This is a genomic window from Rhodoferax sp., assembly GCF_028688795.1.
In the GTDB taxonomy this organism is placed as follows: domain Bacteria; phylum Pseudomonadota; class Gammaproteobacteria; order Burkholderiales; family Burkholderiaceae_C; genus Rhodoferax.
The window spans coordinates 1-115343 of record NZ_JAQTXM010000013.1 but is presented as its reverse complement, the minus strand read 5'-3'; the positions used below and the strand labels follow the sequence as shown (position 1 = coordinate 115343).

The 115343-nt window shown below is 57.8% G+C and carries 96 protein-coding genes, 1 other RNA gene and 3 pseudogenes (1 of these 100 running past the window's edge); 51 read left to right on the top strand and 49 right to left on the bottom strand.

What is annotated here, in order from left to right:
- Positions 1 to 337, bottom strand: partial view of a DctP family TRAP transporter solute-binding subunit gene (locus PHQ58_RS11605; RefSeq protein ID WP_300111171.1) — the 5' end (the start) only. Its footprint begins 629 nt before the window's first position; the window shows 337 of its 966 coding nt (coding positions 1-337); the start codon lies at positions 335 to 337; its stop codon lies off the left edge, out of view.
- Between the two features lie 125 nt (positions 338 to 462).
- Entirely contained in the window at positions 463 to 1542 is a 1080-nt protein-coding gene (locus PHQ58_RS11600; RefSeq protein WP_300111159.1) for a porin, read from the bottom strand.
- Between the two features lie 127 nt (positions 1543 to 1669).
- On the opposite strand from PHQ58_RS11600, the gene PHQ58_RS11595 reads away from it, so the two are divergent.
- A complete protein-coding gene (locus tag PHQ58_RS11595; RefSeq protein ID WP_300111158.1) occupies positions 1670 to 2617 on the top strand; it encodes a LysR family transcriptional regulator in 948 nt (315 codons plus the stop codon).
- A 59-nt stretch (positions 2618 to 2676) separates the two neighbouring features.
- Here the strand turns inward: PHQ58_RS11595 and urtE are convergent, their stop codons facing one another.
- The 5 genes from urtE to urtA all read right to left on the bottom strand — a co-directional run bounded on the left by urtE (position 2677) and on the right by urtA (position 8510).
- Complete coding sequence (gene urtE / locus PHQ58_RS11590; RefSeq protein WP_300111157.1) at positions 2677 to 3369, bottom strand: urea ABC transporter ATP-binding subunit UrtE; 693 nt, start codon at positions 3367 to 3369, stop codon at positions 2677 to 2679.
- Between the two features lie 12 nt (positions 3370 to 3381).
- On the bottom strand, positions 3382 to 4263 hold the full coding sequence (urtD, locus tag PHQ58_RS11585) for an urea ABC transporter ATP-binding protein UrtD (RefSeq protein WP_300111156.1): 882 nt from the start codon (positions 4261 to 4263) through the stop codon (positions 3382 to 3384).
- A complete protein-coding gene (gene urtC / locus PHQ58_RS11580; protein WP_300111155.1) occupies positions 4260 to 5405 on the bottom strand; it encodes an urea ABC transporter permease subunit UrtC in 1146 nt (381 codons plus the stop codon). Before urtC ends, urtD begins: the two co-directional genes overlap by 4 nt.
- Positions 5406 to 5419: 14 nt before the next feature.
- The gene (gene urtB / locus PHQ58_RS11575) at positions 5420 to 6988 is read right to left on the bottom strand and encodes an urea ABC transporter permease subunit UrtB (protein ID WP_300111154.1); all 1569 of its coding nucleotides are present in this window, start codon (positions 6986 to 6988) and stop codon (positions 5420 to 5422) included.
- 250 nt (positions 6989 to 7238) lie between these two features.
- Positions 7239 to 8510, bottom strand: coding sequence for an urea ABC transporter substrate-binding protein (gene urtA, locus PHQ58_RS11570; RefSeq protein ID WP_300111153.1), 1272 nt, complete (start codon positions 8508 to 8510; stop codon positions 7239 to 7241).
- A 267-nt stretch (positions 8511 to 8777) separates the two neighbouring features.
- On the opposite strand from urtA, the gene PHQ58_RS11565 reads away from it, so the two are divergent.
- Positions 8778 to 9281 carry a C40 family peptidase gene (locus tag PHQ58_RS11565; protein WP_300111152.1) on the top strand — a complete coding sequence of 168 codons (504 nt, stop codon included), beginning with the start codon at positions 8778 to 8780 and terminating at the stop codon, positions 9279 to 9281.
- A 9-nt stretch (positions 9282 to 9290) separates the two neighbouring features.
- Positions 9291 to 9929 carry a bifunctional 2-polyprenyl-6-hydroxyphenol methylase/3-demethylubiquinol 3-O-methyltransferase UbiG gene (locus PHQ58_RS11560; RefSeq protein ID WP_300111151.1) on the top strand — a complete coding sequence of 213 codons (639 nt, stop codon included), beginning with the start codon at positions 9291 to 9293 and terminating at the stop codon, positions 9927 to 9929.
- A 1-nt stretch (position 9930) separates the two neighbouring features.
- On the opposite strand, the gene PHQ58_RS11555 is transcribed toward PHQ58_RS11560, so the two are convergent.
- From PHQ58_RS11555 to ureE, 6 genes and pseudogenes are all read right to left on the bottom strand, one after another.
- A complete protein-coding gene (locus PHQ58_RS11555) occupies positions 9931 to 10494 on the bottom strand; it encodes an ATP-binding cassette domain-containing protein (protein ID WP_300111150.1) in 564 nt (187 codons plus the stop codon).
- A 166-nt stretch (positions 10495 to 10660) separates the two neighbouring features.
- Positions 10661 to 11581, bottom strand: a pseudogene (locus PHQ58_RS11550) (PAS domain-containing protein); the annotation flags it as partial.
- A 144-nt stretch (positions 11582 to 11725) separates the two neighbouring features.
- Positions 11726 to 12901, bottom strand: a complete 1176-nt coding sequence (locus PHQ58_RS11545; RefSeq protein ID WP_300111149.1) for a rhomboid family intramembrane serine protease — start codon at positions 12899 to 12901, stop codon at positions 11726 to 11728.
- 7 nt (positions 12902 to 12908) lie between these two features.
- Positions 12909 to 13565 (bottom strand): urease accessory protein UreG, encoded by a 657-nt coding sequence (gene ureG / locus PHQ58_RS11540; RefSeq protein ID WP_300111148.1) that lies wholly within the window; start codon positions 13563 to 13565, stop codon positions 12909 to 12911.
- Between the two features lie 51 nt (positions 13566 to 13616).
- Positions 13617 to 14294 (bottom strand): urease accessory protein UreF, encoded by a 678-nt coding sequence (locus PHQ58_RS11535; protein WP_300111147.1) that lies wholly within the window; start codon positions 14292 to 14294, stop codon positions 13617 to 13619.
- Positions 14295 to 14306: 12 nt separating this feature from the next.
- Entirely contained in the window at positions 14307 to 14888 is a 582-nt protein-coding gene (gene ureE, locus PHQ58_RS11530; RefSeq protein ID WP_300111146.1) for an urease accessory protein UreE, read from the bottom strand.
- Between the two features lie 112 nt (positions 14889 to 15000).
- Here ureE and PHQ58_RS11525 point away from each other — a divergent pair, with 112 nt between their 5' ends.
- On the top strand, positions 15001 to 15231 hold the full coding sequence (locus tag PHQ58_RS11525; protein WP_300111145.1) for a hypothetical protein: 231 nt from the start codon (positions 15001 to 15003) through the stop codon (positions 15229 to 15231).
- Here the strand turns inward: PHQ58_RS11525 and ureC are convergent.
- The 4 genes from ureC to ureA form a co-directional block, all read right to left on the bottom strand.
- On the bottom strand, positions 15176 to 16963 hold the full coding sequence (gene ureC / locus PHQ58_RS11520; protein WP_300111144.1) for an urease subunit alpha: 1788 nt from the start codon (positions 16961 to 16963) through the stop codon (positions 15176 to 15178). The genes PHQ58_RS11525 and ureC overlap by 56 nt on opposite strands.
- Positions 16964 to 17034: 71 nt before the next feature.
- Positions 17035 to 17340 carry an urease subunit beta gene (locus PHQ58_RS11515; RefSeq protein ID WP_300111143.1) on the bottom strand — a complete coding sequence of 102 codons (306 nt, stop codon included), beginning with the start codon at positions 17338 to 17340 and terminating at the stop codon, positions 17035 to 17037.
- An 8-nt stretch (positions 17341 to 17348) separates the two neighbouring features.
- Positions 17349 to 17963 carry a HupE/UreJ family protein gene (locus PHQ58_RS11510; protein WP_300111142.1) on the bottom strand — a complete coding sequence of 205 codons (615 nt, stop codon included), beginning with the start codon at positions 17961 to 17963 and terminating at the stop codon, positions 17349 to 17351.
- Positions 17964 to 18025: 62 nt separating this feature from the next.
- The gene (ureA, locus tag PHQ58_RS11505) at positions 18026 to 18328 is read right to left on the bottom strand and encodes an urease subunit gamma (RefSeq protein ID WP_300111141.1); all 303 of its coding nucleotides are present in this window, start codon (positions 18326 to 18328) and stop codon (positions 18026 to 18028) included.
- Positions 18329 to 18425: 97 nt separating this feature from the next.
- On the opposite strand from ureA, the gene PHQ58_RS11500 reads away from it, so the two are divergent.
- From PHQ58_RS11500 to PHQ58_RS11460, 9 genes are all read left to right on the top strand, one after another.
- Complete coding sequence (locus tag PHQ58_RS11500) at positions 18426 to 21947, top strand: ATP-binding protein (RefSeq protein WP_300111140.1); 3522 nt, start codon at positions 18426 to 18428, stop codon at positions 21945 to 21947.
- A 32-nt stretch (positions 21948 to 21979) separates the two neighbouring features.
- Positions 21980 to 22948, top strand: a complete 969-nt coding sequence (locus tag PHQ58_RS11495; protein ID WP_300111139.1) for a response regulator transcription factor — start codon at positions 21980 to 21982, stop codon at positions 22946 to 22948.
- Between the two features lie 83 nt (positions 22949 to 23031).
- Entirely contained in the window at positions 23032 to 25422 is a 2391-nt protein-coding gene (locus PHQ58_RS11490) for an EAL domain-containing protein (RefSeq protein ID WP_300111138.1), read from the top strand.
- Positions 25423 to 25579: 157 nt separating this feature from the next.
- Complete coding sequence (locus PHQ58_RS11485; protein ID WP_300111137.1) at positions 25580 to 25744, top strand: DUF1328 domain-containing protein; 165 nt, start codon at positions 25580 to 25582, stop codon at positions 25742 to 25744.
- A gap of 70 nt (positions 25745 to 25814) precedes the next feature.
- Positions 25815 to 26096 carry a hypothetical protein gene (locus PHQ58_RS11480; RefSeq protein WP_300111136.1) on the top strand — a complete coding sequence of 94 codons (282 nt, stop codon included), beginning with the start codon at positions 25815 to 25817 and terminating at the stop codon, positions 26094 to 26096.
- A 50-nt stretch (positions 26097 to 26146) separates the two neighbouring features.
- A complete protein-coding gene (locus PHQ58_RS11475; protein ID WP_300111135.1) occupies positions 26147 to 27211 on the top strand; it encodes an AI-2E family transporter in 1065 nt (354 codons plus the stop codon).
- Between the two features lie 57 nt (positions 27212 to 27268).
- Positions 27269 to 28153 carry a J domain-containing protein gene (locus PHQ58_RS11470; RefSeq protein WP_300111134.1) on the top strand — a complete coding sequence of 295 codons (885 nt, stop codon included), beginning with the start codon at positions 27269 to 27271 and terminating at the stop codon, positions 28151 to 28153.
- A 15-nt stretch (positions 28154 to 28168) separates the two neighbouring features.
- Positions 28169 to 28498: a chaperone modulator CbpM gene (locus tag PHQ58_RS11465; RefSeq protein ID WP_300111133.1), complete on the top strand. Its 330-nt coding sequence runs from the start codon at positions 28169 to 28171 to the stop codon at positions 28496 to 28498.
- Between the two features lie 39 nt (positions 28499 to 28537).
- On the top strand, positions 28538 to 31234 hold the full coding sequence (locus PHQ58_RS11460) for a cation-translocating P-type ATPase (RefSeq protein WP_300111132.1): 2697 nt from the start codon (positions 28538 to 28540) through the stop codon (positions 31232 to 31234).
- A 90-nt stretch (positions 31235 to 31324) separates the two neighbouring features.
- On the opposite strand, the gene PHQ58_RS11455 is transcribed toward PHQ58_RS11460, so the two are convergent.
- Positions 31325 to 31828, bottom strand: coding sequence for a hypothetical protein (locus PHQ58_RS11455; protein ID WP_300111131.1), 504 nt, complete (start codon positions 31826 to 31828; stop codon positions 31325 to 31327).
- Between the two features lie 290 nt (positions 31829 to 32118).
- Here PHQ58_RS11455 and PHQ58_RS11450 point away from each other — a divergent pair, with 290 nt between their 5' ends.
- The 4 genes from PHQ58_RS11450 to PHQ58_RS11435 all read left to right on the top strand — a co-directional run bounded on the left by PHQ58_RS11450 (position 32119) and on the right by PHQ58_RS11435 (position 41523).
- Entirely contained in the window at positions 32119 to 32349 is a 231-nt protein-coding gene (locus PHQ58_RS11450) for a hypothetical protein (RefSeq protein WP_300111130.1), read from the top strand.
- Positions 32350 to 32354: 5 nt separating this feature from the next.
- Positions 32355 to 40811 (top strand): glucoamylase family protein, encoded by an 8457-nt coding sequence (locus tag PHQ58_RS11445; protein WP_300111129.1) that lies wholly within the window; start codon positions 32355 to 32357, stop codon positions 40809 to 40811.
- 122 nt (positions 40812 to 40933) lie between these two features.
- Positions 40934 to 41248, top strand: a complete 315-nt coding sequence (locus PHQ58_RS11440; protein ID WP_300111128.1) for a BON domain-containing protein — start codon at positions 40934 to 40936, stop codon at positions 41246 to 41248.
- A 53-nt stretch (positions 41249 to 41301) separates the two neighbouring features.
- The gene (locus tag PHQ58_RS11435; protein WP_300111127.1) at positions 41302 to 41523 is read left to right on the top strand and encodes a CsbD family protein; all 222 of its coding nucleotides are present in this window, start codon (positions 41302 to 41304) and stop codon (positions 41521 to 41523) included.
- A gap of 117 nt (positions 41524 to 41640) precedes the next feature.
- Here the strand turns inward: PHQ58_RS11435 and PHQ58_RS11430 are convergent, their stop codons facing one another.
- The gene (locus PHQ58_RS11430) at positions 41641 to 42048 is read right to left on the bottom strand and encodes a YXWGXW repeat-containing protein (RefSeq protein ID WP_300111126.1); all 408 of its coding nucleotides are present in this window, start codon (positions 42046 to 42048) and stop codon (positions 41641 to 41643) included.
- Positions 42049 to 42066: 18 nt separating this feature from the next.
- Positions 42067 to 42207 (bottom strand): hypothetical protein, encoded by a 141-nt coding sequence (locus PHQ58_RS11425; RefSeq protein ID WP_300111125.1) that lies wholly within the window; start codon positions 42205 to 42207, stop codon positions 42067 to 42069.
- Between PHQ58_RS11425 and PHQ58_RS11420 the strand changes: the two genes are divergently transcribed.
- Positions 42206 to 44143, top strand: a complete 1938-nt coding sequence (locus tag PHQ58_RS11420; protein ID WP_300111124.1) for an AsmA family protein — start codon at positions 42206 to 42208, stop codon at positions 44141 to 44143. The two genes, PHQ58_RS11425 and PHQ58_RS11420, sit on opposite strands and share 2 nt — an antisense overlap.
- Entirely contained in the window at positions 44140 to 45528 is a 1389-nt protein-coding gene (gene cls, locus PHQ58_RS11415; protein ID WP_300111123.1) for a cardiolipin synthase, read from the top strand. The genes PHQ58_RS11420 and cls overlap by 4 nt, the downstream gene beginning before the upstream one ends.
- On the opposite strand, the gene PHQ58_RS11410 is transcribed toward cls, so the two are convergent.
- From PHQ58_RS11410 to PHQ58_RS11395, 4 genes are read right to left on the bottom strand one after another with little or no spacing between them, the layout of a single operon-like run.
- Positions 45488 to 46264 (bottom strand): ABC-type transport auxiliary lipoprotein family protein, encoded by a 777-nt coding sequence (locus PHQ58_RS11410; RefSeq protein ID WP_300111122.1) that lies wholly within the window; start codon positions 46262 to 46264, stop codon positions 45488 to 45490. The genes cls and PHQ58_RS11410 overlap by 41 nt on opposite strands.
- Complete coding sequence (locus tag PHQ58_RS11405; RefSeq protein WP_300111121.1) at positions 46261 to 47190, bottom strand: MlaD family protein; 930 nt, start codon at positions 47188 to 47190, stop codon at positions 46261 to 46263. The genes PHQ58_RS11410 and PHQ58_RS11405 overlap by 4 nt, the downstream gene beginning before the upstream one ends.
- Positions 47187 to 48032: an ABC transporter ATP-binding protein gene (locus PHQ58_RS11400; protein WP_300111120.1), complete on the bottom strand. Its 846-nt coding sequence runs from the start codon at positions 48030 to 48032 to the stop codon at positions 47187 to 47189. Before PHQ58_RS11400 ends, PHQ58_RS11405 begins: the two co-directional genes overlap by 4 nt.
- Position 48033: 1 nt before the next feature.
- Positions 48034 to 48867: an ABC transporter permease gene (locus PHQ58_RS11395; protein ID WP_300111119.1), complete on the bottom strand. Its 834-nt coding sequence runs from the start codon at positions 48865 to 48867 to the stop codon at positions 48034 to 48036.
- Between the two features lie 166 nt (positions 48868 to 49033).
- Here PHQ58_RS11395 and PHQ58_RS11390 point away from each other — a divergent pair, with 166 nt between their 5' ends.
- Positions 49034 to 49612, top strand: coding sequence for a BON domain-containing protein (locus PHQ58_RS11390; protein ID WP_300111118.1), 579 nt, complete (start codon positions 49034 to 49036; stop codon positions 49610 to 49612).
- Between the two features lie 12 nt (positions 49613 to 49624).
- Positions 49625 to 50095, top strand: a complete 471-nt coding sequence (locus tag PHQ58_RS11385) for a glycine zipper 2TM domain-containing protein (protein ID WP_300111117.1) — start codon at positions 49625 to 49627, stop codon at positions 50093 to 50095.
- Positions 50096 to 50142: 47 nt separating this feature from the next.
- Here the strand turns inward: PHQ58_RS11385 and PHQ58_RS11380 are convergent, their stop codons facing one another.
- The 3 genes from PHQ58_RS11380 to PHQ58_RS11370 form a co-directional block, all read right to left on the bottom strand.
- Complete coding sequence (locus tag PHQ58_RS11380) at positions 50143 to 50868, bottom strand: Crp/Fnr family transcriptional regulator (RefSeq protein WP_300111116.1); 726 nt, start codon at positions 50866 to 50868, stop codon at positions 50143 to 50145.
- A 101-nt stretch (positions 50869 to 50969) separates the two neighbouring features.
- Positions 50970 to 51791: a response regulator gene (locus PHQ58_RS11375; protein ID WP_300111115.1), complete on the bottom strand. Its 822-nt coding sequence runs from the start codon at positions 51789 to 51791 to the stop codon at positions 50970 to 50972.
- Between the two features lie 316 nt (positions 51792 to 52107).
- Complete coding sequence (locus tag PHQ58_RS11370; RefSeq protein ID WP_300111114.1) at positions 52108 to 54393, bottom strand: EAL domain-containing protein; 2286 nt, start codon at positions 54391 to 54393, stop codon at positions 52108 to 52110.
- Positions 54394 to 54508: 115 nt separating this feature from the next.
- On the opposite strand from PHQ58_RS11370, the gene PHQ58_RS11365 reads away from it, so the two are divergent.
- The 3 genes from PHQ58_RS11365 (at position 54509) to PHQ58_RS11355 (ending at position 60192) form a co-directional block, all read left to right on the top strand.
- On the top strand, positions 54509 to 56929 hold the full coding sequence (locus PHQ58_RS11365) for a Lon protease family protein (RefSeq protein ID WP_300111113.1): 2421 nt from the start codon (positions 54509 to 54511) through the stop codon (positions 56927 to 56929).
- 18 nt (positions 56930 to 56947) lie between these two features.
- The gene (locus PHQ58_RS11360; protein ID WP_300111112.1) at positions 56948 to 57172 is read left to right on the top strand and encodes a hypothetical protein; all 225 of its coding nucleotides are present in this window, start codon (positions 56948 to 56950) and stop codon (positions 57170 to 57172) included.
- 65 nt (positions 57173 to 57237) lie between these two features.
- A complete protein-coding gene (locus PHQ58_RS11355; protein ID WP_300111111.1) occupies positions 57238 to 60192 on the top strand; it encodes an aconitate hydratase in 2955 nt (984 codons plus the stop codon).
- 17 nt (positions 60193 to 60209) lie between these two features.
- Here PHQ58_RS11355 and PHQ58_RS11350 read toward each other — a convergent pair whose 3' ends face one another.
- Positions 60210 to 60542: a J domain-containing protein gene (locus PHQ58_RS11350; RefSeq protein WP_300111110.1), complete on the bottom strand. Its 333-nt coding sequence runs from the start codon at positions 60540 to 60542 to the stop codon at positions 60210 to 60212.
- A gap of 141 nt (positions 60543 to 60683) precedes the next feature.
- Between PHQ58_RS11350 and PHQ58_RS11345 the strand changes: the two are divergent.
- Both PHQ58_RS11345 and PHQ58_RS11340 read left to right on the top strand, forming a co-directional pair.
- Positions 60684 to 61031, top strand: a pseudogene (locus PHQ58_RS11345) (NADPH-dependent FMN reductase); the annotation flags it as partial.
- 34 nt (positions 61032 to 61065) lie between these two features.
- Positions 61066 to 61260 carry a hypothetical protein gene (locus tag PHQ58_RS11340; RefSeq protein ID WP_300111109.1) on the top strand — a complete coding sequence of 65 codons (195 nt, stop codon included), beginning with the start codon at positions 61066 to 61068 and terminating at the stop codon, positions 61258 to 61260.
- An 85-nt stretch (positions 61261 to 61345) separates the two neighbouring features.
- On the opposite strand, the gene PHQ58_RS11335 is transcribed toward PHQ58_RS11340, so the two are convergent.
- Positions 61346 to 61942: a chemotaxis protein CheB gene (locus PHQ58_RS11335; protein ID WP_300111108.1), complete on the bottom strand. Its 597-nt coding sequence runs from the start codon at positions 61940 to 61942 to the stop codon at positions 61346 to 61348.
- 225 nt (positions 61943 to 62167) lie between these two features.
- On the opposite strand from PHQ58_RS11335, the gene PHQ58_RS11330 reads away from it, so the two are divergent.
- The 8 genes from PHQ58_RS11330 to PHQ58_RS11295 all read left to right on the top strand — a co-directional run bounded on the left by PHQ58_RS11330 (position 62168) and on the right by PHQ58_RS11295 (position 68573).
- On the top strand, positions 62168 to 62719 hold the full coding sequence (locus PHQ58_RS11330; RefSeq protein ID WP_300111107.1) for a hypothetical protein: 552 nt from the start codon (positions 62168 to 62170) through the stop codon (positions 62717 to 62719).
- A 30-nt stretch (positions 62720 to 62749) separates the two neighbouring features.
- Positions 62750 to 63571 (top strand): alpha/beta hydrolase, encoded by an 822-nt coding sequence (locus PHQ58_RS11325; protein ID WP_300111106.1) that lies wholly within the window; start codon positions 62750 to 62752, stop codon positions 63569 to 63571.
- A gap of 53 nt (positions 63572 to 63624) precedes the next feature.
- Positions 63625 to 64992 carry a class II fumarate hydratase gene (gene fumC, locus PHQ58_RS11320; RefSeq protein WP_300111105.1) on the top strand — a complete coding sequence of 456 codons (1368 nt, stop codon included), beginning with the start codon at positions 63625 to 63627 and terminating at the stop codon, positions 64990 to 64992.
- Positions 64993 to 65171: 179 nt separating this feature from the next.
- Positions 65172 to 65498 (top strand): hypothetical protein, encoded by a 327-nt coding sequence (locus PHQ58_RS11315; RefSeq protein ID WP_300111104.1) that lies wholly within the window; start codon positions 65172 to 65174, stop codon positions 65496 to 65498.
- Between the two features lie 31 nt (positions 65499 to 65529).
- Positions 65530 to 65688: a DUF3309 family protein gene (locus PHQ58_RS11310; protein WP_300111103.1), complete on the top strand. Its 159-nt coding sequence runs from the start codon at positions 65530 to 65532 to the stop codon at positions 65686 to 65688.
- Positions 65689 to 65702: 14 nt separating this feature from the next.
- A complete protein-coding gene (locus PHQ58_RS11305; RefSeq protein ID WP_300111102.1) occupies positions 65703 to 67049 on the top strand; it encodes a sorbosone dehydrogenase family protein in 1347 nt (448 codons plus the stop codon).
- Between the two features lie 39 nt (positions 67050 to 67088).
- Positions 67089 to 68165 (top strand): PHB depolymerase family esterase, encoded by a 1077-nt coding sequence (locus tag PHQ58_RS11300; protein WP_300111101.1) that lies wholly within the window; start codon positions 67089 to 67091, stop codon positions 68163 to 68165.
- A 105-nt stretch (positions 68166 to 68270) separates the two neighbouring features.
- Positions 68271 to 68573: a ferritin family protein gene (locus PHQ58_RS11295; protein ID WP_300111100.1), complete on the top strand. Its 303-nt coding sequence runs from the start codon at positions 68271 to 68273 to the stop codon at positions 68571 to 68573.
- Here the strand turns inward: PHQ58_RS11295 and PHQ58_RS11290 are convergent.
- The 4 genes from PHQ58_RS11290 to PHQ58_RS11275 form a co-directional block, all read right to left on the bottom strand.
- The gene (locus PHQ58_RS11290) at positions 68570 to 69781 is read right to left on the bottom strand and encodes a PAS domain-containing sensor histidine kinase (RefSeq protein ID WP_300111099.1); all 1212 of its coding nucleotides are present in this window, start codon (positions 69779 to 69781) and stop codon (positions 68570 to 68572) included. The two genes, PHQ58_RS11295 and PHQ58_RS11290, sit on opposite strands and share 4 nt — an antisense overlap.
- 70 nt (positions 69782 to 69851) lie before the next feature.
- Positions 69852 to 72836 carry a chemotaxis protein CheB gene (locus PHQ58_RS11285; RefSeq protein WP_300111098.1) on the bottom strand — a complete coding sequence of 995 codons (2985 nt, stop codon included), beginning with the start codon at positions 72834 to 72836 and terminating at the stop codon, positions 69852 to 69854.
- A gap of 169 nt (positions 72837 to 73005) precedes the next feature.
- Positions 73006 to 73983: a diguanylate cyclase gene (locus PHQ58_RS11280; protein ID WP_300111097.1), complete on the bottom strand. Its 978-nt coding sequence runs from the start codon at positions 73981 to 73983 to the stop codon at positions 73006 to 73008.
- Positions 73984 to 73995: 12 nt separating this feature from the next.
- Entirely contained in the window at positions 73996 to 77133 is a 3138-nt protein-coding gene (locus tag PHQ58_RS11275) for a PAS domain S-box protein (RefSeq protein WP_367187306.1), read from the bottom strand.
- Between the two features lie 346 nt (positions 77134 to 77479).
- Between PHQ58_RS11275 and PHQ58_RS11265 the strand changes: the two genes are divergently transcribed.
- Genes PHQ58_RS11265 through PHQ58_RS11255 form a run of 3 tightly spaced genes read left to right on the top strand, consistent with a single transcriptional unit; the run spans position 77480 to position 79510 of the window.
- A complete protein-coding gene (locus PHQ58_RS11265) occupies positions 77480 to 77695 on the top strand; it encodes a glycine zipper 2TM domain-containing protein (protein ID WP_300111096.1) in 216 nt (71 codons plus the stop codon).
- Between the two features lie 3 nt (positions 77696 to 77698).
- The gene (locus PHQ58_RS11260) at positions 77699 to 78589 is read left to right on the top strand and encodes a hypothetical protein (protein ID WP_300111095.1); all 891 of its coding nucleotides are present in this window, start codon (positions 77699 to 77701) and stop codon (positions 78587 to 78589) included.
- Positions 78590 to 78616: 27 nt separating this feature from the next.
- Entirely contained in the window at positions 78617 to 79510 is an 894-nt protein-coding gene (locus PHQ58_RS11255; RefSeq protein WP_300111094.1) for a YihY/virulence factor BrkB family protein, read from the top strand.
- A 59-nt stretch (positions 79511 to 79569) separates the two neighbouring features.
- Here PHQ58_RS11255 and PHQ58_RS11250 read toward each other — a convergent pair whose 3' ends face one another.
- The 6 genes from PHQ58_RS11250 to PHQ58_RS11225 form a co-directional block, all read right to left on the bottom strand.
- Positions 79570 to 80502, bottom strand: coding sequence for an OmpA family protein (locus tag PHQ58_RS11250; protein ID WP_300111093.1), 933 nt, complete (start codon positions 80500 to 80502; stop codon positions 79570 to 79572).
- A 70-nt stretch (positions 80503 to 80572) separates the two neighbouring features.
- Positions 80573 to 80950 (bottom strand): DUF4398 domain-containing protein, encoded by a 378-nt coding sequence (locus tag PHQ58_RS11245; RefSeq protein ID WP_300111092.1) that lies wholly within the window; start codon positions 80948 to 80950, stop codon positions 80573 to 80575.
- Positions 80951 to 81083: 133 nt separating this feature from the next.
- Positions 81084 to 84158, bottom strand: a complete 3075-nt coding sequence (locus PHQ58_RS11240; RefSeq protein ID WP_300111091.1) for an efflux RND transporter permease subunit — start codon at positions 84156 to 84158, stop codon at positions 81084 to 81086.
- A gap of 18 nt (positions 84159 to 84176) precedes the next feature.
- Positions 84177 to 85463 (bottom strand): efflux RND transporter periplasmic adaptor subunit, encoded by a 1287-nt coding sequence (locus tag PHQ58_RS11235; protein WP_300111090.1) that lies wholly within the window; start codon positions 85461 to 85463, stop codon positions 84177 to 84179.
- Positions 85464 to 85589: 126 nt separating this feature from the next.
- Positions 85590 to 86039, bottom strand: coding sequence for a ribonuclease HI (gene rnhA / locus PHQ58_RS11230; protein WP_300111089.1), 450 nt, complete (start codon positions 86037 to 86039; stop codon positions 85590 to 85592).
- 21 nt (positions 86040 to 86060) lie between these two features.
- Positions 86061 to 86834: a class I SAM-dependent methyltransferase gene (locus PHQ58_RS11225; protein ID WP_300111088.1), complete on the bottom strand. Its 774-nt coding sequence runs from the start codon at positions 86832 to 86834 to the stop codon at positions 86061 to 86063.
- On the opposite strand from PHQ58_RS11225, the gene gloB reads away from it, so the two are divergent.
- Both gloB and PHQ58_RS11215 read left to right on the top strand, forming a co-directional pair.
- Positions 86833 to 87600 (top strand): hydroxyacylglutathione hydrolase, encoded by a 768-nt coding sequence (gene gloB, locus PHQ58_RS11220; RefSeq protein WP_300111087.1) that lies wholly within the window; start codon positions 86833 to 86835, stop codon positions 87598 to 87600. The genes PHQ58_RS11225 and gloB overlap by 2 nt on opposite strands.
- Positions 87597 to 89135 carry a transglycosylase SLT domain-containing protein gene (locus tag PHQ58_RS11215; protein WP_300111086.1) on the top strand — a complete coding sequence of 513 codons (1539 nt, stop codon included), beginning with the start codon at positions 87597 to 87599 and terminating at the stop codon, positions 89133 to 89135. Before gloB ends, PHQ58_RS11215 begins: the two co-directional genes overlap by 4 nt.
- 25 nt (positions 89136 to 89160) lie before the next feature.
- On the opposite strand, the gene PHQ58_RS11210 is transcribed toward PHQ58_RS11215, so the two are convergent.
- From PHQ58_RS11210 to dnaX, 4 genes are all read right to left on the bottom strand, one after another.
- The gene (locus PHQ58_RS11210; RefSeq protein ID WP_300111085.1) at positions 89161 to 89574 is read right to left on the bottom strand and encodes an MAPEG family protein; all 414 of its coding nucleotides are present in this window, start codon (positions 89572 to 89574) and stop codon (positions 89161 to 89163) included.
- Positions 89575 to 89604: 30 nt separating this feature from the next.
- Entirely contained in the window at positions 89605 to 90195 is a 591-nt protein-coding gene (recR, locus tag PHQ58_RS11205) for a recombination mediator RecR (protein ID WP_300111084.1), read from the bottom strand.
- A gap of 3 nt (positions 90196 to 90198) precedes the next feature.
- The gene (locus PHQ58_RS11200) at positions 90199 to 90531 is read right to left on the bottom strand and encodes a YbaB/EbfC family nucleoid-associated protein (RefSeq protein ID WP_300111083.1); all 333 of its coding nucleotides are present in this window, start codon (positions 90529 to 90531) and stop codon (positions 90199 to 90201) included.
- 73 nt (positions 90532 to 90604) lie between these two features.
- Entirely contained in the window at positions 90605 to 92596 is a 1992-nt protein-coding gene (gene dnaX / locus PHQ58_RS11195; protein WP_300111082.1) for a DNA polymerase III subunit gamma/tau, read from the bottom strand.
- 111 nt (positions 92597 to 92707) lie between these two features.
- On the opposite strand from dnaX, the gene PHQ58_RS11190 reads away from it, so the two are divergent.
- The 3 genes from PHQ58_RS11190 to PHQ58_RS11180 all read left to right on the top strand — a co-directional run bounded on the left by PHQ58_RS11190 (position 92708) and on the right by PHQ58_RS11180 (position 94536).
- Positions 92708 to 93046, top strand: a complete 339-nt coding sequence (locus PHQ58_RS11190; protein WP_300111081.1) for a YegP family protein — start codon at positions 92708 to 92710, stop codon at positions 93044 to 93046.
- 18 nt (positions 93047 to 93064) lie between these two features.
- An RNA gene (ffs, locus tag PHQ58_RS11185) (signal recognition particle sRNA small type) lies at positions 93065 to 93161 on the top strand.
- A 106-nt stretch (positions 93162 to 93267) separates the two neighbouring features.
- A complete protein-coding gene (locus PHQ58_RS11180; RefSeq protein WP_300111080.1) occupies positions 93268 to 94536 on the top strand; it encodes a site-specific integrase in 1269 nt (422 codons plus the stop codon).
- Between the two features lie 158 nt (positions 94537 to 94694).
- Here the strand turns inward: PHQ58_RS11180 and PHQ58_RS11175 are convergent, their stop codons facing one another.
- The 3 genes from PHQ58_RS11175 to PHQ58_RS11165 form a co-directional block, all read right to left on the bottom strand.
- Positions 94695 to 97745 (bottom strand): EAL domain-containing protein, encoded by a 3051-nt coding sequence (locus tag PHQ58_RS11175; protein ID WP_300111079.1) that lies wholly within the window; start codon positions 97743 to 97745, stop codon positions 94695 to 94697.
- A gap of 592 nt (positions 97746 to 98337) precedes the next feature.
- Positions 98338 to 99129, bottom strand: a complete 792-nt coding sequence (gene map / locus PHQ58_RS11170; RefSeq protein WP_300111078.1) for a type I methionyl aminopeptidase — start codon at positions 99127 to 99129, stop codon at positions 98338 to 98340.
- A complete protein-coding gene (locus PHQ58_RS11165) occupies positions 99129 to 99383 on the bottom strand; it encodes a ParD-like family protein (RefSeq protein WP_300111077.1) in 255 nt (84 codons plus the stop codon). The genes map and PHQ58_RS11165 overlap by 1 nt, the downstream gene beginning before the upstream one ends.
- Before the next feature lie 832 nt (positions 99384 to 100215).
- On the opposite strand from PHQ58_RS11165, the gene PHQ58_RS11160 reads away from it, so the two are divergent.
- From PHQ58_RS11160 to PHQ58_RS11145, 4 genes are all read left to right on the top strand, one after another.
- Positions 100216 to 101832 carry a bifunctional diguanylate cyclase/phosphodiesterase gene (locus PHQ58_RS11160; RefSeq protein WP_300111076.1) on the top strand — a complete coding sequence of 539 codons (1617 nt, stop codon included), beginning with the start codon at positions 100216 to 100218 and terminating at the stop codon, positions 101830 to 101832.
- A gap of 188 nt (positions 101833 to 102020) precedes the next feature.
- Entirely contained in the window at positions 102021 to 102395 is a 375-nt protein-coding gene (locus PHQ58_RS11155; protein WP_300111075.1) for a TMEM165/GDT1 family protein, read from the top strand.
- A gap of 23 nt (positions 102396 to 102418) precedes the next feature.
- Positions 102419 to 103459 (top strand): DMT family transporter, encoded by a 1041-nt coding sequence (locus tag PHQ58_RS11150; protein WP_300111074.1) that lies wholly within the window; start codon positions 102419 to 102421, stop codon positions 103457 to 103459.
- 53 nt (positions 103460 to 103512) lie between these two features.
- Positions 103513 to 104133 (top strand): class I SAM-dependent methyltransferase, encoded by a 621-nt coding sequence (locus tag PHQ58_RS11145; protein ID WP_300111073.1) that lies wholly within the window; start codon positions 103513 to 103515, stop codon positions 104131 to 104133.
- A 216-nt stretch (positions 104134 to 104349) separates the two neighbouring features.
- Here the strand turns inward: PHQ58_RS11145 and PHQ58_RS11140 are convergent, their stop codons facing one another.
- Positions 104350 to 106902: an EAL domain-containing protein gene (locus PHQ58_RS11140; protein ID WP_300111072.1), complete on the bottom strand. Its 2553-nt coding sequence runs from the start codon at positions 106900 to 106902 to the stop codon at positions 104350 to 104352.
- Between the two features lie 164 nt (positions 106903 to 107066).
- On the opposite strand from PHQ58_RS11140, the gene PHQ58_RS11135 reads away from it, so the two are divergent.
- From PHQ58_RS11135 to PHQ58_RS11125, 3 genes are all read left to right on the top strand, one after another.
- Entirely contained in the window at positions 107067 to 108773 is a 1707-nt protein-coding gene (locus tag PHQ58_RS11135; RefSeq protein WP_300111071.1) for an EAL domain-containing protein, read from the top strand.
- A 1103-nt stretch (positions 108774 to 109876) separates the two neighbouring features.
- A complete protein-coding gene (locus PHQ58_RS11130) occupies positions 109877 to 110752 on the top strand; it encodes a DUF6544 family protein (protein ID WP_300111070.1) in 876 nt (291 codons plus the stop codon).
- Positions 110749 to 111318, top strand: a complete 570-nt coding sequence (locus PHQ58_RS11125) for a hypothetical protein (RefSeq protein ID WP_300111069.1) — start codon at positions 110749 to 110751, stop codon at positions 111316 to 111318. Before PHQ58_RS11130 ends, PHQ58_RS11125 begins: the two co-directional genes overlap by 4 nt.
- A 212-nt stretch (positions 111319 to 111530) precedes the next feature.
- On the opposite strand, the pseudogene PHQ58_RS11120 reads toward PHQ58_RS11125, so the two are convergent.
- Positions 111531 to 111818: pseudogene (locus PHQ58_RS11120) on the bottom strand (DNA/RNA non-specific endonuclease); the annotation flags it as partial.
- Between the two features lie 218 nt (positions 111819 to 112036).
- On the opposite strand from PHQ58_RS11120, the gene PHQ58_RS11115 reads away from it, so the two are divergent.
- Together PHQ58_RS11115 and PHQ58_RS11110 are read left to right on the top strand one after the other, a co-directional pair.
- On the top strand, positions 112037 to 114028 hold the full coding sequence (locus PHQ58_RS11115; protein WP_300111068.1) for a hypothetical protein: 1992 nt from the start codon (positions 112037 to 112039) through the stop codon (positions 114026 to 114028).
- Between the two features lie 212 nt (positions 114029 to 114240).
- Complete coding sequence (locus tag PHQ58_RS11110; RefSeq protein WP_300111067.1) at positions 114241 to 115089, top strand: hypothetical protein; 849 nt, start codon at positions 114241 to 114243, stop codon at positions 115087 to 115089.
- Positions 115090 to 115144: 55 nt separating this feature from the next.
- On the opposite strand, the gene PHQ58_RS11105 is transcribed toward PHQ58_RS11110, so the two are convergent.
- The coding region (locus PHQ58_RS11105) for a hypothetical protein (RefSeq protein ID WP_300111066.1) at positions 115145 to 115343 on the bottom strand (199 nt) is incomplete at its 5' end.

Below are 115343 nucleotides of genomic sequence, written 5' to 3'. Positions count from 1 at the left end.
CGCGTGCAAAGCGATGCACAGCGTCAATGTCCTTGAAGATGTAGGGCAGGTCAAACACCTCGAATTCCTTGACCCCCAGTGGGCCAAATTTGCCAGGCACGGGCGCCAGCATTTGCACCGTGCCCATTTGGAGGGCTTCGAGCTCTTCCTTGTCCTTGAACAAAGAGCTGTTGGCAAAGACCTCTACCTTGACTTGCCCGTTGGTGCGCTCTTCGACAATCTTCTTGAAATACTCGGCCGCCTGCCCTTTGGGTGTGTCAATGGCTGCGACGTGAGAAAACTTGATCACGATGGGCGTTTGCGCGAACACAGTCGCTGGCAAACAAAAAGCGGTCATGGCGACCAGGCCTGTCAGCGTGGTGATCGCCCGGTTTGCGACGCGGCGGTTGATGTTGAAAGTCATGTTTGTCTCCTGAATTTTTGGGGGATAAAATTATTCGTTGAAATGATGCATTGCGACTGTCAAAAATTGTGAACCACACCCAGCGACGCGCCAGTGGCGCTTTGTGGCAGTGCCGCAGCCACAAAACCGGTTTTCCAATTGGTGCGATCCAGCTCAGCGTAGAGCTTGGTGCGCTTTGAAAGTTTGTACTCAAGGAAAGCCACAGTGCGGTTGTAGCCATCGTCCGCTTTTGCCGTGCGCGCGCGGTTGACGCGGTAGTGGGCAAGGATCAGGTCCATGCTGGCAGTCAATGGCATGGTGCCGCCCAGGCCCAATGTTGTGTAACTGGTTTTGCTGGTGCTCGACACTTCGGCTTCGTTGCTGCCGTAAGTCAAGGACAGTTTGTTGTTGCCCAACTTTCCGCTGATACCGCCGACATACGCCTTGAGCTGCAGACCTGTGGTGCTTTCGAATTCGGCATAACCCAGGGTTGCCGCAACCTTGTCGGTCTGGTAAGTAAAACCCAGACCTGAAGAAGACAGGGCAGACGAGTTGCCTGACTGCTCACCAAAAGCACGCATGGCGCGCACGGTCAGGTCGCTGAACTTGCCTGCATATTTGACTGAGTTATCTTGGCGATAAGAGCCCTTTGTATCACCCGCAGAGCCATATTCAATGCCAAGCCCGTGGGAACTCAAGGCGGCAATGCCCACATTGGGATTGAAACCAGCAAAGCGCACACCCAGGGGGTCAACGGGGCTCAGGGCGTCCGCCAGTACGGTGGTCTGGCGGCCCATCGTGACCGTTCCCCAACTGGCCTTCAGACCCATGTAGGAGGCACGATCAAAAAACTTGGTGGCATTGGTCTGCGCGCCGGTGTCGATGTTGATGCCTGATTCCAGATTGAAGATGGCCGCCATGCCGCCGCCAAGGTCTTCACTGCCCCGAAAGCCAAAGCGACTGGTGTTGTTGACACCGCTGCTGACCGCAGTGGCCGAACCTACTGCAGCGGCATTGCTGGCGCTGAGGCCATCCACATAACGCACGCTCGCATCCGCAATGCCGTAAATAGTGACCGTGCTCTGCGCGTTGGCGGCGCATGCGCTGGCCAGCAACGCCAGCGAGGCGCAGAGTTTTGTGACGTGTTGGTGGTGATTCATGAATTTTGTCTTCCAGATAGTTTTAATTGATGGCCATTGGGCGTTCTGCCGCTTGAAAGTCAAGAAAGGCAAAACGCGGGGTGAATGATCGCTGTCTTGGGTTCTTATGTGAATTGCATATTTATGAATGATTGATCCACAATACGCATCAATAAACCTGAATAACGAGACGACAGTGAACTTTGACCTGAATGACTTGTTGGCCTTCAAGGCCGTGGCTGAACTGGGTAGCTTCCGCAAGGCGGCCGAATCCGTCCATATCTCGCAACCTGCGTTCAGCCGACGCATTGAGAAATTGGAGGAAGCGCTGGGGGTGCGCCTACTGGATCGCACCACCCGCCGCGTCAATCTGACAACGGTGGGGCGTGACTTCGATCGCCAACTTAGACAAATACTTGATGCGCTCGACACCACCCTGCTCGGAATCCGAGGGGTGGCCGCCACCAGAATGGGCGAGGTCACAGTGGCCTGTGTGCCCTCGGCGGTGAACTACTTTCTGACGGGTGTGATTGCGCTTTACCACCAGCGCTTCCCCAAAATCCGCGTCAAGATCATGGATGACAGTGCCAATGAAGTCCTGATTGCCGTGGCACGCGGTGAGGCTGACTTCGGTTTGAACTTTGTTGGCTCGCATGAAAACGATGTCGACTTTGAGCCGCTGCTGGAAGAGCACTTTGTGGCGGCTTGCCGGCGCGACCACCCCTTGGCAAAAAAGTCGCAAGTCACCTGGGCAGAACTGGCGCAATACGACTTCATCTCAGCCAACAAGTCTTCAGGCAACCGACTATTGCTGGATCAGGCGATGGCCGGCGTCAAAGACAAACCCCAGACCATGTACGAAACCCGGCATGGCACAACAATGATCGGCCTTGTTGAAGCCGGGCTGGGTGTGGCCGTTGTACCCGCCATGGCCATGCCAGCTGCAGATCACCCTTTGCTGGTGAGTGTGCCGCTGGTCGACCCAGTGGTTAAACGCAAGATGGGCCTGATCAAACGGCGCTCGTCAGTGCTCACACCCGCAGCACAACAGCTTTACAACTTGTGTGCAGAAATGCAGACCGCCATCCCTTTGTGAAGTATTGGGGACTAATGGCAATGTCTGCCAACGCGTATGTCGACACGCTGGCTGGCGGATCAAATCGCCACCATTTGCCGCACCCCATCGGCTTCCATGTGGGCGCCCTGCCCCTGCGCTTTGACGGCACCGCGCTCCATTACCACGTAGTTGTCGGCCAGTTCCTGGGCAAAGTCGTAATACTGCTCCACCAGCACAATCGCCATGGTGCCCCGATCGGCCAACATGCGAATGACACGGCCAATGTCCTTGATGATGCTGGGCTGAATGCCCTCGGTGGGCTCGTCCAGCATCAATAGCTTGGGGCCAGCGGCCAGCGCGCGGGCAATGGCCAATTGCTGTTGCTGGCCGCCTGACAGGTCACCGCCACGGCGTTGCAGCATCTGTTTTAAGACCGGAAACAACTCAAACAGCTCTGGCGGTATTGGCGTGCTGGCAGGTTTGTAGGCCAGCCCCATGCGCAAATTTTCTTCCACCGTGAGGCGGCCAAATATTTCACGTCCTTGCGGCACAAAGCCAATGCCGGCGCGCGCACGTTCGTAGGGCGTGGCGTTTTGAATCGGCTTGCCGTCAAACTCGATGCTTCCGGTCTTGATAGGCACCAGCCCCATCAAGCTTTTAAGCAGTGTGGTTTTACCTACGCCGTTGCGGCCAAGAATGACAGTGACCTTGCCCAGTTCGGCAGTCAGGTTGACATCACGCAAAATGTGCGAGCCGCCGTAATATTGATTGATGTTTTTGACGTTCAGCATGTGTTTGTCGCCTCAGCGGCCCAAATAAACCTCAATCACCCGCTCATTCGCCTGCACCTGCGCCAGCGTGCCTTGCGCCAACACTGAGCCATCACACAGCACGGTCACGATGTCTGAGATGGTGTTGATGAAGCTCATGTCGTGCTCCACCACCATCAACGAGTGTTTGCCCTTGAGTGTTAAAAAAAGCTCGGCCGTGCGCTCAGTTTCTTCATCGGTCATGCCCGCCACGGGTTCGTCCAGCAGCAGCAGTTTGGGGTCTTGCATGAGCAGCATACCGATCTCAAGCCACTGTTTTTGGCCGTGGCTCAAGTTGCCAGCCAAACGCGACAGGCTGTCGCTTAAGTTGATGGTGTGCAACACCTCAAGCAAACGGTCGCTCTGTGCAGAGTCCAGCCTGAACAGCATGGAGGCCGTCACGGCTTTGTTGGTCTTCAGGGCCAGTTCCAGGTTTTCAAACACCGTGAGCTGCTCAAACACCGTGGGTTTTTGAAACTTGCGGCCAATGCCCATCTGGGCGATTTCAGATTCCTTGTAGCGCAGCAAATCGATCGTGCTGCCAAAAAACACATGCCCCTCATCCGGACGGGTCTTGCCGGTGATGATGTCCATCATGGTGGTTTTGCCCGCACCGTTGGGGCCGATGATGCAGCGCAGTTCCCCCGGCGCAATGTCCAGGCTGAGTTTATTGATGGCCTTGAAGCCGTCAAAACTCACGCTCACGTCTTCCAGGTACAAGATGCGGCCATGCGTCACGTCCACTTCACCAGGAATGGCCAGGCGCGCAAAACCCGCAGCGCGGCCACCCGATTCAGTGTTGCCACTTTGGGCTGGGTGTGCCGCGCGGTACTGCTCTGCATGCCGCGCGTTTTGTTCCATCAGTTCCGGGGTCATGGCTTGGCTCCTGAGTCCGTGGATTGCCGAGCTGCTGGCGCTCCCCGCCATGACCATATTCGTTTGGCCAGCCCCACGACGCCATCCGGCAAAAACAGCGTGACCCCGATGAACAAGGCCCCCAAGAAGTACAGCCAAAACTCTGGGTAGGCCACCGTTAGCCAGCTCTTGGCGCCACTCACAATGAAGGCGCCCAATATCGGCCCAATCAGCGTGGCACGCCCGCCCACGGCCGCCCAGATGGCAATCTCAATCGAGTTGGCCGGGCTCATTTCACTCGGATTGATGATACCCACCTGCGGCACATACAGTGCGCCGGCCACGCCGCACATCATGGCTGAAATGGTCCAGATGGTGAGCTTGTAGCCCAATGGGTTGTAGCCGCTGAACATGACCCGCGTCTCGGCATCGCGCACCGCTTGCAACACCCGGCCAAATTTGCTGTTGATGAGCCAGCGTGCCATCAAAAAGAAGCCCAGCAGCGTGATGCCAGTCAACACAAACAGCGTCATGCGCATGCCTGGAGTGGCAATCGGGATCTCCAGAATGCGCTTGAAATCGGTAAAGCCATTGTTGCCGCCAAAGCCAGTCTCGTTTCTGAAAAACAGCAGCATCGCGGCAAAGGTCATGGCCTGGGTGATGATGGAGAAGTACACGCCCTTGATGCGCGAGCGAAAGGCAAAGTAGCCAAACACAAACGCTACCAGCCCCGGCACAGCCAAGATCAGAAACAGCGTGGCCACAAAGCTGTCGGAAAACGTCCAATGCCAGGGCAGCGTTTTCCAGTCCAGAAACACCATGAAGTCAGGCAAATTGCTTTTGTAATTGCCATCCTCGCCAATCTGACGCATCAAATACATGCCCATCACATATCCACCCAGCGCAAAAAACAACCCGTGACCCAGGCTCAAGATTCCGCTGAAACCCCAGATCAGGTCCATGGCCAACGCACAAATGGCATAACACATGATGCGACCCACCAAGCCCACACCGTAATCACTCAGGTGAAACACGCTGCCAGCAGACACCCATAAATTAAGCAGCGGCGCCACCGCGCACACCACAATCAGCGCCACCAGAAAGGCGGCCCAGCCCGTGCGGCTTAGCAACGGTGCGGTAACAGGTAAGAGAACAGGTTTCATAGTGGCACTCATGATCAAGCTTCCGCCGAGCGGCCTTTCATGGCAAAGATGCCTTGCGGGCGCTTTTGAATAAAGATGATGATGAACACCAGCACCGCTATTTTGGCCAGCACGGCACCCGCCCAGCCCTCCAGGAACTTGTTCAGCAGCCCCAAGCCCAACGCCGCGTAAACCGTGCCCGCCAGCTGCCCAACGCCGCCGAGCACCACCACCATGAAGGCATCGACGATGTAGCCTTGCCCCAGGTCTGGCCCCACATTGCCCACCTGGCTCAAGGCGCAACCAGCCAACCCTGCAATGCCCGATCCCAAGGCGAAGGCGTAGGTGTCAATGCGTGCGGTGTTCACCCCCATGCATGACGCAATCGGCCGGTTTTGAGTGACGCCGCGCACAAACAGGCCTAGCCGCGTTTTACCAATCAGCCAAGCCACCGCAGCCAGCACAAATATCGCAAAACCAATGATCACCAGCCGGTTAAACGGCAGTGACAAATTGCCCAGCACCTGCACGCCACCACTCATCCACGACGGGTTTTCCACCCCCACGTTTTGCGCACCAAACAGGCTGCGCACCCCTTGCATCAACATCAGGCTGATACCCCAGGTGGCAAGCAATGTTTCCAGGGGGCGGCCATACAGAAAACGAATCACGCTGCGCTCCAGCGCAGCTCCCATCAACGCCGAGGCCATGAACGCCACTGGGACAGCGGCCAGCAAATACCAGTCAAAGGCACCGGGCAGGTATTTTTGAAACAGCCCCTGCACCACATAGGTGGCGTAGGCACCAATCATCATCAGCTCACCATGGGCCATGTTGATCACGCCCATTAGCCCGTAGGTGATGGCCAAGCCCAGCGCCACCAACAGCAAAATGCTTCCCAGACTGATGCCACTAAAAACCGCGCCCAGCTTGTCACCCCAGGCCAACGCAGCTTCCACCTGCCGCAGCGCCGTGCCAAGAGCGGCCTTCACGTCGGACTCAGTCTCAAGCTCAAGTCGCGCCAGCAGCATGGTTTTGGTGTTGGCCTGGCCGCTGGTGGCCAGCAGTTTGGCGGCTTCCATGCGCCGGGCTTTATCTGTGCTATTCAACAGAGCCGCGGCACGCACCATGCCCAGCTCGTCTTTGATGCCAGGGTTTTGTTCGGTGGCCAGGGCTTTTTCAATCAGCGGCAGTTTGGACTCATCCGCGTCACTTTGCAGCTGCTTCACGGCGGCGGCGCGGATCTTGTCGTCTTTGGAAAACAATTTGAGCGCTGCCAGTGCCGAATCCAGCTCGCCACGCATGCGGTTGTTGTTGATGACATCCTCGGCATCTGCGGGCAACGGTGCCTCTATGCCGGTGACCGCGTCGACCACCTTGTCGCCCTGGATCACCAGTATCTTGTCGCCAGCGACCTTCACCGCATCGTCCGACAGCGCCTGCAGAAAGGCAGTGGTCTTGTCATCGGCGATGAGCATGGCTTTGCCCAACGCTTCAACGCGGCTGTCGGCTTCACCAACGGTAATGCCCTTGACCTGGTCAGCCGTCAAGGCATGAACCTGGGCGGTGAGCAGCAACGCGGCGATGGCTAAGTAATGTCGCATGGGTTCTTTGCTTGGTTTCTATTGGTCAAAGACCTTGAGGCAGACCTGCGGGGGACCGACGGTGCGGGTAAGCAAAAAATGGGTACCCTGACCTTGGCGCACTCAGCTGTTGGCTAAATCAGGACGGCGTGGTTCTTAGCGCAGCGGCATCAAGGAGGAGGCCGAAGGCCGGGGGACAGCCGCGGAGCTGAGTACCACGCCGTCCTGAGTTCACACGCACCTCAAGCCCGACCTGGCACCCCACCGCTACTTACTTCTTCGCAGGCTCGTCGGGCTTGCCGGCATTGCCTTCGATGTACGGGCTCCATGGCTTGGCTTTCACTGGGCCTGGTGTCTTCCAAACCACGTTGAACTGGCCGTCAGCCTTGATCTCGCCGATGAACACGCTCTTGTGCAGGTGGTGGTTCTTCTCATCCATCTTGCTCACGATGCCACTGGGTGCCTTAAAGGTCTGACCAGCCATGGCGGCGATGACCTTGTCAACGTCAGTCGACTTGGCCTTTTCGACAGCCTGTTTCCACATGTTGATGCCGATGTAGGTGGCTTCCATCGGGTCGTTGGTCAAAGGTTTGTCAGATCCGGGCAGCTTCTTGGCCTTGGCATAGTCGGACCACTTCTTGATGAACTCGGTGTTGGTCGGGTTCTTGATGGACTGAAAGTAGTTCCAGGCGGCCAGGTGGCCCACCAGCGGCTTGGTATCTACACCGCGCAACTCTTCCTCGCCCACGCTGAACGCCACCACAGGCACATCTTTGGCCTTCAGACCGGCGTTGCCGAGTTCTTTGTAGAACGGCACGTTGGAGTCGCCATTGATGGTCGACACCACGGCGGTCTTGCCACCGGCTGAAAATTTCTTGATGTCAGCCACGATGGTTTGGTAATCGCTGTGGCCAAACGGTGTGTACTTTTCGTCAATGTCCTTGTCAGCCACGCCCTTGGATTTGAGGTAAGCGCGCAAAATCTTGTTGGTGGTGCGTGGGTACACGTAGTCGGTGCCCAGCAAGACCCAACGCTTGGCGGCGCCACCGTCTTTGCTCATCAAATAGTCCACCGCAGGAATGGCTTGCTGGTTAGGCGCGGCACCGGTGTAAAACACATTTTTGGACAACTCTTCACCTTCGTACTGCACCGGGTAAAACAGCAGGCCGTTCATTTCTTCAACCACCGGCAACACGGATTTGCGGCTCACTGATGTCCAGCAGCCAAAAATCACGGCGACCTTGTCCTGACCGAGCAGCTGTTTGGTTTTTTCAGCAAACAACGGCCAGTTGGAAGCCGGGTCAACCACCACGGGTTCGAGCTTCTTGCCGAGCACGCCGCCCTTGGCGTTGATCTCGTCAATAGCCATCAGCACGGTGTCTTTCAACACAGTTTCAGAGATGGCCATGGTGCCAGACAAGCTGTGCAAAATACCGACCTTGATGGTGTCGGCGGCATAAGCGGGCAGCACAGACAGGGTGGTGAGGGCGACCGCAGCGGTGAGTGCCTTGAGGGTAAAACGACGTGAATTCAAAGTTGACATGTGTGCTACTCCAAAGTTGATGAAACCGTTGTCGCCGAGTGTTGCCTGCAGTTGAAAACAGGCGCTTTCTTGAGCGATGGGGTGACTTTAAGGACTCATGGGGGATTGGGAAATACGCCAGGTGGCGTACAGGGGATGTCCGCCAGTCTTGATGGCAGGCACAAAGCCAGATTACGATGCGCCATGCATGAACTCAAGCAACTCAGATCCCTTGGCCTGGTCTTGCCCAGCCCCGCTTACATTTTTGTTAACTGAATAGGTGTGAACATGTTCAAAAGGCGTGGCTTTTTTCAGGTGTGTTTGCCATTTGCATTGGTGCTTAGCGGCTGCGGCACTGCGCCACGGCCCCAGCGCGCTCAGGTTTTCAGCAATTCCCCGCAAGTTCCCTCGCGCCTCTCGCCGGAGCTTGCCAATGATGTGACACTGTATGCCGTCGGCCTTGTTGGCACCCCGTACCGCTATGGTGGCAATACGCCTGACGCCGGCTTTGACTGCAGCGGACTGATTGGCCATGTCTACCAGTCAAGGGCTGGGGTTGCGCCGCCGCGAACCGTTGCCAGAATGCAGCTTTGGGGGCAGCCCGTGTCCAGTGACAACATCCGCTCTGGCGATCTGGTTCTTTTTGCCCAGAGCAGCGTGGCCACGCACGCTGGCATTTATGTCGGTGAGGGGCGCTTTGTCCACGCACCATCAACCGGTGGCGAAGTCAGGCTTGACCGCCTGAATTCAAAATACTGGGCAACCCAACAAGTGGCGTTTCGCCGTCCGTAGCCGAACCCCATGACCCAACCTACTTATTTGCCCGCTGACGCCCTCAACGAGGTTAGCCAGCGCACCATGGCCCACTACAACAACAACGCCGAAGACTTCTTTGCTGGCACACGCGACCACGATGTGCGCCAGAACATGGACGCCTTGCTCCGGCACATTCAGTCAGCAGCGCCCTTCACCATTCTGGACTTTGGCTGCGGCCCGGGGCGAGACCTGAAGGTTTTCAGCGCGTTGGGGCACCGGGCTGTGGGACTGGAAGGTGCCGCGCGTTTTGCCGACATGGCGCGCGCCTACAGCGGCTGCGAGGTGTGGCAGCAGGACTTTCTGGCGCTTGACTTGCCCGCCGACCACTTTGATGGCGTGTTTGCCAATGCGTCCCTGTTTCACGTACCGAGCCAGGCCTTGCCACAGGTATTGGCACAGTTGTATGCCACGCTAAAGCCGCAAGGCGTGTTGTTCAGCTCTAACCCCCGTGGCCAAAACGACGAGGGGTTCAACGGTGAACGCTATGGCGCCTACCATGACCTCGCCCATTGGCGCCGCTACATGACGGCGGCAGGCTTTACCGAGTTGATGCATTACTACCGTCCACCCGGTTTACCAATTGAGCAGCAGCCCTGGCTGGCCAGCGTGTGGCGCAAAGCGTAAATTAGTCGGCCAACTCAATGACCTGCGACAACGGCAGGCCGTCCAGCACGTCATGGTGCGCCACGACCCAGCTGTGCGTTGGGTCACTTGCCACACCTGCCAATAGGCGCAATACAAAAGCAATGGACGCTTTGTCCAGCGCAGAAAAAGGCGCGTCTAGCAAGGTAACGACCGCACCTGCTGCAAACGCGGCCAGCAGCCAGACCTTGCGTTTGGAACCAGTAGACAGCATGTAAAGCGGCTTTTCGAGGTGCTCTACCAGCGACAGCCCGCACACCAGCTGGGTCAAGCGCGCAGAATCTGCTGGCAAAAAACCGGGGTAGCGTTGGCGCTGTAACGCAAGGTATTGCAGCGCTGTGATCTGGTCATGCTCAGTGGTTCGGGGGTCGGCCCAGAACACCTGTTGCAAATAAACCAGACGCTCGCCAGCCAATTGGACACCGTTGATTTGCAGCGTTCCCGCCTGCGCCTCCAGCTCACCGGCCAGCAAGCGCAGCAAGGTGGTTTTCCCACTGCCGTCGCCCCCCACCACCAGGCAAACCCCACACGGAACACTGGCTGTCAACCCAGTGAAAAGCGGGCGCTGCGGATACTCAAAACAGAGGCCGTCGATCTGAAGAACGGCAGGAAGCCTTGCGGTGGAAATTTCTAGAACGGGCATTGGTGTTGCAAACGAGAGGGCTAACCCGGGGATGTGATGGTACTCACGTCAACGAGTCGTGCAAGGCCAACTCAAGGATTTTTTTCTCGGCCAATTTGAGTTCGGTGATGTCACGTGCAGCAGCAAACACACCCTGCAGGCGGCGGTCACGGTCATAAAAAGTGGTGGCGTTGTACGACACCACGGTTTCTTTGCCGTCGCGGTCGCGGGCGGTGAGCTCGTAGTTGGTGACTTTCCTCTTGGTCAGCGCCAGCATGATGGCGTCTTCAGCCCGACCCGGGTCGGTGAAGGAATTCTTGAAGGGCGCACCAATCAACTCATCACGCGTACAACCGGTCAGCAACTCCATTTGTTTGTTGACGTCGGTAATGATGCCGGCCGGGTCAGTGGTCATCAGCGCATCGATGTTGGCCTCAAACAATGAACGGGTGTAAAACTGGTGGTCACGCAGACGCTGGCCCAGCACCCTTTGCTCAGCCTCAATCTGCTTGCGCGCCGTGTTGTCGGTGCCAATCAGCAGATAGCCAATGATGACATCCTGGTCATCATGCAGCGCTGTCACCGACACCACCGCCGGAAAACGGCTGCCGTCCTTGCGGATGTAGGTCAACTCGTAAATGTCTTCAATGCCGCGCGACGCCTTAAACACCAGGGCTTCAAAACCCGGTGCAATGGGCGTTTCAAGCTCAATGCTCAGTGCCTTGGCACGCGCCACCAGCTCATGCGGATCAGAAATGTCAACTGGGGTGATTTTGTTAAGCACATCCGCTGGCGCGTAGCCCAGCATGGCTTCGGCACCCACATTAAAAATCTGGATCACACCTTTTGCATCGGTGGCAATGCTGGAGAAGTTGGCGCTGCTGAGGATGGCTTTTTGCAGGGCGCGGGTGATGAGCAAGGATTCTTGTCGTTGCCACTCAGCGGTGTCTTCCAGCACGGACTGGATTGATTCTGAAATTGTGGAGACTTTTGGGCTTGTCATCACGGTCATTCTTTGGTGCGTCTTGGTTTTGTTCTGATAGGTCAGGGCATGCCCACAGTGACAAGGCAAGCGATAACTGTTTATATGTCAACCACCAGTGCGGCGTATGTGTGCTGAGCCACATAAGCAAACACTTATCTCATGACGGAGACCCTAGCGTGGTGCTGAAGCAGCAACGGCCGCTGAGGCCACAGCCAAGGCCAGCGTTGGCCTGCGCTGGGTTTTGCGCAAAGCCGCCTGAATTTTTTCAGGATCATGGGCACGCAGGCCTTGCACCAGCTCCCGCGAGGTCTGGGCCTGCTGCTGCGCATACAGTTGCAGTGCCCCAAGCGCTGCCGCAGACGGCGCATTGCTGTCAGGGGTGGCTGCCATCAGTTGTTCAAAACTGCGCTCATAACCCGAGGTGACAGTGCTGTCAATGCGCCCAGCCAGTTGGTCAAACGTCAGTCTTTGCCGGGGCGCTCGCGCAAGAATCTCGTCCCTCTGAAAACGAATGCGCTGGTCAGCCTGCGCAAATTCTTTGATAGCGTCCTGCGCTTTGGTTTCTTCGCTCATCAGGTAGCGGGGTGGTGGGATGTGCGCGGTCAGCCAGCCTGCGCCAAGCAGCAACACACAGCCCGCCAGCCCCGGGCCAAGCCAGCCAAGCGGCCGGCCAACGGTCCAGGGCCTGGCCATTGCATGGGCCAGCAACGCACCTGCCACCAAGCCCCCACCGTGCGCCGCGTTGTCAATGCCCGGAATCACCCAGCCCAGGCCCAGCATCAACACGATGAACACACTGGCCCAGCCAAACAACCACCTGAACTCTGCCCGATCAACGCGCCGGCGTTCGCTCCATAAAAGCACCAGCAAGGCCCCATAAAGACCAAAAATCGCACCAGATGCCCCCCCTGACACCGCCTTGTTGCCTTGCACTACCAGTGACAGCAAATTGCCAAGAAGGCCACTGCCCACATAGAGTGCAACAAAACGCCAGGGGCCAGCCAACCGCTCCACCAGTCGCCCAACATCGCGCAGCGCCCACATATTCATGCCCAGATGCAACAGGCCAAAGTGAACAAAAAGCGCAGTGAACAGGCGCCACCACTGGCCGTCTTGGGTTGCCGGGCCAAAATTCGCCCCCCAGGCCAAAGGCACAACGGTCGAGGTGTGCCATAACCCTGCCCCCTGGCTCAGCATGGCCAAGAACACCAGCAGATTGACCAGCAAAATGGCGTGCGTTAGCGGCGTGCGCGCCATGCTGCTGTGCAGCTGCTCAGTCAGGCTCTCGCGAGGAACATAGGAGGCACTCTTCATGCCCCGATTAAACACCGGGCGTGTTGGACTCAATTCGCCCTCAGGCCAGCATGCCCTTGGCGGTGATGAAGGCCATCACCTCATCTAACCCGCTCAAGGTCTTCAGGTTGGTCATGACAAAGGGCTTGAGCCCCTTGGGCGTGGTGCGCATGCGGGTGGTGTCTGCGGCCATCACGTCAAGATTCGCGCCCACGTAGGGCGCCAGGTCGGTCTTGTTAATGACAAACAAATCACTTTTGGTGATGCCCGGGCCACCTTTGCGAGGGATTTTTTCACCGGCGGCCACGTCAATCACGTAAATGGTGAGGTCCGAGAGCTCAGGGCTGAAGGTGGCGGCCAGGTTGTCCCCACCGCTCTCGATGAACACGATGTCGGCGTTGGGGTGTTCGGCCAGCATGCGGTCAATGGCTTCGAGGTTGATGGAGCAGTCTTCGCGAATGGCGGTGTGCGGGCAGCCGCCGGTTTCTACACCCATGATGCGGTCAGCCGGCAACGCGCCGCTCACGGTGAGCAGGCGCTGATCTTCCTTGGTGTAAATGTCGTTGGTGATGGCCACCAGGTCGTATTTGTCGCGCATGGCTTTGCACAGCATCTCCAGCAGCGTGGTTTTACCGGAGCCCACCGGCCCGCCAATGCCAACGCGCAAGGGAGGCAGGTTTTTGGTGCGGTTTCTAATGTGATGCAAAGGTGTGTTCATGGCTTATGTTTGCTATTTAATAGTGAGCTTCTAACGCTTTATTTATATGGGCTAAGACCTGAAAAGCCTTGAATACTGCACCTCATGCTGGGCGCTCAGTATGGCCAGCATGGGTGAGAAGGCTTGACGCGCATCGTCTGGCAAGGCCAGTGCGTGGTCTACCGCCGCCGGAATCTCGGCAGCCAGCTTTGAAAGGATGCGCTGCCCCGCGCTTTGCCCCAGTGGTACTGATTTGATGGCGGCTTGCACCATGTTCTCTGCCCAGCCAAAGGCGTAGGCCAGCAGGCAGTCTCGCATCGGCGCCGCAGTGCTGGCCGCAGCCAGCGCAAACGCCATTGGGTAGGTGGGTTGCAGGTCAGCCAGCAGCTTAATCTGGTCGGCGGTAGCCGTGGTGTGGTTACGCAGCCACTCCAGCAGGCTGCGGCCCATTTGCTCAGACTGGGCGCGCAGTTCGCTGCTTTCCCGGGTGTGATGTACCCAGGCGTTGAGTGCCTCGATGCGTTGCCCGTCACCGGATTGCCAGGCGGGGATGGCCTGCGCCAACACGGCCAGATCACTGCGTGCCAGGCTCAATTCAAGCTGGTCCAGCAGCCAATCAGATGCTTCATTTTCTGTAGCTACCAGCGCAGCATCAACGGCGGCTTCAAGGCATTCAGAGTATGAAAATCCGCCAATGGGCAAGGCTGGCGAGGCCAGCCACATGAGTTGGATCAGGCTGCTGTCTTGCATCTTGCCGCGGCTTCAGTGGTCATGGCCGCAATCCGGGCCGTGCACGTGTGGCTTAGGCCCTTCAGCGTTGTTTGGCGTAGGCGTGTGGACGTGATCGTGGCTGTGGTCATGGTCATGGTGGTGACCACCAAAGTGCCCACCGGTGGCGTAGGCACCGTTTTCTGGCTCAAACGGCTCGGTTACTTCGGTCACGATCAGGTGCATGGCCCGCAGCATGTCGGCCAGCACATGGTCGTGCTCAATCTTCAGGTGATCAGGCTTGAGCTCAATCGGCACATGCCGGTTGCCCAGATGGTAAGCGGCGCGAATCAGGTCAAACGCCGTGCCGTGGTTGAGGTCGTGCGTGATTTTCAACACGGTTTGCGGCGCCGCCCACACTTTGATCAGCGAGCCATCGTGCGCCACCAACACGTCCCCCCCGCGCGCCACCGTGCCGCGTGGCAGAAAGATGCCCAGTTGGCGTCCGGTGGAGTCGGTGGCTTCAAAGCGGCTTTTCTGGCGAACGTCCCAGTCCAGTTCGATGGTGCTGGCGCGTTTGAGCAAGGCTGCGGCCAGGCCAGCGCCTTGGGGGATGAGTTTGGAGATGTGGAGCATTGAGCGATTCCGTGATTGGCGGATTGGGATTTTCCAGCGTTGTATAGTGCCCGACAAGCGTCAAGAAAGCTGGTGGACGCATACGAACGACAGTCACATTTAGGGGACAACAATGTTTAAAACAGAATTGGTAGAAGTTGGCGATTCTTTAGGATTGGTTCTGCCTGATGCGTTGCTTTCGCGTTGGAATTTGACGGTGGACGATACGATTTTCATGACGGAAACAGCTAGCGGCTTCATGTTGTCCCCTCATCCAGCTGAAACAGATACTCCAGCAATCCCGTATATCAAAACAAAAAATACCGCTGCGTCATCGGCAAACTCACCGCAGGCTCGCAGCTGAGCAACTGGCCATCGGCGCGAACGCTGTAGGTTTGGGCATCAATCTCCATCTGCGGCAAATAGTGGTTGTGCACCATGTGCTCTTTGCGGATGCCGCGAATATTCCGCACCGCGCTCACGTTTTTGGTCAGCCCAAACCGTTCCTTGATGCCCGCGTTCTGACCGGCTTGTGACACAAACGTGATCGAGCCTTTGGCCAGCGCACCGCCAAAGGCGCCAAACATCGGCCGGTAATGCACCGGCTGGGGTGTAGGAATGCTGGCATTCGGGTCACCCATGGCAGCCATAGCGATGAAGCCACCTTTCAGAATCAGGGCCGGCTTGACGCCAAAAAAGGCCGGCTTCCACACCACCAGATCCGCCCATTTGCCCACTTCGATGCTGCCCACCTCATGACTGATGCCGTGGGCAATGGCCGGGTTGATGGTGTATTTGGCAATAAAGCGCTTGGCGCGGAAGTTGTCGTTGCGCTGGTCATGTTCAACCAGCGCGCCCGGACCCCGGTTTTCCCCCAGTACCAGTGGCGGTGCCAGCCAGCCGCGTTGCGCCTTCATCTTGTGCGCCGTCTGCCAGGTGCGGATGATGACCTCACCGACCCGCCCCATGGCCTGGCTGTCGCTGCTCATCATGCTGATGGCACCCAGATCGTGCAACACGTCTTCGGCGGCAATAGTCTCCTTGCGGATGCGGCTCTCGGCAAAGGCCAAATCCTCGGCAATGCCAGCGTCCAGGTGGTGACAAACCATCAGCATGTCCACATGCTCGTCGAGTGTGTTGACGGTGTAGGGCATGGTCGGGTTGGTGCTGGACGGTAAAAAGTTGGCCTCGCCCACCACCCGCAAAATATCGGGCGCATGGCCACCGCCTGCGCCTTCGGTGTGAAACGCGCACAGGCTCCGGCCTTTTGTGGCGGCGATGGTGTTTTCCACAAAGCCGGACTCGTTCAAGGTGTCAGAGTGGATCGCCACCTGCACATCAGCTTCGTCGGCCACGTCCAGGCAATTGCTGATGGCGGCTGGCGTGGTGCCCCAGTCTTCGTGCAGCTTCAAACCAATGACCCCGGCGTTCACCTGCTCGTGCAGCGCGTCGGGCAGGCTGGCATTGCCTTTGCCCAAAAAACCCAGGTTCATGGGGAAGGCATCTGCCGCCTGCAGCATGCGCTCAATGTTCCATGCACCTGGTGTGCAGGTGGTGGCAAAGGTGCCGGTGGCAGGGCCGGTGCCGCCGCCCAGCATGGTGGTCACACCTGATGCCAGGGCTTCTTCAATCTGCTGTGGGCAAATGAAGTGGATGTGGCTGTCGATGCCGCCTGCGGTGACGATGTTGCCTTCGCAGCTGATGACCTCGGTGCCGGGGCCAATGACGATGTCCACGCCGGGTTGGGTGTCGGGGTTGCCGGCCTTGCCAATGGCCACAATGCGCCCGCCTTTCAAGCCAATGTCGGCCTTGACGATGCCCCAGTGGTCGATGATCAGCGCGTTGGTCATTACGCAGTCCACCGCGCCACCGCCTTGCGGCCCAGCGCCTGACCCGTCGCGGGTGCGCTGGCTTTGCGCCATGCCGTCGCGGATGGTTTTGCCGCCGCCAAATTTCACCTCTTCACCGTAGCCGCCCGCGCGCAGGGTCAGGTCGGCTTCGACCTCGATGACCAAGTTGGTGTCAGCCAGGCGAACCCGGTCGCCCACGGTGGGGCCAAATATTTCCGCGTAAGCGCGTCTTCCAATCGTGGCCATTGCAATACCTTCAAAAAAGAGAGCTGCCAACGCTTATTTCATAAGGGCTAGAGGCATAAAACACCATAAATTCAGAGTGATCCCATCACCAGGCCACGAAAGCCGTACACCACGCGGCTGCCAGCGAAGTCCACCAGCTCTACCGTGCGCTGCTGCCCTGGCTCAAAGCGCACCGCCGAGCCGGAGGGAATGTTCAGCCGCATGCCGTGCGCTGCCACTCGGTCAAAGCCCAGCGCGCCGTTGGTCTCGGCAAAGTGGTAGTGCGAGCCGACCTGAATCGGTCGCTCTGACGCGTTCACCACCACCAGTGTGTGTGTGCGCCGCCCGGGGTTGAGCACGTGTTCGGGGCCATCAGTGAATAGTTCGCCGGGAATCATGGGGCGCCTCAAACCAGTTGCAGCAGCAAGACACTGCCAAACCCGGCCACCCCAACCCCAGCGGCGCGGGACACCCAAATGTTGGCACTGCGCAAGGCCCAGCCCATGCCAAGTCCAGCCGAGTGCAAGAACACGGTGGCCGTCAACATGCCCGCCAGTGTTTGAAATGCACTGGCGCTGCCAGCCAACCCAAGCCCGTGCGCCAGTCCGTGAAAGAGGGCAAAGCAACCCACCAGCAAAGCTGCCGCCACGCCCGGCAGACGCAGACGGGACACCACCAGCAGGCCCAGCACCAACAAGGACGCCGCAATCATGGGCTCAACCGCTGGCAGCTCAACGCCCTGCAAGCCCAGCATGGCCCCAACCAACAACATGTTGGCAAAGCCCAGCGGACCCCAGAGCAGTTCAGCGCCGGCGCGGCGTGCGGTGAGCGCACCCCACACACCCACAGCCACCATGGCCGCCAAGTGATCGAGCCCAAACACGGGGTGAGCAAACCCGGTGAAAAAACTCGGATGTGCTTGGCCATCGAAACCTGTATGGGCCGTAGCCCATGTTGATAAGGTGCAAGCAGCTATGAAAAATGTAGCTTTTAGCAAGCTCTTGAAGGGTGAGGTTTTCATGATGGGTGAGTTCCTTGAACTAAAAATGTGACGAAACTTGAAGAATAGCGCCACAGTGGCGGCTACACAATCGGCTGGTGCACCGTGACCAGTTTGGTGCCGTCAGGGAACGTGGCCTCTACCTGAATGTCGGGGATCATCTCGGCAATGCCGTCCATCACATCAGCGCGGGTCAGCAGGGTGCGCCCGAAACTCATCAGCTCGGCCACAGTTTGGCCGTCGCGGGCACCTTCCATGACAGCAGCGCTGATCAGGGCCAAGGCCTCGGGGTAATTCAGCTTCAAGCCACGGGCCTTGCGGCGCTCGGCCAGCAGGCCAGCGGTGAAGATGAGCAGCTTGTCTTTTTCTCTTGGGGTAAGTTCCATGTAGCTGCATCAGCAAATCCCGTGCCTGATACCCAACGTGCGCTGCGGATTGAACCGCATGGGTTCAGCCGTGGCATGAATACTGCACTTCCAAGATGTGAACACCGAGCCCCACCCCACGCCCACAACGGCAGCTGAACCCCATGCGCCGCAGCGCATCACGCTGGTGCGCCGGGATTACAACGCCTGGGTGGCAGCAGAAACAATGGAGGACTATGCCCTGCGTTTTGCCCCACAGGGTTTCAGAAAGTGGTCTGAATGGCGTGTAGCCCAGACAGCGCTTGGGGGTGCTGCTGCGTTTTTGATATTGGAGGCAATCGGTGCCACGCTGCTGGTGCGGTATGGCTTTGCCAATGCGTTCTGGGCGATTCTCGCCACCGGGTTGATCATTTTTCTGGCGGGCCTGCCCATCAGCATTTACGCTGCCAAATATGGGGTGGACATGGATTTGCTCACCCGCGGTGCGGGTTTTGGCTACATTGGCTCGACGCTGACCTCGCTGATTTACGCCTCATTCACCTTCATCTTTTTTGCCCTGGAAGCCGCAGTGATGGCCTACGCACTGGAACTCGCGCTGGGCATTCCCCCCATCTGGGGCTACCTGCTGTGCGCGTTGGCCGTCATTCCGCTGGTGACCCATGGGGTGTCGACCATCAGCCGACTGCAAGTGTGGACACAGCCGCTGTGGCTGTTGATGTGGCTGCTGCCGTTTGGCTTTGTGCTTTGGAAAGAACCCACCGCGTTTGCCGGCGTAATGCACTATGTTGGGGACAAAGGGGCATCAAACGCCTTTAGCCTGCCCTTGTTTGGTGCAGCCCTCACCGTGGGGGTGGCCTTGATGACTCAAATGGGCGAGCAAGCTGATTATTTGCGCTTCATGCCAGCTCTTACCCGCGCAAACCGCAGGCGCTGGTGGGCCAGCGTACTGGTGGGCGGCCCCGGTTGGGTGCTGGTGGGTGTGCTCAAAATGCTCGGCGGCGTGCTGTTGGCTTATCTGGCCATCAGCCACGCGGTGCCGACAGACCGGGCGCTTGACCCCAACCAGATGTACCTGGCTGCATATGAATACGTGTTTATGGACTACCGCTGGGCGGTGGCGGCCACCGCGCTGTTCGTGGTGGTGTCGCAACTCAAGATCAACGTCACCAACGCGTACGCCGGGTCGCTGGCTTGGAGCAACTTTTTCTCGCGGCTGACGCACAGCCACCCCGGGCGCGTGGTGTGGGTGGTGTTCAACACGTTAATTGCTTTCATGCTGATGGAAATGAACGTGTTTCAGGCGCTGGGTGATGTGTTGGGGCTGTATTCCAACATTGCCATTGCCTGGATGATGACCGTGGTGGCTGACCTGGTCATCAACAAGCCGCTGGGCCTGAGCCCCAAAGGCATTGAGTTCAAGCGGGCACACCTGTATGACATCAACCCGGTCGGAGTGGGTTCCATGGCGCTTGCATCGGCCCTGTCAGTAGCAGCCCACCTTGGCTTTTTCGGGCCCATGGCGCAGGCGTTTTCAGCACTGATTGCCATGGGCACGGCGCTCATCGCCACCCCACTGATCGCCTGGGCTACTGGCGGCAAATACTACCTTGCACGGCCACAAACGCCAGCCCAAGACCCTGACAGGTACCAGCGCTACAGCGTCAGCCGCTGCGTCATTTGCGAGCGCGACTACGAAGCGCCTGACATGGCGCACTGCCCCGCTTACCAAGGCGCCATTTGCTCGCTGTGCTGCACGCTCGATGCCCGCTGCGGCGACCTGTGCAAACCACACGCCAGCTTGGGAGCGCAATGGTCTGGCGCGCTACGCTGGTTGTTGCCGCAGCGCAGTTGGCCCCATCTGGACAAGGGCTTGGGCTACTTTTTGCTGCTGATGCTGGTGATTGCACCACTGCTGGCAGCCGTGTTTGGCTTGCTTTACCACCAGGAAAAGCGGGCCCTGGTCCAGTCAATTTTCGACCCCCAGATGCTGCGGGCCTCAGTTGAAACGCTGCGCTCGGGCTTTGTCAAAGCCTACGCAGCGCTGATATTGATTGCCGGCCTGGTGGCCTGGTGGGGCGTGTTGGCGCACCAGAGCCGACGCGTGGCACAGGACGAATCCAACCGGCAAACCAAGCTGCTGCTGCGTGAAATTGAACTGCACCGCCAAACCGACGAAGCCCTGCAACAGGCCAAACAGGTGGCAGAACAGGCGCGCCAGGCGGCGGACCAGGCCAACCAGGCCAAGAGCCGCTACATCAGCGCCATCAGCCATGAGCTGCGCACCCCACTCAACAGCATTCTGGGCTACGCGCAGCTGATGGGCGAGGATGACAGCATCCCGGCGCACCGAAAACAGGCGGTGGCGGTGATCAAGCGCGGCGGCGAACATTTGCTGTCACTGATTGAGGGCACGCTGGACATCGCGCACATTGAGAGCGGCAAACTCACTCTCAACGTCAAACCCATGCCCTTTGCCGAGCTGGTCGGAGACATTGCCAGCCTGTTTGAACTAGAGGCGCTGGCCAAAGGGCTGTCTTTTCAGTGCGATATGGCCAATGTATTGCCACCCGTGGTGCGGGCCGATGAAAAGCGGGTACGTCAAATCTTGATCAATCTGCTGGGCAATGCCATCAAATTCACCACAAAAGGCCAGGTGCTCATGCGCGTGCGCTACGCCCGAGAAATGGCGGTAATCGACATCGAAGACACCGGCCCTGGCCTGACCGCGCAAGAGCTTGACTTCATTTTTGAGCCTTTTGCCCGCACCCAAAGTGCAGCGGGGTCAGCCCCCGGTGCCGGCATGGGCCTGACCATTGCCAAAATGTTGACCGATTTGATGGGAGGCGAGATGACCGTCACCAGCACGCCTGGCATCGGTTCGGTGTTCAAGGTCAAGTTGTTTTTACCTGAGGTGCGCATGCCCCTGGGCAGCACCGTGTACTCGCCCGCCTCAAAGCACCAAAACCGGTTTTTTGTGCGCCGGCCACGCGTAGGCTACAGCGGGCCGCGCCGGCGCATTCTGGTGGTTGACAACGAAGCCGCGGACCGCGAACTGCTGAGCCAGGTGCTGCAGCCCATTGGTTTTGAGGTGCGCACCGCCGCCAGCGGCCATGACTGCCTTGACCTGCTGGCCGCAGGCTTGCAGCCAGACGTGATTCTGATGGACCTGGCCATGCCCGGCATCGACGGCTGGGAGACCATTCGCCGCATCCGCGAATTGAACCAACTCAACCCTGACTGGCACCCCAACATCGCCATCGTGTCGGCCAATGCCTTTGACCGTGGCCTGGACAACGCCGTGGGCGTTCCCAGTGAAGACTTCATTTTGAAACCAGTGCGCCACACCGACCTGCTGGACTGGCTTGAACAGCGCCTGCACCTCAGCTGGCTTGACACCAGCCCAACCACCCTGCCGCCCACGCCCTCACCCGCAATGAGCCACCCACAAGCCGAACACCTGCAGGCCTTGCTTGAGATGGTCAACCTAGGCTACTACCGCGGCATCCTGAACCAGCTTGATGACTTGCAGATCGCACAACCAATGCACGCGCCCTTTCTCGCCCACATGCGCGAACTGGCCCGCCAGTTTCAGTTTGAGACCATGCGCGACGAGCTGACACAGGCCGCCATCACCGACTAACGGGCACACAATGACACCTTTTTGCACCTGCCATGCCCCATCTTGACAAAACCCTGGACCGTGCCAACAGCGACCTGGTGCTGATCGTGGACGATGTACCCGACAACCTGTCCATGCTGCACGACGCACTGGATGAGTCCGGCTACACCGTGCTGGTGGCCTTAAGTGGCGCAGCGGCCCTGCAACGGGTTGCGCAAGCCCTGCCCGACATCGTGTTGCTGGATGCCATGATGCCTGGCATGGACGGTTTTGAGGTGGCGCGCCAGCTCAAGGCCTCACCACAAACGGCGCACATTCCCATCATCTTCATGACCGGCCTGACCGAGACCGAGCATCTGGTGGCCGCACTGGACGCTGGCGGCGTGGACTATGTCACCAAACCCATCAAACCCAAGGAAGTGCTGGCGCGCATGGCCGTGCACCTGCAAAGCGCGCGGGAGCGGCGCCAGGCACGCAGCGCGCTGGATGCCTTCGGTTACGCCAGCATCACGGTACGGGTGAGTGATGGCCGCCTGATGTGGCAAACCCCGCTGGCGCGCGACCTGCTGCAGCGCTACTACGGTACCGACGCCCCCACCACGCCGATCCCGGTGCTGCAATGGCTCAGGCGTCATGTGGCACTCGGCCTGATCGGCATTGAGCCGCCCCGCCTGAGCGTTGAGCAAGACGCCCGGCGGCTGAGCTTTCGCCTGCACCAGCAAATTGGCGACAGCGAGGGCGGTGGCGACTGGCTCATCATCATGCAAGAGGTGTCAGATGAAAGCGTGATTGACGCCATTGCCCTGAGCTTCAAGCTCACCCCGAAAGAAGCCGAGGTGCTGTACTGGGTGGTCAAGGGCAAGATCAACCGCGACATTGGCGACATTCTGGGCAGCAGCCCAATGACGGTCAAAAAACATCTGGAGCGCATTTTTGCCAAGCTCGGGGTGGAAACCCGCACCGCCGCAGCCGGCATGGTGATGCGGCGCCTGCGGCAATTGCAGTTGCAACTTGAGGCCTAACTTAAACTGAAAAAAGCATCGACAATAACCCTTTTAAGCATGGGGTAATCAACACCCCAGAATAGTCAAGGAGTTGTATTGTTATGGACGTGACGCTGACGCTCGGTTTGCTGATTGGCTTCTTGCTGGCGTTGCTGGCACGACAGGCAATGGTGAACACCCAGCGCGCACGCGCCCTGCAAGACAATTTGAACACCCAGATCAATGCGCTGTCGCGCGATGTCAAAGACCGCAAACTCGCCGAGCAAAAAGTTGAGCGAATCTCCAGGCTCTATGCGGCTTTAAGTCAATGCAACCAGGCCATTGTGCGGTGCAACAACACGGCCGAGTTGTTTCCCATCCTGTGCCGGGACGCGGTGAACTTCGGCGGCATGAAGATGGCCTGGATTGGGGTGGTGGACAAGGCCGATGGCTGCGTCAAACCGGTGGCATCCTTTGGCGCGGGCGTTGATTACCTGGAAGGGCTGGAGTTGTCGGTAGACCCCACCCTGGCGCAGGGACAGGGCCCAACAGGCATTGCCATTCGGCAAAACCAGCCCTGTTGGTGCCAGGATTTTCAGAACGACCCGGCAACCCAACCATGGCATGCGCGTGGTGCTGAATTTGGCTGGGGCGCATCGGCCGCCATCCCGCTCAATCGCAAAGGTGAAACCATTGGCCTGTTTTCGGTTTATGCCAGCACAAAAAACGCGTTTGATGACGCTGCGCAGCAACTGCTACTGGAAATGGCGATGGACATCAGTTTTGCCCTCGACCGTTTTGTCGATGAGGCCCAACGCGTCCAGACGCTAGACGCCCTGCGCGACAGCGAGGAGCGCTACCGCAAAGCCTTTCAAACCAGCCCGGATGCCGTCAACATCACACGCAAAACCGATGGCCTTTACCTCGATGTCAACCATGGCTTTGAGCGCATTACTGGCTGGACCCATGCCGAGGTGGTGGGCAAAACGGCGATAGAACTCAACATTTGGCGCAGCCCGGCTGATCGCCAACGACTGGTTGATAGCCTGCGCCGCGATGGCCGCTGCCAAAACCTTGAGGCAGATTTTGTGCGCAAAGACGGCAGCATCTGCCATGGCTTGATGTCTGCCGAAGTGGTGCGTTTCAAGGACGTAGATTGCATTTTGACCATCACCCGCGACATGACGGAAAAACGCCGTGCCGACGCGCAGATTGAGCAGCTGGCCCTGTTTGACCAGCTCACCGGGCTGCCCAACCGCACCCAGTTGCAAAGCCGCTTCAAGTCAGCCTTGAACCTGGCCCAGCGCAATGGCGAGGCCATGACCCTGATGTTTCTGGACATTGACCACTTCAAAAACATCAACGACACGCTGGGCCACAGTGTGGGAGACCAATTGCTGTTGGCGGTGGCGGGTCGCCTCAAAAGCACTCTGCGTGAAGAAGACACCTTGTCGCGCATGGGGGGCGATGAGTTCATCTTGCTGCTACCCGGCACCGACCAGGAAGGGGCGCGGCAAGTGGCTGTCAAGCTGATCGCTGCGGCGGCACGGCCCACGCAAATTGAAGCCTACGAGCTGGTGACAACGATCTCAATTGGCATCGCCATGTACCCGGACGATGGTGAAGACTTTGAGACCCTGTCCAAAAATGCGGACACGGCCATGTACCGTGTCAAGCGCGCTGCCCGCAACGATTTCCGTTTTTTTACCCAGGAAATGCAGGCCAATTCGGCCCGCAGCCTGCAATTGGTCAATGCCTTGCACCATGCACTGGCGCGCAATGAACTGCACCTGCACTACCAGCCGCAAGTGGCCATGAAAGATGGCCGGGTGATGGGCGCCGAGGCCCTGTTGCGTTGGCACCAGCCTGAATTGGGTCCCATTTCGCCAGCAGAGTTCATACCGCTGGCTGAAGAAAGTGGGCAAATTCTGGCCATTGGTGAGTGGGTGCTGCGCACGGCGGTCTCGCAGTTGCGCAGTTGGATCAAGGGCGGGCTGCCGCCCATGGTCATGGCGGTCAACCTGTCGGCGGTGCAGTTTCGTCACCCCAACTTGCCCGAGCTGGTTGCCCGCATTCTGGACGAAGCCGAGTTGTCCCACGAATACCTGGAGCTGGAGCTGACCGAGGCCACCGCCATGGAAAACCCGCTGCACGCCATTGCGGTCATGAACCGACTGCATGAACGTGGCATACGCATGTCGATTGATGACTTTGGTACCGGCTATTCCAGCCTGAGCTACCTGAAAAAATTCAAGGTTTACAAGCTCAAGATCGATCAATCATTTGTGCACGACCTCAACGAAGACGCAGATGACAAGGCCATCGTCACCGCCATCATCAACCTGGCCAGTAGCCTGGGGCTGAAAACCATCGCTGAAGGGGTGGAAACCGCGGACCAGTTGGCCTACCTGCACCTGCAGGGATGTGACGAGGTGCAGGGCTATTACTTTAGCCGCCCTCTGCCGGCCGATGAATTTGACCGGTTTGTACGCCAGCAAAGCACCCAGCCATAGGCGACTGGCTGACTCACAGACGCGTCCTGGCCGTTTAACCAACCCAGCACGCTGTGTGCGCCAGCGAACGGACGCAGCCTTTACATCCACGTATCGTGCAGTCATGCGGGTCCAATATTGTGTTGGGCCGCTACCCTATTTATCAAGGAGTACCCCCATGCTGCACTATGCCGTTGTATTTTTCGTCATCGCCTTGATTGCCGCACTGTTCGGCTTTGGTGGCATTGCTGCCGGTGCGGTAGGCATTGCCAAGATTCTGTTCTTTATCTTTTTGATCTTGGCCGTTGCCAGTTTTTTGTTCGGACTGATCAAAAAGGGTTAAGGCAGCGTCACCACGCTGGTCGATACCCGTCGGATCTCTCTTTTTTATCCAACCACTTCAAGGACTCAACATGTTTAACAACACACTCGCTGACAAATCCAACAACCTGATCGACCAGACCTCGCATGCTGCAGACCAAGCTCTCAAAGCCACCCAGCACCTGGCCAACAACGCGCTGGAAAGCGTGCTGGACACCTCGCACCAATTGCGTCTGAAGGCTGGTCATGCGTCTGACAGCACCATCAGCTACATCAAGCATGAGCCAGTGAAGTCGATCCTGATCGCTGCTGCCACCGGTGCGGCGCTGATGGCACTGGTTGGTCTGCTGAGCTCCAGCCGGGGCCGCCGCTGAACCGCTAGCTCCGTAACATGCTAAGCCAGTCAATCAACTAAAGGCTTGGCGTGAACATCACCCCAACCTCACCCAACCCAAACCCAAATCCAAACCGGGCACTTTTACCCCTGCTGGTGGCTGCTTCGGCAGCGCTGGTCGTCATTTTGTTGCCGTTTTATGCGGCCATCATGTGGGGCGTGATTCTGGCGTTGCTGTTTACGCCGCTGTACCGCTGGTTGCTGGTGCGGATGGGCCGCCGGCCCACGCTGGCCGCGCTGTGCACCATGGCGGTTGTGATCCTGATTGTGGTTTTGCCCGCCACGCTGGTCATGGTTGCCCTGGCGCAGGAAACCTCCAGCATTTACCTGCGCCTGCAGTCTGGCGAGGTCAACCCGGCGAAGTATTTCCGTCACATTTTTGACCAACTGCCCGACTGGGTCACAGCCGTGCTGGACCGCCTGGGACTGGTCAGCTTCAACACCCTGCAACGCCGCATCACCACGGCCATGGCTCAGGGTTCTGAGTTTGCCGCCACCCAGGTGTTCAATATTGGGCAAAACACATTCCAGTTTGTGGTCAGCCTGTTCATTGCGCTGTACTTGGCCTTTTTCCTGATCCGCGATGGCAACACCGTGTTGCGGGCGATTGGGCAGGTGATTGCGCTGGCGCCCCCCCACAAACAACAGCTTTGGGAAAAGTTTGCCACGGTGGTGCGTGCCACGGTCAAAGGCAACTTGTTGGTAGCCGCCATTCAAGGTGCCTTGGGCGGGCTGGCCTTCTGGTTTCTTGGCATTGGCGGCGCCTTGCTTTGGGCCGTGGTGATGGCAGCCCTGTCACTCTTGCCGGCCATTGGCGCGGCCTTGGTGTGGCTGCCGGTAGCCTTTTACCTGCTGTCCACTGGTGCCATTTGGCAGGGTTTAGCGCTCATGGCCTACGGCGTGTTGGTCATTGGCTTGGTGGACAACCTGCTGCGGCCTATTCTGGTGGGCAAAGACACCCGCATGCCCGACTATGTGGTGATGATCACCACGCTGGGCGGCATGGCGGTGTTTGGCGTCAATGGTTTTGTGCTGGGCCCACTGATTGCCGCCATGTTCATTGCGGTCTGGCATATCTTTGGCAGCACACGATGACATGGCTTGCGCAAACGCAACACATCACTGGCACCTTGCTTTCAAACTGACCACACCATGAAATACAAAGACTACTACGAGATTCTGGGCGTGCCGCGCAACGCCAGCCTGGATGACATCAAGAAGGCTTACCGCAAACTGGCCCGCACGCACCACCCGGACATGTCCAAGGCGCCGGACGCCGAGGTTCGATTCAAGGAAATTGGCGAGGCCTACGCCACACTGAAAGATGAAACCAAGCGCGCTGCATACGACGAGTTGGGGCACCCAAAAGCCGGCGCTGACTTCAGGCCACCACCGCAATGGCAAGAAGACTTTGCAACCGGCGGCATGTCGTTTGAAGACCTGGACCTGGCAGACTTGCTAGCCGCCATGGGACGTGGACAAAGAGGACAGCCGCACAAACCCATGCCGAGCAAGGGCCAGGACTTTGAGACTTCGGTGAGCATCTCACTCGAAATGGCCCAACATGGCACCTCGGTCAACCTGAGCGTGGCAGACGGCACCGGTGAGCACACGCTGCAAGTCACCATTCCGCCAGGCGCCTGCCAGGACCAAAAGCTGCGCTTGCGCGGCAAAGGCGGCAAGGGCCACAACGGCGGGCCCGACGGCGACATTTACCTGCACATCAATCTGGCGCCACACAAGGTGTTCCGGCCCGACCACCATGACCTGTACTTTGACCTGGCGCTGGCGCCATGGGAGGCTGCCCTGGGGGCTGAAGTTGAAGTACCCACGCTGGACCAACCCGTGCTGCTGACCGTGCCACCAGGCACACGCTCAGGGCGCAAACTGCGCCTGCGTGGCCGGGGCCTGGCAGCCGGCCACAGCGACCTGTACGCCATGGTTCGCATTGACGTGCCCACCACACTGACACCTCGTGAGCGCGAGCTATTCCAGGAATTGGCCAAGGTTTCAAGTTTCAACCCTCGCGCGGTCTAGCCCAAAGGAGCACCCATGTCACAAAACCCGACGGAATTCTTCAGCCTGGATGCCAGCACCACCGTGACCCTGTATGAACTGGCTGAGTGTTGCGGCCTGAGCGCGGCAGAGCTCGATGAACTGGTGGACTACAACGCACTGGTACCGTTAACCAGCGCGCCCGAGCGGGCCTTCAGTGCCCAGTGGGTCGTGCCACTGCGCAAGGCCGCCAAGATGCGGGTTGACTTTGACCTGGATGTGTTCACCGTCGCCATTTTGCTGGGCCAGCTGATTCAGATTGAACTGCTGGAGCGCCAGGTGCAATCGCTGCAGGCGCTGGTACCCGCGAACGTACGGCAAGCTTGACATGTTGCGGCTCACCACTGCAAGCCTTCAGCAACAGCCATGACCACCCGCGTGCAGGAAGCCACTGATGACCCTTTAGCCAAGGCCCCGGATTCCTGGCACCAGCGCGAGGTGCACGAGCTCACCACTGAGCAAGCCGTCAATCCAGACCATGGCCTGCAGGCGGCCGAGGCTGAACGTAGACTCCGCCACCATGGGCCCAACGAGTTACCCACTGCGGCACGCCGCCAGCCACTGGCCTTGTTCGCCGCACAGTTCACCGACTTCATGGTGCTGGTGCTGCTGGCAGCAGCGGTGGTGTCCGGCCTGATTGGCGACCTGATCGACACCATGGCCATTCTGGTGATCGTGCTGCTCAACGCTGTCATTGGTTTTGTGCAAAGCTGGCGCGCCGACCAGGCCATGGCGGCACTCAAACAATTGGCAGCGTCCCAGGCCACCGTGCTGCGCAACAGTCAGGCCCAGCAAGTGCCAGCGCGCAGTCTGGTGCCAGGTGACATTGTGTTGCTGGAGGCAGGCAACAAAATTCCTGCAGACCTGCGGCTGATCCGCACCGCACAACTGCAGGTAGACGAATCGGCGCTCACCGGCGAATCGGTCACGGTGGCCAAACACACAGCCGCTTTGCCTGACACCGCCGACAGCGCTTTGGGCGATCGCCTCAACATGGCATTCAAGGGCACCACCGCCACCCATGGCCGGGCGCGCGGCCTGGTGGTGGCCACTGGCCCAGCCACAGAACTTGGCAAGGTCGCCAAATTGCTGGATCAGGACGACCGCAGCACCCCGCTACAGCGGCGTCTCGCCGCCTTTGGCAAACGGCTGGCATTGGTGGTGATTGGCATTTGTGTGGTGATCTTTGTCGCAGGCATTTGGCGCGGCGAACAAGCACTGCTGATGGCCCTGACCGCCATCAGCCTGGCGGTGGCCGCTATCCCCGAGGCTTTGCCAGCCGTGGTGTCGGTGCTGCTGGCCTTGGGCGCAAAACGCATGGTGGCGGTGCACGCGCTGGTCAAACGGTTGCCATCGGTCGAAACCCTGGGTTCGGTCACCACCATTTGCTCTGACAAAACTGGCACCCTGACGCAAAACAAAATGCATGCCGAATTAGCGTGGGTCAGCGGCAAGCCCTGGCTACCCGGTGAAGGGCCACCCGGGCCGGTGCTACTGGAAGCCCTGCGCGCTGCGGCCCTGTGCAACGACGCGCACCCAAATAGCAGCAACCCGGCGCCCGACTGGCAGGGCGACCCAACTGAGACAGCTTTGGTCATGGCTGCACAGTCCGGCGGCGTCGACAAGGCAACGCTTGAAGCTGCCTGGCCACGTTTGAAAGAATTGCCATTTGATTCTGAACGCATGCGCATGACCACCCTGCACCGCGGCGGTGTGGGCTTTGTCGGCTACACCAAAGGCGCACCTGAATCGGTGTTGGCATGTTGTAACGCCCAATGGTCACCGGCGGGCCCACAGACGCTTGACTCAAACGCGGTGATCACCCAAGCCAATACCCTGGCCGCGCAGGGCTTGCGCGTGTTGGCTTTGGCGCGGCGTGACCATGCCCACTTGCCAGATCTAAAGGCAGCTGATGGCATCGAACAGCAGCTGCAGTTTCTGGGACTGATCGCACTGATTGACCCACCGCGCCTTGAGGCTGCCGCGGCGGTGCGCGACTGCATCAGCGCCGGCATCTCGCCGGTGATGATCACCGGTGACCACCCCGCCACAGCACGCGCCATTGCGCAGCGCCTGGGCATCGTGGCCAACGCCCAGGCCGAGGTGCTGACTGGGCAAGACCTGGGCACACTCGACGATGCGGCGCTGCGCTCAAAAGTGGCGCAGGTGCGCGTCTATGCCAGGGTCGACCCGGCACAAAAAATCCGCATTGTGGAAGCCCTTCAGGCCCAGGGCCAGATCGTTGCCATGACCGGTGATGGCGTGAACGATGCCCCCGCCTTGCAGCGCGCCGACATTGGTGTGGCCATGGGCAAGGGCGGCACAGACGTGGCGCGTGAGGCCGCCAGCATGGTGCTGCTGGACGACAACTTTGCAACCATCGTGGCGGCCGTGCGCGAGGGCCGGCGCATTTACGACAACATCCGAAAGTTTGTGCGCTACGCCATGACCGGCAACTCCGGCGAAATCTGGACGCTTTTTTTGGCGCCCATGCTGTTGTTGCCAATTCCGCTGCTGCCCATTCATATTCTGTGGGTCAATCTGGTGACTGATGGCCTGCCCGGCTTGGCGCTGGCGGCTGAACCGGCCGAACGCGGCGTCATGCAACGCCCACCCCGTGCGCAAGCCGAGAGCCTGTTTGCCAACGGCATGTGGCAGCACATTCTGGGTATTGGCCTGCTGATAGCCGGCCTGTGCCTGGGTGTGCAGGCCTGGGCCCTGTCCACTGGTCATGCGCACTGGCAAACCATGGTATTCACCGTGCTGACCCTGTCACAAATGGCGCACGTGATGGCGATTCGCTCCGAGCGGGACAGTCTGTGGCAGCTCGGTCTGGGCAGCAACAAGCCTTTGTTGGGTGCCGTGCTGCTGACTTTTTTGCTGCAAATGGCAACCATTTATGTGCCGGTATTGAACCCAATCTTCAAGACCGAGCCCCTGAGCCTGACTGAACTTGCCATCTGCCTGGCGGCGTCGGCCGTGGTGGGCATTGTGGTTGAGATCGAAAAAGCCTGGCGCCGGCGGAGCAACCCAACCCTGGCCCCGACACCCGACACGCTATAAACCATGACCGCCTTTTTTTATATATAAAACAAGGCTGCAGCCCTTATTAAACATGCGCAAGAAGCTATATTTTATGTAGCAAAAAACCGCTTACCCGACATCCTCAAAGCGCACGGCTCGCGCCGCTTCGAGCACTTGCGGTGCCGACACCGCCAAAATATCTGCCGCAGCGCAATCACCCAGCCAGGGGTTGGGCTGGGCAAACCAGCTGGCAAGCTGCCAATCGTCGTAAACCCCGACCAGCTCAGCCAAGACAGCGGGTAGGCCCGCACGTAAGCTCAAGCCCACCGGATTGAACTGAAACAGCGGTAGCCAACGCCTGCCCTGCCACTCGATACAAATCACCTCACGCTTGGTGATCCAGCCTTCCAGTGGACACACTTCGCGGCCACCATACAACTGGAATCGCCCGGCAACCTCTTGCGCCCTGGCCAACCCGCCACTGCGCCGAAAGGCATTGAGCAGCGCAACAAACTGGTTGTTTTTGTCAACGTCTTGCGCCAGTTGGGTGGCTGCATTTTGAGTCTCTGGTGTCGCACGGCCGAAGCGGCCCGTTGGTGCCAGAGCCGCTCGCAACAGGTTGGGGCTTTGCATCGTCTTTCCTTGGGTTTTCACAATGGGCTGACGATAAGTGCTGCACCGCAACACGGTCTGTGCGTTGGCGAACCGAATTCAAAACAAGCGTTGCCGCGCTACATGCCTGCGCAACGCGTCTTGCTGTCGTTATGTGTTGGTTGGCGTACAGACCCAGCACCGGCACATGCCCATACTTGGCTTGGCGATTCACCTTTGCCGTGTTGGCATTGACATCGCCAGTACACATCAACCCTGAACCAGCACAGCCGCAGCGCTGCGTTGGTGGAGAACCTACTATGCACAACCCAATGACTTCTCACCACGCATGGTGCACGGCGTCACACACCGACGCCACCAATTCGACTAGCGCTGACCTGCGGGTGCTGCGTGCGCACCTGGGCGACTGCCCACAAATGCATCGGCATCTAATGACCATCAATCGTGTGGCGCAGTCCATTAACGGCTTTGTTGTCACACGCTTCGTCACCACCCTGGTGGTTGTGGCTGTGCTTTTTGGTGTTGGGTATTGGGTGCTTTAGCGCGTATGGCAAGCCCTACCCTGAGCGAGCTGGTACCTGAAGCGTCGCCCATTTTTTTACAAATTCTTGATGCTGCGCGCGGTGCCGTTGAGCCCCCCATACGTTCAGAAATCTTTGGCCCGCAGCGCTTTGCGCAGCATGGCCGCAGCTTGGGGCAAACGCATCGCGCGGTCCAGTCCGCCACGGGTTCCGGCAGTTTTTTTCCTCGCATCAAAAACAACCTCACCGCGCTGCGCGAGGCGCACCATTACATCAGCGTCCAGGCCAGCACGGGGTATGACATCAGCCCGGCGGCCGAATGGTTGCTGGACAACTTTCACCTGATTGAGGCCCAGCTCACTGAGGTCACGGCTGACCTGCCGCGCAGCTATTACTCGGCCTTGCCCAAACTGCTTGACGAACCGCTGGTCGGGCTGCCCCGCATCTATGGCGTGGCCTGGGCCTTCGTGGCGCACACCGACGGTGCCTTTGACGAAGCCATGCTGGTGGAATTTTTAAGCGCCTACCAGGAAACGCGCGAACTCAATCTAAGCGAGATGTGGGCGCTGCCCACCACTTTGCGGGTGGTGCTGGTCGAAAACCTGCGTCGGCTGGCCGAGCGCGTGTCGACCAACAAGGCCGCGCGCGAAGCCGCCAACCTGTGTTTTGACAAGATTGACAGTTACACACCCGACACGCTCAACGAACTGCTGGACCTGCTCAATGCGCGCGGCGTTGGTCGGGTCTTTTTAGTGCAACTGGCGCAACGACTGAACGACCTGCGCCCGACTGAACCAACGCCTGAGCAAGACAAATTTCAGGAATGGCTGCGCAATGCCCTGCCCGACCTGGCGACCCTGCAGCTACAGCAGGGGGCCGACCAGGCCGCCGACAACCTCAGCATGAGCAACGCCATTACCTCGCTGCGGGCCATTGGCGACGCCGACTGGCCAAACATCATTGCCCGCACCAGCGTGCTGATGCAACTGCTGTTGGCTTCAGCCGTCTTTGAAGCCGAAGACAACACCACACGCGACCAGACCCTGCATGCCATCGAGCGCCTGGCCAAACGCAGCCATCGGTCTGAAATCGCGGTCGCACGCAGCCTGCTTGGGCTGGTGAATGCGCCGACAAACACCGATCCAACCCACGGCGTGGCTGCTCACTGGTTGCGTGGTTCTGGCCAGCCAGCTTTGTGGCAGGCCCTCGGCTTGCACGCACCCGCCACGCTGCGCTGGCAATTGCGTGCCAGCCGTTTGGTTTTGCCTGGCTACCTGGGCATTCTGTTTGCCACTTTGGGTTTTGTGTTGTGGCTCTTGCTGCGCCACAGTTCGGCAGACTCAGGCGGCATGACATTACTGGTCATGCTGCTGGCGCTGTTTCCCGCCTCTGAGGCGGTGGTGGCCATGGTTCACCGCCTGATCAGCGAATCGGTTCGACCCCAACACCTGCCACGGCTGGCATTGGCGCAAGGCATACCGCCCGAACACCGGGTGATGGTGGTGATACCAGGCATGCTGACCAGTGCGGCATCCACCCTGGAACTGGTGAACCGCCTGCAACTGCATTACCTGGCCAACCCGGAGCCAAACGCCCAGTTTGCGCTGCTGACCGATTGGGCCGATGCCGACTCAGCGCAGCTTGCGTCAGACGAAGCCAACTTGGCCAACGCCACGCAAGGTGTGCAAAACCTGAACTTGCAGTACCCCAGAAACGCCGATGAGACGAGCCAGGCACCGCGCTTCATTGTGTTGCACCGGGCCCGGCTTTTCAGTGAATCGGAGCAGCGCTGGATTGGCTGGGAACGCAAACGGGGCAAGCTGGAACTGTTGGTCACCGCCCTGGCGCAGCACACACACGGCGTATTTCTGGATTTGGGCGATACGTCCCGCATGGCGCCCGGCACGCCTTACATCGTGACCCTGGACAGCGACACCCAGCTGCCCCCCGGTCGGCTACGCGAGCTGGTGGGCATCGCCGCACACCCGCTCAACCAGCCGCAGCTGGACGCCACCGGCCAAAAAATTGTGCGCGGCTATGGCATCTTGCAACCCCGGGTGGCCATGCCGCTGCCAGCCGTGCGGGAATTCACGCTTTACCACTGGTTATTTGCCGGCCAATCCGGCATTGACCCCTACAGTGCCGCCAGTTCCGAGATTTACCAGGATGTGTTCTCCGAGGGCACCTTCACCGGCAAAGGGCTGCTCAATGTGCGTGCCCTGCATGCCGTGCTGGCCAACCGCCTGCCTCAAGGCCAGGTTTTGAGCCATGACTTGCTCGAAGGCGCCATCGCGCGCTGCGCGGCAGTAAGCGACCTTGCCGTGCTTGAAGATGCACCTTTTCATTCTGATGTGGCGGCCTCAAGGGTGCACCGTTGGACCCGTGGCGACTGGCAATTGCTGCCATTTTTGCTACAGTCCAAGCGCTACAAGCTGAGCGCCATCAACCTCTGGAAAATGGCCGACAACCTGCGCCGCTCCCTGGTGGCACCCATGTCTTTGGCCTTGTTGCTGGCCTCGCTGCTGGGCCTGGCCATGTCACCCTGGGTGGCCTTGGCGCTGGTGCTGGCAGCTTTTTCCGGCGGGCCGGTGATGGGCGCCGTGGCGGGATTTTCGCCGAGCCAGGACAGTGTCGCCAAGGGCCATTTTTACCGCGCGGCTGCGATTGATCTGGCTCGCGCGCTGTGTGGCGGCCTGTGGCTGTTGGCGCAGCTGTTGCAGCATGCGCTGCTGTCGCTTGACGCCATTGCGCATGCGCTTTACCGCATGGGCATCAGCCACCGCCATCTGTTGCAGTGGACCACCGCCGCCGCCGCCCAAGCAAGTGCCAAGACTGATTTTCGGGGCATCTTGCGCCAACACCGCACAGAGCCGCTGGCGGCCCTGGCCCTGCTGGGCGCCTTGCTGTGGGCGGGCACACCAACCCCCATCTTGGCTGGCGCGCTGTGCCTGTTGTGGGCGGCCTCACCCGTGTGGACTTGGTGGGTGAGCAAAACCTATGCTGTTGACGACGACGTGCAGCTGCCGCAGGCCGAGCGGGATTACTTGGCAGGGGTTGCGCGCGACACCTGGCGGTTTTTTGAACGCTGCGTGGGACCGCAAGACCGCCACCTGCCGCCCGACAACCTGCAGTCCACGCCCTACGACATGGTGGCCCACCGCACCTCGCCAACCAACATCGGCCTGTATTTGCTGAGCGTGGCCTGCGCCCGCCAGTTTGGCTGGATTGGCACCCAAGACCTGCTGACCCGCCTGGACGCCACACTCGGTTCGCTGCTCACGCTGCAACGCCACCGCGGCCACTTCATGAACTGGTACGACACACAAAGCGGCGAGCCGCTGCTGCCGTGTTACGTTTCGACCGTAGACAGCGGCAACCTCAGCGGTCACCTGCTGGCGGTGGCCCAAGCGTGCCGGGAGCTGGCGCCCTCACCTTATGACCCAGCGCTTGCTCAAGTGGCCATAAATATATGCAAAATTAGGCTACAGCCCTTTATTAATAAGCGTGAGTCACTATCAACAACAGAGCGCTCTGAACTCAAATGGCTGCTGGCTGACCTGCGCAGCACCCAGGCGTCGGCCAACTTGGACGCTCTCGCACAGGCTGTAACAACACCCAATGCGCCCACGGCAAGCCAACGCCTGCACCAGCTCGCAACCGCGCTTGAGCAATTGGCCTGGCAAGCCGACTTCAGCTTTTTGTACAGCCGCAGACGCCACCTGTTTCACATTGGCTACCGCGTGGCCGAGCACCAGCTCGATGCCGGCTTTTATGACTTGCTGGCCTCAGAGTCCCGGCTCACCAGTCTGTTGGCCATTGCCAAAGGTGACGCGCCGGTGCGGCACTGGAGCGCTTTGGGGCGGCAATTTTTTGCCGTGGGCGCCAGCGCCGGGCTGCGCTCCTGGAGCGGCTCCATGTTTGAGTACCTCATGCCGGGCGTGGTGCTCCAAGAGCCTTATGGCAGCGTGCTGCATGAAGCCAGCCAGGCGGCATTGCGTGAACAAATGGCCTATGCCAAAGCGCAAAACGTGCCCTGGGGCATTTCCGAATCAGCCTATGCCGCCAGTGATGTCACCCTGGCCTACCAATACGCACCGCATGGCGTGCCCAGGCTGGCCTTGCGCCTGACGCCACCTGATGAACTGGTGATTGCACCCTATGCCACCGCGCTGGCGGCACAAATCGCACCGCACTGCGCGTATGCAAACTTCAGGCTGTTGCAAGAAATCGGGGCGCGCGGTCGCTATGGCTTCATTGAAGCGCTTGACTACTCAGCACCCGGGCGCACCAGCAACGAGCCATTCACACCGGTGGACACCGTCATGGCGCATCACCAGGGCATGAGCATCGTGGCGCTGGCCAATGTGCTCCTGCAAGGCGCTGCGCTGCGCTGGGGCATGGCCAATGCGCATGTGCAGGCGGTGTCTTCGCTGCTGCATGAACGGGTGCCGCGTGAAATACCGGTGCTGCGGGCCTTACCCATTGCCCTTCAGCCCAAACCCCAACGGCGACGCGCACCCGGGCTATTTCGCGAAGTACTTCCGGGCAGCAACGCTATTGAACCCTCGCACATCCTGTCCAACGGGCGCTACAGCGTGTTGCTGCGCGCCAATGGGGCTGGTTTAAGTCGCTGGGATCAGACTGGCATCACGCGCTGGCGGGATGATGCGCTGCGCGATGCACTGGGCAGCTTTTTCTTTGTCCAGTGGCACGGGCAAAGCCAGCCCTACTCGGTCACCCAGCACCCAACGCCCGACCCGGCAGCGTTTTACCAAACTGTGTTTCATGCCGACCGGGTGAGTTTTGACGCCCAATGGTCAGAGCTGCAGGCGCACACCACGGTGTGGGTCAGCCCTGAGGATGACATTGAGTTCAGGCAGGTGGAGCTGAGCAACCTGAGCCAACAAACGCTGGAAATTGAACTGACATCGGCCTTTGAGGTGACGCTGTCCGACACCCGTGCCGACGAAGCCCACCCAGCCTTCACCAACCTGTTTGTCACGGCGCAGTGGCTGGCGTCCCAGCAGGCGCTGCAGTTTGAGCGCAAGCCCCGCCTGCCCACCGAGCAAGGTATGAAAGTCGCTCACTTTTTAACCGACATCAGTGGCGCCGTTAGCCAGGTGCGCCTGGCCACGGATCGCCAGCGCTGGCAAGGGCGAAACCAGGGCAGCAGCCAGTTGCTGGCAGGTCTGGACCCTGTGCCAGAGGCCCTTGATGGTCAACCGGTGGTGCTCAACACCGGTCTTGACCCGGTCTGTGCCCTGGCCGTCACCCTTCGCATTGCACCGGGTGCCAAAGCCCGCATCACCTTTGCCACAACAGCCTCACTCAACACGCAAACCTTGCACGCCGTGATCGACAAATACCGCCTGACCAGCCATGTGCAACGGGCGTCGCTGATGTCCGCCACCATGACCAGCATCCGGCTACGCGCCCTGCGCATCTCGCCTGAGAATTTTGCTGCCATGCAAACCCTCAGCACCGCCCTTGCCTTGAGCCTGACACGAGTGCAAGCCCGGGCCGTGCGCCCTGAGAGCGCCGCCACCGAGGTGTGTGACCGCCGCTTGCTGTGGCGCTTTGGCATCTCGGGCGACCGACCGATCATCCTGGTGTTGACCGGTGCCACCCAGGGCTTGGGCTTGCTGCGCGCCATGTCGCAGGCGCTAAACCTGTGGGCCTGGAGTCGACAGGCCTGTGACCTAGTGGTAGTGAATTCAGAGCCTGCCTCTTACCTGATGCCACTGCAACGGGAAATCGGCGCGCTGCGCGAGCGCCATGTGGCCGACTGCAACGCCAACGGTGGCCAGGCCACCACCGGTTTCCATTTAATCCCTGCCACTGAGCTGTCGCATGACGAGTTAAGCACCCTGCACAGCCTGTCCCGCGTGCTACTGCACGCTGATGGCCGCCCCCTGGCCTTTCATGTGCAGGAACTCAACCGCCGGCACGAACTGGTCCAACTGCTGCGGCTTGACACATCCACCAGCGCACTGGACATGACCACCAGCCACACGGCGGGCGCGCCATCGCAGGGCAAGTTTACTAACGCCACGGGCGAATTTGCCTTTGAAGTCAGCGCCACCCAGCGTCCGCTGCGCCCCTGGATCAACGTGCTGTCCAACGCCAACTTTGGCGCGCAGATTTCAGAAGCCGGCGGCGGCTACACCTGGGCCGTCAACAGCCGGCTGAACCAGCTCACGGCCTGGTCAAATGACCCTGTGGGTGACCCACCGTCAGAGTGGTTCTTGTTGCAAAACACCAAAACCAGCGAGGTCTGGCCCCTGTCGCCGTCGGCAGGCGTTCCCCTGAGCCTCACGTTTCAGGTGCTGCATGGCCAGGGGGTGAGCACCATCAGCCACCGCCACGGCGATTTGCAGGTGAGCGTGGCGTGGTGCGTAGACGCCCAAACCAGCGTCAAACAAATTGAAGTCACGCTACTCAACCGTGGACACAAAACCCAGCATTTGCGCCTGATCGGTATGGTGGAGTGGCTGATGGGCGCCAACCGCAGTGACCGCGGCACGGTGCGCACAGCATCGTTTCACCAGCGCTTGCCAGCCAATGCACAGAAATTGACCGCCATGCTGAGCACGCAGCGTGACGCCAGTGCTGGTTTTGGCGGTGGCACCGCCTTCTTTGGCATGGCCGGAGACGCCGACGATGCCGAGGACTGGACCTGTGACCGCCGTGAGTTCTTTGATGCCCGTGGCCGCCTGGTCATCCCCGACCACTTTGGCCAGCGCAGCGGCGACGGGCTTGACCCCTGCGCCGCGCTGACCACACGCATCAAGCTGGAGGGTGGCAGCAAAGTCACCCGCACGTTTTTATTGGGTTACGCCCAGACGTCCGACGCAGCGCGCCAATTGGCCACCCTGGCCACCCAGACCCCAGCAGCGCAACGTCGGCAAAAGGTACAAGACAACTGGCAACACTTGCTAGGCGCCACCACCGTGAGCACGCCCGACCCCTTGTTTGACGTGATGGTGAACCGTTGGCTGCTGTACCAAGCCGTGTCATGCCGCTTGTGGGCCAAGGCCGGCTTCTACCAAGCCGGAGGCGCCACCGGGTTTCGCGACCAGTTGCAGGACGCCATGGCACTGGCCTGGGCTGCGCCTGACGTGCTGCGCGCACAAATCATCTTGAATGCCTCACGCCAATTTATACAAGGCGATGTGCAGCATTGGTGGCACGAGCCACTGGGGGTGGGCGTGCGCACCCATTTCTCTGACGACCTGCTTTGGTTGGCCCATGCGTGCGTGTATTACCTGCAGACCACGGGCGATGCTGCGCTGCTCGATGAACAGGTGCCATTTCTTGAGGGCATGGCCATACCTGCAGGGGCAGAAGACGCTTACTTTGCCCCCACCACCAGCGCAGACCATGCCTCGGTGTTTGAGCACGCGGCCCGGGCCATTGACCGCAGCCTGGCCGTGGGTGTGCATGGCTTGCCCTTGATGGGCAGCGGCGACTGGAACGACGGTATGAACCGCGTCGGCATAGAAGGCCGTGGCGAGTCAGTTTGGCTGGGCTGGTTTTTGTGCCAGTTGGTCGAAAACTTTGCCCCGCTGGCACGCCAGCGCGGCGACGCTCAACGCGCCGCCCGATGGGAAGCCGCCGCCGTGGGCTGGCGCAACGCATTGAACAACACCGCCTGGGATGGTGAATGGTTCAAGCGGGCGTATTTTGACGATGGCCAGGCACTTGGTTCCAAAGACAACCCCGAAGCAAAAATTGACCTGATTGCGCAAGCCTGGTCGGTGTTGTCAGGCGCTGCCCCTTTGAACCAGCAAAGCAAGGCAATGGCCGCTGTTGAGCAGTATCTGGTGGATACCGAATCTGGCCTGATCAAGCTGCTAGACCCGCCGCTGGCCCATGCCGTGCCGAGCGCTGGTTACATCCAGGCCTACCCGCCCGGCGTGCGTGAAAACGGTGGCCAGTATTCACATGCCGGCGTTTGGGCGCTGATGGCGCAGGCCAAACTCGCAACAACAACAACAACGCTGGACGCGAGCCAAGCTGACCTTGCTTACCGCTACTTCACCTACCTGAGCCCAGCGCACCGTGCCGCTCACCCAACCCATGGCCTAGCTTATGGGCTGGAGCCCTACGTGATGGCCGGCGACGTCTACACCCAGCCGCCCTATGTGGGGCGCGGTGGCTGGAGCTGGTACACCGGTGCGGCCGCCTGGCTGCACCGCGCGGGCATCGAGTCCATATTTGGGTTGCGCCAGCGGGCCAAAACCTTGACGTTCACCCCTTGCCTGCCGTCGCGCTGGCCACAAGCTGAAATCACCCTGGTTCGCGGGCAGCAAGAGATGCGCTTCATTTTGGTACGCGCCAGCGCGTCTGCCGCGCTGCAAGCCACGGAACAGTGGGGCGCACAGTTACTCAACCCGGGCCAAGAGCTTGATTGGCAAAATCTACCAGCTAAAACGTGCTTTGTGATTCCCCTGCCACACCCAACAGAACTTTCTGAGCTCTAAGTGCGCTAGCGCACGGAAGAAGCTGCGCGCAACTTTTACAGTTCGCTCATCGACTGGGAAAAGCTCAGCGAATCGCCCATCGGTGGTGGGGCTTTCACCATCCATATCCTTTGGAGTTTCTTATGCAAATTAAAACCACACTCGTCGCCGCCATGATGGCCGCAGCCCTCCTCACCACTGCCGGTTGCGCGGTGAGCCGTGGCCAGGAAACTGTCGGCGCTTATGTCGACGATGCAGGCATCACCACCTTGGTCAAAGCCCGCATGGCTGAAAGCAAGCTGGTTAGCGCGTCTTCCATCAGCGTTGAAACCCTGAACGGCACCGTGATGCTGTCTGGCTTTGCCAAGAGCACCACTGAAAAGAGCGAGGCTGAAAACATTGCCCGCGGTGTCAAAAACGTGAAATCTGTCAAGAACGAGATTGCCGTTCGTCCTTGAGCCTGATTCAGGCTCAACGCGGTCAGTGATCAACGTAAGGTAAAGGAAATTTTATGAACTGGGATCGAATTCAAGGCAACTGGAAACAAGTCACCGGCCAAGCCAAAGAGCAATGGGGCAAGCTGACCGATGACGACTTTGATGTTGTCGCTGGCCGCCGCGACCAGCTCGCCGGCAAAATCCAAGAACGTTATGGCGTGGCGAAGGAAGAAGCCGAAAAGCAAATTGCCGAATGGGAACGCAAAGCCACGGATGCGTGGTTTCCCAAGGAATAGCAACACACACAACAGCAGCTCACGCTGCGCCTGGCCCTGGCTTTAAAGGTTGTCGCCCCGGATTCGCCTATCGGATCACGGGGCTTCTTCACGTGCGCCTAACGTGAAGAGGTGCCATCAATGACGACCATGACCCTTTTTGTCATCATGGCGGTTACCGTTGTCATGCTTGGGTTTCTTTGGCTTTTGCGGCTTTTGTGCCTTGACGGGTGGCACCGGCGCGCCGTGTTCCCAGCGCCCTGCCTGACGGTAAAAGGTACCGTTGCGCTGTTCCCAGCGGTCAGGCTGCCAGACGTAGCCCGGGCGCTGCAGCATGGAACGCCCGCGCACCCACACATGACGGTCGTTGTTCCAGGCCCAATAACCTGGGGCCCACACATAGCCTGGCCGCAGGTGTGGCGCTTCCTCAAACAAAGGCGCAGGCGGCGCCAGCACAATATTGATGCTGACCTGTGCAAAGGCCGTGCTGCCGGCGGCCAATGCCAGCGCAAGCGCCAAATTCCGAACAATACGCGTTGGTTTCATAAATATCCCCAAAGTAGGTTAAAACGCCATGTTCAAGGTTTGGCGCTTCGGTGTCAGTGCGTTGGCGTACTGAAGCCAACGCGCCGATGCCTTAGCCTGCACGATGCATGCGCCTGCACCAAACACCATCAACTCTATTTTTTTGAAGACATCAACCATGATTTTACGAACGCTCAAATGGGCGGCCAGCGTGTTGCTGGCATTGGTCATCCTGGCTGTTTTATTCATTGCCATGGCTGGCTGGAACTGGCTGCGCGCGCCGCTTGAAAAAAAAGTGCTGGCGCAAACCGGGCGCGTCCTGCAAATCAAGGGCGACCTGCACGTGGCGCTGGGCTGGCCCTGGCCACGCATTGAGGCCAACGGCGTCACGTTTGCCAACCCCTCCTGGGCAGCACAGCCCCAAATGCTGAACGCCGACCTGGTGGCGTTTTCTGTCCATTTGCCACAACTGTTGCTGCAAAACCTGGTGATGACAGACCTGCACTTGGTGCGCCCACTGGTGTCCCTGGAACTTGGCCCAGATGGCCGCAAGACCTGGCTGCTTGACCTGAACCAGCAAGACGAAGGCGCCAGCATCCTGATTGACCGCCTGACACTTGACCAAGGCGTCATTGCTTACGACGACGCCAAGGGCAAAACCAGCATTCAGGCCGAGCTTTCCACGCCCGCAGCGCCAACGGAGAGCAACGGCGCGGCCGGGGTGAACTTCAGCGTCAAAGGCAAATTCAAAGGCTTACCGCTGGTGGCCAAAGGCACCGGGGACACGGTGCTGGCCCTGCGCGATGAGGGCACGCCCTATGGCCTGAAAGTGGATGCCACCGTGGGCCAAACCCGCATTCAGGCCGAGGGTCACATCACCAGTCTGGTCAAATTCAGCGCAATCGACATGCAACTGACCCTCAGTGGCGACAACCTGAACCAGCTGCTCCCCCTGACCGGCATCGCCCTGCCCGCCACGCGCGACTATGTGGCCCAAGGGCATCTGGTGCGCAAGGGCAACATGCTGCGCTACAGCGACTTCTCCGCCCGCGTGGGCACCAGCGATCTGGCCGGCTGGTGGCAGGTCAAGACCGGTGGCAAACGACCCTTGTTGACCGGTGATCTGGTCTCTACCAAGCTCACCCTGGAAGACCTGGGCCCGGTCATTGGCGCGCGCCCTGGCAGTGTCAACGCGGCCAAGCAAGCCGTGGCGCTCACAGGCGCAGCCGGGGCCATCACACCGAAATCCAAGCGCGTGATTCCAGACTTGCCCTTCAAATTCGAAAACTGGGACACGGTGGATGCCGACGTGAATTTCAGCGCCAAGTCGCTGCGCCAGGCCAGCTACATGCCACTGGAGGCACTCACCACCCACCTGATGCTCAAAGATTCGGTGATGACGCTTGACCCATTGAAATTTGACGTGGCGGGTGGCCAACTCAATGCCGCCATCACGCTCGATGGGCGCCATGACCCGATTCAAGCCAAGGCCCAGGTGCAAATCAAGCGGCTCTCGCTGGCCAAGCTGTTGCCGGACGAGCAAAAAGGCCAAGCCAGTGTCAGCCAGATTGGCGGCAACATGACCCTGGCTGGCAACGGCAATTCTGTCGGCAGCATGCTGGCCCATGCCAATGGCAGCGTCGCCTTGTTGGTCTCTGGTGGGGAAATCAGCCAGCTGATGATGGAAAAAGCCGGCCTGCACCTTTGGGAAATCCTCCGGCTCACTGTCGCCGGCGACAAGCAGGTCAAACTGCGCTGCGCCGTGGCCAATTTTGATGTCAAGGCCGGCAACATGGCGGTCGACACACTGCTGCTCGACACCCAAGTGACCACGCTGCTGGGCAGTGGCAGCATCGACCTGGCGCAAGAAAAGCTGGATATAACCTTGACCCAAAAAACCAAAAACACCAGCCCGCTGGCCTTGCGCAGCCCGATTTACATCAGCGGCAATTTTGCCAAACCGATCGTTCAGGTGGATCAGGGCCGCATGGCAGCACGCGCATTGGGTGCCATCGCCCTGGGTGTGGTCAACCCGCTACTGGCGCTGCTGCCCCTGATAGATGCCGGCCCCGGCCAGGACAGTGATTGTGCGCAATGGTTGCAAGGCAAAAAATGAAACTCAATGCACTTGGTTTAGCGGCTTTATCCCTGTTTTTTGCACTGGGGCTGGCCGGCTGCGCAACCCTGCCCGATGCCGATGCCTTGATTGCGAGGCACAGCGCGCAAGCGGCCCGGTTTGAGAATGCGAGCGGCCCAGTGTCCATGAAAAAAAGCGCTGCCATCGTGACCGCGCTCAAACGCAAATCGGGCGACATTGACATTCTGGACAAACAACTGGCGCTGGAGCAAGCCATCAGTGACAGCCCGCTCACACTCGGCAACCACGTGACCTTGTTGCAAGACGGTGCCGCCACCTACGCTGCCATGTTTGCTGCCATTGCCCAGGCCAAAGACCACATCAACCTGGAGTCGTACATCATTGAAGACGATGCCACCGGACACAAATTTGCCACTGAACTGCTGGCGGCCCAGGCACGCGGTGTGCAGGTCAATCTGATTTACGACAGCGTGGGCGGCTTCAACACCCCCAAGGCATTTTTTGAGCAACTGACTCAAGCGGGCATTGCGGTGCTTGAGTTCAACCCCATCAACCCACTGCAAGCCAAAGGCGCCTGGCTGATCAACAACCGGGACCATCGCAAACTGCTGATCGTGGACGGGCGCGTTGTGTTCCTGGGTGGCATCAACATCAGCAACGTCTATTCATCAGGCTCAGTCATCAAGCGACCCGGCAAAAAAGACACCAACACCGTGGCCTGGCGTGACACCGACCTGCAAATTACAGGCCCGGTGGTGGCTGAGTTCCAGAAAATGTTCCTGGAAACCTGGCGCAAGCAGCATGGCCCGGCGCTGGCTGACAAAACCTACTTCCCCACGCTCAAGCCCCAAGGCAAAGACATCGTGCGTGCCATTGCCAGCACGCCGGACGACCCCTACAGCCAGATTTACCTGACGCTGATCTCAGCCATTGGCAACGCCGAAAAACACGTGCGCCTGACCAATGCTTACTTTGTGCCCGACCCGCAATTGCTCACCGCGTTGAACAATGCGGCGGCACGAGGTGTCGAGGTCAAGCTGATATTGCCCAGCCACTCAGACTCTGAGCTGGTGTTTCATGCCGGGCGCGCCCATTACCAAGAACTGCTCCAGGGCGGCGTGCAAATTTATGAGCGCCAAGGCGAGTTGTTGCACTCAAAGACTGCCATCGTCGACGGGGTCTGGTCAACCGTGGGCTCCACCAACCTCGATTGGCGAAGTTTTCTGGACAACGACGAGGTCAACGCGGTGGTTCTGGGGCCTGACTTTGCCGCACAAATGCAGGCCATGTTTGAAAAAGACCTGGCCGCCTCCATTCACATCACGCCAGAGGCCTGGGCCAAACGCTCCCTTGAGTTCAAGCTCAAGGAGTGGCTGGCACAGTGGTGGCGGCGCCTGCTTTAGCCGCCACAAATACCGCCAACTGGTCCACCACGGTTTGCACCGCACGGTTGGCAGCCAGCACGCCGCCATAGGCATCCTCTGAGATGGCGGGCACCACCGCTTCAAACTCTTGCCAGGCGAGCACCCGACGGGTGCGCTCCTCCAGCAGCGTGGCGCGCAAGGTAAAACGCACCTGGCTCGGACGGGTTTGAAACTCGTGTTGCAAGCGAACAATGTCGGTGTCAAGTCGCACCTCACCCGCGGCAGCCCCGGGCAGCAACACCACCGCCCGAAAAGCCCCGGTTTTCTCAATGGCAGCCACCAACAGCGGCCCCACCATGCGCGCGGGTGGGTCAACCCATTGGCTTTGTGCAAAGTAGTCCAGTTTGTGCGGCTCGCGCAGGTAAATGATGCGTGAACTGTCAAAGCCTGCAGCCGCATGTGGAGGATTGATCAGCAAGGTCACCGTCGCAGCCGTCCCAACCGTTGCCGGCGTAGCAACTGCGGTACCGGGCTGGGCTGGCGTTGCCCCTTGCGTGCGGTCAAGCGCATAAAAAGCGGTGGCTGGAGTTGCCGTAGGGCCCAGCACGCTACATGCACTCAGCGCCAACGCTGCCACGCCCATGGCGATGATGCCAAGCAATGACGCACCGGCAGCCTTGCCGCCATGGCGGGCCAAGCGCGGTATTCCATGCAGCCACGGGCCGCCATGTCGCAGCCCGCCTTGCGACGACGAATTTGTCCGCAAACCATTCATGGTGAAACTCCTTTTTCTCCCGGGCCCGCAGGCACAGATTGACGACCAAAAATCAAGCCACGTGGGTCACGTTCGGTCTGGTCGCTGAGGCGCCGCAAGGAGGTGGTCAGCGCACTCAGCTCACCCATCAGGCGCTCCAGTTCGGGCAAGGTGTCGGCGCTGAAGCGTTTCACGTCAGCCCCCATGGCATCCACGGTACGCCCGGTGCTGACACTGGTGCGCGCCACTTCCACGCCCATTTTTTCTATGGCGTCGGCACTGCGCCCAATGCGCGCCAGCACCGGCTCCAGTTGCGCCGTGACTTTGGCGGTGCGCTCGAAGGTGTTGGCGGCCTGGGTCAAACCGCGGTCAATGTCGTCTTTGCGCGCCGCCACGGTGCGTGCCACCAGCGCCATGTCGGCCAGCGCGCCCTTGAACGCTGCCTGGTTTTCTGCACTCAGCAAGGCGTTGATGCCGTCCGAGGTACTGTCAAGCTTGCCCAGCACGCTGGTCAGCACGTTTTCCAACCGCGCCGACAGCGATGGCTTGGTCAAAATCTGCGGGTAGCGGCTGCCGGCCTTCGCTTGCAACGGCGGCGAGCCTGCCGTGCCACCACTAAGTTCCACATAGGCAATACCGGTCAAACCCTGTGTTTTCAGCACCGCCACGGTGTCCTCCCGGACGGGCGTGCCATGCTCAATGGCAAACAACAGCTTCACCCGCTGCGGGTTGGCGCTGTCAAGCTCAATGTCTTGCACCTTGCCTACGTTCACCCCGTTGTATTTCACCGGTGCGTTCAGGTTCAGGCCAGCCACGGACTCGTCCAACACGGCCAGGTACACGTCGTATTGTTTCTGCCAGTTGCCGCCCGAGGCCAGCCACAGCACGCCGGCGATCAGCGCGGCGCCAAGCAGCAGCACAAAGGCACCCACTGCGGTGTAGTTCACTTTGGTTTCGATGATGACTCCTTGGGTTGCACAGGATGCTGCGCAGCGGTTTGCGCCGCACGGCCACGCGCGCCTTCAAAAAATGGCCTGATCAGCGGGTTATCCATTTGAGAGAGTTCAGCCATGGCGCCCACCGCCTGCAGCGTGCCGTCACCCAGCACGGCAACGCGGTCGGTCACTTGCCAGAGCAAATCCAGGTCGTGCGAAATCATCACAATGGTCAGACCACCCTGGTCGCGCAGGCGCAGCACCAGTTCATCCGCGCCGCCGGCGCTTTGCGGGTCCAGCCCGGCGGTGGGTTCATCCAGAAACAGCAGCTCAGGGTCAAGCGCCAGCGCTCTGGCCAACGAAGCGCGTTTCATCATGCCGCCACTGAGCTGCGCCGGGTACTGCGCGCCCACCTCGGGCTTCAGTCCGGTCAGCGCCAGCTTGGCAGCCGCGATGACATCAATTTCGGCATCGCTCAATTTGGTGTGTTCGCGCAGCGGCAAGCCAATGTTTTCCAGCACCGTGAGTGAGCCAAACAAGCCGCCGTGCTGAAACATCACGCCCCAGCGCAGACGCAAGCCCAAGGCGGCTTCACGCGACAGGCCTTTCAAGTCAACCCCCAGCACCTTGATGTGGCCCGAACTGGGCTGTTGCAGCAAAATCATCTCGCGCAGCAAGGTCGATTTACCCGAACCACTGCCACCAATGATGGCAAACACCTCCGCACGGCGCACCTGCAGGTTGATGTTGCGGTGCACCACGTGGTCACCAAAGCGGGTTGACAGATCGCTGATGTCAATCACCAGGTCGGTGGCGGTTGCGCTGGAAGACACGGTCGGTGGCGGGCTTGCCATGTCAGAGGTCCAGCACGCTGAAGGCCACCGAGAACAAGGCATCGGCCACGATCACCAGAAAAATCGACTGCACCACGCTGCGTGTGGTCTGCCGCCCCACGCTGTCGGCCCCGCCACGCGTGCGAAAGCCCTGAAAGCAGCCCACCATGGCAATGATGGCGGCAAATACCGGTGCCTTGCCAATGCCCACCAAATACGAAGTGATGCTGACCGCCTTGGCAAAGCGGTCGGTAAATTCACCAAAGCCCACCCCCAGCTGCGTCTTAGCCATAACCATGCCGCCCAACACGCCCAGCACATCGGCAAACACAGTGAGCAAAGGCAGCGCAATCACCAGCGCAAAAACCTTGGGCAACACCAGCAGCTCGTGCGGCTCAATGCCAATGGTGCGCATGGCGTCAATTTCTTCGGTGACCGACATGGTGCCAATTTGCGCCGCGTAGGCCGAGCCCGACCGCCCGGCCACGATGATGGCGGTGATCAGGGGCGCAAATTCGCGCAGCATCGACAACCCCACCAAGTCGGCGACAAAAATATTGGCGCCATACTGACGGAGTTGGTCGGCCCCCTGGTAAGCCACCACCACGCCCAATAGAAATGACAACAGACCCACGATGGGCAGTGCATCAAAGCCAGCGGTGCGCAGGTTGAACAGCACCACGCGCCAGCGAATGCGCCCTGGGTGAGCCAGCCAGCCGGCAAATACCTGTGCCGTCTCGCCAATGAACGCCAGCATGGCGCCCGCCTGCTCATACACGCTGGCAGCGCTGTGGCCCACGTGCGCCAGTGCTGCCGGGAAAGGTTTGGGTGCGAGCGGAGTCAGGTTTGTTTTCATGAAGGGCCAGAGACTAGGACAAGCCACGCGGTTGGTCTGTGCGCAAGGCCACACAGGCCCGCTACAAATTGCGTCACCAGTGTTCGCCAACGCACAGAGAAAACCCGTGCAGGCGCCCACAGTACAGCGTGTACCGATTGACCTTTTCACCCGGAGAACCCAACTCATGACAACTACTTTTGGCAAACACAACCTGACCCTGGCGCTGGCAGGTGTGATGAGCTTCTACTTGGTGGGCTGCAACCAGACAGAGACCCCTATCACCCCGCCAGGCAGCGCCGCCACGGTGGGCACGGCCATTGACGACAGCCTGCTCACCACCCGTGTCAAGGCGGCACTGATGGACAACATTGACATCAAAAGCCTGGACATCAAGGTGGAAACCCGAAAAGGTGAGGTGATGTTGAGCGGCTTTGTTGACAACCAAGCCCAAATTGACCATGCTGTGACAGTGGCGCGCGCAGTGCCTGGGGTGCAGGCCATTGACAACAAGGTTAGCCTCAAGGGCTCGCCCACCACCATTGGCACCAAGGTTGACGACACGTTAACAACCACCCGGGTCAAAACCGTGCTGATGGCCGATGAAGGCGTCAAAAGCGCTGACATTGCCGTGATCACTCGCAACGGCGAAGTCCAGTTGAGCGGCTTTGTCAATAACCAGGAGCAAATTGACCGTGCCCTGGAACTCAGCCGTGGCGTCGAAGGCGTCACCAAGGTCAGCAACGAGATGAGCATCAAAAAGTAAAGGAACCACACCATGAAAACCATCAACCAATTAAAACTCGCCGTCGGCGTCTCTGCCGTTTTGGCGCTCAGTGCCTGCGGCAACATGAACACCGCCACACCAGCAGCCACCACCTACCCCCAAAGCACCAACGTGTACACCCAGTATGGCGTGGTGCAGTCGATTGAGTTGGTGCAACAAAACGTAGCGCCCACCACTGGCGTTGGCGCGGGCACCATTGCAGGCGCCTTGGTCGGCGGCATTCTGGGGCATCAAGTAGGCGGTGGTAGCGGCAACACTGCCGCCACCGTGTTGGGTGCCGCAGGCGGCGCGTATGTGGGCAACCAAATGGAAAAGAACCAGGGCACCCAGCAAGTGAACGCCTACAAGCTCAACATTCGCCTGAACAACGGCACCTATCAGGCCATCACCCAGAGCAGCGCAGATGACATTCGCGTGGGTGACCGGGTGCAAATTGACAACGGCGTGGCACGGCGCTATTGACCTGTTGCTGCGAGCGCAACGCTCGCAGTGACGCTGCCGTGCCGCAGTTAGTTCACGTCGCTCAGCAGTCGGTCCAGCTCTTTTTTGACCACGCCATAACACTCGCAAGCGGCGGTCTGCAGGCCGGCACGGTCCAGCACACCAATATGGCCGCGGCGGTAGCGGATGTAGCCCATACTTTGCAGGTGGCCGGCGGCATCGGTCACGCTTTCGCGGCGCACGCCCAGCATGCTGGCTACCAGTTCCTGGGTCATGACCAGTTCACGGTCAGGCAGGCGGTCAAGTGTCAGCAACAGCCAGCGGCACAGTTGCTGCTCTACTGAATGGTGGCGGTTGCAAGTGGCGGTTTGGGCCATTTGCGTCATCAGCGCCTGGGTGTAGCGCAACAACAAACGCTGCAACGCGCCGCCTTTGTCAAATTCCTCTTTCAAAACATGGCGGTCCAGCCGGTAGGCCTGGCCTGCAGTTTGAACCACGGCCGAGCTTGACGTGGTGTCGCCGCCCATGAACAGGGCAATGCCCACCACACCTTCATTCCCCACACCAGCGGTCTCAGCAGAGGCACCTGTTTCGGTCACATAGTGCAAGGACACGATGGAGGTGGTGGGAAAGAAAGCGTGGCGCATTTGTGTGCCGGGGTCATACAGCATCTGTCCAAGCGCCAGTTGCACCAGTTCCAATTGCGGGGCCAGGCGCTCAAAATCCGCAGCAGTCAAGGCTGCCAGCAGGTGGTTTTGTTTGGGGCTCGGGTTTGTGGTTTGCGGTAAAGCCATGTGTATTCGCCTGATCTAATGGTTATTTTGGACGTGATGCCGACAGGAAAACATGCGATTTATCATATGTATGTCTGCACTGAACGCCTTGCTATTGACCGCTAATGCGTTGCAGTGAGCTCCACCCCAATGCCACGGTAGCCCACAAAGCGGCTGTTGCTGTTGAACATGGGCTCACCGCTGACCTGAAAGGTCTGCTGGCTGCCGTCCGGGCCCACGCGGTGAAACACGTAGTCCAGAAAGGGCTCGCGGTTGGCAATGGTGGCGCGCAATTTGGCGCGCTCGGCCTCGTCCCAGCCGCTTGCCAGCGTCGGGCCTGCGTCGCTGCGCAACTTCTCCACCTGCACGCCCAGCATCTCCAGCACCGGTCCTGAGACTTTGGTGAAATTGCCGTCCTCGTCCTGCTCCCAGTACCAGTCTGAAGCCAGCTCGGTCAGGCTGCGGTAACGCGCCTCGCTCTCGCGCAGCTCAGCGGTGCGCTCGGCCACGGTGGCCTCCAGCACCTTGTTGTAGTCGGCAAGTTTTTTGTAAAGCAGTCGCACTTCAAGCATGTTGTGCAGACGGGTTTTCACCTCCACCAGGTCAAACGGCTTGCTGATGAAGTCTTTGGCACCCGCAGCCAGAGCGCGCAGTTTGTGGCCGGGCTGGGCGGTCAGCACAATCACTGGCAGGTAGTCGTCGACGATGCTGGTCTTAAGCCCTTCCATCACCTGAAAACCGTCCATGACCGGCATTTGCAGGTCAAGCAAGATCACATCGAACGGGGTTTTGCGGTGTAGCGCGCAGACCTCTTCGGGTTTCATGGTGGCAGTGACATCGGTGTAGCCGGCATCACCCAGCAACTGCTCCAACAGTTGCACATTGGCCGGCTGGTCGTCCACGATCAGAATGCGGGCTTTGAGAATATCGACGGTCATGGGCATGGTTGTTTCCTTGTCATTGCTTCTTGAATTTTCATATGCTATTTAAAATATAGCTATCTGCGCTTATTTAATAAGGGGTTCAGCCCATATTCATGTAAATATTCAGGCACGGGCTGTGTATTCAATCCAACACAGCTTACGCCATGTTGAGCATGGTGCCCGACCCGAGGCCAGCCATCCGTGCGATGGCACACATAGCCAACAAATGACGTTGAACTGTTGAACAGCCCGCAGCTCACGCCGGCGCGTCAAACGCGACCCGGTTGCGCCCCTTGTCCTTGGCTTGGTACATGGCGGATAGCTATAACAACAAAGGTCATGCCTCGCGCCAAGCCGCATCGGGCTGCCAGCCAGCGGCCCAGGCGGGCAAATCGGCAGCCGGCATGGGCTTTGCAATGCCAAATCCCTGCGCCAGTTCACACCCCAACTGCAGCAACAGCCTGCCATGCGCCACAGTTTCAACCCCCTCGGCAATCACGGCGCAATGAAAGGCGCCGGCCAAACCGACAATGCCTTGCAAAATGGCCTGGTCATCCGGGTCGTGCAGCATGTCGCGCACAAAACCCTGGTCAATCTTGAGCAAGGCAACCCGCAGGCGCTTCAGGTAGATCAATGACGAATAACCCGTGCCAAAGTCATCCAGTGCAAACGTCACACCAAGCTGGCGGCAGGCTTCAATCAGGCCAGACACATACACCACGTCTTGCAGCGCACTGGTTTCCAGTATTTCTAACTCAAGGTGCGCCGGGTTCACCAAGGGGTGGCGCGCCAGCAGGGCTTTCAGGCGCGCCAAGAAATCTGGCTGCTGCAACTGCAGGGCACCCACGTTAACGCTCACTGGCAGCGCCACCCCTTGGGCCTGCCAGAGTTCCATTTGCGTCAAGGCGGCATCCATCACCCACTCACCCACCTCAATGGCCAGCGGATGGTTTTCAATCACCGGCAAAAACGCCGCCGGCGCCAGCAACCCCTGTGCGGGGTGTTGCCAGCGAATCAGCGCTTCAACCCCCATCACCTGCCCGGTGCGCATGTTTACCTTGGGCTGGTAATAGAGCACAAACTCGTGGTTCCCCAGCGCCTGGTGAATGTGGCTCAGGTCTTCATGCCAGCTGCGCAAGCTAATGTCTTGTGCGGTATCAAACACCTGATAGCGGTCTTTGCCCGACAACTTGGCCTGGTACATGGCCTGGTCGGCCTGGCGCAGCAATTGATCGGCTTCAATCTCTTGCGCCTGCGGGTAAAAGCTGACGCCCAGGCTGGCCGACACCTGCAGCGTGTACTCAGGCAGGTGTAAAGGCAGCGCAACTGAGTCCAGCAAACGCTCCAGCAAAGGCAAGCAGGCCTCGGTGTTTTCCAGGTCAAGCAGCACGGCGGCAAACTCATCACCACCGACCCGGGCCAGCGTGTCGCCCTCACGCATGGCCGCTTGCATGTGTTTGGCCACGGCAATCAGCATTTGGTCACCGGCCGCATGGCCATAGTGATCGTTGATGGACTTGAAGCCGTCCAGGTCGATGTAGACCACGGCCAGCAGCTTCCCGCTGCGCCGCGTCAGTGCCATGGCCTGCTGCAGGCGGTCGGCTTTCAGCACGCGGTTAGGCAGGCCGGTGAGCACATCGTAATAAGCCATGTGTTCAAGCTGTGCCTGGTGCGACTTGCTTTGCGAAATGTCAGAAAACATCGCCACATAACGCTGCACCACACCCTGTGTGTCACGCACCGCGCTAACGGACAACAACTCGGCGTAAACCTCGCCGTTTTTACGCCGGTTCCAGAGCTCGCCAGACCAATGGCCGGTTTCGGTCAGCTCAGCCCACAGCGCAAGGTAAACCGCCGGGGCTTGCCGGCCAGAGCTAAGCAGGCGCGGATTACGCCCCAACACCTCGGCGCGGCTGTAGCCCGTGATGCGGGTGAAGGCGTCATTCACCTCCACAATATTGCCCCGCAGGTCAGTCACGATGATGCCCTCGCCGGTCTGGCTGAACACACTGGCGGCAAGCTGCAGTTTTTCCTCAGCCTGTTTGCGCTCGGTGATGTCGCCCAGCACCAAGCGCAACGCGGTGCTGCCATCGTCAGCAGGCACGGCCAAGGCGGCCAGGCTGACCCAGACAAACGAGCCGTCGATGCGTTTGATGCGCAGCTCACACGAAACCGTTTGACCGGATTCAAGCAAACGTTGCCGAAACAGGTAAAAAACATCATGGTCTTCTGCAACGATGAATTGACTGAGAGGGCGCGCCACCAGCCTGTCACGCGTGACTCCCATCAAGCGCGCCGTGGTCAGGTTGACCTGGCCAATCAGCCCCTGCGCATCCAGCGTGCAATAGCCAACCGGTGCCAGGTCGTAAAAATCAAAATAATGGGCCCGCTCGGTGTCTAGGGTCGTCTGTGCCCGGCGCAGCTCCTCGTTTTGCATCTCCAGCTCAATCTGGTGCACTTGCAGCTCGTGCAGCAAGTGCCGCATGGCAAGCGGCATCTGCGCAAGTTGCGCTGCCGTGGGCGACTCTGGCAGGCCAGCAAAGCGAGACTCAGCGCGCTGGCGCAACGCCAGCCGCACTTCAACCGAAGGTTGGGGTGCGGCGTGGGCTGGCAGTTTGTCCATGTAACCAATCGTATCAGGGCACAAGCAGGCATCGCAAGCAACAAGCTTGCGCCATGTCAACACATGGCTCACCCATTGGATAAAACTGGCAGGCCGCACCCTCAGGAGCCGCATCATGTCCCTTGCCAGCTTAAGCCCCTCTGACCTGACCCTGACCCTTGCCCCCGAGTCGCTCGGCTTCAAGGACACATCCGAGCTGCTGAATCAGCCGTTGCCCTGGATCGGCCAGGCGCGGGCACAAGCCGCGGCGCAATTTGGCCTGACCATGGACCAGCCCGACTACAACCTGTTTGTGCTGGGCGAGGTAGGCAGCGGCCGCTCGTCGCTCTTGCAACAGCTGATGCAGCAGGTGGCCGCTACCAAAGCGGTGCCACCGGACCTGTGTTATTTGCACAACTTTGACGCCCCAGACAAACCCCGCGCCCTGCGCATGCCGCCCGGCCAAGGCAAGCAACTTCGTCAGTTCATGGTGCAACTGTGCAAAACGCTGCAAAAAGAAATACCGCAGCGCCTGGACGGCCCCGACTTCAAAGCCGAAAGCGCACACCTTGAAAAAGCCTACAAACTTGAAGAATCCAAGGCCTATACCGAGCTTGATGCCTTTGCCGAGGCACGTAACTTTGCGCTTTACCGGGAAGACGGCCACATGGTGTTCACCCTTTTGGGGGCCAAAGGCAAGGCATTGACCGAGAGCGAGGCCCGCTCGCTACCCAAAGACCGTCGCGCCCAGGTGGACCTGGCCGAGCAGGAGTTGCGCAGCGAAATTGCCCGCTACCTAGACAAAATCCGGCCGCTTGAGCGCATCAAGAACGAGGGTGTGATCGCCCTGCGCCGCCAGATCATCAAACCGCTGCTGGAGCGGGAGCTGCAAGAAATCAGGCTCGGGCTGAAAAAACAGATCAAAGACTCGGTCAAGCTGGGCAACTACCTCGACCAGGTGATGCAGCATGTGCTGGACAACCTGGACACCTTTCGGGCCACTGAGGTCGATGAAGAACTGCGCCTGGAAGAACTGACCACCGTGCTGTCGCGCCTGCGGGTTAACGTGGTGGTGGACAACGAGGCGCTAACGGGTGCGCCGGTCATTATTGAGAACAACCCCTCGTACCACAGCCTGTTTGGCAGCATCGAGTATCAGACCGAGGAGGATGTGCTGCTGACCGACTTCTCGCGCATTCGCGCCGGCAGCCTGCTGAAAGCGCATGGCGGTTTTCTCATGCTGCATGTGCGCGACTTGCTGACCGACGAGCTGGTGTGGGAAAAGCTGCGGCGCTTTTCGCGCACCGGGCGCTTGCAGATTGAAGAACCGATGCAAATGTTTGCCCCCATGCCCACCGTGTCGCTAGCTCCGGAGGCGCTTGACCTGAACGTCAAGATTGTGCTGATTGGCGCCACCGAAGAGTATTACTTGTTGCAAGAAGCCGACCCCGAATTTGCTCGGCGTTTTCGCGTCAAGGTGGATTTTGCCGAAAGCTTTGTCGCCAGCACAGACACCTACGGGGCATCCGCCGTGTTTGTGGCCCAGACCTGCCAGCGGCTGGGTTTGCCGCATTTCTCGGCCGAAGCCGTGGCGCATTTGCTTGAAGATGCGCACCGCGAGGTCGATGACCAAACCCGTCAAAGCGGCGTCTTTTCTCACATGGAAGCGCTGGTCATGGAAGCCGGTGCCGTTTGCCAGGGCCGCGAAGGCACGCTGGTGAAAGGTGACGATGTGAGCGCCGCGCTGCAAGCCCGCCGCCTGCGCCACAACTACCCCGACCAGCGCATGCAGGAGACCATCACCGATGGTGAGCGCTTGATCAGCCTGCATGGCGAAAAAATCGGTCAGATCAATGGTCTGACGCAGATTGACCTGGGTGACTACCGTTTTGGCTTTCCGGTGCGGGTCACGGCGCGCACGTCTGCGGGTGAAGACGGCCTGGTGAACATCGAGCGCGAGGTGGAATTGTCTGGGCCCATCCACGACAAAGGTGTGCTGATTTTGAACAGCTACCTGTCTGCTTTATTTGCCGCCCAGGCCCCACTGGCGCTCAACGCCACGCTGGTGTTTGAGCAGGAATACCACGGCATTGAGGGCGACTCGGCCTCTTGCGCCGAGCTGTATGCGCTGCTTTCGTGTCTGTCGGGGCTGCCTTTAAGGCAAGGCATTGCCGTCACCGGAGCCGTCAACCAGCATGGCGAGGTGCTGCCGGTGGGTGGCATCAACGAAAAAATCGAGGGGTTTTTCAGGATTTGCGCCACCGCCGGGCTCACCGGCCAGCAGGGCGTGCTGATTCCGCAGCGCAACCGTCGCCACCTGATGTTGAACTGCGAGGTAACACAAGCCGTGACGCAAGGCCGCTTCCATGTGTATACCGCTGAACACGTGAGCGAAGGTATTGAATTGCTGACCGGCGCCGCAAGCGGCCTGCCCGGCACGGCCAACGGTTACGCCCCAGACACCGTGCTGGGCCGTGCCCAGAAAACCCTGCAAGCCTACCGGCAAGCCTGCCAACTGGCCGACTCACCCAGAGTGGGGCGCAAGCGCGGACGCTGAACCTACATCGGCAGCGGCATGGGCAACGGAGCAGGCGGAGGCACTGGGCGCGGCACCTGTGATGGCAGCGGTGCGGGCGATGGCGGCATTGGCATCGGCGGCATCCGTTCTGGTGAGGGTGACGGCATGTCAGTGTTCATGTTGGTGTGTGTCATGCGCCCATTTTTTGTGCTTCCAAGGCAGCTGTCTGTGCGTTGGCGCACAACAAAAGCACAGCGACGCTGGTTAATCTGGGGGAACTGACACTGTGCTCATCAGGGCCATTGGCCAACTGCCAGAATGGCTTCACCCCCTTCTAGGAGATCACCATGCCCCACGCTTTTGCATTCACCATCAAACCATTCACCACCGCGTCTGGCAAGGTCGGGCAGTGTTATTCGTTGCCGGCGCTGGCTACGCAACTCCCCAACGTGACCCGCCTGCCGGTGTCGATGCGCATCGTGCTGGAAGCCGTGTTGCGCCACTGCGATGGCCGCAAGGTGACTGCCGAGCATGTGGCCCAGGTGGCCAATTGGCAGTCCAACGCGCCCCGCACCGACGAGATCCCGTTTGTGGTTTCACGCGTGGTGCTGCAAGACTTCACCGGTGTGCCGCTGTTGGCAGACCTGGCAGCCATGCGCAGCACGGCGCAGCGCCTGGGGCTGGACCCGCAGCGCATTGAGCCGCTGGTACCGGTAGATTTGGTGGTGGACCACTCGATCATGGTTGACCACTATGGCAAAAAAGACTCACTCGACCTGAACATGAAACTTGAATTCCAGCGCAACCGCGAGCGCTACGAGTTCATGAAATGGGGCATGCAGGCCTTTGACACCTTTGGCGTGGTGCCACCCGGCTTTGGCATCGTGCACCAGGTGAATCTGGAATACCTGGCGCGCGGCGTGCACCAAGGTAAAGGTGATATTTACTACCCCGACACACTGGTTGGCACCGACAGCCACACCACCATGATCAACGGCATAGGGGTGGTCGGCTGGGGTGTGGGCGGCATTGAGGCCGAGGCCGCCATGCTGGGCCAGCCGGTGTATTTGTTGACGCCTGACGTGGTGGGCATGGAACTCACCGGTAGCCTGCGCGAGGGTGTCACCGCCACCGACTTGGTGCTGACCGTGACCGAAACCCTGCGCCAGCACAAGGTGGTGGGCAAGTTTGTCGAGTTTTTTGGCGAGGGCACACGCACCCTGGCCCTGCCCGACCGCGCCACCATCGCCAACATGGCCCCCGAATATGGCGCCACCATGGGCTTCTTCCCGGTGGACGAGAAAACAATTGCTTACTTCAGGGGTACCGGCCGCACCCCGGACGAGATCGACACCTTTGAGGCCTACTTCAAGGCACAAGGCCTGTTTGGTGTGCCCCTCAGTGGCGACATTGACTACTCGCAAGTGGTCAAACTGAACCTGGCGGATGTGACCCCCAGCCTGGCTGGCCCCAAACGGCCGCAAGACCGCATTGAGCTGGGCCGGGTGGCAGCGCAATTTGCCGAGCTGTTCAGCAAACCGAATGCGCTGAATGGCTTTAACCAGCCGGCGGACAAACTGCTAACGCGTTTTCCCGTTGGCCAGGCCGTGGCAACAAACGACGCACCGCTGGCACCCCCGGTGCCGCCAGATGCCCCACGCGATGTCGCAGAGATGGTGCAAAACCGGCCCACGCTGGAGGCCAGCAAGACGGCCGCAGATGCACCTGGCCAAACCCAAGTGCCCATGCATACCGCCCGCCATGTCACCGTAGGCAATGGCGACGTACTCATCGCCGCCATCACCAGTTGCACCAACACGTCCAACCCCAGCGTGTTGCTGGCGGCCGGCTTGTTGGCCAAAAAGGCTGTCGAAGCTGGCCTCACGGTGCAGCCGCACATCAAGACCTCTTTGGCGCCGGGCTCGCGCATCGTCACCGAGTACCTCCTTGAGGCCGGTTTGCTGCCTTATTTGGAGCAGCTTGGCTTTGCGCTGGCAGGCTATGGCTGCACCACCTGCATTGGCAATGCGGGCGACCTGACACCCGAGCTCAATGCGCTCATCACTGGCCAAGACCTGGTATGTGCGGCGGTGCTGTCGGGCAACCGCAATTTCGAGGCGCGCATTCACCCCAACCTGAAAGCTAATTTTTTGGCCAGCCCGCCGCTGGTGGTGGCCTATGCGATTGCCGGCACGGTGCTGCGCGACCTGAGCACCCAGCCAGTAGGCCAAGGCACCGGCGGCAAAGATGTTTACCTGGCCGACATCTGGCCCAGCAGCGACGAGATTCAGGCGCTGATGGCCTTTGCCATGAACGGCAACGCCTACCGCGAGAACTACGCCCGAATTGCCACCGAGCCTGGCCTGCTGTGGCAAGCCATCACTGGCGTAACGGGCACCAGCTACACCTGGCCCAAGAGCACCTACATTGCAGAGCCGCCTTTCTTTGCCACCTTCACTATGGAACCTATAGCTGATCGCGCAAGCAAAACGGGGGCTAGAGGCCTAAAAGGCACTGAATCTGTGCAGGGTGCCCGCATCATGGCGTTGTTTGGTGATTCCATCACCACCGACCATATTTCGCCAGCAGGCAACATTGCGGCAACTTCACCCGCTGGCCAATGGCTGCTGGCGCACGGTGTGCAACAAGCCGACTTCAACTCTTACGGCGCACGCCGTGGCAACCATGAGGTGATGGTGCGCGGCACGTTTGCCAATGTGCGCATCAAGAACTTGATGATCCCGGCGCAGCCAGATGGCACGCGCACTGAAGGTGGCCTGACGCTGTACCAGGCACCCGTTGGCACACAAGGCGACGGTGCCACGGGTGAAATTCTGTCCATTTTTGACGCCGCTAGCCGCTACATGGCAGCCGGTATGCCCACCGTGGTGTTTGCGGGTGAGGAATACGGCACCGGGTCGAGTCGTGACTGGGCCGCCAAAGGCACACAGCTGCTGGGCATCAAGGCGGTGGTGGCGAAGAGTTTTGAGCGCATCCACCGCAGTAACCTGGTCGGCATGGGCGTGCTGCCGTTGCAGTTCAAGGCCGATGCCAGTTGGCAAAGCCTGGGCTTAACCGGCAGTGAAGTGATTGACATCCTGCCCGACGCAGACCTGCGCCCGCAGAGTGACGCGCAGTTGGTCATCACCCGCGCCGATGGCAGCCGCACGACGGTCACAGTGCTGCTGCGCATTGACACCCCGATTGAGGTGGACTACTACCGGGCCGGCGGCATATTGCCGTTTGTGTTGCGGCAACTGCTGCGGCCTGCAGCCGCTCAGGTAGGCGCCGTTTCTTTGTAGTCAGCCACACAAGCCACTCAGTTCAACGGCCGAAAAACAAACGCGCGCAAGCCCTGAGTGGCATCGGCTGGCACGCTGGCTTGGCGTTGCTTGGGCAGGTCGCTGCCGCGGCGCTCTACAAACCCTTGGGCCAGCCCCAACGTCTGGTCATAACGTTGGCGCCTGAGTGGGTCAGACAACACAAAATAGGCATGGTTGATAGCCGCCTGCCGCGCGCTGGCGCTGGCATTGCCTGAATTCTTGTCGGGGTGGTTGGCTTGGGTCAGGCTCCGGTAGGCGGCCCTGACGACCAGGTCACTGGCAGCGGGGCTAACTTCCAACAGGTCGTACAAATTGGGCTCGGGTTTCATGGTGCTGCCATCATTTCATGTTGGCGCGCTGGGTGATTGCGAGTTATCAAACAAATCATGACTGATTCACTTCGTGGGCATTGTTCGAAAGTCAACGTAGTTTCCGCAGAAACAACACATCCTCATTTATGGGAGAGGATCATGAGTCAATATCAAATTGCAGTTCTTGTCAGCAGCCTTCGCCACGAGTCATTCAACCGAAGACTGGCGGGTGCCATGGCAAAACTCGCGCCACTAGACTTCTCGTTCAAGCAGGTAAAAATCGATGGCCTGCCGCTGTACAACCAAGACGACGACGCCCACCAAGTCGATTCAGTTATCCGTCTGAAAACGGAAATCAAGGTGGCTCATGGCTTGTTGTTTGTCACGCCTGAATACAACCGATCCATTCACGGTGTGCTCAAAAATACCATCGACCATGCGTCGCGCCCCGACGGTCAAAGCGCATGGTCTGGTAAACCTGCGGGCGCGTTCGGTGTCTCAGTGGGTCCTGATCTATCTTGTGGTCGGATTTAACAGCACCATGAAACCCAAATTACCAAAGAAGCGGCGTCTGTGCCTCGAAGTTGCCAAAATGCTCAGTCCGGCTGAACCACCCTCAAGCCGTGAAGATTGCCATTTGGTGAACACGCCAAGCTCAGCAGCCGCTCCAGATTTCCCAGAAGGCCGTGAAGACCCTGAGCAGTCTGCAGAATTGGAGCGGCAGCAAGACGCCTAATCCATCGATGTCCGGGTGGCTGGACTCGCCGCCTGTTTGCGCCACTTGTTGAAACATTCCAAGTCGCAGAAATACCCGGCAACCATTACGCTGTCTTTGCTTCACCCTGTGCAATACGCACAATTTCCTTGGCAATGTCTTCGGGTGTAAGCACAAAGTCAATGCAGCCTGTGTCAATGGCACTCTCAGGCATGTCGGGCTGACTGGCGGTATCAAGCTTTTGCGCGATGGTGATGCCACCCACTTCCTGAATGCCGCACAGCGCCGCCGCACCGTCACCGTCGTAACCCGACACAATCACGGCAATCAGTTTGCCGTCCCAATAGGCTGTGAGCGACTTCAAGAAGACCGTGATCACATCGGGCCAGCCGCGCGGCTTGGAGATCGGCTTCAAATGAAACACGCCATCATCCACGTGCAGATCACGGTTGGCCGGGATGATGAACACGTGGTTGGGTTCAATCACCAGGTTGTCTGTGATCAGCTCGACAGGCATGCCTGTGAAACGCGGCAATACCTCATGCAGCTGCGTGGGCATCAAGGTGATGTGGTTGACGATCACTATTGCCACACCCGTGTTGGTGGGCAAGCATTTCAGCAGCCGGATATAGGCGTCAAGCCCGCCGGCCGAGCCACCCACGCAAACAATCGGAAAGTTTTTCATCACAAGTTTGTGTTTCATGGGGCACCCTTTGCTGTAAAAGAATTGTCCGAGAGACTACGTGACAGGTCGCAGCGGGTCTGTTCGGCACATCACACAGCCGTAGGTTAGCCAGCGCACAGACCATTTGTCTGAGCTTGCGTAACGTCAGGCCATGTCGCACATCACACGGTCATTTGGCCCGTGTTTGAGAAAGAGACACCCGTCTCTAAGTCTCTGTGGTTGGCATTCACAAAAAGGATATCTATGAACATCTCTCGCAATTTCAAAGCTTCGCTCATTGTTGCTGCCCTGCTATCATTCTCGGTAGCCCAGGCTTCAACCCTCACCAAAGCCGAATACAAGGCTGAAAAGACCCGCATCAGCGCCGAGTACAAGGTTGACAAAAAGGCCTGCGACGCCTTCAAGGACAACGCCAAGGATGTCTGCGTGCAAGAAGCCAAGGCCAAGGAATCCGTCGCCCGTGCCGAGCTGGAATTCAGCTACACCGGCAAAGCCGCTGACCAGACCAAGGTGCTTGAAGCCAAAGCCAAATCAGCATACGCTGTGGCCAAGGAGAAGTGTGACGACCAGGCTGGTAACGCCAAAGATGTTTGCGTGAAAGAAGCCAAGGCCGTTGAAGTCAAGGGTCTGGCAGATGCCAAGCTGGGCAAGCAGATCGGTGAAGCCAAAAAAGAAGCCACCGCCGACAAAAGCGATGCCAACTACAAGGTGGCCATTGAGAAGTGCGATGCCCTGGCTGGTGCCGCCAAAGACAGCTGTGTAGCAGCTGCCAAGACCCAGTTCGGCAAGAACTAAAACCCGCAACGCCTAAATAGGAGCGCCACCATGCCCAAGATCATCACCGCTGACCAGACCGAGCTTTATGTCAAGGATTGGGGTACGGGGCAACCCGTGATCCTGATCCATGGTTGGCCCTTGTCATCAGACAGTTGGGATGATCAGGCGATGGCGCTTGCCAACGCGGGCTACCGGGCCATTGCCTACGACAGACGAGGCTTTGGCCGCTCCACCCAGCCCTGGAGTGGTTACGACTACGACACCCTGTCTGACGACTTGGCTGCTGTCATTGAGCAAACTGGCGCCAAAGACGCGGTCATCGTTGGCTTCTCGATGGGTGGCGGTGAAGTGGCCCGCTACATGTCGCGCCACGGTGGCAAGTCGGTGGCCAAGGCAGTGCTGGTGTCTGCCAGCCTGCCCTTCCGGCTGAAAACTGATGACAACCCGCTGGGTGCAGAACAAGCCGCGTTCGACAAGACGGCGCAGGCCATCCGTGATGACCGCCCCAAGTTTTTGGCGAGCTTTTTTGAGAAATTTTTTGCAGTCACCGCTGATGCACGGCCGGTGAGCACGCAGGTGCTGGAATGGGCCCGCAGCGTGGGCATGCAAGCCAGCTTGCAAGCCACCTTGGGCTGCGCCAAGTCGTTCACCACGACAGATTTCCGCCCCGAGCTAGCTGCCTTCAAGGTACCCACGCTCATCGTTCACGGTACCAATGACCAAGTGGTGCCCATCGATGCCTCAAGCCGGCTCACGGCCAAAGGCATTGCACACGCCACCCTGCTTGAATATGAGGGCGCTCCGCACGGCTTGTTTGCCACGCACAAGGCGCGCCTGACCACCGATTTGCTTGATTTCCTGAAGGTCTAAGCCACCTGCCGGAGACCCAACAAGGATTCAAGTCACTTTCAAGGAGACTTGCCATGCCCAGTATGCGCACTGAAACCGACAGTTTTGGCCCCATCGAGGTCCCAGAAGCTGCTTTGTGGGGCGCGCAAACTGAGCGCAGCCTGCATTTTTTTGACATTGGCGAGCAGCGCATGCCACTGCCGGTGATTCATGCGCTGGCGTGGGTTAAGTGGGCGGCCGCCCTGGTCAATGGCGAGCTGAACTTGCTTGATGCCAGCAAGGCGCAGGCCATTGCCAACGCGGCGCAGCGCGTGGCAGCTGGCGAATTTGATGCCGAATTCCCGCTGTCGGTCTGGCAAACCGGATCTGGCACGCAAAGCAACATGAACGTTAATGAGGTGATCGCCAGGCTGGCCGGACCACATGTGCACCCCAATGACGATGTAAACCTGGGACAGTCGTCCAACGATGTGTTTCCCAGCGCCATGCACATCGCCGTAGCGTTGCAGGCCAAATCAGGCTTGTTGCCCGCGCTGCAAACGCTGCGCCTTGTATTGGTTGCCAAATCAAAGGCATTTGCCGACGTCATCAAAATCGGCCGCACCCATTTGCAAGACGCCACACCCATCACGCTGGGCCAGGAACTGGGTGGCTACGAGGCGCAACTTACGCTGTGTGAGAGCAGCATTAAGCACGCCCTGCTGGCCGTGCACCGCCTGGCCATTGGCGGCACCGCAGTGGGCACCGGCCTGAACACACACCCAGAGTTCGGCGCCCGGGTGGCGGCCAAACTGGCAAAGCAACTTGGCCTGCCACTGGCGCAGGCTGACAACCTGTTTGCAGCCCTGGCCGGCCATGAGGCACTGGTGGCATTTCATGGCAGCCTGAGAATGCTGGCCGTTGCCTTGACCAAAATCGGCAATGACATTCGCCTGTTGGGCAGTGGGCCGCGCGCTGGACTGGGCGAGCTGCAGTTACCGCAAAACGAGCCCGGCAGCTCCATCATGCCCGGCAAGGTCAACCCCACCCAAATTGAGGCCCTGACCATGGTCTGCGCGCAGGTCATGGGGCATGACGCCGCCATTGGCTTTGCCGCCAGCCAGGGACACTTTGAGCTCAATGTGTACAAGCCGCTGATCATCCTTGACACGCTTGACAGCCTGCGTCTGCTGGGCGATGCCATGCAGAGTTTTACCCGGCACTGCGTGGTGGGCATCACAGTGAACGCCGCGCGCATCGATGAGTTGCTGCACAGCTCGCTGATGCTGGTCACCGCGCTGGCGCCGCACATTGGCTATGACCGTGCTGCGCAAATTGCCAAACACGCGCATGCCCAAAGGGTCACGCTGCGCGAGGCGGCGCTGACACTGGGAACCGTCAGCGCTGAGCAGTTTGACGCCTGGATTGACACAGGCCAGATGCTTGGTCCACACGCGGCCTGATTTCATTAAGCTGGTGGGCAGAAACGATTGGTTTGCTTGGTGTGCCGCCGCACAGAACTCTTGAGCGCATCTCCTTAAGCTACGGCCATGGCAATAAAAAGATCGCCCAAGCGGCATCAAATGATCAGCAAGGGTTATGCCTTTGCGGTGCCATATTTTTTACTCTTCAAGGATTACAAATGAAATACGCCCTACCCATATTCGCTGTCGCTGCTGCCCTGAGTCTGGCTGCCTGTGACCGTCCCGCCGTCATTACCGTGCCCGCCGCACCCGTCGCCGCACCCGTCGCCGCACCCGTCGCCGTGCCCGGCCCTGCCGGCCCGACTGGCGCCACCGGTGCCACTGGCAGCTCAGGCGGCACGGGTGCCACTGGCGATACAGGTGCGACTGGCAATACCGGTAACACGGGTTACACAGGTGCCACAGGTGCCACAGGCGCCACCGGCAAAACTGGCGACGGCACCACCATCATCGTGATGCCACCCGCTTCAGCGCCAGCCAATTAAATTTACTTAACCCTCACTCAAGGAGCATCTCATGAGCATAGGCACCATCCTGTTGATCGTTCTGATCCTGATGTTGATCGGGGCCATTCCCGCTTGGCCACACAGCAAAGGCTGGGGCTATGGCCCCACCGGCGGCTTAGGTCTGGTGGTGATCATCATCGTCATCTTGCTGCTGATGGGACGGATCTGACACTGCGCCAATTCATGGGCAGCAAGCAGGTGCGTTGCGCAGGCAATGCACTGATGGCTGCCGTGGTGTTGGCCATGTCGGCTTGTGGCGACATGGCTACTTTGCCTCTTACCGCAGGCACAGGGCCATCGCCCACGCTTCCCGCCCCCCAACACGCGCTGATTCCGACCGTGCACATAGCGCCGGCCAAGGGCTGGCCCAATGGTGTCACGCCGCAGGCAGCGCCCGGCATGGGTGTCGACGCTTTCGCCCGTGATCTGGATCACCCACGCTGGCTTTACGTGTTGCCTAACGGCGACGTGCTGGTGGCCGAGACCAACGCACCCGCCAAACCCGACGATGCCAAGGGCCTCATCGGTTGGGCCATGAAACTGGTCATGAAGCGCGCAGGCGCAGGCGTGCCCAGCGCCAACCGCATCACGCTGCTGCGCGACACCAACGGTGATGGCGTGGCAGACCTGCGGTCGGTGCTGCTGGACGGACTGCACTCGCCTTTTGGCATGGCCTTGGTTGGCCATGATCTTTACGTGGCGAACACTGACGCCGTGTTGCGATTTCCCTACAAAGATGGAGACACCCGCATCACGGCCGACGGCACGCACGTGTTGAGCTTGCCCGCGGGCCCGATCAACCACCACTGGACCAAAAACATCATCGCCAGCCAAGATGGCAAAAAATTATTTGTCACCGTGGGCTCCAACAGCAATGTCGCTGAACGCGGTATGGCGGTGGAAGCCGGGCGCGCCGCCATCTGGCAAGTTGACCTGCAAAATGGCGGGCATCGAATTTTCGCCACCGGCCTGCGCAACCCCAATGGCATGGCCTGGGAGCCGCACAGCGGGGCCCTGTGGACGGTAGTGAATGAACGAGACGAGCTTGGCAACGACTTGGTGCCTGACTACCTGACCTCCGTGCAAGACGGCGCCTTTTATGGCTGGCCCTACAGCTATTTCGGCCAGCATGTTGACACGCGTGTAACCCCGCCACAACCCGCACTTGTTGCCCGTGCCATTGCGCCCGACTACGCGCTTGGTTCACACACAGCACCGCTTGGCTTGGCCTTTTCTGCCGGGACCACCCTGTCCGCTGCCTTTGCCAACGGCATGTTCATTGGCCAGCATGGCTCCTGGAACCGCCGTCCGCACAGTGGCTACAAGGTGATTTTTGTGCCTTTCAAAGACGGCCGACCTGCTGGCTTGCCGGTTGACGTGCTGAGCGGTTTTCTCAGCGAAGACGGCGATGCTTATGGCAGACCGGTGGGCGTGGCGCTCAACAACCAAGGTGCGTTGCTGGTGGCGGATGATGTGGGTAACGTTATTTGGCGAGTCAGCGCGCAGCCCGCTCCGACACCAACGCATTGAGATCGGGCACGCGCTGCCTTCCAAGAATTTCCACAAATTATGACCAGACGAGTTCGAAGCACCGTTTTTAGCCGCGCCATCCAGCGCTCACTCAAGGCGTTGACGCGCAGTGCCATTCGGGCCGGCACAAAGGCCGTGGCGCAGGCCTTGCGGCCAAGCAAACCTGCAGCACAAAAATCGCTCGCACGAAAAACTGTTGCGCGTAAGCCAGCAGCCAGCAAAACCACCCCGGCCCGGGCCAAAGCGACCAAGACAGTGCAGTTGCGGGCCGGCTTCACAGCGGGCATGGCCGGGGTGCAACGCTACCGGCTTTTCGTGCCGCCGGGTGCGCGGCGCAGGGCGCGCCTGCCTTTGCTGGTGATGCTGCATGGCTGCACCCAAAGCGCCGATGCTTTTGCCTCCAGCACACGCATGAACCAGATTGCCGCCAAAGAAGGCTTTGTGGTGCTGTACCCCGAACAAAACCACCTGGCCAACTTGCAAGGCTGCTGGAACTGGCACCAGACGCGCTCAGGCCAGGCCCAGGCAGAAGCCGAGACGATTCTTGCCACCATCCACCAGGTGTGCCAATTGCAGGCGATTGACCCGGCGCGTATTGCCTTGGCAGGCTTGTCGGCCGGTGCCAGCATGGCGGCGCTGTTGGCGGTTCGGCACCCAAAAAGTTTTGGGGCCATTGCCATGCACTCAGGTGTTGCACCGGGCATTGCCCACGCCACGGCCAGCGCACTCACCGCCATGCGAGGGGGTGGCGTGGCCACACCTCTGTCGCCCCTGGCAGCGGGCACCCATTTGCCGGCATTGCTGGTCATTCAGGGCAGTGCCGACCACCTGGTGGCCCCAAGCAATGGCGCCACCGCCGCTCACCTGTGGGCTGCCCGTGAGGGCGCAGCTCCAGCCAAACCACGCACCGTTCAGCGCGGTGCCCGGTTGCCCGCAACACTCACCGACTACAAGGTAAAAGGCAGACTGGTGGCAACCCTGTGTGTCGTGCAAGGGCTGGGGCACGCCTGGAGTGGCGGTGCGGCCAGCCAGAACTTCAGTGATCCGAAGGGGCCGGACGCGTCCCGCATGATTTGGGCTTTTGCGCTCAAGCAGTTTGCCAAGTTGGCCGCATAGGCCAGGTTCTGTGTGCCGGCGCACTGAAGTATTGCGCCTGATTTCATACGATGGCCACTGAACCGCAACGCAACCTGCGTTGACGCCTACCCCAGGAGATTACCCATGCCAAGTTTCGGATCACCCTTTTCAGGGCTTGCCAAAGACAAAAAAATCAGCCACGAAGAACTCGTCAGAGCCATTCGTTTCATGGTGGCCGCAGAGTTTGAGGCTACCCAGATGTACATGCAGCTGGCAGAGTCGACCGACCACCCGCTGGCCATCAAGGTACTGACAGAAATAGCCAACGAAGAACGCGTGCACGCCGGTGAGTTCCTGCGGCTGTTGCATGAGCTTTCACCCGATGAAGCCAAGCTGTATGCCGAAGGTGCGAAAGAAGTTGAAGAAAAAATCAACGAAAAAACCTAAACCAGGTTCAGCTCAAACCAGAACTCACTGCCCTCGCCCACCACGCTGTTTGCCCCCATTTCACCGCCCATGGATTCCACCAGCCGCTGGCTCACCACCAGACCAATGCCGGTGCCTTTGGTGTTGCCAGCCTCTTGGCCGAGCCGGTTGAAGGGCTGAAACAACTGGGCCAGTTTGGCTGCTGGCAAACCCTGGCCGGTATCGCGCACGCTGATGCGCAGGCGCTCAGGCGTGCGTGCACTGCAGCTCACATTCACGCTGCCGCCTTCTTTGTTGTACTTGATGGCGTTGGACAGCAGGTTGATGATCACTTGCTTGAGTCGAATCGCGTCAGCGTGCACGATGTAGGCGGCCTCAAGTGGCAAAAATTCAATGTGCACCGCGCGAACTGCCATCAACGGCTCAATCAGTGCCTGACAGTCCACCAGCACGTCGGCCAGCGACACGTCTTCCATGGTCAACGCGGCGTGGCCGGACTCGATTGCAGCCAGGTCAAGAATGTCGTTGACCAGCGCCAGCAAGTACCAGCCTCCTTTGAGAATTTGTGCCAGGCTGGCCTGTTGGCTGTTGGTGAGCGCAGACACTTCCAACAGCTGTGCAAATCCCAAAATGGCGTTCAGCGGTGAGCGCAGTTCATGGCTCATGCTCGATAAAAATTCCGATTTGGCCAGGTTGGCCCGCTCAGCCTGCAGGCGTGCGCTCTCCAGCTCGCGGTTGCTCTCTACCAGAATCATGTTCAACCGCCTGCGCTCAGTGATGTCGCTCAGCACCACGCGCAACACCGGCCCATCGGTGTCGCCCGTTGCAGCGCTCATGTCCAGCTTGACCCACACCGCCACGCCATCGCTGTGCATTAGCTGCAGTTCGCAGCTTTGCGACTGCCCGGTTTCCAGCAATTGCTTGCTGCACAGGTAGTAGCTGTCTTGATGCGCCTTGACAATGAAATGGCTCAGCGGCCGCCTGACCAACGCGCTGCGGGCCACGCCCAGCAAATTGGCAGCACTCAGGTTGGCCTCCAGAATTACCCCATGGGTGGCCACCGTGAGGTAGCCCACCGGGGCCATGTCATACAAATCGAAATAACGCGCGCGCGACACCTCAAGATCCGTTTGCGCCCGGCGCAGCTCTTCGTTTTGCAATTGCAATTCGATCTGATGCACCTGCAGGTCGTGCATCAGCTTTACAGTGTCGGCAGTTTCATGACTCATGAAAAATATATTTGCTACAAATAACGTAGCTATTTACGCTTGATTAACATGGCCTACAGGCCTAAATCACTTACTTTTCGACATCACTGGCCCGCTCTGTGGTGGCAATGGCGTAGACGCGGCCAGCCTCATCAAGCAGCGCGGTGGCGGTCAGTTCTATGTCCAGCACGCGGCCGTCTTTGGTCAGCCGTTGCGTCTTGAACGGGGTCACTGTTTTGGCCTCGCTGAGCTGGCGCACCTGTGCCAGGGCCTTGTCCTGCCGCGCTTGCGGAATGCGCAAACGGACATTCATTTTCAGGGCCTCAGCCTCAGTCCAGCCATAAAGCCGCTCGGCACCAGGGTTCCAGGCAATGGTCTGACCGTCCAGCGCCTGCACCGTGATGGCATCACTCGCATCACGCACCACCACCGCCAGGCGCAGCAGCGCATTGGCTTTTTGCAAGGCCTCACGTGTCTGCTTAACGTCGGTGATCTCAACAAAAGTGATCACCGCGCCCTCAATCACGTTGTCCAGCGTGCGGTAGGGCAAGATGCGCAGCACATAGCTCTTGCCGTCGGCAGTTTGCACTTCGGCCTCTTTGGGGGCCAGGTTTCTCAGCACCTCTTGAATGTCATTCAGCAGCGTGCTGTAGCCCACCAGGTTATTCACAATGTGGCCCACCGGGCGGCCCACGTCGCTCAAAATCAGGTTGATGATGCTGCTGACCGCTGGCGTAAAGCGCATGATGCGCAGGCTGTGGTCGACAAAAATGGTGGCAATGCCGGTGCCTGCCAGCAGGTTGTTCATGTCGTTGTTGGCGCGTGACAGGTCTGCCACCTTGGTTTGCAGCTCGGTGTTGACGGTGCTCAACTCCTCGTTGATCGACTGCATTTCTTCCTTGGAAGTTTCCAGCTCCTCGTTGGTGCTTTGCAATTCTTCGTTGACCGACTGCATTTCCTCGTTGCTGGATTTGAGCTCTTCGTTGGTGGTTTCCAGCTCTTCGTTGGCCGCACGCAAATACTCTTCTTTGGCCTGCAGCTCTTCGTTGAGCTCGGCAATTTGGGCACGGGCGGCCGGGCTGACGGGCGCGGCAGGCACGGGTGCGGTCAGGGCAATGGGCGCAGCCCCTTTGGGCTCGGGTGCGTTTTCCAGCATGACCAGAAACAGCGGCGAATCGAGCGCGCCGGTTGGGCCACCCAGCACCGGGCAGACGCTCAGATTCACCAGCGTGAAGTGCCCATTGGTCTTGACGCGCACGCCCTGAACATGCACCGTGCCATGGCTGGAAGCGGCTTTGTGCAGGGCCACCGTCAGGTCGCGGCGCAAGCCTTCGCGAGCCATTTTCATGATGTTGTAAATGCCGGCCAAGCCAGGCGCGGGCTCCAGGTACATGCCGGTGCGCCCGTGCAGGTAAAGAATGTCGCCATTGCCATTGACCAGCGCCGCCACCGCCGCCACATGTTGCAGCAGGGTTTGCTCGGTGAGTTCACGCAGCGACAGCTTGGGCGGCACGGCGGCTTTGCCAGCGGCAAGCGTCAGGTCTCTCTCTACCATGGGGGGCAAAAAGCGGCCCAGCGCGGCGCGCTGCGCGCCCTGAAAATCTTCCTTGCGCTGGTAAATCTTGGCCTTGCGGTCCAGCACGGCAAACAGGTCGCCCTGCTCACCTGCCGTCTCAGAGGTGCCCAAAAACAGCACGCCACTGGGTTGCAAAGCGTAGTGAAACAGCGAGATCAGCTTCTTTTGCAGCTCAGGCCCCAGGTAAATCATCAGGTTACGGCAGCTGATGAGGTCGAGCTTGGAAAACGGCGGGTCTTTGATGATGTCGTGCTCGGAGAACACCAGCAGGTCGCGAATGCCTTTGTGCACCCGGTAGGCGCTGCCGTCTGGCTCAAGCGTAAAAAACCGTGCCAGCCGTTCAGGGGTGACGTCGTCGGCAATGCTGGCCGGGTAGACACCGTTGCGCGCTGTGGCAATGGCGCGGCTGTCAATGTCGGTGGCAAACACCTGCACCTTGTAGCTGGCCCGCAGCGTTGCCAGTCGCTCTTGCAAAAGGATGGCCATCGAATACGCCTCTTCGCCGGTGGAGCAGCCAGTGCACCACACGCGCACAGCAGCGCCCACGGGCTTGCCTTCAAACAGCGTGGGAATGACCTTTTCTTCAAGCGCGGCAAAGGCCTCGGGGTCGCGGAAAAAATTGGTCACGCCAATCAACAGATCATTGAACAGCGCCTGCACTTCATCCGGGGCTTGCTGCAAATATTTGACATAGGCGTCAATGCCGTCAATCTGGTGCACCGCCATGCGCCGCTCAATGCGGCGGTAAATGGTGCTGGGCTTGTACTGTGAAAAATCGTGCCCTGTGTGGGTACGCAACAAGACAAATATCTTCCTCAGGGCGCTTTCGCTGAGCGGTTCGGTGAGGCTGATGTGATGCGGCAAGCGGCCAAAGGCGTGCGTTGTGTAGGCGATGAGCTGGCCTGCCATTTCGGCCGGTGGCAGCTCAAAATCCACCATGCCGGTGGCCAGCGCGCTGCGCGGCATGCCGTCAAATTCGCTTGATGCGGGGGTTTGCACCATGACCATGCCGCCCTCGCCCTTGATGGCGCGCACACCGAGCGTGCCGTCGCTGCCGGTGCCTGAGAGCACGATGCCAATCGCGCGCTCATGCTGGTCAAGCGCCAGCGAGCGGAACAAAAAGTCAATCGGCAGGCGGTGGCCGCGCGGTGCAGCGGGCTCCAGCAACTGCAGCGTGCCATTCAAAAACGCCATGTCGCGGTTGGGGGGAATGATGTAGGCACAGTTGGGGCGCACCACCACGCCATCCACCACCTCAAGTACCTGCATGCGGGTGCGCCGCGCAATCAGTTCAGTGAGCAGGCTTTTATGGTCGGGGTCAAGGTGTTGCACCAGCACAAAGGCCATGCCGGGGTCTGCGTCAGCCGGCATGCCTGCGAAAAACGCTTCGATGGCTGCAAGTCCACCGGCCGAGGCACCGATGCCCACAATGGGAAAGCTGCTTGCAGGGACCGCTGCCGGTACTTTATCCGGGGCGGTCGTCTTCTTTTTGGTCACCATAAATACTCCCTAATTGATAGCTGCTTACGCTTTATATTAAAGGGCTAGAGCCCGATTTAGCATAAATTTTTTAACAAGGCCTGTGGCCCGTCAAAACCCGGCTGCAGGTTACACCCGCATCAACGGCGTTGGCCAGCATGGTACGCACAAAATTGGGGCGCATTTTGAGCTACGCCGGGCTGACATGCGTTGGCAGCTGCGCGGCAGGGTCAAAAAAGCGCACGGTATGCCCACCGCCGCTTTTGGCCTGGTACATGGCCAGGTCGGCTTTTTTGAGCAAGTCACCAATGGCATCTTGTTCACCCAGAAAGACCACCACACCAATGCTCAGCGAGGCGTTATAGGCCTGGGCGTCCAGTTGGTAGGGCTGGCCCAGCGCAGTGAGCATCTTGTGGGCAATCACCTCGGCTTGTGTTGCCGCCACGCCGGGCTGCAGGCTCAAGCCGTCCAGCAGCACGACAAACTCGTCGCCGCCAAAACGCGCCACGCTGTCGCCCTCACGGGCACAGGCCAGCAGCCTCGCGCTCACCTGCTGCAGCAAGGCGTCGCCCATGTCATGGCCCAGGGTGTCATTGAGCTGCTTGAAATGATCAATGTCCAGAAACATCAGGGCGCAATGGTGCTGGGAGCGCACTGAGGCCAGTCTGGCTTGTTGCAGCCGGTCCATCAGCAAGCGACGATTGGGCAGGTTGGTCAGCGGGTCATGCAGCGCAATCGATTTCAAGGTGCTCACTGCTTGTTCAAGTTGCTTGTAAAGCAGGCGCACTTCCAGCATGTTGTGAATACGGGTCTTGACCTCAACCACATCAAAGGGTTTGGCAATGAAGTCTTTGGCACCAGACGCCAGCGCCCGCAGTTTGTGGCCGGGCTGCGCGGTAATCACCAAAACGGGTGTGTAGCCCCCTGTCTCCATCTGTTGCAGTTCATGCATCACCGCAAAGCCGTCCATGCCGGGCATCTGCAGGTCAAGCAAAATCAGGTCGTAGGCGTGGGTGCTGTGCATGTCACAAACCGAAAACGGGTCACGCGTGGCGCTCAGGTTGTGGTAGCCGGCCTCATTCAGCAGCTGCGACAGCAACGCCACATTGGCTTGGTTGTCATCAACAATCAGGATGTGTGCTGCAAGAATGTCGCGGGGACTGATCATCAAAAACCGGGGTCAAAACGTGGTGGCTTCAGCGCGTGCAGTGGCCAGCGCCAACCCTTCGTCAAGGGCCGCCATGAATTCATTGACCCGGATTGGCTTGGTGAGGTAGCGGAAGAAGCCAGCCGCCATGCCTTTTTCAATGTCACGCGGCATGGCGTTGGCGCTCAGGGCCAGCACCGGAATATGCCGGGTGGCCGCATCGCCCAGCAAGATGGCCAGGGCCTCCATACCGCTGATGCCGGGCAGGTTGATGTCCATCAAAATCAAATCTGGCTGGTGCGCACGGGCCATGGCAATGCCGCGCATGGCGTCCACGGCGCCCAGCAACCGCAACTCGGGGCGGCGCGCCACCAATTGCTCCACCAGCGCCATGTTGGCCTGGTTGTCTTCCACATACAGCACGGTGCGTATGCCAATATCAGAAGGCATAAGAGGAGCAGCAGCCGTGTCGATCGACTGCATATCCATGTGCAGTTGCGGTGCCAGCGCCGAGCTCAATTCAAACCAGAACACGCTCCCCACACCCACGGTACTGGTCAGGCCAATTTGCCCACCCATCAGCTCCACCAGGCGGCGGCTCACCACCAGGCCAATGCCGGTGCCTTCTTCTGAGCCGGCCTCTTGGCCCAGACGGTTGAAGGGCTGAAACAGCAAGGCAATCTTTTGCTCGGACAGCCCCAAGCCGGTGTCGCGCACGCTGATGCGCAAGCGCCCGCTGGAATGCACCCGATAGCTCACTTCGGCAATGCCGCCGGGGCGGTTGTATTTGATAGCGTTTGACAGCAAATTCACCACCACCTGCTTGAGCCGGGTGCGGTCAGCGATGACGAAGGTGGCTTTGTCCACGTCCGCAAAGGTGAGGCGAATGCCTTTTTGCTGGGCTTGCGGGGCAATCATGGCCTGGCAGTCTTGCATCAGGTCGTGCAGCGAGGTGGGTTCCAGCGACATCGACAGGCGACCCGATTCAATCAGGGCCAGATCAAGAATCTCGTTGATGAGTTCCAGCAAATACCAGCCCGCCTTGAGGATCTGGCCAACGCTGGCGGTTTGTGTGGGCGTGGGCGCGGGCACGCCCATTTCCAGCAGCTGCGCGAAGCCCAAAATGGCGTTGAGCGGGGAGCGCAGCTCGTGGCTCATGTTGGACAAGAAGTCTGATTTGGCCAAGTTGGCCTTGTCGGCCACGTTTCTGGCAATCTCCAGTTCGGCATTTTTGTTGCGCAGCAGCTGGTCTAGCCGGGTGCGCTCAACTTCTGCGGCCTGACGCGCGGTGTTGTCGGTGCCAATCAACAGGTAGCCAATGATGGCGTTGGTGTCGTCGCGCAAGGCGGTGACAGAAACCAGCGCGGGCACGCGGCTACCGTCTTTGCGAATGTAGGTCAGCTCGTAAATGTCTTCTATGCCGCGTGAGGCCTTGAACACCAGAGCCTCAAAGCCAGGCGTGATGGGCCGACCCAACTCAACGCTCAGGGCCTTGGCGCGGGCCACAATTTCATGCGGGTCTGAAATGTCAGCAGGGGTGCGCTGGTTCATGACCTCAGCGGCAGTAAAACCCAGCATGCGTTCGGCGCCGACATTGAAAATCTGGATCACACCCCTGGCGTCAGTGGCAATGCTGGAAAAATTGGCGCTGTCAAAAATGGCTTTTTGCAAGGCACCCGCCTTGAGCAAGGCCTCTTCAGCCTGCTTGCGAGCGCTGATGTCACGCAAGATGCCGGTGAAGTAGCGCTGCCCGCGCAGCGTCATTTCACTGGCAGAAATTTCCAGCGGAAACACGCTTCCGTTCTTGCGCAGGCCCATCACCTCTCGGCCAAGCCCCAAGGCACGGTCGGCATCGCTGGCTTCGTAATATTCCAGCGACACATGGCGCTGGTCTTGCTCCAGCTCGGGTATCAGCACGCTCAAGGGTTTGCCGGCCAGCTCGGCAGCGCTGTAACCAAACAGCAACTCAATGGCCGGGTTGGTTGTCTCGATGGTGCCGCCATCGGCATGCACTGTCACCAGCCCATCGGCCACCGTGTTCAGAATGGTTTGCACCAGCGCTGCGCTGTCGCGCAGGGTTTGCTGCACAGCGTATTCGTCGGACACATTGCGAAACACCAGCACCGCGCCCACCACCAAGCCAGCAGCATCCCGAATTGGGGCGCAACTGTCGGAGATATCAAATTCACGCGCATCGCGGGCAATCAGCACAGTGTGGTTGGCCAGCCCCTGCACGGTGCCGTGTTCCAAAGCGTCCGCCACCGGTATTTTGGCCAGCATGCGGGTGTCTTTGTTGACGATGTGAAACACCACGTCGACCGGTTGCCCGAGCGCTTGCGCCTGCGTCCAGCCAGTGAGCGCTTCGGCCACCGGGTTGAGCAGGGTCACGCAAGCCGCGGCGTCGGTGGCAATGACCGCGTCACCAATCGAATTGAGCGTCACAGCAAGTTTTTGCTGGCTTTCTTCAAGCTGCTTGTTGGCCTGCGCCAGCCTTTGGTTGGTTTCCTCTTGCACCTCAAGCAAGTGCTGGGTTTCCAGGTGCACCAGATTCTTCGCCCGTTGTTGGGATTTTTGAAAAAACAGATAAGCAAACACCAAGGCAAAAAGCACTGCCAATGCAGCAACAACCGACATCACAATCAACAAACGGTGCATGCTGGCATCAAACGCCGAGTCGTTAAGCGACTGGACATCGGTCTGCGCTTGAATGAAATTGTCCATTTCGGCGCGAATTGAATCCATCTGCTTCTTGCCTGTGCCGCCGTCGATGAGTTGGCGCGCAGCCGCCAAATTTCCACTGCGACGCAGCTCAATGACCGTGGCCAGCTCGACCATTTTGGCGTCGATCAAGGGCTTCAAAGTGGTCATAGAACCCGAGTTGCCGCTAAGCTCCTGCAAGTCGAAAAATTGTGCGTTGATGGTGTCACGCACTGCCAAATACGGCTGCAAATAGGCTTCATTACCGGTCAAGGCGTAACCACGCTGCCCAGTTTCAGCGTCTTTCAAGGAAAACAACAGGCTATTGGCCACGCTGATGACTTGGCGCGTGTGCTGGCGCTGGTTGGAAGCCACCGATATCTGCTGGTAAGACCAGAACATGAACGCAATGCCAGCGGCCAGCAGCAGCAAGGCGCCAGCCAACCAGGACAGTGTCTTAGGGATGATTTTCAAGGGGGTCGTCTCGTGGGTCGGGCTAGATCAAAGTGCGAAGGGGTGAAGAGCTCGCACGACCCGAGGCGCAGAACGCGCCCGAACCCGTTATACACGCATCTGGCGCGCTGCCCTTCATGCTGAGCCCGTTGTCGGTATGGATTGCCATGTCACAAGGTTAAGAGGCGGCACAAACTGTGTCCGTGCGTTGGCCCACATAGCACCCCAAAAACCAACCGAGCCTGTTTGCGGCTTGTGTGTGCAGGCGCACAGACGCCAAAGCGCCACGGGCTAAAAATAACGGCTCTTCCACACCAAAATGCTCTGCATGGTGCGGCCTGATTTTTAACTGTCCTGGAGAATTCTCATGAACTTTACTCAACGCTTTTCTGTTTTGCCCGCCGTTCTTTTGGTAGCCGCTTTGGGCCTCGGCGGTTGCGCAGGCATGACTCATCAAGAACAAGGCACAGCCACTGGTGCTGTCATCGGCGGTGTCGCTGGCAATGTGATTGGTGGCGGCCTGCTCGGCACAGCTGCTGGCGCGGCAGTGGGCGGCGTGATTGGTCACGAAGTCACCAAGTAAGCCATGAGCGGCGCTGGCTGGCGGATTGGCCTGCTGGCGGCCGCGTCAATTTTTGCCAGCTTTGGCGCTGGAGCAATCTCGGCGGCTGAATCTGCCACGGCGCTGCAAGCCCAGTACACACGCCTGAGCGCACCCTTGCAAAAAAATCCCTTTGGTCGACCTTTGGTGCTGTATTCGGTAGAAACTGCCGAAGGCCTGCAAGGCGACATTTACGCCGTGGTGGCGTACCCATTTGCCACTGTCAGCGCCGGGCTTAAGAGCCCCAGCAACTGGTGCCAGGTGATGATCTTGCATATCAACACCAAATACTGCCAAGCCATTGCGCAACCCACAGGCACCATGCTTCGGGTCTACATTGGCAAAAAAACACCCCAAACACTGGTTGACGCTGCGCGCGTAGACTTTATTTACCAAGAAACCGCTGCGACGCCAAATTATTTTGCAACCACCCTCAACGCCAAAACCGGGCCGCTGGGCACGCGTGACTACCTGATCCAGATGGAGGTGGTTGAACTCTCCAAAACCAAGTCGTTTCTGCATTTAACCTACGCCTACGGTGTGGGCTTTGCCGGGCGCGTGGCCATGCAGGCCTATCTGGCCACCATTGGCGCGGGTAAGGTGGGTTTTACTTTGGTTGACCCAAACGACAGCGGTGAGCTGGACTTGGTCACTGGCGTGCGCGGTGTGGTGGAACGTAACACCATGCGTTATTACTTGGCCATCGACAGTTTTTTGGCGTCGCAATCTGAGCCGCCTTCAGCGCAACTTGAAAATCGCTTGCAAGCCTGGTTCACGGCGGTGGAGCGTTACCCGCGCCAGCTGCACGAGCTAGACCGCCCAGCCTACCTTGAGATGAAACGCGCCGAGGTGATTCGGCAACAATCTACGCCTTGAGCCCCCAATTTCCTTGCCCTTTTGACCATGCCATTTGACCTGCCGCTGTACTGGGCGCTGCTAAAAAAAGTCTTTGCCAATTGGGTAGACGACGATGTGCCCAGCATGGGTGCAGCGTTGGCCTACTACACCTTGTTTTCACTCGCCCCCTTGCTGTTGATTGTGATCGCGGTGGCCGGACTGGTGTTTGGCCAAGAAGCTGCGCGCGGCGAAATCGAGTCACAACTGCGCGCCCTGATGGGCGATGCAGGCGCCGGCGCCGTGCAAGCCCTGCTGGCCAGCGTTGGCAAACCAGCCGAGGGCAAGGCGGCCACCGTGCTGGGTGTGGTGCTGCTGCTGGTGGGTGCCACCACCGTGTTTGGCGAGTTGCAAAGCGCCTTGGACCGCATCTGGCGCGTGCCCACCAAAGTGCCGTTGAGCGGCTGGCTCAACCTGCTGCGCGCTCGCTTACTGTCCTTTGGCATGATTTTGGTAATTGGTTTTTTGCTGATGGTGTCGCTGGTGCTGAGCGCTGCGCTTGCCACCATGGAACGCCTGTGGAGCCCGCTGTTTGGTGGCTGGATGGCCATTGCCAGCGTCAGCAACGCCTTGGCCGGCTTTGCACTGGTCACCGCCATGTTTGCCCTGATCTACAAAGTAATGCCGCGCGCCCATGTGCAGTGGCGTGATGTGTGGACCGGCGCCATCTTCACCGCCCTGCTGTTCAGCCTGGGTAAAGCCCTGATTGGTGCGTACATTGGCGGCAGCGGCATCGTGTCGGGCTTTGGCGCCGCCGGCTCCTTGGTAGTGGTGCTGCTGTGGGTGTATTACTCAGCCCAAATCTTCCTGATGGGCGCCGAATTCACCTGGGTTTACGCCAACTTGTTTGGGTCAAGAAGAGCGCAGGCGCAAGCAGAACCGTTGAATAACATGACCGCTTAGAAAAGGGCCCCGGCAACTTGCCGTGGGCCCTTTGAACTGGCCTGACTCCGGCAAGAAAATCAGCGCGCCATCACCTTACCATTGTCATCCGACAACACAATCTCCACCCGACGGTTCAACTGCCGGTTGCCAGCGGAATCATTGGCGGCCACCGGATAGGCCTCGCCATAACCGCGCACAGCAACACGTTCACGCGCAATGCCAAACCCTTGCATGGCGTTTTGCACCGCGCCGGCACGCCGCTCAGACAGCGCCTGGTTGTAGTCTGCCGCACCCGTGCTGTCGGCAAACCCCTCCACCAATACAGTCAGTTTGGGATTTTGTTGCAACACATTGGCCAGCTTTTGCGCCGTGTTCATGCCCGCAGGTGTCAGGCTTGAAAGATCGGTGCCAAACAACACGTCACCCAGCGTGATCACCAGGCCACGTGCAGTTTTTTTGGCGGCCAAATCGTTCAACTGGGCTTCAAGCTGGGCCGAACGGGCCTGCGCTTCTTGCGTTTGACGCTGTGAATTGGCGGCATCAACCTGGGCCATCTGGGCTTGGCGCTGGGCTTGGGCGGCGTTGCTTTGGGCAATCAGCGCCTCTTGCTTGGCGCGGTCGGCACTGAGGGTGGCGGCATTGGCTTCATTGGTGCGCTGGTCCAGCCGCAACTGGTCACGCTGCTTGCCAGCATTGGCCACCTCAGCCTCGGCCACTTTGCGCTTGGTGACTTCTTGCGTTAATGCAATCTTTTGCTTGGCAATGTAAGCCAGTTGGTCGACTTTTGTGGCGCTGGCGCGGTCGTTGGCCTCCACATTGGCCAAAGCCATGGCTTCGCTGGCCTGCTTCATTTCAAGCGGGGCATAGGTTTGGGTGTTGGGGTTGTTTTGTGCCACACGGTAGTCACTGCGCGCTTGCTCAAGCAGGCCAGTAGTGGTGGGCACTGAGCTGCAAGCGCCAATGAGCGTGGCGACGGCCACCAAAACAGGAGCTAAATAGAATTTTCTCATGGGAAATACCTTGGGTTAAGTTTGGGAAGCGCAGAACCTTGCCTGGACGCTACTTGTGCGCTACTGGCAATTACTTGTTGTTGCGCTCAAGCTCAGCGCGCAGCACGCGAATGTCGTCCTGCAGGGCGTCGGCAGCGGTCTGGGCTTTGGCCGAATTGGCCTTGCTTCTGGCGAGCGTGGCATCAGCCTGAGCCTGGGCTGCCAGATTGATGGCCAGCTTGTAGTCTTTGGCTGCCATGGCCTTGTTGGCCAGCACCATCTTGTCGCGTGCCGCCATCATTTCCACCGGGGCAAACTCTGCCCCACCGGCACCGGCCGCGTTTTCAACGGCCGCCTTACTTACCGCCACATCGGCTGTGGCGGGGGTTTTCAGGCTGGTGCAGCCTGCGGTGATGGCCAAGACTACACCGATCAGGGTGGTAGTCAGGGTTCTTGAATTTATCGTCATCATTTGCTCCAATCACTGTTCATTGAGTGCGGGATCGCTCTCAATGTGTCAGTTATAGGTGGCAAATACGGCGGGGTCTGTGCGCTGGCAGACCAAGCCCGGACGGCATGGGCAACACAACCCCTGTGGCGAACTAACCCTCGCTTGGTAGCGGCTGCAGGGTGGGTTCCTTGTTTGGCCCGGGTGCGTGTTTGCGCGCCAGAAGGGTGTACATGGTGGGCACTACAAACACGGTAAGCAGGGTTCCCAAGCTCATGCCGCCCACAATCACCCAACCAATTTGCTGGCGACTCTCGGCCCCGGCACCAGTGGCGATGGCCAGCGGAATAGCCCCCAGCACCATGGCGCCGGTGGTCATCATGATCGGGCGCAGACGTTGCGCGGCCGACTGCTGGATAGCTGCCAGTGTGTCCATGCCCTGCTCACGCAACTGGTTGGCAAATTCCACAATCAAAATGCCGTGTTTGGTGATCAGGCCCACCAGCGTGATGAGGCCAATCTGGCTGAACACGTTGAGCGTGCCACCCGACCATTTGAGCGCCAGCAGCGCACCGGCCATCGACAGCGGCACACTGAACAGAATCACAAATGGGTCGACAAAACTCTCAAATTGCGCGGCCAGCACCAAAAAGATGAACAACAGCGCCAGTGCAAACACCAGAGTGAGGGAGTCGGACGACTTTTTGAACTCGCGGCTGATGCCGTTCAAATCAGTGGCGTAACCGGGTTTAAGCACTTTTTTGGCGGTGGCGTCCATGTACTGCAAGGCCTCGCCCACTGAATAGGTGGCCGACAAATTGGAGGTGATGGTGGCGGAGCGACGCTGGCCAAAGTGAATCAGCTCGCGCGGTACCACCACCTCGCGAATTTTCACCAAGGCTGACAGCGGAATCAGCTCTGCACCTTTGCCACGCACGAAGATTTTTTCAATGTCATCCGGCGTGTCTCGGCCCGAGGCGTTGGTTTGCACGATCACGTCGTATTGTTCGCCGTCGCGCTTGTAACGCGTGACCTTGCGCCCGCCCAGCATGGTCTCGATGGCACGCGCAATCAAATCGACACTGACGCCCATGTCGGCGGCACGCTCGCGATCCACTTCAAGTTTGATCTCGGGCTTGTTCAGGCGCAAATCGGTGTCGACCTGCACAAAACCGGGGTTTTTGGCCAGTTCGTCCTGAAACGCCCGCACGGTTTGTGCCAGATTTTGGTAACTCTCTGAGGTGATGATGACAAACTCGATCGGACGACTGCTGAAGCCCTGCCCCAGCGACGGCGGGGTGATGGGGATGGCGGTGACGCCCGACAGGCTGGAGACGCGCGGTGTCATCGCGCGGGCCATTTCCAGCGTGGTGCGTTGGCGCTCTTCCCAGGGTTTGGCCCGAAAGAAGATGTTGCCCTGAGACACCGTGGGGTTGCCAATGGTGGCAAACACGCGATCGAACTCGGGGTAATCTTCAGCGATGCGCTCGATGCTTTTGGCATAACGGTCGGTGTAAGCCAGGGTCGCACCGTCGGGTGCGTTGATGCGGGCCAGCACCACACCCCGGTCTTCCATGGGCGAGAGTTCACGATTGAGATCACCCAGGGTCCACCAGGTGACCAGACCACTGGCCAGCATCACCAGCAGCACCAGATAACGCCGGCTCAAAGACCAGGCCAGCATTTTTCCGTAGGTTCGGGTGGCCCATTGCAGCAGGTTTTCCATGTGCGAGTCAAACCAGCTAGGCTTGGGGTTGTGCCTCAGCAAAAGAGATGACAACATGGGCGACAGGGTGAGCGCCACCAGCCCTGAAATCACCACGGCCCCGGCCAGTGCCAGCGCAAACTCGGTGAACAGGCGCCCGGTACGCCCAGGAGAAAAAGCCAACGGCGCATACACCGCCACCAGCGTCATGGTCATGGCCACAATGGCAAAACCGACCTCACGTGCGCCTTTGATGGCGGCTTGAAATGGCGGCAGGCCCTCTTCAATGTGGCGGTAGATGTTCTCCAGCATCACGATGGCATCGTCCACCACCAGGCCAATCGCCAGCACCAGCGCCAACAGGGTGAGGGTATTGATGCTGAAGCCAACCAAGGCCATCATGGCAAAAGTGCCAATCAACGCCACAGGAATGGTGATCAACGGAATCAGCGAGGCGCGCAGTGTGCGCAAAAAGACAAAAATCACCAAGGCCACCAGCACGGCGGCCTCCAGAATGGTTCTAAACACCGCCTTGATGGACTGGTCAATGAACACCGAGTTGTCGTTGGCTACCTCAATGCTCACGCCGGGCGGCAGGTCACGACGCAACTTGACCAACAACTCGCGCACGCCTGCTGATAAGTCCAGCGGATTGGCGGTGCTCTGCTTGACCACGCCGACCCCCACGGCATCGCGCCCGTTCAGACGTACAAACGAGCGTTCATCCACCGGCGCTTCCTGCACCCGGGCGACGTCACCAATGCGGATGGGCTGGCCATTGATGGAGCGAATCACGACCTGGGCGAATTCTTGCGGGCGCTGCAAGTCAGTGGCAGCGGTCACATTGAACTCGCGCTGTGCGCTTTCAATGCGGCCAGCGGGCACTTCGAGGTTGGCACGGCGCAGGGCGTCTTCCAGGTCTTGCACAGTGAGCTTGTAAGCAGCAAGCTTGTCGGGGTCAACCCAGATGCGCATGGAAAACTTGCGCTCGCCATAGATATTGACTTCAGCCGCGCCGGGTGCGGTTTGCAGCACCGGCTTGACCAGGGTATTGGCCATCTCGGAGAGTTGCAGGGCGTTGTGGGTGTCTGAACTAAGCGCCAAAAAAATCACGGGGAACGACTCGGCCTCGACCTTGGCAATGACCGGCTCGTCAATGCCTTGCGGCAAACGCTGGCGCACCCGAGTGACCTTGTCGCGCACGTCAGCGGCGGCTGCATCGGCATCGCGGCTCAGGGCAAACTTGACCGAGATTTGGCTGCGCTCCTGGCGGCTGGTGGAGGTGATCACGTCCACACCCTCAATGCCTGAGAGCGAGTCTTCCAGCACCTTGCTCACCTGGGCTTCCATGACTTCACTGGACGCACCGGCAAAGGTGGTGGTGACCGACACCACCGGTTCGTCAATCTTGGGGTATTCGCGCACCGTCAGACTGTTGAACGACACCGCGCCAATCAGCACAATCAGCAAGGACAGCACGGTGGCAAAGACCGGGCGACGGATGGATGTTTCAGCCAGTTGCATGGTGAGCTTCCTGGCAGGTCAGCGGCTGGCAGCCAAGGCGGGAGCAACTGGCGCAGCGGTTTTGCCCGCAGGCTTGCCTAGTTCCACAATGCGAAGAGGCGAGCCGTCTTTTTGCAGACGCTGCTGGCCGGCCACCACCACGGTGTCGCCCAAGGCCACACCGTCGACAATTTCAACCTTGCCCGAGCGACGCACGCCCAGCTTGACTTCTTGCCGCAGAGACACAAATTTGACATCGGCAGGCAGCGTGGCACCGGCAACAGGTGCCACCACTTTGATCACAAATTGTTTTCCGCCTTGCGGCACGATAGCTTCTTCAGGTACTACCAAGGCCGCGTCATTGACCGAGAACAAGGTCGCGACACGGGCAAACATACCAGAGCGCAGCACCTGGCCAGCCTTTTTGTCATCCGCTTTGTTACCCGACTTTGACGATTTATCGACAACTTGGTTGCCCGGCTTGTCAGCAGGTTTACCAGCACCAGAAATCACAGCACGCACGGCCACCGAGCGGCCGTTGGCATCCATCAGGGGCTCTACAGCCTCGACCACCGCGTTAAAGCTGCGCCCGGGCAGCGCATCCAGTGCAATCTCGACACTTTGACCGGGCTTGACCTTGCCACCAAAACGCTCTGGCAGGCGGTAGTCGACCAGCATCTGGCGTGTGTCTTCGAGCGCCACCAGATCAGCGCCGTCTTTGACGTAATCGCCGACGTTGACCAAACGAATGCCAACGGTGCCGTCAAACGGCGCGCGCACCGCCATGCGGGACAGCCGTGCCTGCGACAAAGCCAGTTGGGCCTGTGCGACCTTCAGGTTTGCAGCACTGGTGTCGAGGGTTTGCTGCGCCATGAAATTCTGCGCAACAAGTTCCTGAGTGCGTTTGAAGCTGGCCTGGGCAATGGCCAGTTGCGCTTGCATTTGCTGCAATTCAGCTTGCTGCAACAGGTCGTCAAACTGCACCAATATCTGGCCCTTGCGAACCGGGCCACCGTCCTTGAAATTAAGCGCAGTGATGCGCCCCACTAGCTCGGGGCGCAGCATCACACTTTGGCGGGCACGCAAACTTCCCACAGCCTGGGCATCGTCGCGCAGGGTCGACGTTTCCACTTTGGTAACTTCCACGCCCGCCACACGCGGGGCAGCACCAACCGCCTTGCCTGCGCCGCCATTTGCCGAAGAACTGTCGCCGTTGGCAGTGATTTGCGTGGGGCCCTGGGGGCGTGACTGTAGCCACCAAGCGGCACCTCCTGAGATGGCGATGCCGAGAACAGCCACTGCTGCAAATGTAAATTTGGAAGCCATAAAAGATTTTTCCGGTCAAAACCGCGGAAAGTTGCAACGGGTTAATGTAGCGAGACTCGGTACACCCAGCAGACCTGAAGGTCAGATCTTTACCAAGTCTTCACCTTCAGGTCGGGGTCATGGATTTCAGCGTTGGCTCAGGGCTATCGCCACACCTTTGTTGGCCAATTCGTCGGCACGCTCGTTGCCGGGGTCGCCGTTGTGCCCGCGCACCCAGCGCCATTCAATCTGGTGTGTGCCACTGTTCACCAGCGCATCAAGGCGCTGCCACAAGTCGACATTTTTTACCGGGGCCTTTGCAGCGGTCTTCCAGCCGCGCGCTTTCCAGCCCGGCAGCCACTCGGTCATGCCCTTGAGCACATATTGGCTATCGACATGCAGCGTCACCTTACATGGGCGCTTCAGGGCGGCCAGGGCTTCAATCACCGCCATCATCTCCATGCGGTTGTTGGTGGTGCCCATCTCGCCGCCACACAGCTCTTTTTGCGCATCGGAAGATTTGAGCAGCGCCCCCCAGCCGCCTGGGCCAGGGTTGCCCTTGCAAGCGCCATCGGTGTAAATATCAATTGGATTCAAGTCACTGACCTCTTTTAAATTTTATATGCTTTTTATGCCTCTAGCCCTTGTAGAACCAGCGCTATTAGCTACCGAAACAGGAGTACCAGCCAACCGCGGTGCGGGCTTCCAGGCGGGATTGAGCAAAGTCATGCCGCGCACCCGCTTGACCGCCACCAAACAGTAAACCGCGCCGAGTATCGGCCACCAACGGGCGCCGGCACGGTCCATCCAGGCAAAGCGCGCCAGCCACTGGGGGTTGGCCAAGGCGGGGCGGTAGCAGCCGAACTCCCCCGACTCAATGTCCAGGTCCAGCAGGCGCAGCCAGTCGCGCAGACGCAGGTAGCCAATAAATTCGCCAGTCTCCGGCAAAAACATCCGGTTGCAGCCGAAGCGGCGATACAGGTGCGCGCGATGCTGACGAAAGCCCCACAAGCTCATCGGGTTCAGGCCACAAATCACCACCCGGCCCTCGGGCACCAGCACACGCGCCACCTCACGCAGCGCGGCATGGGGGTCCGCGGTGAGTTCCAACGCGTGCGGTAACACCACGAGGTCCAGGCTGTTGGCGGGAAACGGCAGGGCCGAAAAATCGGTCACAAAGGCCGCTTTTTCGTGAGGGCTTTCAGTGGCCAACCAGCGGTGCGGCATGCGGTTGGCGGCCAGCGCGTCCAGCTCTGGCATACCCAGTTGCAGGGCATGAAAACCAAAGACGTCGGCGACGGCCGAAGCCATGTGTTCGCGCTCCCAATCCAGCAGGTAAGCGCCGGGCGGGGTAGCCAACCAGTCATGCAAACTTATAATTTGGTCGCCCATGAAGTTAATTCCAATACCCGCTTTCGTTGATAACTACATCTGGATGCTGCACGACGGTCGTCGGGCGCTGGTGGTCGACCCTGGTGATTCCGAGCCCGTTTTAGCCGCCTTGCAGGATGGCGGTCTGACACTGGAGACGATTCTAGTCACGCACCACCACAACGACCACACGGGTGGAGTCGATGCCCTGCGCCAGGCCACGGGTGCAAAGGTTTACGGCCCAGCACTGGAGCACATGCCCGAACCCTTGACACGCTTGAATGATGGCGATGTCATTGAGGTGCTAGGACTGCACTTTGAGGTGTTGCTGGTTCCAGGCCACACCGCAGGACATATCGCATTCTTTGGCCAAGTCCCTTCTCAGGACCCGGTGCTCTTTTGCGGTGACACACTGTTTAGCGCAGGTTGCGGGCGTTTATTTGAAGGCTCACCAGCGCAAATGCTGACCTCACTGACCCGGTTGGCAGCCTTGCCTGACGCCACCCGTGTGTGCTGCGCCCACGAGTACACCTTAAGTAGCTTGCGCTTTGCCTTGGCTGTTGAGCCCGACAATGCAGACTTGCAGGCCTACCAGGCCAAGGCACAAGTCCTGCGAAACCAGCACCAGCCCACCCTGCCCTCAAGCATTGCGCTTGAGAAGTGTGTGAACCCTTTTTTACGCACCCATTTACCAAGCGTGGCCCATGCGGTGCAACGGCAGGCTGCCAACGCAACGGACGCCGTCAGTGTGTTTGCAGCCCTGCGAACCTGGAAAGATCAATTTTGAAACAGCTTCTTCGATATTTGGCACTGGGAGCCAGCGTGTGGTTGGCAGGTTGTGCCAGCACGGTCAACTTGGCGTCGAACGCGCCCAATGACGCCACCCCTGTGGGTCAACCGCTTTTTGGCGGCAATCGGACTGATAGCGCCTCGGCACTCTACCCGGCAGGTGGCTTGAAGCCCTTGGCAACAGCGCAGTTGGGGTCGAAAAATGTGCATTCCCTGCTGCCCCCTGCTGATGTATGGGAGCGCATCCGGCGTGGTTTTGCCATGCCCGAACTGGACACCGACCTGGTGCGTGAGCGCGAGCTCTGGTACAGCAGTCGCCCCGACTATGTGGCCCGCATGACCGAGCGCGGCAATAAATACCTTTTTTACATTGTGGAAGAGCTGGAGCGACGCAACATGCCCAGCGAACTGGCGTTGCTGCCTTTCATTGAAAGCGCGTTTAACCCGCAGGCTGTCTCCAGCGCCAAGGCTGCTGGCATGTGGCAGTTCATGCCCGCTACTGGCAAAGACTTTGCCCTGAAACAAAACATGTTTCGCGATGACCGCCGGGACGTGATCGAGTCCACCCGTGCTGCGCTTGACTACATGCAAAAGCTCTACGGCATGTTTGGTGACTGGCACCTGGCACTGGCCGCCTACAACTGGGGTGAAGGCAGCGTGCAGCGTGCCATCAACAAAGCCCAAAAGGCAGGCACTGGCACTGGCTATGCCGATCTGGCCATGCCGATGGAAACACGCATGTATGTGCCCAAGCTGCAGGCTGTGAAAAATATTGTGGCCAATCCGGGTTCATTCAGGGTCAACCTGCCAGAACTCGGCAACCATCCATATTTTCAGTCCGTGGACATCCGCCGTGACATCGATGTGGCACTGGCAGCCAAATTGGCTGAAGTGCCGCTGGATGACTTCAAGGCGCTCAACCCGTCTGCCAACAAACCAGTGTTTCTGGCCTCGGGCACACCCCAAATCTTGCTGCCATGGGACAACGCCGAGCGTTTTCAGGCCAACATGGAAGCCTACACCGGGGGACGCCTGGCCAACTGGACCGCCTGGGTTGCGCCAAACACCCTCAAGGTGGCCGATGCCGCGCATCGGGTCGGCATGACAGAGGATGAATTGCGCAGCATCAACCAGATTCCACCGCGCATGCTGATCAAGGCGGGCTCAACCCTGCTGGTGCGCCGCTCTGCCGGGTTGGATACGGATGTGTCAGAGCGTGTGGCCGACAACGGGCAACTGTCTTTGGCCCCTGACGTGGTGCTGCGGCAAACCATGGTCAAGGCTGGTAAAAAAGACACGGTGGCAACCCTGGCTAAACGTTTTGCTGTCAGCCCCCAGTCGCTCGCAGAGTGGAACAAAGTCAATGCCACGGCGTCGTTCAAAGTCGGCCAGAAAGTGGTGCTGTACCTGCCGATCAGAGTCAAAATTGCGTCGGCAAAAAGAGTCACCGGAAAATCAAAGGGCGTGTCAAGGGCCGTGTCCAAGCGCAAGATCGCCCCAACCAAAAAGCCAACCAGGTTGGCACGAAAATAACAAACTCAGCTTGCGGGGTGGCAGGTCAGCGGTAACCGGCGAACAAAATCGCCACATTCACGGCCAGCGCCAGCCCCCAGACCAGGCTGCGCACGCTGGCCAGGTCCGCCACGTAAAGCATGATGTACACCATGCGCAACACCACATAGACAAAGGCCAGCAGGTCCAGCCGGGTCTGGTAGGCGCCCAATTGGTGGGCAATGATGACGGCCCCAATGAAGAACGGCAGGGCCTCAAAGCTGTTGGCCTGCGCTGCATTGGCGCGCGCCCGCCAATCGGTCTGGCGGGCCAACCAGGCACGTGGGTTGGCGTTGTCAAAACCACCCGCACGCGGCGATTTGCGGAACATGCCCCACTTGGCAATACCGGCACAAACGATCGGCAGCAGCGCCGCCACCAGCACACACCAGTAAGCCAGGGTAAAGCGGGCAGCCGTCATGACGGGTCTCCTGAGGTTTTGAGCATATCTTTAGCGCCGGTCTACCAGCGCATGGGCAATGGTGCCCAAGTCAACGTATTCAAGTTCGCTGCCCACTGGCACACCACGCGCCAACCGGGTCAGGTGCAGGCCGCGGGCTTTGAGGCCCTGGCTGATGACGTGTGCCGTGGCCTCCCCCTCGGCCGTGAAATTGGTGGCCAGAATCACCTCGGTCACGGTGCCATCAAGCGCCCGGTCAAACAGCTTTTTCAGGCCAATGTCGTTTGGGCCAATGCCGTCAAGCGGGCTGAGCTTGCCCATCAACACAAAGTACAAGCCTTTGTAGGCGCCAGTGCGTTCCACCGCCGACTGGTCGGCTGGGGTTTCGACCACGCACAACTTGCTGGCATCGCGTCGCTCATCCAGGCAAGTGGCGCACACCTGCGCCTCGGTGAAGGTATGGCAACGCTCGCAGTGGGTGATGTTTTGGTTTGCGTGCGCCAACGCCATCGACAAGGCCTGCGCCCCCGAGCGATCATGCTGCAGCAAGTGAAACGCCATGCGCTGCGCTGACTTCACCCCAACGCCTGGCAGGCGCCGCAGCGCCTGAACCAGGTTTTCAAGCGCGTTGGTGTCGGACATTGCCTAGAAAGGAAACTTCATGCCGCCCGGTAAACCTGGCATGCCAGCGGTGATCTTGCCCATCTTCTCGGCCGAGGTTTCTTCAGCCTTGCGCACGGCTGCATTGAAAGCCGCGGCAACCAAGTCTTCCAGCATGTCTTTGTCGTCGGCCAGCAGGCTGGGGTCGATGGTGATGCGCTTGACATCGTGCTTGCAGGTCATGAGTACCTTGACCAGACCAGCGCCTGACTCACCCGTGACCTCGATGTTGCCCAGATCATCCTGGGCTTTTTTCATGTTGTCTTGCATGGCCTGCGCCTGCTTCATGAGGCCGGCGAGTTGTCCTTTGTTGAACATGGGTATTCCTTGTGTGAGTTTTTAATTGAAAGGCTGGCGAACTGAATCGGTTTCAGTCCGGTAGTTGAATCGATCAGGTCGGCGACTTCAGGGTCACGGGCTTGATGCTTCCGGGCACGATTTTCGCCCCAAAATCACGCATCAAGCTTTGCACTAGGGGATCATCGAAAACGATTTTTTCTGCCGCTAACTGCGCTTGGGCCGCCGCCACCGCATTGCGCCGGGCCGGGCTGTCAGACACGCGCCCCACTTCGGCGACCAGTTTGACGGGGTAACCAGCAGCAGCCAGCGCCGCTGCCAGCCGATCACGACTGCCAGGCTGGTTGAGCGACTCGCGCTCCACACGCAGCAGCCATTGGTCTGTGTCACGCGCCACCAATTGCGCCTGCAGCGCAAGTTCGCGCACCATGGCGGTGATGGCCTCGGCCGCAACCAACGCCTGCACTGTGGCATACCAGAAATCGCCATCGGGACTGGTTTGCACGGCGGGGCTGGCACGCTCAGGTGGAATGTCGCGCTTGGATTCACGCGCCTCATGCACCTGAACTGCTTCAATATTTGTAGCTGCTTGCGCTTTATCTAAAAGGGCTAGAGGCTGATTTGTATCAAAATTTTGACTCTGATCACCAACTGACGTACCCGGCATCTCATGAACCCGCAAGCGCTGGCCTTCTGGCAACACAGGGCCAGACGGAGTTTCTGGCGAGGCGGTGTTCGCGGTGTCTGGCTTGGCACTAACCACGTCAACCGCGGCGGACAGTGGCACTACTTTTGCTATTGATTGAGTAGTGCTTTGCGTTTTTTTTACAAGGTCTACAGCCTGATTTTCTTGAAATTTCTGCAGAGGCGCGTCCAAGGGCTCAGACACCAACATGGGCGCAGCCACCGCGTGCACTGGCGCCTCAGGCAGCGGGCGCGGGCTAACTTTCAGAGTTTTTTTTTCCTGCACGGTAGCGTTGCCGGCTTCTGGTTTGAACGCCAGCAGGCGCAACAACACCATGGTCAGCGCCGCATACTCATCCGGCGCCAGGCCCAATTCACCGCGCCCATGCAGACAAATGCTGTAGAGCAATTGTGTTTCGTCAGCGGGCATCAGGGCGGCCAGCTGGGCGATGTCGGCGGCTTCCGGGTCACTGTCATCGCCAGCCGCATCAGGCACGGCCTGCAACACGGCCATGCGCTGCAATACGCCGCTCATTTCTTCCAGCGTGGAGGCCGCGCTCAAACCGTGGGTGCGCAAAGCCTCCGAAGTTTCGACCACTGTTTTGCCGTCACCCTGAGCCAAAGCCTGGAGTAGCCGGAACACGTAGGAGCGATCCACGCTGCCCAGCATCTGGCGCACACTTAGCTCTTGCAGCACGCCAGAACCGAAGGCAATGGCCTGGTCGGCCAGACTCAAGGCGTCACGCATCGAGCCGCGCGCCGCTCGCGCCAGCAGGCGCAGCGAGGGCACATCAGCGGTCACTTGCTCGGTGAGCAACACTTTTTGCAAATGTTCCCGAATGGTCTCCGGGGCCATCGGACGCAGATTAAATTGCAAACAGCGTGAAAGTACCGTAACGGGCACTTTTTGCGGATCCGTGGTGGCCAGCACAAATTTCAGATATTCAGGCGGTTCTTCTAGCGTTTTCAGCATGGCATTGAAGGCCGTGTTGGTCAGCATGTGCACTTCGTCAATCATGAAAACCTTGAAGCGCCCTTGCACTGGTTTGTAAACGGCCTGTTCCAGTAAAGCCTGAACTTCATCTACGCCACGGTTGGAAGCAGCATCGAGCTCGGTGTAATCAACAAACCGGCCGCTATCAATGTCAGTGCACGCCTGGCATACCCCACAAGGGGTAGCCGTGATACCACCCTGCCCGTCCAGGCCCTGGCAGTTGAGCGACTTAGCCAAAATACGCGACACCGTGGTCTTGCCAACACCACGCGTACCGGTGAACAAATAGGCGTGATGCAAGCGCTGGGTGGTAAGCGCATTAGTCAGGGCTTGAACCACATGGTCTTGCCCCACCATCTCGGTGAAATTGCGGGGACGGTATTTACGGGCAAGCACAAGGTAGGACATGCGCGGATTCTAAAGGGCCGGCCAAACCGTTAAACTGATTTTGCCGAGGGTGCTGCCAACGTGCCTTGCCGGTTAAACCATTTCATTCAACAACTTTGCAGGAGCTAAACCATGGCAGGTAAATTTGAAATCACCCAATCAAAAAACGGCAAGTACATGTTCAACCTGAAGGCTGGCAACGGGCAGATCATTCTGACCAGTCAGATGTACGAAACCCAAACCAATGCCACACAGGGGATTGAATCGTGCAGGAAAAATGGTGTTGTGGACGAGCGATTCGAACGCGCAGAGTCCACTTCGGGCCAACCGTATTTCAACCTGAAAGCCACAAACGGCCAAGTCATCGGTCGCAGTGAAATGTATTCGTCGGTTGCCGCTCGTGATAACGGCATCTCCTCCGTCAAAACCAATGTCTCTGATGCAGAGGTCAAGGATCTAACAGGGGCTTAAGGCTTTACAATCTGCGTTGACGGGCCTTCCCGCATGGTGAAGCGGCCAACCGGGTCAGGTGGGGAACCAAGCAGCCCTAACTGTAGAGCCAGTGCCGGGGTCAAGGCTCGTCACCTTATTCAAAAAGCTCAATGAAATCAATGGGTTAGGCCAATTTAGGTCCTCCCTCATGGATTTTGTAGCACCTGGCTGTGGCACCTAACCTTAGGAGGTGCGGTTCCATGGCTCATTTGACTGGCGTTTTTCAACGCGGTAGCGCGTTCTATCTGCGCATCGTTCTGCCCAAAGGGCACCCCTTAACGGCGCTTTATCGCAACGGGCGTTTTGTAAAGTCCCTCGGCACGTGTAGCCACCGCGAGGCTCTCCAACGCGGTTTGGCAAAGCGCGCAGAAGTGCTTTGCGGTTTCACGCCCGTGGTTCAACTACCAGAGTTGGCACTTGTGGCGCACACCCCTGCCCCACCAGCTGCCGTCGTTGCTACTTTGCGTCCAGCGAAAGTCGTCGTCGAACCGACATCACGGCTCACTCTGAGAAAGGTCTACGAAAAATGGAAAATCAGCAAAGTGCCGTCCGCAGACTCGGAAAACGCCTGTTTGCGTGCTGTTGTGCTGTTCGAAGAGTGCCTGGGCGGAAAAATCGACCTCCACACGCTTACTCGGGCTCAAGGGGACACCTTTCGGGGCTGGTTGCTGACTAAAGGCGCTACCAGTAAAACGTCCCGCGACAGGTTCACCTGGGTCAAATCCCTACTGAAATACGCCACCAGAGACTTGGAGGCGCTTTCCAAGAGCCCTTGGGAAGGCCTGGATATTGCTCACCGCACGACAGCCAGGCGCAGGCCCTGGAGTCCCGACGAACTGACCACACTGTTTAGCCAACCTCTATTCACCAGCTACGCTTTGCCCAAGGACTTCAAAGCAGGCAAAGATGCGGCTTATTGGATTCCCATTATTGGCCTGTATTCAGGAGCTCGTGTCGGTGAACTGGCGCAATTGCGAACCGAAGATGTCATCACCTCGGGACCGATTCCGCTTTTCTCCATCACTGACGAAGGGGAAAGCCAAAGGGTCAAGTCTGATTCAGGCATACGTGTCATCCCAATTCACCCAGAACTTATTCGCCTTGGATTCTTGGAATATGTGGAACAGGTCCGAAAAACCGGAGCAATTGCTCTTTGGCCTGCCATGAAAATGAGAGATGGCCGACCTGGAGGCTACTTCTCGGCGTGGTTTGGCACTTTTAGAAAATCAGCTGGGCTGACCGAAAAGTATCCAGATTTCCATTGTTTGCGCCACTCTGTGCGAACTGGAATGTCGCGCGCAGGCATTGACCACAAAGTACAGGATGAATTGACTGGACACAAACCGCAAGGCAGTGTTGGTACGCGCGTGTATCAACAAGTCAGCGAAGATGAACTGGTTAAAGCAGTGGTAGCGTTGAAATATCCAGACTTAAAACTCGCCAGAGTCTTCAAATCAGATAGTGATTAACCAAAAATCCATTCGGGCTTTCGCAAAAATACTCGAGCACGAGGCGCACACGCGTGTGATGGCCTCCTCTGATGCATCAGGCGCTGACCCTGAACTGGCTCAAGAATTCTTAGAACTCTCTCTCGACGCGATGCCTTTCCTTGGCATCTCGCCTATGGCTATCCTTGACTGTCGCTCAAACTGAAGTGTTCAACTGCACGCGCCCATGCTTCGGGCGGCCTCCAAGAAGAACACCACGCAGCGACTTGGTCAGCTGGCATAGGCCTTGCAATGCCATAGCCCTGCGCGTGGTCACATCCCAATTCGATGAGGCGCGTTCCATGCGAATCCGTCTCCACCCCTTCTGCGATGACGTCTTTGTGGAACGCGCTCGCCAAACCGATAACACCTTTGACAATAGACAAATCATCCCGGTCCTCCAGCATGTTGCGCACGAAGCTTTGGTCGATTTTTAAGGTCTCCACCGGAAGGTGCCGAAGGTAGGTGAGTGATGAGTACCCGGTGCCGAAGTCATCGAGAGCAAAACGTACGCCCAGTCGGTGGCAGTCCTCCATGATGCTGGCGGTCGAATTGATGTCATTCAGCGCACTCGTTTCCAGCACCTCCAGTTCAAGATGCTCGGGTGAGACTGCGGGGTAATTTGAAAGCAATGCCGACAAGTGCCCTGCAAAGTGAGTTGACTGCAGTTGCCGTGCGCCAATGTTGACACTGACCGCTATTGTCAGCCCCTCAACCTTCCAGTCGGTCATTTGTTTGAGCGCGGCCCCCACGACCCAAGAACCAATGGTTTCATTCAAGGCATGCTGTTCAACGGCCGGTAAAAATGCGCTCGGCGGGAGTAACCCTTTGTCTGGGTGCTGCCACCGAATAAGGGCTTCAACGCCGATGATGGCGCCCGTCCGCATATTGACTTTGGGCTGGTAAAAAAGGACAAACTCCTGCCTGGCCAGGCCTTGTGCAATCAACTCTTGCTGAAAAGTTCGGCTTCTGACCTCGGCGTCCTGGGCTGAATCAAATAGATGGAAACGGTTTTTCCCACTTTGCTTGGCTTGGTACATAGCCTGGTCTGCGTGGCGCATCAGTTGCTCAGCTTCGGCATTGTCCTGGGGGTACAGCGTGACACCCACACTCGCGGTAACCCGCAACTCCAGGCCTTGAATAAGCACAGGACATGCACAGGCCTCCAACAGGCGATTGACCGTTTGCAGGCAATCCTGAATGTCTTCGACATCGGTCAAGACGGCAACAAACTCATCCCCGCCCATGCGAGCCAACGTATCAACATCTCTTAGCGCAGCCTTCATCTGGCTCGACAAGGCAATCAGTAGCTCATCACCTACTTTATGACCATGCCTATCGTTGATGGATTTGAAGCCGTCAAGGTCAAGAAAGAGTACGGCCAAGCCCCGATTGTGGCGATGACACATCGTCATGGCTTGCTGCAGTCTGTCCGATAGCAGAAGCCGGTTTGGCAGGTCGGTCAGCACGTCATAGTGGGCTCCGTGTTCCAACGTTTCCTGCTGGAGCTTCATTGCCGTCACATCGGAAAACAAGGCCACATAATTTTGAACCTTGCCACGGCTATCGCGGACCGTACTGATAGTCAGCCAGGCAGAGTAGGAGTCGCCGTTGAGGCGTCGATTCCACAATTCGCCTCGCCATTCACCATGGCGAATTAAGCCCAGGTGAATGGCTTTGAAAACCTCTGGACCTTGCTGGCTGGAGCGGAACACCTGAGGATTTTTCCCAATAGCGTTCTCGCGGTTGTAACCCGTGATACGAGTGAAGGCCTCATTGACCTCCAGGATAGCGCCCCTGCGGTCTGTAATAAAAATGCCTTCGCTCGCATTCGTAAAGACACTGGCCGTGAGCTGCAATTGCCGCGAGGCCTCTTTCTGTGCCGTGATATCCCGTGCAATCTTGGAGGCCCCAATCAGTCTGCCTTTTGCATCTCGAATTGGCGAGATGGTAGCTGATACGTGGATGATTCGACCATCCTTGCGAACTCGCAGGGAATCGAAATGCTGAACGGTCTGACCGTCCTGGATTCTTTCAAGGATGAGGGCCTCTTCATTCTGACGGTCAGGTGGCAATAGTCTCAAAATCGACTGCCCTACCATCTCCAAAGCGGAATAGCCAAACATGCGTTCAGCGCCGGGATTCCACCGGTTGATGATGCCGCCCAGTGATTCTCCGATGACTGCTTCGTCGGTCGACTGAACAATAGCCTGCGATATTCTGGAGGTGTTCAATGCGCTGAGCAAGGTCCGAATCATCAAAAAACTGATGAGGGAAATCAGTGCCGCTACAGCCATCAGGATGGCTGTATGGAGTTTCCAGGGGGCAAGTATTGCGTTTTTGCTGGCGCTGACGTACACCACCAAAGGATAGTTCTCCACCCGGGAGAATGACACGATGCGTGGAAGTTGGTCAAAAAGACTGACCTCGGATTCGTAACTTCCCTTAGCCATTGTGCCCATGTATTTTGCCCATGCCTGTCCTGTAGCAATGCTTCTCCCGATGGCATTTGCACTCTGCGGACTGCGCAGAAGCACAATTCCATCACTGCGCACGATGCCAATCGTGCCCGAGGGCTTGATTCGCTCCTTTTCAAAGGGCCCCGCAATGCGGTCGACTTCCATGGCGATAGTCAGCATCGAGAACCGACTGCGAGGGCTGTTCACAGGCATCGAAATGGGGACAGTTACTTTTTTTGAGAGGCGACCTATGACCGGTTCACCAACAAAAAAACCGCGGTTCTTGTTGTCAAACTGAGCTCGGAAGTAGTCACGGTCAGAGACATTGGGGCGCGCAACTTGTCCTTTGCTCGGAACGAAAAGCAGTTCGCCGCTTACGGTTACCAAGCGCAGGTCCATCACGCCATAGGAGGTCTTGCGGAGCTCATCAATCAGCGCGACGAACTCCGGGTCATTGCCGGCGTCCTTCTCTGGATGGGCCTCAATCCAGTGACGGGCAACAATCAGCGTGGATTCCGCTTGGTTGAAGAGTCCTTTGGTCTGTGCTTGAACGGCCTCGGCTAGCTGCTCCATAACCAATGCATTGGAAGCCAAGGTGGTCGAATGTTCCCACCAGGACCACCCGCCAACAAATCCCCAAACACATAGCAAAAGAGGGCCCATCAAGGCCAGAAAACCGGATTGGTTACCGAATTTCAGTCGGTCAAGGAGTGCCCGGTTCAATCGCGTCATATACGGCCCGAATAATGAATGCGTTAGAAAACCAGCGCATTCTTATTGCGAATTGTCAATATAACGGACTCTACACCAACCGGCTGCGGGAAAGAAGTAGAAACTGTGGTGGATTTATGGCCTAAAAGTAGCTATCGTTCTGTTGCTTCAGATTTTCGGGTGCTTGTCCGAGCGGTCTATTCATCCGCGTTCAATCAGAACAGCCTGTTGGCGCTGTGTTTGCTCCCGTTGAATCCTGGGGGTGAGTGGCGACTTCCAAATGTCCGCTTCTGGTCGTTGGCGGGTGCAGCGACTGCGACCGTCGAAATCGACGCCATATTGCTGACAGTCAGGCAACTGGAGTGACGGACTGGTCAGGAGCGAGCATTTCGGGGAAACCTATGTCAGGAACCGCTGCCTTACAGGCTCACATTTTGCTCCATTCCTGATACCCAATTTCCCTGCCAGCCAACGGAAAACCGCGCTCAACCGCCATTTTTGAGCGCTTTCAGACCGCCGCTAACAGGTAGATGCCTAATGCCGAACCTAAAAAATAAGCTACCCGTCCGCATCGAGGCAACTGCCGAGAGCCAAGTCTCGACCAAGGTAAGCCTCAAACCGGGGTGTAAACGCCGGTGCCTTCTGGCCAAGGTGTAAGTACCTCATACCCTGAAGGCGTCACAGCAACCATGTGTTCCCACTGGGCAGACAAGGACCTGTCCTTTGTCACGACGGTCCACCCGTCGGGCAACTCCTTGGTTTCACGTTTGCCTGCGTTGAGCATTGGCTCGATGGTGAAAACCATGCCAGGTTCCAGCTTGAGCCCTTCCCCGCGCTGCCCATAGTGAAGCACTTGGGGTTCATCGTGGTAGACAGTGCCAATGCCGTGCCCGCAGTATTCACGCACCACGCTGAATTGCTCCCGCTGTGCGACTGTTAGGATGGCATGGCCAATATCGCCCAGAGTTGCACCAGGCTTGACCTGCCGAATTCCGGCCAGCAATGCTTCGTACGTCGTCTCCACCAAGCGCCGCGCCAACACGCTGGGGACGCCGACAAAATACATGCGACTTGTGTCCCCGAACCAACCATCCTTGATGACGGCAACATCAATGTTGATGATGTCGCCCTTCTTCAGAATTTTGTCGGGAGCGGGTATGCCGTGACAAACCACCTGGTTGACGGAGGTGAGGATGGTCTTGGGATACCCGTGATACCCCAAGTTGGCTGGAATGGCACCCTGGACATCCACGATGTGCCTATGGCAGATTTGGTCAAGCGCCTCTGTACTCACCCCCGGCACGACGAATGCCTCAACCATGCTGAGTACGTCCGCGGCAAGTCTGCCGGCCTGCCGCACCAACTTCATTTCCTCGGCGGACTTGATTGGAACACCGTGAGTCATCAGTGTTTTTCTGCGGAGGACGCGCTGGATACGCCAAGTTGGCCTGATGCGACTCCGACGATGTCCAGCCCCCCCGCGAGTTCAGCCCGTATCAACAGTTGGCAGATTTCCCGGTAGTCCAACTGCGGGTGCATTTCAGTCAGCATGCCGACTCGCATCCAGTGCTCCGCCTGTGCGTTGATAGACCTGCTCATGGCGTTACTCGCCACTCGCAGGTTCTCATGCATCTGGTCCGAAATTTTTACAATACCCATCATTGACCTTTATACGAAACATATACGAATTGTATGCGTTTCGCATAAAGGACGGGAAACGATGCCAATGACAGCTAACGGTCGGTCAATTTGAACTTCTGTAGGACCGCTCCCGCTGCGTTGCCGGTATGCGTTTTTCTCCATTGCTGACATTCGCCTCGTCACCCAGAGTCCAGCGATGGTGGCTGACTCTTCAAGGCTGTTATGCACAGTTCCCAGTTATGGGCAATTGCCGTTTGAAGTGAGTTGCCTGTCATTGGCAAATTCATACCAATGCAAGGTTTCTTTCTCTACATAATTTCATCGGTCAGCATTTGACTAAGCCTCGGAACGGCGAGCCAATGATGAGCGTGGTTTTACGTGTTCTGAGCACTATTTGATACTCGCCTCCATTGGGCGGGGGTGACTTTGACACAAATGCGTGGCATGTACGCACTACAGCGGAAACGCACGACTAGAAAATTTTGAGGTGTAAGAATCAGCAGAATTATGGTGAGTTGCAACTTCCAGACATCCGAAGAAAGTCAACATCCATGCGGCTTCCACGCGAAATGCCAAATCAAACTGTTCATAACTGGGAACTGTGCATAAGGGTCTTTATGCAGAGATGTACATAGAGGCTGGTTGCCGCCATACAACTTTTCAATCTGTTTGCTCCATACCCGACCTTGACGCCGGCAAGGCGTATTCACTTCCCTCGTTGAGTGATTCACAATCTTCAATGAAGTCTTGATAATTGAATGTACGCTTTAACAGGCGTGGAGTCGACCGGCCCTGCTACCATACTCTGTCACTTAGCTTTCGCTGGAGGACTCTTTAAGAGCAGCAGTAGATGCGACATTTTGAACCGACTGCGCAAAATAGCGCGACAAATGTGAGGCTTTCGACCGCCGCTGCCACGAAAATCATATTGATTTATGCGGCGTTTTCGAGTCTATGGATTCTCGTTTCCGACAGTATTGTCGGCTCGCTGTTTAGTGACCCTACAACCATCAGCCGAATCAGCGTCGTCAAGGGTTGGCTATTTATAGCGGTAACAGCGCTACTGCTTCATGGCTTGATTCGGCGAATGCAGATTCATGCACAGAAGAACTTCGAAGGTAAGCTGGCGGCTCAAGCGGAGCGCGCAGAGAGCGAGCGACTTATCCGTGCGCTCTACCAAGCAATCCCAGACCTTGTCTGGTTCAAGGATACCAAAGGCGTTTACTTGTCGTGCAATTCTCGGTTTGAACAATTTTTTGGTGCTTCTGAGAAGGTAATTGTTGGGAAGTCAGATTACGACTTCGTCGACAAAGACCTGGCTGACACCTTCCGAACGAACGATAAAGTCGCGATGGAAAAGGGTTCTCCCAATCGAAACGAAGAATGGGTCACTTTTGCTTCTGACGGTCATCGTGAATTTCTGGAAACAACCAAGACGCCTGTTCTCAATTCAAAGGGCCAAATCATTGGTGTTCTCGGAATTGGCCGTGACATCTCTAAACGAAAAAGTAATGAGCTGGCTCTGATTGAGAGCGAAGCGCGTTGGAAATTTGCCATTGAAGGGGCTGGCGATGGTCTGTGGGATTGGAACATCCAGACCGGCAAGACCTTTTACTCCCCGCGCTATAAGACCATGTTGGGCTTTGCGAACGAAGAAATTGGCGATACAGCGGACGAATGGAGCAAACGTATCCATCCCGATGACGCGCCAGGCGTATTTGCGGAATTGCAACCCTATATGGATGGGAAACTTGGCAGCGTCACGGTTGAGTACCGAATGTTGCGCAAGGATGGCAGCTGGATTTGGACTATGGGACGCGGCATGGTGGTGGAACGCGATGCCGAGGGCAAGCCACTGCGCATGATTGGCACCAACAGTGATATCACTCAGCGTAAGCAGGCGGAGGCGATGGTGAGTCAGCTCGCCTACCACGACTCACTAACTCAGCTACCGAACCGTCGCCTGCTGGTTGACCGCATGAGCCAGGCCATGTCTGCCAGCAAACGCACTGGCAACTACGGCGCACTGATGATGCTGGACTTGGACATTTTCAAACCGCTCAATGATGCATATGGCCACTTTGCGGGTGACTTGCTGTTGAACGAAGCCGCCATACGCTTAATCGAGTGTGTGCGGGAGACGGACACGGTGGCACGCGTTGGCGGTGATGAGTTTGTGGTGATGCTCAGCAAGCTGGATGCTGACAAGGTCGTGTCCGCAAGGCTAGCCGGCGATGTGGCCGAAAAAATCCGAGCCAGCCTAGCAAAACCCTACCGATTGAACCTAAACGAAGAGGGTCAAGAGGGTCAAGAGGGTGCGACGGTGGAGCACAGTTGTTCGGCGAGCATCGGGGTCGCGCTGTTCTTGGGTGGAGACGCCAACCAGGCCGAGGTCATGAAATGGGCTGACTCAGCAATGTACCGAGCCAAGGATGCTGGCCGTAACAGGGTTCATTTCTATGATTAGGCGCTGAAGGGACAGCGATAGATTAGCGCCGTATGTCCAGGTGTCCCCCGGATTGGGTTGCCAGAAAGCTGCCGGTCACCAGTAACCGATTTCGCTGCGTTGCCGGTATGCGTTTTTCTCAATTGCTGACATTCGCCTCGTCACCTGGCGTCCAGCGACGGGTAACGTCCATGGATAGTCCAGACATCATGCGATGGATACTCGGCGGGTCATTCATTGTCATGGCCATCTGGACGTTGATACCCGACAAGATTAAAGAGGAGGAGACGCAAGTCGCCAAGCACCTTGGCGTATTCGGCGCCACGCTGGTGACATTTTTCCTGACTGAGATGGGCGACAAGACGCAAATTGCAACTGTGGCTTTGGCGACCCACTACGCGACCCCTTTGATGGTCATTGCGGGAACGACCCTGGGCATGCTCATCGCAGACGTTCCGGCCGTATTCATAGGCAACAGGTTCGCGGCAAAAATCCCAATGAAACTTGTTCACTCTATTGCTGCTGGAATCTTTGCGGTCATGGGCCTGCTCACGTTGTTCCAAGCAGATAAGTTTTTCAAATAGCGTTTCAAGCAGAAAATTCAAGCATGAACAAAAGTGTCCTTTACGCGTTGGGTGCGGCTGCGCTATTTGGTGCGAGCACCCCGTTTGCGAAGCTCCTGACCGGTGACATGCCGCCCGTGCTGTTGGCTGGCCTTCTCTACCTGGGCAGTGGCATCGGATTGACACTGGCACGTCTGGTTCGTGATGGCGGGTTCGAGCCCTCAGGGCTTCAAAGAAATGAATGGCCGTGGCTTCTGGGTGCCATTTTCTTTGGTGGCGTAATTGGGCCTGTGGCCCTGATGTTTGGGTTGACACACACCAGCGGCGCCACCGCTTCGCTCTTGTTGAATCTGGAAGCGGTGCTGACGGCGGTCATCGCCTGGGTGGTGTTCAAAGAGAACGCTGACAGACGCATCGTATTGGGCATGCTTGCCATCGTGGCAGGTGGTGTCGCCTTGGGTTGGCAGACTGATTCTGCGGGTCAATCCAGCGCCATTGGGCCCATGCTGGTCGGCATTGCCTGCTTGTGCTGGGCCATAGATAACAACCTCACACGCAGGGTGTCTGCGTCGGATGCACTTTTTATTGCCGGTATCAAAGGGTTGATTGCCGGGTCAGTGAACACCACGCTTGCTATCAGCATGGGTGCTGCATTGCCCAACTTTGCATCATTGTCAGCGACGATGGCTGTGGGCCTGTTGGGCTACGGCATCAGCCTTGTGCTGTTTGTACTTGCATTGCGTGGTCTGGGTACGGCCCGAACGGGAGCTTACTTTTCAACTGCACCGTTCATTGGGGCAGCAGTAGCCCTGTTTGTCTTCTCAGAAACGACGTCTCTGGCGTTCTGGATTGCTGCGGCGCTGATGTGCTTGGGCGTATGGCTGCACCTCACCGAACGCCATGCGCACGAGCATCTGCATGAATTATTGGAACACGTGCACGAACACGAACATGATGAGCACCATCAACACGTACATGGGTTTGATGGGGGTGCCGGCATCAAACACAGCCATCGGCACACACACTTCCCCGTCAAGCACAGTCATCCTCATTTCCCGGATATCCATCACAGGCACGTTCATTGAGTTTCGGTAATACCATCGGTGTCTAGTCGGCATCCAATGCAAGGAGACAAGCAATGCAGAACCCCAAGGAACACTGGGAAAAGGTGTATCAGACCAAGCAACCGGATGCCGTCAGCTGGTTCCAGGAGCATGCAACGCGGTCACTTGAACTTATCCGTTCGGTTGGTACTTCACTGAACGCAAACGTGATTGATGTCGGAGGCGGTGCGTCGACCCTGGTTGATGACCTACTCCGGAATGGCTTCGAAAACGTATCGGTTTTGGACTTATCGGCCAGTGCATTGGAGGTGGCTCGCAAGCGACTGGGGACCGAAGGAAGCGGCGTCACATGGATTGCAGGGGACATTTGTACAGTGAACCTGCCAGACCACGCGTATGACATTTGGCATGACCGCGCCGTTTTCCACTTCCTGACTGACCCAGCTGACCGGGCTTCGTATGTGCAGCAGGTCATGAAGTCAGTAAAACCTGGCGGACATGTGATTGTTGCGACTTTCGCTCCCGATGGCCCAGAGCAATGCAGTGGGCTGCCCGTCGCCCGTTATGCCCCTGGCGAGCTTCACCAAGAGTTTGGGCCTTCGTTTGAGCTACTTGAACACATGAGTGAAGAACACAAAACCCCTTGGGGTTCAGTTCAGCATTTTGTTTACTGTCACTGCTTAAAACCTCAATGAAAGGCCGCTTCGGGCGGCCCCATTTCATTGCATAAAGAGCCGCTTCCAGCCTAGTCGAGTCCGCCGCCAATGCAATCGGGAGCTGGAATTGGAATGCCTTCAATAGAGCGCAACGGAATTCGCGTATGCAGCGGTTCCGGTCATACAGAAGTCCAAATTGCCAGCCCGGAACCAGTCATCCGCAGGCCAGGTGTCGCCGGCTAAGTCGCTAGGGCTCTAGCCAACCCGAGTCCATTCGACCGGAGATTTCCAGGCCGCAGACCAGTCGGGAATCTCACTCCCCGGCATCGGGCGTGCAATGGCATAGCCTTGTGCCAATTCGCACCCCAATTCGATGAGCTTCTTGCCAGTGGCCACACTTTCAACACCTTCAGCAATCACATGCTTGTGAAACGCTGACGCAAGACCAATGACGCCCTGGACAATGGCTAGGTCGTCGGGGTCATCCAGCATGTCTCTGACGAAGCTCTGGTCAATTTTGAGCGTCTCGACGGGCAACCTCCTGAGGTAAGTCAGCGATGAGTATCCCGTTCCAAAGTCATCAATGGCAAATAGCACGCCCAACCGGTGGCAATCCTGCATGATTTTTGTCACCGAGCCGATGTCTTCCAGAGCACTGGTTTCCAGAATCTCCAGTTCCAGGCATTTGGCATCAATTTCTGGATAGTTAGCCAGTGCCTTCGACAGCTGAGCCGCAAAATTTTGCTGCTGAAACTGCCTCGCCGATATGTTGACGCTAACCGGCAGCGACAGCCCGCGCAGCTTCCACTCAGCCATCTGCTTCAACGCCATGTCGATGACCCACGCCCCTACAGTTTCACTTAAGAGATGCTTTTCAATGGCTGGCAAAAATACACCAGGTGAGAGCAAGTCTCTTTCAGGATGCTCCCATCGAATCAACGCCTCCACCCCGACCACGGCACCTGTGCGCATGTTGACCTTGGGTTGGTAGTGCAAAACAAACTCTTGCCGCATGAGCGCCAGACCAATCCGCACTTGCTGCAGACTTCGGGTCTTGACTTCCGCATCCAATGCCGAATCAAACAGGTAAATCCTATTCTTGCCGTTTTGCTTTGCCTCAAACATGGCTTGGTCAGCATGGCGCATCAGTTGGTCGGCTTCAGCATCGTCTTGTGGATAAATCGTCACTCCGATGCTCGCCGTGACTTTTAACTCTCGCCCCTGAATATGCACCGGTTCAGCGCAGGCACAGAGCACCCGTTCGACCAGTTGAATGCAGTCTTGTGTGCTGTCAATATTGGCCAAAACAGCAACAAACTCATCTCCGCCAATACGTGCCAACGTATCCACGTCCCGCAGAACCAGATTCATGCGATTCGAGACAGATACTAAAAGCGCATCACCCACGTCATGGCCGTAATGGTCATTGATGTATTTGAAGCCATCCAGGTCAAGGTACAGCACGGCCAGGCTTTGATTTTGACGCTGGCACATCGCCATAGCTTGGCGCAGCCGGTCTGACAAAAGCAACCGGTTGGGTAAATCGGTCAATGGGTCGAATTGGGCACTGTGCTCCAGCTTTTCCTGCTGCAGCTTGAGCGGCGTGATGTCGGAGAACAAGGCCACGTAATTTTGCACATCGCCGTAGCTATCACGCACCGAACTAATAGTCAAGATGACGGAATACGATGGACCGTCTTTGCGACGGCTCCAGATTTCCCCTCGCCATTCCCCCCGTTGCCTCATAGCCGTCTTGATGAGCCTGAAGACTTCGGGGCCCTGACTGGAGGAGCGAAACATCCATGCGTCCTGGCCGATGACTTCAGCCTTGGCATAGCCCGTGATTCTGGAGAAGGCGTCGTTGATGTCGACGATGAGGCCTTTTCGGTCGGCAATCAGAATGCCTTCAGTGGTGCTGGTGAACACACTGGAGGTTAGTTTTAACTGCCTCTCGGTATTTTTTTGCGCCGTGATATCTCGTGCGATTTTTGATGCACCAATAATCTTGCCACTTTTGTCTCGGATTGGCGAAGTCGTGACAGATACATCAACGCGTCGCCCGTCTTTATGGATGCGCGTGGTTTCAAAATGGTCAACGGTTTCGCCGGCCTGAATTCGTTCAAGAATGAAACTTTCTTCATCGTATTTTTCGGGCGGAAGCAGAATCAACAGAGACTTGCCCAGCATTTCTTCGCTGGAATAGCCAAAGATGGCTTTTGCTGCAGGGTTCCAGCTGGTGACCACACCCTGCAGCGTCTTGCTGATGATGGCATCGTCGGACGACTGGACAATGGCTCGGTAGTATTCCGCCGCTATCTCATCCGACATTGGACTGCCAGTTGGAGGCTTGTGCAAATCTCCCAGGAAGACCTGAGATTCCAGATTTCGCACCTTTTCGCGCATCGCGGTCACTACCGTCACATCGTGTGATAGGGCGATAACTGAGGCGACTCGACCGTCTGCACCAAACTCTGGCGCACATCGGTTAGTGAAATGGCGCAAGCCGGTCGGACTAGGATAGGCAAAGTGAGACTCGCTCGAAAGACCTGAACTGAAAACGTCACTCAACTGGCCATTCCACTGTTTGACAAGCTCGCTTGGCATGCCCAGGTCTTGATTGGTCTTGCCAATAAAGTCACTGACTGGTCGCCCAGTAGCGGACTCGACGGCCTTGTTCACATAAGTGTGTCGAAACTGGGGGTCAAAGCGGGCAACGATGTCCTTGAGGAATTCAGCCAACAGCGGGGGCTCGACAGAATCCTGGATAACCGGTTTTCCGCCGTTCTTTGAGCTGAATTGTTCATTCATTGCGCCTGTACCCTTTAATGAAATTAAGGTTCGGAACATCCGAACGACATGTTCGGCAGGCTACAGCCGATTTAGTTATACATCGCACGGTATGGAATGTAGCTTGGGTCGGAACAATTACCGCTACGCACAAAGGGTCATGACTCCAAAATCTGGCAAGTGCAATGGGAATCACCGCCGGTACGACAGTACCGGCCAGCGTCTTCACCTATGCTCGCGAAGGCATCACCGTCACCGATGCCCAAGGCACCATCCTTGCGGTCAACGCGGCCTTTACCCGCATCACTGGTTATAGCCGGGCCGAGGCGCTGGGCAAAAACCCAAATTTCCTGAAATCAGGGCGACAAGACGCAGCCTTCTACGGCAATATGTGGAATGGACTGCGCAACGCCGGCTTCTGGACTGGTGAAATATGCAACCGCCGTAAAGACGGAGAGGTGTATGCGGCACTACTGACCATCAGCGCGGTACCCGATGCTCAGGGAAAGGTACTTCGTTATGTTGCACTGTTTTCGGACATTTCCGACTTGAAAGCGCACGAGCGGCAGCTTGAACATCTGGCCCATTTTGATGCATTGACAAACCTGCCCAACCGTCTGCTCAAGGCCGACCGGCTGCAACAGGCTATGGCGCAGGCGCGGCGCACCGGACAAGGGCTTGCCGTCGTCTACATTGACCTGGACGGGTTCAAGGCCATCAACGACCAATATGGCCATGATGCCGGCGACCTAATGCTCGTTGCGTTGGCGAAACACATGCAGGCGGTACTGCGCGAGGGAGACACACTGGCGCGCCTGGGGGGTGACGAGTTTGCCGCGGTACTGGTCAACCTTGGCAACATCTATTCCTGTAAGCCACTGCTGGACCGGCTGATTACAGCCGCCGCAGAGCCCATGTCCTTCAAGGGCCATAGGCTGCAGGTGTCGGCCAGTTTGGGCGTGACCTTTTACCCGCAAGCGCAAGAGATGGAAGCTGACCAATTGCTGCGACAGGCCGACCAAGCCATGTACCAGGCGAAACTGGCGGGTAAAAACCGCTACATGATATTTGACACCAAGCAAGACAACACTGTTCGGGATTGGCATGAAGAGCTGCATCATATGGAACAAGCCCTGCGAAACAACGAATTCGTGCTGCATTACCAACCGAAGGTCAACCTGCGTACAGGCCAACTGGTCGGGGCCGAGGCCCTGATTCGCTGGCAACACCCCAAAAAGGGACTGCTGGCACCTGCGGCGTTCCTGCCCATTGTTGAAGAGCATGCTCTGGCGGTAGAGTTGGGAGAGTGGGTTATAGATTCCGCCCTGCATCAAATCGAGACTTGGCAGGCGCAGGGCTTGCATGTCCCGGTCAGCGTCAATGTCGGGGCGCGTCAACTGCAACAAACTGACTTTGTGGCACGCCTACGCGCCCTGTTTGCACGCCATCCAGACGTCAATCCAACTGATTTTTCACTAGAAATCCTGGAAACCAGCGCACTGCAAGACATCGCCTACGTATCACAGGTGATTGAAGAATGCCGCCAGATGGGTGTGGTGTTTTCGTTAGACGATTTTGGTACCGGCTACTCTTCGCTTATATATCTCAGACGCCTGCGAGTGGCCTCGCTCAAGATTGACCAAGGTTTTGTGCGCGACATGCTCGACGACCCGGATGACCTTGCGATTTTGAAAGGCATCATTGGCCTGGCACTGGCATTCAGACATGACGTGATTGCCGAGGGGGTCGAGACCAAGGCGCACGCAATGCAACTGTTACAACTGGGGTGTGAAGTGGCCCAAGGATACGGTATCGCACGCCCGATGCCACCCTCTGAAATACCAGGTTGGACCACAGCTTGGCAGTCCGAACCCATTTGGCAAGAGCCGTAAGAACATGAATGCTAACGTTGGGAATTGAGCGACCGGGTCCGAAACGTTTTATTGGGCAACATCACCAGTTGTCGATGTCTGACGTTCAGATTATCGCCTGCCGCCCACACAATACCTTGATGAAACGCGAGCAAAGGGCGAGAATCACGTCGGCATGGGCGGAGTCAGGGGTCACGCATGGGCTCATCGTTCTTGATGCCAGTCGGTGTTTCCGCAGTTTTATTTAACCGGCCCAAGACGCGCAAACGGTAGTTTCTGAGCTATAACAAAACTCTGTCTCGCGATTCGCCCATCTTGCACGCCATGTCGGTGCATGAAAACGGCAGGTGGCTGACCGGTATAGGCTGTTATGCACAGTTCCCAGTTATGGGCAATTGCCGTTTGAAGTGAGTTGCCTGTCATTGGCAAATTCATACCAATGCAAGGTTTCTTTCTCTACATAATTTCATCGGTCAGCATTTGACTAAGCCTCGGAACGGCGAGCCAATGATGAGCGTGGTTTTACGTGTTCTGAGCACTATTTGATACTCGCCTCCATTGGGCGGGGGTGACTTTGACACAAATGCGTGGCATGTACGCACTACAGCGGAAACGCACGACTAGAAAATTTTGAGGTGTAAGAATCAGCAGAATTATGGTGAGTTGCAACTTCCAGACATCCGAAGAAAGTCAACATCCATGCGGCTTCCACGCGAAATGCCAAATCAAACTGTTCATAACTGGGAACTGTGCATAAGGGTCTTTATGCAGAGATGTACATAGAGGCTGATTGCTGACCTTCGACTTTTCAATCTTGATGCTCCAGACCAGCCGTTCGGTTGAACCTGAAAGATGCAGCAACGTGGCGAAGATTTCACCGCCTGGAGCACCCAGACTAGACCCACTGATGCCATCGAGTCTTCCGAAATGCCTGCCGGGTAGCTGTCATTGAGTGCCACAGCGACAGGCAGATTCACACAACATGATGAGATGGTTGCGCCGTGTTGGCATCTTTATGGGGATTGATGGCACTGACAACACGGATAAATCTGTTCGCAGACGAACAGACAGCGCACAGATTGGGTCTTAAAGTTTTGTAAATGGCTCGAAACAAAGGAACGTTGATGACATGGCTTTTATGGCTCGGACTGGTTCTGTGCTCGCTGGCAGTGGCTGCTGCCGGCCTGTATGTCTATGGGACGAAAAGTTGGACCGTCATGACGCAGGCGTTGACCAGCCGGCTCGAAACTTCCCGAATCGACGAAAAGACTCAGCCGCCATCCAAGGAGCGCTACAGCTTAAGCGAACTTGAAGGTTTGCCAGCACCTGTGCAACGCTACTTTCGCGCGGTTCTCAAAGACGGGCAGCCCATCATTGCCGCTGCCAAGCTTGAAGTTTCCGGAATGTTTAACATGTCCGCGACTGGTGAGCAATGGAAGTCGTTCAACTCGCAGCAATTGGTTGTCACGCGCCGGCCGGGCTTTCTTTGGGATGCCCAAATATCGATGATGCCAGGCTTGCCGGTGCGAGTTGTGGACAGCTACATCGCGGGCCAGGGCCTGCTGCACGCGGCCATTCTGGGTTTATTCACCATGGCCAATGTCAGTGGTGCAGGCGAGATTGCACGCGGCGAATTCATGCGTTTCTTTGCCGAGGCAGCATGGTACCCAACCGCGCTGTTGCCAAGTCAGGGCGTGCGATGGCAGGCAGTTGATGACTATTCTGCGAATGCAACCATCGTCGACGGCCCGCTCACTTTGACACTGTTATTCAGGTTCAATGACGATGACCTGATGGCGTCGTTTCGTGCCGAGGCGCGTGGTGGCATGGTGGACAAGGTCGTGGTCATGGCGCCTTGGGAAGGCAGCTGGTCAAACTACAAGACGCAGGACGGCATGACCGTGCCGTTCACTGGTGAGGTGGCGTGGATTCGGCCAGACGGCCGAAGGCCGTACTTCATTGGTAACGTCACTTCGCTTAACTTTGAATTCTCGCCATGACACATCTCACTCTCTTACTGCGTCGGGCAGACTTGTCAGATAGCCTTTTTCGGTTGATGCAGCCGCTGCGCGTCCGAATGTCAGTTGCACTCATCGCTGTTGCTCTGGGGCTGATTTCGCCGGTTGTTCGCTCAGCGTCAATTTGTCGCTGGGTGGATACGAATGGACGAACGCAAATGTCAGATGTCGTTCCAGATGAGTTCAAACAGTCCGCGACCTGTAGCGATTCACGAAAGTACGAGCTGTCACCTCAACAACAGCGCGAAGCTGAACGGCGGGTGGCCGAGCAGCAAAGTAGGATGCACCAAAAAAATGTCCAGCCACCTAAGCAGGCGGCTTCTAGCGCGCCGGGTAGCACAAGGCAGCAGCCTCTACCTATTGCGAAGCGGCCAATTGAGGTCATCACCGACACCACGAACTGCCAGGAGCGGTGGCGCATCTACGATGAGAGCGTCGCCTGTTTCGGCCCCTACAGAACGGCGAAAGGGGCCACTAAGCCGGAAGGTTTCGACAAGTGCAACGACATCCCCAGTCCTGAAATCAAGTGTGGTCCACGACGGAACTGAGACGAATTAGGCGTGACCGGGCGTCAAGCCAAAGTCTGTGAACGTCGGTTGACCGGACTCAAAATTCATGAAACTGACTGGCCCGGAAGCTGGCATTGGTGGCCGTCAGGAAACGCTGCATACCCCAAATAAGATAACCCTGCATAAACGTTAGCAAGGGAACTTATGAAGTCATTTGCTCCTGGCCCACACCCACCTTCAAAACCTGAAGCTTAATCCCTTGGATTAAGCCCCGGCAGAAACTCAATCCCCGTTCGCCGAACCAACTCTCCATAACTGATGGGCCTGCTGCCACGTGAAGCATCATCATTTAGATGCCAGTGTGCCCAAGCTCGGTTGAGGTCTTCGTCATAAACCAGCTTGAACAGGTAAGTCGGTACCTTCACATCCCCGCTGCCAATGCCAGCGCTCTGGGCAATGTTGGGGGTGAACACGGGACCGGTGATGACGTACACGTCCCCTGTTGCGCGAACAGCATATTTGCGTGTCGCTTGCTCAACTGAGTTGTCCGCATGCAATCGCATGCAGCTTGCATCGAGGTCACACCCATCTACAAGCGCACGAGTATTTAAATATTTCTACAAAAATCTCAAATATCACGCATTTGCTAGCTATACAAAGAATCTTAACTACCTAAACAGCAAACTCGAGCCAGCAAATAACGACACCTCCACCTCCTGCTTGATAAGCAATGGTTACACAACGGAGGAAAATATTCATGAATATCAACGAGTTAGGCAACTATCGTTATTCAATAACGACAGTGCTAAACGACAAGGAAACATACAAGATACCCATATTTGCAGGCCTTAGTACGCACCCCGTAACAATGGCAACCACTTACCAAAACCTTATAACAACTCATTTCAAGTCACTTGAAAAAAACAGTAATACAACTTCATTCGAGCAAGTAAAGCGCAATCATATGACCGCACTTCGGAGCTTTATTGCTTACGCTGGGGAGTCGGAGACATCGCCGATTGGCCTAGAAATGACCGATGAATTTGCGGAGACGATGAAGGCTCATTTATCAGCATCTAAGCTCAGTAGACGTTCGCAGACTGACCGCAGAAGCCTGCTGAATAGTTGGCGTGAATCATATCTCTCAATGAATTCTGAGCCAATACGAAAAAGTAGTAGAGAGCGCAGAAGAGCCGTTGATGTGCCTCTAATCCAGAATCCGTTTGAAAAAGTTCTGATGGATTCTTTGAAGAGTTCTAGTCTCACACCAAAAGCTGCTGCGAAGTTAGCTGGAATAAGCATTTCTGCGCTAGGTCGCTGGAGTCGGGGTGCACTCCCAAATGTAAGAACTTCAGAGTCCTTAAGCAAACTTGATACAGTTTTAAATCTAGAAATTGGAACAATGCTAGACAGCTTTCATCAAGCCTCCGGCAAATCATCAAGTGCTCCAGTTAATGAATATCGGCAGCGCCTAAAAGTGAATACACTGCAGCATTATTGCCTAAAAATAAATGAAATTCGACCGGAACTACTGAATGAGTGGAAAGCGCATCTTAGGTATAAGACCGCTCCTAATACTGAAAATCTAAAAAGAGAAAATAGGGGCAAGTGGACACTAAATGAGGCTCGACACTCGACAACAAAACCCTCAGTTATAACGTCCGTAGGAAATAGTGTTTCACCAACAGCTAGCGTTTTATGGAATCGCACTTCTAGCTTTCTAGGGTATCTTCGTCTTGCTGTTGATTCCGGCGGTTTCGGACTTGATGATGAAACTGCGCAGACCCTTGCATGGTATGCGGTTCCTGAAGCGATAGAAGGCTTTTTCCAATTTATCACAGACCGCTCCGACGGACTAAAACATGGCGGTCAAGAAGGATTCTGCGCCTCAGTAATTGCGCTACTACATCCTGGTCATGGATACCTAGGTCAGTGCCCCAATTTTGCCAACAAATTACCAGCGCATATTACGAGCGGTAGAACCTGGGAGGAGCTATGCAAAAACTCTCGTGCGTCAGCGAAATCGCTAAAGAGTGATTGCGTCGACAAATCGAGAGACCCCGAGGAGCCAATTCGAGTCCTTCTTGCATTAGAACAACCACTGGCACCTATTTTTGATGCTATGCGAAAAATACGGAAAATTGGCGATGCATCTCTTACAAATAGCACTGAAGAGGCTGTAGCGAGAAGAAATGAGCTTTTGCTTGGGGTGCTTGTATCGAATCCACTTCGAAGTAAAAACATAATTACTTTGACGTATAAAACTGATAACACGGGTGATGTTTATCGCACTGAAACCGGGCAATGGCGAATCAAGATAGCTTCAAGTCGAATGAAGAATAAAAAACGATTAAAAAAGAAAATTTATAAAGCTCCATTGCCTTCTTGGTTGTCTCCGCTGATTGATGACTACGTTACCAAATTTCGCCCGATTCTCGAAGCGGGGAAGAAGAATGACAGTTTTTTTCTATCAAACCGTGGTAGTCGTTTTAACTCTATGAACAAACAAGTCTTCAGGTTAACTAGCACCCAAATACCAGGCTGTTCCGGTTTTGGTCCTCAAGCGCTCAGGCACCTTGTAGCGACAGATTGGCTAATGAAAAATCCGAATGACTTTGCGACAGTGTCCGAGTTGCTGAACGATTCGATTGAGGTCATCATGAATAATTATATTCATCTGAGAAAAGACATAGCATTTACTAGATATGAGAATTATGTCAAAGACATTCTGCCAGGTGGTTTTTACTAAATTAAAAATATCACACAATAACAAACCACTTGAAGAATGAATGCTATTAATTATTCTCAAATAATTAACTTATCAACGTTCCGTCGAAACATAGGCAACGCTGAGTCACATCGAAACTAATGTTGCCCGCAAACATAGCCGGTTCGCGTTCAATTATTCAGCCGCATCATTGACATCAAAGTAATAAATCAATTTTTTAAAGAAAATTAATAATGTCGACTAATACAAAACAAAAAATTGTTCAAAAATCAGTAGAGCGCATCGGTTACGTCTACTTAATTCGGCACAAACGAATTAATATTTTTAAAATTGGCAAGTCTATTAATATTATTAATAGAGTCAATTTTATGGGAATTTCAGAGTTTGACATCGATAGTTGCATTGCACTAGAACTAAGCTCAGAGAGCATGGCTAGAAAATTTGAATCTGATTTCAAACGTGACATGAAACCATTTAACATTCCACTACATGATGCTTTTCATATGCTTAAAACTAATAGCGGTCGTAGTGAGTGGTATCGCGGAGAGGCTTGGGACAGTATTGAAGAACGTATTAATCTATTTTCTTCCATATACGAATTTCGCCGCGTGACTCTGAACTTTCCAAAATTCATCTATACGCCACGCGCAAAATCTCTTTATGAGTCAGAATGCATCTGGATGAAGCGTTGGTACAAAAGAAACAAGGACTTGAAGAGGGTCAGTCATTTTCACAACTTGCTTCGGACAGTTCTTGAGCAGAGTTATATTGAAAATATTTGGTGCATCAATCAAGAGCAGTTTAATATAAGTTTGTCTACAAACGATAACCTTGCTGATGAATCATGGTGGCAAGAAGTGATTACAAGTTTGCATGAGCTAAGCTACTCTGAGCTCACTGAAAAATATTTCATATGTCAAGCTTTGACTTGTTTTGAGAGCACAATTATCATAACGTTTAATAGCTGCCTTGATGATAGGTCTGCTTTTGATGTGAAAAATCCTTATGACTTGATTCAAGAAAAGCTGTTTGCAGAAGCGCTTACAGAATTCAGGTTGACATCTCGAACGATTTTGAATTAGTCAACAAATTGCAGGGATTGCGGCAAGAAGTCAAAGTCTTGCCGCGCGGCAAGACTTAATTTTGGATGCTGAAATTTCTCTTGGCCTGTGATTTGGGGTCATTCCGAACAAATTTAGACCACTCAGGCGTAAGTGCTCCATGAACCCCAGACTTGTTGTTGGCGGCTGAAATAGACAAGCTCAATCCATCACAAACCAGATGGAGAGATGAGCATGAAGAACGCGCGGCACTATTGGTCAAACCACGTAGCGGC

Coding starts and splice junctions, on each gene's coding strand:
- PHQ58_RS11130 (WP_300111070.1), top strand. CDS start 109,877: ATGACATGGCTTTTATGGCTCGGACTGGTTCTGTGCTCGCTGGCAGTG.
- PHQ58_RS11210 (WP_300111085.1), bottom strand. CDS start 89,574: ATGACGGCTGCCCGCTTTACCCTGGCTTACTGGTGTGTGCTGGTGGCG.
- PHQ58_RS11350 (WP_300111110.1), bottom strand. CDS start 60,542: ATGAAACCCGAGCCCAATTTGTACGACCTGTTGGAAGTTAGCCCCGCT.
- PHQ58_RS11440 (WP_300111128.1), top strand. CDS start 40,934: ATGCAAATTAAAACCACACTCGTCGCCGCCATGATGGCCGCAGCCCTC.
- ureC (WP_300111144.1), bottom strand. CDS start 16,963: ATGGCCACGATTGGAAGACGCGCTTACGCGGAAATATTTGGCCCCACC.
- PHQ58_RS11135 (WP_300111071.1), top strand. CDS start 107,067: ATGGGAATCACCGCCGGTACGACAGTACCGGCCAGCGTCTTCACCTAT.
- urtB (WP_300111154.1), bottom strand. CDS start 6,988: ATGCGACATTACTTAGCCATCGCCGCGTTGCTGCTCACCGCCCAGGTT.
- ureG (WP_300111148.1), bottom strand. CDS start 13,565: ATGAACACACCTTTGCATCACATTAGAAACCGCACCAAAAACCTGCCT.
- PHQ58_RS11250 (WP_300111093.1), bottom strand. CDS start 80,502: ATGAGAAAATTCTATTTAGCTCCTGTTTTGGTGGCCGTCGCCACGCTC.
- PHQ58_RS11310 (WP_300111103.1), top strand. CDS start 65,530: ATGAGCATAGGCACCATCCTGTTGATCGTTCTGATCCTGATGTTGATC.
- PHQ58_RS11225 (WP_300111088.1), bottom strand. CDS start 86,834: ATGGGCGACCAAATTATAAGTTTGCATGACTGGTTGGCTACCCCGCCC.
- map (WP_300111078.1), bottom strand. CDS start 99,129: ATGACTCACGGTGTTCCAATCAAGTCCGCCGAGGAAATGAAGTTGGTG.
- PHQ58_RS11460 (WP_300111132.1), top strand. CDS start 28,538: ATGACCACCCGCGTGCAGGAAGCCACTGATGACCCTTTAGCCAAGGCC.
- PHQ58_RS11470 (WP_300111134.1), top strand. CDS start 27,269: ATGAAATACAAAGACTACTACGAGATTCTGGGCGTGCCGCGCAACGCC.
- urtC (WP_300111155.1), bottom strand. CDS start 5,405: ATGAAACCTGTTCTCTTACCTGTTACCGCACCGTTGCTAAGCCGCACG.
- PHQ58_RS11315 (WP_300111104.1), top strand. CDS start 65,172: ATGAAATACGCCCTACCCATATTCGCTGTCGCTGCTGCCCTGAGTCTG.
- PHQ58_RS11455 (WP_300111131.1), bottom strand. CDS start 31,828: ATGCAAAGCCCCAACCTGTTGCGAGCGGCTCTGGCACCAACGGGCCGC.
- PHQ58_RS11420 (WP_300111124.1), top strand. CDS start 42,206: ATGATTTTACGAACGCTCAAATGGGCGGCCAGCGTGTTGCTGGCATTG.
- PHQ58_RS11430 (WP_300111126.1), bottom strand. CDS start 42,048: ATGAAACCAACGCGTATTGTTCGGAATTTGGCGCTTGCGCTGGCATTG.
- PHQ58_RS11445 (WP_300111129.1), top strand. CDS start 32,355: ATGGCAAGCCCTACCCTGAGCGAGCTGGTACCTGAAGCGTCGCCCATT.
- PHQ58_RS11600 (WP_300111159.1), bottom strand. CDS start 1,542: ATGAATCACCACCAACACGTCACAAAACTCTGCGCCTCGCTGGCGTTG.
- PHQ58_RS11235 (WP_300111090.1), bottom strand. CDS start 85,463: ATGGCTTCCAAATTTACATTTGCAGCAGTGGCTGTTCTCGGCATCGCC.
- PHQ58_RS11160 (WP_300111076.1), top strand. CDS start 100,216: ATGCGACATTTTGAACCGACTGCGCAAAATAGCGCGACAAATGTGAGG.
- PHQ58_RS11295 (WP_300111100.1), top strand. CDS start 68,271: ATGCCAAGTTTCGGATCACCCTTTTCAGGGCTTGCCAAAGACAAAAAA.
- PHQ58_RS11125 (WP_300111069.1), top strand. CDS start 110,749: ATGACACATCTCACTCTCTTACTGCGTCGGGCAGACTTGTCAGATAGC.
- PHQ58_RS11425 (WP_300111125.1), bottom strand. CDS start 42,207: ATGGTTGATGTCTTCAAAAAAATAGAGTTGATGGTGTTTGGTGCAGGC.
- urtA (WP_300111153.1), bottom strand. CDS start 8,510: ATGTCAACTTTGAATTCACGTCGTTTTACCCTCAAGGCACTCACCGCT.
- PHQ58_RS11490 (WP_300111138.1), top strand. CDS start 23,032: ATGGACGTGACGCTGACGCTCGGTTTGCTGATTGGCTTCTTGCTGGCG.
- PHQ58_RS11255 (WP_300111094.1), top strand. CDS start 78,617: ATGCCATTTGACCTGCCGCTGTACTGGGCGCTGCTAAAAAAAGTCTTT.
- PHQ58_RS11280 (WP_300111097.1), bottom strand. CDS start 73,983: ATGATCAGTCCCCGCGACATTCTTGCAGCACACATCCTGATTGTTGAT.
- PHQ58_RS11400 (WP_300111120.1), bottom strand. CDS start 48,032: ATGGCAAGCCCGCCACCGACCGTGTCTTCCAGCGCAACCGCCACCGAC.
- PHQ58_RS11175 (WP_300111079.1), bottom strand. CDS start 97,745: ATGACGCGATTGAACCGGGCACTCCTTGACCGACTGAAATTCGGTAAC.
- PHQ58_RS11285 (WP_300111098.1), bottom strand. CDS start 72,836: ATGGTGACCAAAAAGAAGACGACCGCCCCGGATAAAGTACCGGCAGCG.
- PHQ58_RS11200 (WP_300111083.1), bottom strand. CDS start 90,531: ATGTTCAACAAAGGACAACTCGCCGGCCTCATGAAGCAGGCGCAGGCC.
- PHQ58_RS11450 (WP_300111130.1), top strand. CDS start 32,119: ATGACTTCTCACCACGCATGGTGCACGGCGTCACACACCGACGCCACC.
- PHQ58_RS11165 (WP_300111077.1), bottom strand. CDS start 99,383: ATGGGTATTGTAAAAATTTCGGACCAGATGCATGAGAACCTGCGAGTG.
- urtD (WP_300111156.1), bottom strand. CDS start 4,263: ATGACCCCGGAACTGATGGAACAAAACGCGCGGCATGCAGAGCAGTAC.
- PHQ58_RS11300 (WP_300111101.1), top strand. CDS start 67,089: ATGACCAGACGAGTTCGAAGCACCGTTTTTAGCCGCGCCATCCAGCGC.
- PHQ58_RS11330 (WP_300111107.1), top strand. CDS start 62,168: ATGAACATCTCTCGCAATTTCAAAGCTTCGCTCATTGTTGCTGCCCTG.
- gloB (WP_300111087.1), top strand. CDS start 86,833: ATGAAGTTAATTCCAATACCCGCTTTCGTTGATAACTACATCTGGATG.
- PHQ58_RS11305 (WP_300111102.1), top strand. CDS start 65,703: ATGGGCAGCAAGCAGGTGCGTTGCGCAGGCAATGCACTGATGGCTGCC.
- PHQ58_RS11560 (WP_300111151.1), top strand. CDS start 9,291: ATGACCCAACCTACTTATTTGCCCGCTGACGCCCTCAACGAGGTTAGC.
- PHQ58_RS11155 (WP_300111075.1), top strand. CDS start 102,021: ATGCGATGGATACTCGGCGGGTCATTCATTGTCATGGCCATCTGGACG.
- PHQ58_RS11180 (WP_300111080.1), top strand. CDS start 93,268: ATGGCTCATTTGACTGGCGTTTTTCAACGCGGTAGCGCGTTCTATCTG.
- PHQ58_RS11360 (WP_300111112.1), top strand. CDS start 56,948: ATGGGCAACGGAGCAGGCGGAGGCACTGGGCGCGGCACCTGTGATGGC.
- PHQ58_RS11260 (WP_300111095.1), top strand. CDS start 77,699: ATGAGCGGCGCTGGCTGGCGGATTGGCCTGCTGGCGGCCGCGTCAATT.
- PHQ58_RS11245 (WP_300111092.1), bottom strand. CDS start 80,950: ATGACGATAAATTCAAGAACCCTGACTACCACCCTGATCGGTGTAGTC.
- PHQ58_RS11435 (WP_300111127.1), top strand. CDS start 41,302: ATGAACTGGGATCGAATTCAAGGCAACTGGAAACAAGTCACCGGCCAA.
- PHQ58_RS11145 (WP_300111073.1), top strand. CDS start 103,513: ATGCAGAACCCCAAGGAACACTGGGAAAAGGTGTATCAGACCAAGCAA.
- PHQ58_RS11355 (WP_300111111.1), top strand. CDS start 57,238: ATGCCCCACGCTTTTGCATTCACCATCAAACCATTCACCACCGCGTCT.
- PHQ58_RS11485 (WP_300111137.1), top strand. CDS start 25,580: ATGCTGCACTATGCCGTTGTATTTTTCGTCATCGCCTTGATTGCCGCA.
- PHQ58_RS11110 (WP_300111067.1), top strand. CDS start 114,241: ATGTCGACTAATACAAAACAAAAAATTGTTCAAAAATCAGTAGAGCGC.
- PHQ58_RS11565 (WP_300111152.1), top strand. CDS start 8,778: ATGTTCAAAAGGCGTGGCTTTTTTCAGGTGTGTTTGCCATTTGCATTG.
- urtE (WP_300111157.1), bottom strand. CDS start 3,369: ATGCTGAACGTCAAAAACATCAATCAATATTACGGCGGCTCGCACATT.
- PHQ58_RS11140 (WP_300111072.1), bottom strand. CDS start 106,902: ATGAATGAACAATTCAGCTCAAAGAACGGCGGAAAACCGGTTATCCAG.
- PHQ58_RS11370 (WP_300111114.1), bottom strand. CDS start 54,393: ATGGACAAACTGCCAGCCCACGCCGCACCCCAACCTTCGGTTGAAGTG.
- PHQ58_RS11385 (WP_300111117.1), top strand. CDS start 49,625: ATGAAAACCATCAACCAATTAAAACTCGCCGTCGGCGTCTCTGCCGTT.
- fumC (WP_300111105.1), top strand. CDS start 63,625: ATGCCCAGTATGCGCACTGAAACCGACAGTTTTGGCCCCATCGAGGTC.
- PHQ58_RS11335 (WP_300111108.1), bottom strand. CDS start 61,942: ATGAAACACAAACTTGTGATGAAAAACTTTCCGATTGTTTGCGTGGGT.
- PHQ58_RS11365 (WP_300111113.1), top strand. CDS start 54,509: ATGTCCCTTGCCAGCTTAAGCCCCTCTGACCTGACCCTGACCCTTGCC.
- PHQ58_RS11395 (WP_300111119.1), bottom strand. CDS start 48,867: ATGAAAACAAACCTGACTCCGCTCGCACCCAAACCTTTCCCGGCAGCA.
- recR (WP_300111084.1), bottom strand. CDS start 90,195: ATGTCCGACACCAACGCGCTTGAAAACCTGGTTCAGGCGCTGCGGCGC.
- PHQ58_RS11340 (WP_300111109.1), top strand. CDS start 61,066: ATGAAACCCAAATTACCAAAGAAGCGGCGTCTGTGCCTCGAAGTTGCC.
- PHQ58_RS11240 (WP_300111091.1), bottom strand. CDS start 84,158: ATGCAACTGGCTGAAACATCCATCCGTCGCCCGGTCTTTGCCACCGTG.
- PHQ58_RS11375 (WP_300111115.1), bottom strand. CDS start 51,791: ATGCCCATGACCGTCGATATTCTCAAAGCCCGCATTCTGATCGTGGAC.
- PHQ58_RS11115 (WP_300111068.1), top strand. CDS start 112,037: ATGAATATCAACGAGTTAGGCAACTATCGTTATTCAATAACGACAGTG.
- PHQ58_RS11525 (WP_300111145.1), top strand. CDS start 15,001: ATGTTTAAAACAGAATTGGTAGAAGTTGGCGATTCTTTAGGATTGGTT.
- PHQ58_RS11480 (WP_300111136.1), top strand. CDS start 25,815: ATGTTTAACAACACACTCGCTGACAAATCCAACAACCTGATCGACCAG.
- PHQ58_RS11410 (WP_300111122.1), bottom strand. CDS start 46,264: ATGAATGGTTTGCGGACAAATTCGTCGTCGCAAGGCGGGCTGCGACAT.
- PHQ58_RS11265 (WP_300111096.1), top strand. CDS start 77,480: ATGAACTTTACTCAACGCTTTTCTGTTTTGCCCGCCGTTCTTTTGGTA.
- PHQ58_RS11510 (WP_300111142.1), bottom strand. CDS start 17,963: ATGAAAACCTCACCCTTCAAGAGCTTGCTAAAAGCTACATTTTTCATA.
- PHQ58_RS11390 (WP_300111118.1), top strand. CDS start 49,034: ATGACAACTACTTTTGGCAAACACAACCTGACCCTGGCGCTGGCAGGT.
- PHQ58_RS11495 (WP_300111139.1), top strand. CDS start 21,980: ATGCCCCATCTTGACAAAACCCTGGACCGTGCCAACAGCGACCTGGTG.
- PHQ58_RS11325 (WP_300111106.1), top strand. CDS start 62,750: ATGCCCAAGATCATCACCGCTGACCAGACCGAGCTTTATGTCAAGGAT.
- PHQ58_RS11150 (WP_300111074.1), top strand. CDS start 102,419: ATGAACAAAAGTGTCCTTTACGCGTTGGGTGCGGCTGCGCTATTTGGT.
- cls (WP_300111123.1), top strand. CDS start 44,140: ATGAAACTCAATGCACTTGGTTTAGCGGCTTTATCCCTGTTTTTTGCA.
- PHQ58_RS11465 (WP_300111133.1), top strand. CDS start 28,169: ATGTCACAAAACCCGACGGAATTCTTCAGCCTGGATGCCAGCACCACC.
- PHQ58_RS11595 (WP_300111158.1), top strand. CDS start 1,670: ATGATTGATCCACAATACGCATCAATAAACCTGAATAACGAGACGACA.
- ureA (WP_300111141.1), bottom strand. CDS start 18,328: ATGGAACTTACCCCAAGAGAAAAAGACAAGCTGCTCATCTTCACCGCT.
- PHQ58_RS11190 (WP_300111081.1), top strand. CDS start 92,708: ATGGCAGGTAAATTTGAAATCACCCAATCAAAAAACGGCAAGTACATG.
- ureE (WP_300111146.1), bottom strand. CDS start 14,888: ATGCTCCACATCTCCAAACTCATCCCCCAAGGCGCTGGCCTGGCCGCA.
- PHQ58_RS11380 (WP_300111116.1), bottom strand. CDS start 50,868: ATGGCTTTACCGCAAACCACAAACCCGAGCCCCAAACAAAACCACCTG.
- PHQ58_RS11290 (WP_300111099.1), bottom strand. CDS start 69,781: ATGAGTCATGAAACTGCCGACACTGTAAAGCTGATGCACGACCTGCAG.
- PHQ58_RS11515 (WP_300111143.1), bottom strand. CDS start 17,340: ATGATTCCCGGCGAACTATTCACTGATGGCCCCGAACACGTGCTCAAC.
- dnaX (WP_300111082.1), bottom strand. CDS start 92,596: ATGTCCTACCTTGTGCTTGCCCGTAAATACCGTCCCCGCAATTTCACC.
- PHQ58_RS11535 (WP_300111147.1), bottom strand. CDS start 14,294: ATGCAAGACAGCAGCCTGATCCAACTCATGTGGCTGGCCTCGCCAGCC.